At 75.5% G+C, this 113,579-nt stretch carries 105 protein-coding genes (1 of these 105 running past the window's edge); 55 read left to right on the top strand and 50 right to left on the bottom strand.

Annotated features, from left to right (window positions below; all coding sequences use genetic code 11):
- The 4 genes from FBY24_RS11320 to mshD form a co-directional block, all read right to left on the bottom strand.
- Positions 1-2,023: the 5' portion of a toll/interleukin-1 receptor domain-containing protein gene (locus FBY24_RS11320; RefSeq protein WP_142160661.1), read on the bottom strand. It extends 404 nt beyond the left edge of the window; only the first 2,023 of its 2,427 coding nucleotides appear in the window; its start codon is at positions 2,021-2,023; its stop codon lies beyond the left edge, outside the window.
- Positions 2,024-2,114: 91 nt separating this feature from the next.
- Positions 2,115-3,089: an NUDIX hydrolase gene (locus FBY24_RS11325; RefSeq protein WP_255432359.1), complete on the bottom strand. Its 975-nt coding sequence runs from the start codon at positions 3,087-3,089 to the stop codon at positions 2,115-2,117.
- The gene (locus FBY24_RS11330) at positions 3,086-5,317 is read right to left on the bottom strand and encodes an RNA degradosome polyphosphate kinase (RefSeq protein WP_142160663.1); all 2,232 of its coding nucleotides are present in this window, start codon (positions 5,315-5,317) and stop codon (positions 3,086-3,088) included. Before FBY24_RS11330 ends, FBY24_RS11325 begins: the two co-directional genes overlap by 4 nt.
- The gene (gene mshD / locus FBY24_RS11335; protein ID WP_142160665.1) at positions 5,314-6,402 is read right to left on the bottom strand and encodes a mycothiol synthase; all 1,089 of its coding nucleotides are present in this window, start codon (positions 6,400-6,402) and stop codon (positions 5,314-5,316) included. Before mshD ends, FBY24_RS11330 begins: the two co-directional genes overlap by 4 nt.
- 118 nt (positions 6,403-6,520) lie before the next feature.
- Here mshD and FBY24_RS19790 point away from each other — a divergent pair, with 118 nt between their 5' ends.
- Positions 6,521-8,701, top strand: a complete 2,181-nt coding sequence (locus tag FBY24_RS19790; protein ID WP_370510984.1) for an NAD(P)-binding domain-containing protein — start codon at positions 6,521-6,523, stop codon at positions 8,699-8,701.
- A gap of 59 nt (positions 8,702-8,760) precedes the next feature.
- Here FBY24_RS19790 and FBY24_RS11345 read toward each other — a convergent pair whose 3' ends face one another.
- The 5 genes from FBY24_RS11345 to FBY24_RS11365 all read right to left on the bottom strand — a co-directional run bounded on the left by FBY24_RS11345 (position 8,761) and on the right by FBY24_RS11365 (position 15,945).
- Positions 8,761-10,182, bottom strand: coding sequence for a cellulase family glycosylhydrolase (locus tag FBY24_RS11345; RefSeq protein WP_142160667.1), 1,422 nt, complete (start codon positions 10,180-10,182; stop codon positions 8,761-8,763).
- Positions 10,183-10,358: 176 nt separating this feature from the next.
- Positions 10,359-12,428 carry an acetate--CoA ligase gene (gene acs / locus FBY24_RS11350; RefSeq protein ID WP_174243487.1) on the bottom strand — a complete coding sequence of 690 codons (2,070 nt, stop codon included), beginning with the start codon at positions 12,426-12,428 and terminating at the stop codon, positions 10,359-10,361.
- Between the two features lie 114 nt (positions 12,429-12,542).
- Entirely contained in the window at positions 12,543-13,475 is a 933-nt protein-coding gene (locus FBY24_RS11355; RefSeq protein WP_142160671.1) for a hypothetical protein, read from the bottom strand.
- Positions 13,476-13,529: 54 nt separating this feature from the next.
- Positions 13,530-14,435 (bottom strand): formate/nitrite transporter family protein, encoded by a 906-nt coding sequence (locus tag FBY24_RS11360; RefSeq protein WP_142160673.1) that lies wholly within the window; start codon positions 14,433-14,435, stop codon positions 13,530-13,532.
- Between the two features lie 64 nt (positions 14,436-14,499).
- Complete coding sequence (locus FBY24_RS11365; protein ID WP_142160675.1) at positions 14,500-15,945, bottom strand: NAD-dependent malic enzyme; 1,446 nt, start codon at positions 15,943-15,945, stop codon at positions 14,500-14,502.
- 110 nt (positions 15,946-16,055) lie between these two features.
- Here FBY24_RS11365 and FBY24_RS11370 point away from each other — a divergent pair, with 110 nt between their 5' ends.
- Both FBY24_RS11370 and FBY24_RS11375 read left to right on the top strand, forming a co-directional pair.
- Positions 16,056-16,535 (top strand): NUDIX domain-containing protein, encoded by a 480-nt coding sequence (locus FBY24_RS11370; protein WP_142160677.1) that lies wholly within the window; start codon positions 16,056-16,058, stop codon positions 16,533-16,535.
- Positions 16,532-17,395 (top strand): Fic family protein, encoded by an 864-nt coding sequence (locus FBY24_RS11375; protein WP_142160679.1) that lies wholly within the window; start codon positions 16,532-16,534, stop codon positions 17,393-17,395. The genes FBY24_RS11370 and FBY24_RS11375 overlap by 4 nt, the downstream gene beginning before the upstream one ends.
- A 280-nt stretch (positions 17,396-17,675) precedes the next feature.
- Here the strand turns inward: FBY24_RS11375 and FBY24_RS11380 are convergent, their stop codons facing one another.
- From FBY24_RS11380 to FBY24_RS11410, 7 genes are all read right to left on the bottom strand, one after another.
- Positions 17,676-18,488: an HAD family phosphatase gene (locus FBY24_RS11380; protein WP_142160681.1), complete on the bottom strand. Its 813-nt coding sequence runs from the start codon at positions 18,486-18,488 to the stop codon at positions 17,676-17,678.
- A gap of 79 nt (positions 18,489-18,567) precedes the next feature.
- Positions 18,568-19,128 (bottom strand): NTP transferase domain-containing protein, encoded by a 561-nt coding sequence (locus FBY24_RS11385; protein ID WP_142160683.1) that lies wholly within the window; start codon positions 19,126-19,128, stop codon positions 18,568-18,570.
- Positions 19,121-19,981, bottom strand: a complete 861-nt coding sequence (locus FBY24_RS11390; RefSeq protein ID WP_255432360.1) for an ABC transporter permease — start codon at positions 19,979-19,981, stop codon at positions 19,121-19,123. The genes FBY24_RS11385 and FBY24_RS11390 overlap by 8 nt, the downstream gene beginning before the upstream one ends.
- Entirely contained in the window at positions 19,978-20,847 is an 870-nt protein-coding gene (locus FBY24_RS11395) for an ABC transporter permease (RefSeq protein ID WP_255432361.1), read from the bottom strand. Before FBY24_RS11395 ends, FBY24_RS11390 begins: the two co-directional genes overlap by 4 nt.
- Positions 20,844-21,662 carry an ABC transporter ATP-binding protein gene (locus FBY24_RS11400; protein WP_142160685.1) on the bottom strand — a complete coding sequence of 273 codons (819 nt, stop codon included), beginning with the start codon at positions 21,660-21,662 and terminating at the stop codon, positions 20,844-20,846. The genes FBY24_RS11395 and FBY24_RS11400 overlap by 4 nt, the downstream gene beginning before the upstream one ends.
- 10 nt (positions 21,663-21,672) lie before the next feature.
- Positions 21,673-22,740, bottom strand: coding sequence for an ABC transporter substrate-binding protein (locus FBY24_RS11405; RefSeq protein ID WP_142160687.1), 1,068 nt, complete (start codon positions 22,738-22,740; stop codon positions 21,673-21,675).
- A 222-nt stretch (positions 22,741-22,962) separates the two neighbouring features.
- Positions 22,963-23,535, bottom strand: coding sequence for a nucleoside deaminase (locus FBY24_RS11410; protein ID WP_142160689.1), 573 nt, complete (start codon positions 23,533-23,535; stop codon positions 22,963-22,965).
- 108 nt (positions 23,536-23,643) lie between these two features.
- On the opposite strand from FBY24_RS11410, the gene FBY24_RS11415 reads away from it, so the two are divergent.
- Complete coding sequence (locus FBY24_RS11415) at positions 23,644-24,582, top strand: XdhC family protein (RefSeq protein WP_142160691.1); 939 nt, start codon at positions 23,644-23,646, stop codon at positions 24,580-24,582.
- Positions 24,583-24,595: 13 nt separating this feature from the next.
- On the opposite strand, the gene FBY24_RS11420 is transcribed toward FBY24_RS11415, so the two are convergent.
- Complete coding sequence (locus FBY24_RS11420; protein WP_140457437.1) at positions 24,596-25,192, bottom strand: TetR/AcrR family transcriptional regulator; 597 nt, start codon at positions 25,190-25,192, stop codon at positions 24,596-24,598.
- A gap of 130 nt (positions 25,193-25,322) precedes the next feature.
- Between FBY24_RS11420 and FBY24_RS11425 the strand changes: the two genes are divergently transcribed.
- The 3 genes from FBY24_RS11425 (at position 25,323) to FBY24_RS11435 (ending at position 29,201) form a co-directional block, all read left to right on the top strand.
- Positions 25,323-26,231, top strand: a complete 909-nt coding sequence (locus tag FBY24_RS11425) for an ABC transporter ATP-binding protein (protein WP_142160693.1) — start codon at positions 25,323-25,325, stop codon at positions 26,229-26,231.
- Positions 26,228-27,820 (top strand): ABC transporter permease, encoded by a 1,593-nt coding sequence (locus tag FBY24_RS11430; protein WP_142160695.1) that lies wholly within the window; start codon positions 26,228-26,230, stop codon positions 27,818-27,820. The genes FBY24_RS11425 and FBY24_RS11430 overlap by 4 nt, the downstream gene beginning before the upstream one ends.
- A gap of 94 nt (positions 27,821-27,914) precedes the next feature.
- Complete coding sequence (locus tag FBY24_RS11435) at positions 27,915-29,201, top strand: ATP-binding protein (RefSeq protein ID WP_142160697.1); 1,287 nt, start codon at positions 27,915-27,917, stop codon at positions 29,199-29,201.
- 46 nt (positions 29,202-29,247) lie between these two features.
- On the opposite strand, the gene FBY24_RS11440 is transcribed toward FBY24_RS11435, so the two are convergent.
- A complete protein-coding gene (locus FBY24_RS11440) occupies positions 29,248-29,670 on the bottom strand; it encodes a hypothetical protein (RefSeq protein WP_142160699.1) in 423 nt (140 codons plus the stop codon).
- Positions 29,671-29,821: 151 nt separating this feature from the next.
- Between FBY24_RS11440 and FBY24_RS11445 the strand changes: the two genes are divergently transcribed.
- The 4 genes from FBY24_RS11445 (at position 29,822) to FBY24_RS11460 (ending at position 31,877) form a co-directional block, all read left to right on the top strand.
- Positions 29,822-30,442 (top strand): hypothetical protein, encoded by a 621-nt coding sequence (locus tag FBY24_RS11445; RefSeq protein WP_142160701.1) that lies wholly within the window; start codon positions 29,822-29,824, stop codon positions 30,440-30,442.
- A gap of 96 nt (positions 30,443-30,538) precedes the next feature.
- Positions 30,539-31,114, top strand: coding sequence for a hypothetical protein (locus tag FBY24_RS11450; RefSeq protein ID WP_142160703.1), 576 nt, complete (start codon positions 30,539-30,541; stop codon positions 31,112-31,114).
- Complete coding sequence (locus tag FBY24_RS11455) at positions 31,111-31,467, top strand: transcriptional regulator (RefSeq protein ID WP_142160705.1); 357 nt, start codon at positions 31,111-31,113, stop codon at positions 31,465-31,467. Before FBY24_RS11450 ends, FBY24_RS11455 begins: the two co-directional genes overlap by 4 nt.
- Positions 31,464-31,877, top strand: a complete 414-nt coding sequence (locus FBY24_RS11460) for a hypothetical protein (protein ID WP_142160707.1) — start codon at positions 31,464-31,466, stop codon at positions 31,875-31,877. Before FBY24_RS11455 ends, FBY24_RS11460 begins: the two co-directional genes overlap by 4 nt.
- Before the next feature lie 368 nt (positions 31,878-32,245).
- Here FBY24_RS11460 and FBY24_RS11465 read toward each other — a convergent pair whose 3' ends face one another.
- Both FBY24_RS11465 and FBY24_RS11470 read right to left on the bottom strand, forming a co-directional pair.
- Positions 32,246-33,490, bottom strand: a complete 1,245-nt coding sequence (locus tag FBY24_RS11465) for a HipA domain-containing protein (protein ID WP_142160709.1) — start codon at positions 33,488-33,490, stop codon at positions 32,246-32,248.
- On the bottom strand, positions 33,487-33,759 hold the full coding sequence (locus FBY24_RS11470) for a helix-turn-helix domain-containing protein (protein WP_222117240.1): 273 nt from the start codon (positions 33,757-33,759) through the stop codon (positions 33,487-33,489). The genes FBY24_RS11465 and FBY24_RS11470 overlap by 4 nt, the downstream gene beginning before the upstream one ends.
- Before the next feature lie 304 nt (positions 33,760-34,063).
- On the opposite strand from FBY24_RS11470, the gene FBY24_RS11475 reads away from it, so the two are divergent.
- Genes FBY24_RS11475 through FBY24_RS11490 form a run of 4 tightly spaced genes read left to right on the top strand, consistent with a single transcriptional unit; the run spans position 34,064 to position 38,348 of the window.
- On the top strand, positions 34,064-34,825 hold the full coding sequence (locus FBY24_RS11475; protein ID WP_174243488.1) for an ABC transporter ATP-binding protein: 762 nt from the start codon (positions 34,064-34,066) through the stop codon (positions 34,823-34,825).
- Entirely contained in the window at positions 34,822-37,137 is a 2,316-nt protein-coding gene (locus FBY24_RS11480; RefSeq protein WP_142160711.1) for an ABC transporter permease, read from the top strand. Before FBY24_RS11475 ends, FBY24_RS11480 begins: the two co-directional genes overlap by 4 nt.
- 19 nt (positions 37,138-37,156) lie before the next feature.
- Positions 37,157-37,960, top strand: coding sequence for a hypothetical protein (locus FBY24_RS11485; protein WP_142160713.1), 804 nt, complete (start codon positions 37,157-37,159; stop codon positions 37,958-37,960).
- A 4-nt stretch (positions 37,961-37,964) separates the two neighbouring features.
- Positions 37,965-38,348: a GntR family transcriptional regulator gene (locus FBY24_RS11490; protein ID WP_142160715.1), complete on the top strand. Its 384-nt coding sequence runs from the start codon at positions 37,965-37,967 to the stop codon at positions 38,346-38,348.
- A 42-nt stretch (positions 38,349-38,390) separates the two neighbouring features.
- Here the strand turns inward: FBY24_RS11490 and FBY24_RS11495 are convergent, their stop codons facing one another.
- The 12 genes from FBY24_RS11495 to FBY24_RS11550 all read right to left on the bottom strand — a co-directional run bounded on the left by FBY24_RS11495 (position 38,391) and on the right by FBY24_RS11550 (position 51,719).
- The gene (locus FBY24_RS11495) at positions 38,391-38,747 is read right to left on the bottom strand and encodes a hypothetical protein (RefSeq protein ID WP_222117242.1); all 357 of its coding nucleotides are present in this window, start codon (positions 38,745-38,747) and stop codon (positions 38,391-38,393) included.
- A gap of 97 nt (positions 38,748-38,844) precedes the next feature.
- Positions 38,845-41,568, bottom strand: coding sequence for a molybdopterin-dependent oxidoreductase (locus FBY24_RS11500; RefSeq protein ID WP_142160717.1), 2,724 nt, complete (start codon positions 41,566-41,568; stop codon positions 38,845-38,847).
- Complete coding sequence (locus FBY24_RS11505; RefSeq protein WP_142160719.1) at positions 41,565-42,374, bottom strand: FAD binding domain-containing protein; 810 nt, start codon at positions 42,372-42,374, stop codon at positions 41,565-41,567. The genes FBY24_RS11500 and FBY24_RS11505 overlap by 4 nt, the downstream gene beginning before the upstream one ends.
- The gene (locus tag FBY24_RS11510; RefSeq protein ID WP_142160721.1) at positions 42,374-43,291 is read right to left on the bottom strand and encodes a MurR/RpiR family transcriptional regulator; all 918 of its coding nucleotides are present in this window, start codon (positions 43,289-43,291) and stop codon (positions 42,374-42,376) included. The genes FBY24_RS11505 and FBY24_RS11510 overlap by 1 nt, the downstream gene beginning before the upstream one ends.
- The gene (locus tag FBY24_RS11515; protein WP_142160723.1) at positions 43,288-44,544 is read right to left on the bottom strand and encodes an allantoate amidohydrolase; all 1,257 of its coding nucleotides are present in this window, start codon (positions 44,542-44,544) and stop codon (positions 43,288-43,290) included. Before FBY24_RS11515 ends, FBY24_RS11510 begins: the two co-directional genes overlap by 4 nt.
- Positions 44,541-45,749 (bottom strand): alanine--glyoxylate aminotransferase family protein, encoded by a 1,209-nt coding sequence (locus FBY24_RS11520; protein WP_255432362.1) that lies wholly within the window; start codon positions 45,747-45,749, stop codon positions 44,541-44,543. The genes FBY24_RS11515 and FBY24_RS11520 overlap by 4 nt, the downstream gene beginning before the upstream one ends.
- Positions 45,750-45,825: 76 nt before the next feature.
- Positions 45,826-47,208, bottom strand: coding sequence for an allantoinase AllB (gene allB / locus FBY24_RS11525; RefSeq protein WP_142160725.1), 1,383 nt, complete (start codon positions 47,206-47,208; stop codon positions 45,826-45,828).
- Positions 47,209-47,226: 18 nt separating this feature from the next.
- Entirely contained in the window at positions 47,227-48,129 is a 903-nt protein-coding gene (pucL, locus tag FBY24_RS11530) for a factor-independent urate hydroxylase (RefSeq protein ID WP_142160727.1), read from the bottom strand.
- A gap of 3 nt (positions 48,130-48,132) precedes the next feature.
- Positions 48,133-48,453 (bottom strand): hydroxyisourate hydrolase, encoded by a 321-nt coding sequence (gene uraH / locus FBY24_RS11535; RefSeq protein WP_142160729.1) that lies wholly within the window; start codon positions 48,451-48,453, stop codon positions 48,133-48,135.
- Positions 48,454-48,463: 10 nt separating this feature from the next.
- Positions 48,464-48,958: a 2-oxo-4-hydroxy-4-carboxy-5-ureidoimidazoline decarboxylase gene (gene uraD / locus FBY24_RS11540; protein ID WP_142160731.1), complete on the bottom strand. Its 495-nt coding sequence runs from the start codon at positions 48,956-48,958 to the stop codon at positions 48,464-48,466.
- A 134-nt stretch (positions 48,959-49,092) separates the two neighbouring features.
- Positions 49,093-50,646: an AtzH-like domain-containing protein gene (locus FBY24_RS11545; RefSeq protein WP_142160733.1), complete on the bottom strand. Its 1,554-nt coding sequence runs from the start codon at positions 50,644-50,646 to the stop codon at positions 49,093-49,095.
- Positions 50,643-51,719: an acetamidase/formamidase family protein gene (locus FBY24_RS11550; protein WP_142160735.1), complete on the bottom strand. Its 1,077-nt coding sequence runs from the start codon at positions 51,717-51,719 to the stop codon at positions 50,643-50,645. The genes FBY24_RS11545 and FBY24_RS11550 overlap by 4 nt, the downstream gene beginning before the upstream one ends.
- Positions 51,720-51,926: 207 nt before the next feature.
- Between FBY24_RS11550 and FBY24_RS11555 the strand changes: the two genes are divergently transcribed.
- From FBY24_RS11555 to FBY24_RS11590, 8 genes are all read left to right on the top strand, one after another.
- Positions 51,927-52,712, top strand: coding sequence for a pilus assembly protein FlpE (locus FBY24_RS11555; RefSeq protein WP_255432363.1), 786 nt, complete (start codon positions 51,927-51,929; stop codon positions 52,710-52,712).
- A 44-nt stretch (positions 52,713-52,756) separates the two neighbouring features.
- Positions 52,757-53,965 (top strand): TadA family conjugal transfer-associated ATPase, encoded by a 1,209-nt coding sequence (locus FBY24_RS11560; protein ID WP_142163468.1) that lies wholly within the window; start codon positions 52,757-52,759, stop codon positions 53,963-53,965.
- Positions 53,962-54,696, top strand: coding sequence for a type II secretion protein F (locus tag FBY24_RS19265; protein ID WP_222117243.1), 735 nt, complete (start codon positions 53,962-53,964; stop codon positions 54,694-54,696). The genes FBY24_RS11560 and FBY24_RS19265 overlap by 4 nt, the downstream gene beginning before the upstream one ends.
- Positions 54,693-55,280: a type II secretion system F family protein gene (locus FBY24_RS11570; RefSeq protein ID WP_142160737.1), complete on the top strand. Its 588-nt coding sequence runs from the start codon at positions 54,693-54,695 to the stop codon at positions 55,278-55,280. The genes FBY24_RS19265 and FBY24_RS11570 overlap by 4 nt, the downstream gene beginning before the upstream one ends.
- A 156-nt stretch (positions 55,281-55,436) precedes the next feature.
- Positions 55,437-55,649, top strand: coding sequence for a DUF4244 domain-containing protein (locus FBY24_RS11575; RefSeq protein ID WP_142160739.1), 213 nt, complete (start codon positions 55,437-55,439; stop codon positions 55,647-55,649).
- 65 nt (positions 55,650-55,714) lie between these two features.
- A complete protein-coding gene (locus FBY24_RS11580) occupies positions 55,715-56,026 on the top strand; it encodes a TadE family type IV pilus minor pilin (protein WP_255432364.1) in 312 nt (103 codons plus the stop codon).
- Positions 56,023-56,442, top strand: coding sequence for an Rv3654c family TadE-like protein (locus FBY24_RS11585; protein ID WP_255432365.1), 420 nt, complete (start codon positions 56,023-56,025; stop codon positions 56,440-56,442). Before FBY24_RS11580 ends, FBY24_RS11585 begins: the two co-directional genes overlap by 4 nt.
- 274 nt (positions 56,443-56,716) lie before the next feature.
- On the top strand, positions 56,717-57,577 hold the full coding sequence (locus FBY24_RS11590; protein WP_142160743.1) for a PilZ domain-containing protein: 861 nt from the start codon (positions 56,717-56,719) through the stop codon (positions 57,575-57,577).
- A 97-nt stretch (positions 57,578-57,674) separates the two neighbouring features.
- Here FBY24_RS11590 and FBY24_RS11595 read toward each other — a convergent pair whose 3' ends face one another.
- Complete coding sequence (locus tag FBY24_RS11595; RefSeq protein ID WP_142160745.1) at positions 57,675-60,248, bottom strand: DEAD/DEAH box helicase; 2,574 nt, start codon at positions 60,246-60,248, stop codon at positions 57,675-57,677.
- A 122-nt stretch (positions 60,249-60,370) separates the two neighbouring features.
- Between FBY24_RS11595 and FBY24_RS11600 the strand changes: the two genes are divergently transcribed.
- Positions 60,371-60,793, top strand: coding sequence for a hypothetical protein (locus FBY24_RS11600; RefSeq protein ID WP_142160746.1), 423 nt, complete (start codon positions 60,371-60,373; stop codon positions 60,791-60,793).
- 30 nt (positions 60,794-60,823) lie between these two features.
- Here the strand turns inward: FBY24_RS11600 and FBY24_RS19010 are convergent, their stop codons facing one another.
- Both FBY24_RS19010 and FBY24_RS11610 read right to left on the bottom strand, forming a co-directional pair.
- The gene (locus FBY24_RS19010; RefSeq protein WP_160158498.1) at positions 60,824-61,051 is read right to left on the bottom strand and encodes a hypothetical protein; all 228 of its coding nucleotides are present in this window, start codon (positions 61,049-61,051) and stop codon (positions 60,824-60,826) included.
- Between the two features lie 97 nt (positions 61,052-61,148).
- On the bottom strand, positions 61,149-61,688 hold the full coding sequence (locus tag FBY24_RS11610; protein ID WP_160158499.1) for a GAF domain-containing protein: 540 nt from the start codon (positions 61,686-61,688) through the stop codon (positions 61,149-61,151).
- 191 nt (positions 61,689-61,879) lie between these two features.
- On the opposite strand from FBY24_RS11610, the gene FBY24_RS11615 reads away from it, so the two are divergent.
- Entirely contained in the window at positions 61,880-62,683 is an 804-nt protein-coding gene (locus FBY24_RS11615; RefSeq protein ID WP_142163472.1) for a LamB/YcsF family protein, read from the top strand.
- Positions 62,684-62,712: 29 nt separating this feature from the next.
- Positions 62,713-64,416, top strand: coding sequence for an urea amidolyase family protein (locus FBY24_RS11620; protein WP_255432366.1), 1,704 nt, complete (start codon positions 62,713-62,715; stop codon positions 64,414-64,416).
- A gap of 16 nt (positions 64,417-64,432) precedes the next feature.
- On the opposite strand, the gene FBY24_RS11625 is transcribed toward FBY24_RS11620, so the two are convergent.
- Entirely contained in the window at positions 64,433-65,455 is a 1,023-nt protein-coding gene (locus FBY24_RS11625; protein WP_142160754.1) for a hypothetical protein, read from the bottom strand.
- Entirely contained in the window at positions 65,452-66,054 is a 603-nt protein-coding gene (locus tag FBY24_RS11630; RefSeq protein WP_142160756.1) for a SigE family RNA polymerase sigma factor, read from the bottom strand. The genes FBY24_RS11625 and FBY24_RS11630 overlap by 4 nt, the downstream gene beginning before the upstream one ends.
- A 131-nt stretch (positions 66,055-66,185) precedes the next feature.
- Between FBY24_RS11630 and FBY24_RS11635 the strand changes: the two genes are divergently transcribed.
- Positions 66,186-66,527 carry an STAS domain-containing protein gene (locus tag FBY24_RS11635; RefSeq protein WP_142160758.1) on the top strand — a complete coding sequence of 114 codons (342 nt, stop codon included), beginning with the start codon at positions 66,186-66,188 and terminating at the stop codon, positions 66,525-66,527.
- A gap of 236 nt (positions 66,528-66,763) precedes the next feature.
- On the top strand, positions 66,764-69,058 hold the full coding sequence (locus FBY24_RS11640) for a sodium-translocating pyrophosphatase (RefSeq protein WP_142160760.1): 2,295 nt from the start codon (positions 66,764-66,766) through the stop codon (positions 69,056-69,058).
- A gap of 46 nt (positions 69,059-69,104) precedes the next feature.
- Here the strand turns inward: FBY24_RS11640 and FBY24_RS11645 are convergent, their stop codons facing one another.
- Positions 69,105-69,755, bottom strand: coding sequence for a hypothetical protein (locus FBY24_RS11645; RefSeq protein WP_142160762.1), 651 nt, complete (start codon positions 69,753-69,755; stop codon positions 69,105-69,107).
- Between the two features lie 179 nt (positions 69,756-69,934).
- Here FBY24_RS11645 and FBY24_RS11650 point away from each other — a divergent pair, with 179 nt between their 5' ends.
- The 7 genes from FBY24_RS11650 to FBY24_RS19685 all read left to right on the top strand — a co-directional run bounded on the left by FBY24_RS11650 (position 69,935) and on the right by FBY24_RS19685 (position 79,250).
- Complete coding sequence (locus FBY24_RS11650) at positions 69,935-70,642, top strand: endonuclease/exonuclease/phosphatase family protein (RefSeq protein WP_142160764.1); 708 nt, start codon at positions 69,935-69,937, stop codon at positions 70,640-70,642.
- 45 nt (positions 70,643-70,687) lie between these two features.
- Positions 70,688-72,241, top strand: a complete 1,554-nt coding sequence (locus FBY24_RS11655; RefSeq protein ID WP_142160766.1) for a methyltransferase — start codon at positions 70,688-70,690, stop codon at positions 72,239-72,241.
- A gap of 529 nt (positions 72,242-72,770) precedes the next feature.
- Positions 72,771-74,015: an efflux RND transporter periplasmic adaptor subunit gene (locus FBY24_RS11660; RefSeq protein WP_142160768.1), complete on the top strand. Its 1,245-nt coding sequence runs from the start codon at positions 72,771-72,773 to the stop codon at positions 74,013-74,015.
- A complete protein-coding gene (locus tag FBY24_RS11665) occupies positions 74,008-74,757 on the top strand; it encodes an ABC transporter ATP-binding protein (protein WP_142160770.1) in 750 nt (249 codons plus the stop codon). The genes FBY24_RS11660 and FBY24_RS11665 overlap by 8 nt, the downstream gene beginning before the upstream one ends.
- Positions 74,754-75,986 carry an ABC transporter permease gene (locus FBY24_RS11670; protein ID WP_142160772.1) on the top strand — a complete coding sequence of 411 codons (1,233 nt, stop codon included), beginning with the start codon at positions 74,754-74,756 and terminating at the stop codon, positions 75,984-75,986. Before FBY24_RS11665 ends, FBY24_RS11670 begins: the two co-directional genes overlap by 4 nt.
- 125 nt (positions 75,987-76,111) lie before the next feature.
- Positions 76,112-77,014, top strand: coding sequence for a hypothetical protein (locus FBY24_RS11675; protein WP_142160774.1), 903 nt, complete (start codon positions 76,112-76,114; stop codon positions 77,012-77,014).
- On the top strand, positions 77,007-79,250 hold the full coding sequence (locus FBY24_RS19685) for a biotin/lipoyl-binding protein (protein ID WP_142160776.1): 2,244 nt from the start codon (positions 77,007-77,009) through the stop codon (positions 79,248-79,250). The genes FBY24_RS11675 and FBY24_RS19685 overlap by 8 nt, the downstream gene beginning before the upstream one ends.
- A gap of 58 nt (positions 79,251-79,308) precedes the next feature.
- Here the strand turns inward: FBY24_RS19685 and FBY24_RS19015 are convergent, their stop codons facing one another.
- Positions 79,309-81,378, bottom strand: a complete 2,070-nt coding sequence (locus FBY24_RS19015) for a hypothetical protein (protein WP_160158500.1) — start codon at positions 81,376-81,378, stop codon at positions 79,309-79,311.
- A gap of 236 nt (positions 81,379-81,614) precedes the next feature.
- Between FBY24_RS19015 and proC the strand changes: the two genes are divergently transcribed.
- The 5 genes from proC (at position 81,615) to araA (ending at position 87,736) form a co-directional block, all read left to right on the top strand.
- Positions 81,615-82,466 (top strand): pyrroline-5-carboxylate reductase, encoded by an 852-nt coding sequence (gene proC, locus FBY24_RS11690; protein WP_142160778.1) that lies wholly within the window; start codon positions 81,615-81,617, stop codon positions 82,464-82,466.
- Positions 82,463-83,569 carry a LacI family DNA-binding transcriptional regulator gene (locus FBY24_RS11695; RefSeq protein ID WP_255432367.1) on the top strand — a complete coding sequence of 369 codons (1,107 nt, stop codon included), beginning with the start codon at positions 82,463-82,465 and terminating at the stop codon, positions 83,567-83,569. The genes proC and FBY24_RS11695 overlap by 4 nt, the downstream gene beginning before the upstream one ends.
- Before the next feature lie 232 nt (positions 83,570-83,801).
- A complete protein-coding gene (locus FBY24_RS11700; RefSeq protein WP_255432368.1) occupies positions 83,802-85,412 on the top strand; it encodes a xylulokinase in 1,611 nt (536 codons plus the stop codon).
- Between the two features lie 78 nt (positions 85,413-85,490).
- Positions 85,491-86,207, top strand: coding sequence for an L-ribulose-5-phosphate 4-epimerase (locus FBY24_RS11705; RefSeq protein ID WP_142160783.1), 717 nt, complete (start codon positions 85,491-85,493; stop codon positions 86,205-86,207).
- Between the two features lie 20 nt (positions 86,208-86,227).
- Positions 86,228-87,736, top strand: coding sequence for an L-arabinose isomerase (araA, locus tag FBY24_RS11710; protein WP_142160785.1), 1,509 nt, complete (start codon positions 86,228-86,230; stop codon positions 87,734-87,736).
- 298 nt (positions 87,737-88,034) lie between these two features.
- On the opposite strand, the gene FBY24_RS11715 is transcribed toward araA, so the two are convergent.
- The 3 genes from FBY24_RS11715 to FBY24_RS11725 all read right to left on the bottom strand — a co-directional run bounded on the left by FBY24_RS11715 (position 88,035) and on the right by FBY24_RS11725 (position 91,071).
- Positions 88,035-88,898 carry a PPK2 family polyphosphate kinase gene (locus tag FBY24_RS11715; RefSeq protein ID WP_142160787.1) on the bottom strand — a complete coding sequence of 288 codons (864 nt, stop codon included), beginning with the start codon at positions 88,896-88,898 and terminating at the stop codon, positions 88,035-88,037.
- A 15-nt stretch (positions 88,899-88,913) separates the two neighbouring features.
- Positions 88,914-89,540, bottom strand: a complete 627-nt coding sequence (locus FBY24_RS11720) for a TrkA family potassium uptake protein (RefSeq protein WP_142163476.1) — start codon at positions 89,538-89,540, stop codon at positions 88,914-88,916.
- Positions 89,541-89,697: 157 nt separating this feature from the next.
- Positions 89,698-91,071 carry a TrkH family potassium uptake protein gene (locus FBY24_RS11725; RefSeq protein ID WP_142160789.1) on the bottom strand — a complete coding sequence of 458 codons (1,374 nt, stop codon included), beginning with the start codon at positions 91,069-91,071 and terminating at the stop codon, positions 89,698-89,700.
- A 172-nt stretch (positions 91,072-91,243) separates the two neighbouring features.
- On the opposite strand from FBY24_RS11725, the gene FBY24_RS11730 reads away from it, so the two are divergent.
- The 5 genes from FBY24_RS11730 to FBY24_RS11750 all read left to right on the top strand — a co-directional run bounded on the left by FBY24_RS11730 (position 91,244) and on the right by FBY24_RS11750 (position 96,409).
- Complete coding sequence (locus FBY24_RS11730) at positions 91,244-92,452, top strand: acetoin utilization protein AcuC (RefSeq protein ID WP_142160791.1); 1,209 nt, start codon at positions 91,244-91,246, stop codon at positions 92,450-92,452.
- A gap of 136 nt (positions 92,453-92,588) precedes the next feature.
- Entirely contained in the window at positions 92,589-92,807 is a 219-nt protein-coding gene (locus FBY24_RS11735) for a helix-turn-helix domain-containing protein (protein WP_142160793.1), read from the top strand.
- Between the two features lie 212 nt (positions 92,808-93,019).
- Positions 93,020-93,118 (top strand): 30S ribosomal protein bS22, encoded by a 99-nt coding sequence (locus FBY24_RS11740; RefSeq protein WP_003792170.1) that lies wholly within the window; start codon positions 93,020-93,022, stop codon positions 93,116-93,118.
- Between the two features lie 133 nt (positions 93,119-93,251).
- Positions 93,252-95,282, top strand: coding sequence for a glycoside hydrolase family 127 protein (locus tag FBY24_RS11745; protein ID WP_142160795.1), 2,031 nt, complete (start codon positions 93,252-93,254; stop codon positions 95,280-95,282).
- 98 nt (positions 95,283-95,380) lie between these two features.
- Positions 95,381-96,409 (top strand): LacI family DNA-binding transcriptional regulator, encoded by a 1,029-nt coding sequence (locus FBY24_RS11750; protein ID WP_142163478.1) that lies wholly within the window; start codon positions 95,381-95,383, stop codon positions 96,407-96,409.
- Between the two features lie 21 nt (positions 96,410-96,430).
- On the opposite strand, the gene FBY24_RS11755 is transcribed toward FBY24_RS11750, so the two are convergent.
- The 5 genes from FBY24_RS11755 to FBY24_RS11775 form a co-directional block, all read right to left on the bottom strand.
- Positions 96,431-97,054 (bottom strand): YesL family protein, encoded by a 624-nt coding sequence (locus FBY24_RS11755; RefSeq protein ID WP_142160797.1) that lies wholly within the window; start codon positions 97,052-97,054, stop codon positions 96,431-96,433.
- Positions 97,055-97,179: 125 nt separating this feature from the next.
- A complete protein-coding gene (locus FBY24_RS11760) occupies positions 97,180-98,532 on the bottom strand; it encodes an arabinan endo-1,5-alpha-L-arabinosidase (RefSeq protein WP_142160799.1) in 1,353 nt (450 codons plus the stop codon).
- Positions 98,533-98,536: 4 nt separating this feature from the next.
- Positions 98,537-99,439 (bottom strand): carbohydrate ABC transporter permease, encoded by a 903-nt coding sequence (locus FBY24_RS11765; RefSeq protein ID WP_140457382.1) that lies wholly within the window; start codon positions 99,437-99,439, stop codon positions 98,537-98,539.
- Between the two features lie 11 nt (positions 99,440-99,450).
- Positions 99,451-100,416: a carbohydrate ABC transporter permease gene (locus FBY24_RS11770; protein WP_142160801.1), complete on the bottom strand. Its 966-nt coding sequence runs from the start codon at positions 100,414-100,416 to the stop codon at positions 99,451-99,453.
- Between the two features lie 109 nt (positions 100,417-100,525).
- On the bottom strand, positions 100,526-101,869 hold the full coding sequence (locus FBY24_RS11775) for a sugar ABC transporter substrate-binding protein (RefSeq protein ID WP_142160803.1): 1,344 nt from the start codon (positions 101,867-101,869) through the stop codon (positions 100,526-100,528).
- A 380-nt stretch (positions 101,870-102,249) separates the two neighbouring features.
- Between FBY24_RS11775 and FBY24_RS11780 the strand changes: the two genes are divergently transcribed.
- A complete protein-coding gene (locus tag FBY24_RS11780; protein ID WP_222117244.1) occupies positions 102,250-103,566 on the top strand; it encodes an alpha-galactosidase in 1,317 nt (438 codons plus the stop codon).
- Positions 103,563-104,687, top strand: coding sequence for an arabinan endo-1,5-alpha-L-arabinosidase (locus FBY24_RS11785; protein ID WP_142160805.1), 1,125 nt, complete (start codon positions 103,563-103,565; stop codon positions 104,685-104,687). The genes FBY24_RS11780 and FBY24_RS11785 overlap by 4 nt, the downstream gene beginning before the upstream one ends.
- Before the next feature lie 73 nt (positions 104,688-104,760).
- Here FBY24_RS11785 and FBY24_RS11790 read toward each other — a convergent pair whose 3' ends face one another.
- Positions 104,761-105,525, bottom strand: coding sequence for an HAD family phosphatase (locus FBY24_RS11790; RefSeq protein WP_142160807.1), 765 nt, complete (start codon positions 105,523-105,525; stop codon positions 104,761-104,763).
- 267 nt (positions 105,526-105,792) lie between these two features.
- Between FBY24_RS11790 and FBY24_RS11795 the strand changes: the two genes are divergently transcribed.
- Both FBY24_RS11795 and FBY24_RS11800 read left to right on the top strand, forming a co-directional pair.
- Positions 105,793-106,074 (top strand): glutaredoxin family protein, encoded by a 282-nt coding sequence (locus tag FBY24_RS11795; RefSeq protein ID WP_142160809.1) that lies wholly within the window; start codon positions 105,793-105,795, stop codon positions 106,072-106,074.
- Between the two features lie 47 nt (positions 106,075-106,121).
- Positions 106,122-106,784 (top strand): redox-sensing transcriptional repressor Rex, encoded by a 663-nt coding sequence (locus FBY24_RS11800; RefSeq protein ID WP_142160811.1) that lies wholly within the window; start codon positions 106,122-106,124, stop codon positions 106,782-106,784.
- A 76-nt stretch (positions 106,785-106,860) separates the two neighbouring features.
- Here the strand turns inward: FBY24_RS11800 and FBY24_RS11805 are convergent, their stop codons facing one another.
- A complete protein-coding gene (locus FBY24_RS11805; RefSeq protein ID WP_140457377.1) occupies positions 106,861-107,415 on the bottom strand; it encodes a YceI family protein in 555 nt (184 codons plus the stop codon).
- 104 nt (positions 107,416-107,519) lie between these two features.
- On the opposite strand from FBY24_RS11805, the gene FBY24_RS11810 reads away from it, so the two are divergent.
- The 6 genes from FBY24_RS11810 to ccsB are packed head-to-tail and all read left to right on the top strand — an operon-like array spanning position 107,520 to position 113,192.
- A complete protein-coding gene (locus FBY24_RS11810) occupies positions 107,520-108,107 on the top strand; it encodes a MarR family winged helix-turn-helix transcriptional regulator (RefSeq protein ID WP_174243489.1) in 588 nt (195 codons plus the stop codon).
- Positions 108,108-108,163: 56 nt separating this feature from the next.
- Complete coding sequence (locus tag FBY24_RS11815; RefSeq protein WP_142160815.1) at positions 108,164-108,820, top strand: histidine phosphatase family protein; 657 nt, start codon at positions 108,164-108,166, stop codon at positions 108,818-108,820.
- Positions 108,817-109,455 carry a TlpA family protein disulfide reductase gene (locus tag FBY24_RS11820; protein ID WP_370511028.1) on the top strand — a complete coding sequence of 213 codons (639 nt, stop codon included), beginning with the start codon at positions 108,817-108,819 and terminating at the stop codon, positions 109,453-109,455. Before FBY24_RS11815 ends, FBY24_RS11820 begins: the two co-directional genes overlap by 4 nt.
- A complete protein-coding gene (locus FBY24_RS11825; protein ID WP_142160817.1) occupies positions 109,452-110,390 on the top strand; it encodes a cytochrome c biogenesis CcdA family protein in 939 nt (312 codons plus the stop codon). The genes FBY24_RS11820 and FBY24_RS11825 overlap by 4 nt, the downstream gene beginning before the upstream one ends.
- Positions 110,391-110,397: 7 nt before the next feature.
- Entirely contained in the window at positions 110,398-112,170 is a 1,773-nt protein-coding gene (locus tag FBY24_RS11830; protein ID WP_142160819.1) for a cytochrome c biogenesis protein ResB, read from the top strand.
- A gap of 8 nt (positions 112,171-112,178) precedes the next feature.
- Positions 112,179-113,192 carry a c-type cytochrome biogenesis protein CcsB gene (gene ccsB / locus FBY24_RS11835; RefSeq protein WP_142163484.1) on the top strand — a complete coding sequence of 338 codons (1,014 nt, stop codon included), beginning with the start codon at positions 112,179-112,181 and terminating at the stop codon, positions 113,190-113,192.
- 51 nt (positions 113,193-113,243) lie between these two features.
- Here ccsB and FBY24_RS11840 read toward each other — a convergent pair whose 3' ends face one another.
- Positions 113,244-113,552: a PLDc N-terminal domain-containing protein gene (locus FBY24_RS11840; protein ID WP_142160821.1), complete on the bottom strand. Its 309-nt coding sequence runs from the start codon at positions 113,550-113,552 to the stop codon at positions 113,244-113,246.
- Positions 113,553-113,579: the final 27 nt, after the last annotated feature.

A 113,579-nucleotide genomic window follows, 5' to 3' on the forward strand; every position in this document is an offset into this window, starting at 1 on the left:
CGAGTAGCTCCCGGGCTCGAGAAAAATCATTTAGGTCGTCCAGAATTTTCGCAAGCGTTGAAATGTCAGTGGCGGTGTTGATGTCGTGAGAGCCGACCGATTTGCGCATCAGCGCCACGGCTTCTTCAGCCAGTGGCAGAGCTTCGCGTGGGCGCTGTGATGCTTTCAGTGAAAGTGCCAGATCATTGAGGCGGTGCGCTCGCGTCTCTCCGTTTTCGCCCCTCTCTTGCTCGAGTTCAAGGGCCGAAGAAAGGAGTTCTCTCGCCATGTCATGCGCCCCGGAGAACTGGGCAAAGGCGCCAGCGTCGCTTAGGAGCTGACCTGCCAGCAGCGCGGAATGGCTGTCCGACTTATCTGTAGACTGCATGTTCCACACCGCCGACATGACGTGAGGAAATAGTTCGCGCCAGGGGCCGGTGGTTTCGCTTTTCCCGATCACAAACGATGGAAGGGCTGTGCGCAGGAGGTAGAGCGCGGGTGTTGCGCACGCCAACTCCTCAATGCTCTGACTCCGAGCATGTGTCGCCCTGATCGCGGCCTGCGTCAGTTTATGAAGGCGAAAACTCCCCGAACTGTACCTAGCGAGGCCCATTTCGTGCAGAAGCGCCACCGCTTCATGGATCTCAAACCCATCACCAGCGACTTCGGCGAGCGGCGACGGCAAAGCCGAGTGTTGATCCCTGAATAGATCCACGGGAATGCGCGCGTCGGAGAAGTAGGCGCACAGGTTAATCAGCTGTGAGGCGGCGAGGCTCCGTGCCTTGAGGTCTGCGAGAGAGATGTCCCATAGGGTGATCATGGGATCGGAGTTCGCCGCCGGAGCTCCTTTCCTGAGCATCTCAGCGGTGTGCTCTGTGAATAGTTGGGCGTACTCGGCCGGGTCGATTCCTGTCGCAAGCATGTAGCTCGCAGCCTGGTCTAGGGCTAGTGGAAGGCCACCGAGTAGTCCCGCCAGTCCGATCGCGCCAGATATCGACGATGATCCACCGCGGGTGCCAATGTATGCGAGCGCCTCCAGGTCATTCCAGACATGGACTGGGATCATCTTGCCGAACCCGCCGACCGTGCTGTTTCTGGATGTAACTATCACGTGCGAGCGTACCGTGGATTCGATAGCACTAAACGTGCTAAGCGTGTTGCGGATTACGTCCGGATCGTCTGCACCGTCGAATAGGACAATCCAGTCGCCAACCTCCGAGAGCACAGACGGAGCCTCAAGTATGGCGTCGGAGCCTTCGTCCTCTTGCGGGTGCCTTCCGAGTTCACTTAGCAGTGAGACAAGTCCCTGAGTGACGGTTGTCTGACTTCTCCCATCCACCCACCAGCAGACGGCATATCCTTCTCGATTCGCATGGACCCATTCCGCTGCGGCCTCGCTTTTCCCCGCCCCCCCAATGCCGATTAGGGTTGCAATGGCGGTGCCGGGCTCTGCCTCGAATAGCGCTGATAAGCCGCCAGATATCGAGATCCTATCTAGGTGATGAGCGTTGCGTGGCGGAATATTCCAGGCTTGACGTCTGGCGAAAGGGAAATCCGGCCGAGTGCTGTGACTATCGCGACGGGAAGGGAACGTCGGGGCTTGGCTTGGCTTCATTCGACTAGATCGGTCGGCGCGGACGGATCGTAACAGCGTGCGTTTCGCCTCCTCTTCGCCAACTCCAAAAAGGTCAAAGCTGACAATGCTGCCCAGAAGCCCTGGTCGCGTGCATTCTTCTATTCGGGCAACGAGAAGCTTCTGGCTTGCCCCAAGTGGGTCTTCGCGATAGGCCGCCTGCCACTCTACGGCCGCAAAGTCTGAGGCGATATAGTTCCGGGAAAGGAGTGCGATTGTCCGTCGAGCGGAGGCGCTTGCCTGATGCATTTCATTAATGAATGAACTGCCGGGAACAAAGTCCCAAGCTTGGAGGATGGTCGTTAAACCGGCCTCTTCAAGTGTCCATGCTATCCATTCGGCCCAGCGGCGTCCGTCGTCCTTGGCGTAAGAGATGAAGAAGTCTGCCTCATCGCCCGCTTCGGTGGTCATCAAGCAGTCCTATCAGACGTCCCGCGTCTCGTCACGCGTCGCCGCTCGCTAGGCGATAGTCGAGGCCAGGCGTGTGTCACTACGATCTCGACTAGATCGCCTGCGGGGAGCGGTGGGTCTCGACGGCCACGACGCGGGGACCGCGGGGCGTGCGGGCCGTGTGCGCGACCAGCACCTCGCCGGGGGCGAGGAACGGGTTCGTCCGCGGCAGGGCGTCGGCCACGACGCGGCGCGAGTGCTCGGCGAGCACGTCGAGGACCGTCGGCAGCACGGGCCGGTGCGTGCACAGCACCGCGTCGGCGGGGTCGTGCAGCAGGTCCGCGACGACGGCGGCCACGCGCGCCGGGGACGAGACGTGCTCGGCCTCGGTGAGCACGTCGGCGACCTCCGCGGTCAGGCCCGCCGCGGTCGCGTACGGGGTGACCGTCGCGGCGCACCGCTCCCACCGGCTGGTCACCACGCGCGCCGTGCCGTACGCGGCGAGCAGGGGCACCAGCGCGCGCGACTGGCGCTGCCCGAGCCCCGTCAGCGGGCGGTCCTCCTCCGTGCCGCCCCACAGCGAGCGCTTGCGGGCCTGGCCGTGCCGGGCGACCACGAGCGCCCGCGTGCCGAGGCGGTCCTTGGCGTAGGCCTCGACGAGCGCGTCGAGCGGTGCGACGTCCTCGCGGCGGGTCAGCATGCCCGCGGCGGCGCGCACGTCGAACCAGTCCCAGTGGTCGATCTCGTCGCGGTCCGTGTGCGGCACGGGCGGGCGGGCGGACATCGGGGCGGTGTCGGAGCGGCCCGCCACCTGCGCCGCCCAGTAGTGCACGCGCTTGAGCGTGCCGCCGTTGACGGTGTACTCCAGCCCGGGCAGGGCGCGACCCAGCACGACGGGCAGGCCCGTCTCCTCCTCGACCTCGCGCACCGCCGCCACCGGTGCGGACTCGCCGGGGTCGAGCTTGCCCTTGGGCCACGACCAGTCCTTGTAGCGGGGGCGGTGCACGAGCGCGACCTGCATCTCGCGCGCCCGCACCCGCCACACCAGCGCGCCGGCCGCCTCGACGACCGTCCGCGGTGCGCTCACCGGGCGGTGCCCGGACGGCGCCTCTGCCGGTGGATCAGCACGGCCTGCAGGTCCGTGAGCGGCCCGTCCGGGCCCTGGTGGTGCCGCGTCCACGACCCGTCCTGCGCCAGGTGCCACGACGACGTCGTGTCGGCCACGGACTCGTCGACGAGCTCGACGAGCTCGGCCACGTGGTCCGGGTCCGCCACGCGCACCAGGGCCTCGACGCGACGGTCGAGGTTGCGGTGCATGAGGTCGGCCGAGCCGATGTAGACCTCGGGGCCCTCGAACCCGTCGTCCGGCGACGGCGTCGCGTGCGCGAACGCGAAGATCCGCGAGTGCTCGAGGAACCTGCCCAGGATCGACCGGACGCGGATCGTCTCCGACAGGCCCGGGACGCCCGGGCGCACCGCGCAGATGCCACGGACGTTGATGTCGACGGGCACGCCCGCCTGCGACGCCCGGTACAGCGCGTCGATCGTGGCCTCGTCGACCATCGAGTTGACCTTGATCTTGATCCACGCGGGCTCGCCGCGCCGGGCGGCCTCGGCCTCGCGCTCGATCCGGTCGACGAGCCCGGAACGCACCTGGCGCGGCGCCACGAGCAGCCGGTGGAAGCGGGACTTCGGGGCGTAGCCCGACAGCTGGTTGAACAGGCGCGTGAGGTCCTGCCCGACCTCCTGGTCCGCGGTCAGCAGCCCCAGGTCGGTGTACAGGCGCGCGGTCTTGGGGTGGTAGTTGCCCGTGCCGACGTGGCTGTACCGGCGCAGCCCGTCGGACTCCTGGCGCACCACCAGGCTCAGCTTGCAGTGCGTCTTGAGGCCGACGATCCCGTAGACCACGTGCACGCCGGCCTGCTCGAGCTTGCGTGCCCACGAGATGTTGTTCTGCTCGTCGAACCGCGCCTTGATCTCGACCAGCGCCAGGACCTGCTTGCCGGCCTCGGCGGCGTCGATGAGGGCGTCGACGATGGGGGAGTCGCCCGACGTGCGGTACAGGGTCTGCTTGATCGCCAGCACGTGCGGGTCGGCGGCCGCCTGCTCGAGGAACGTCTGCACCGAGGTCGAGAACGAGTCGTACGGGTGGTGCAGGAGCACGTCGCGCGCACGGATCGCCGCGAAGACGTCCGTCGGGGTCGCGGACTCCACCTCGGCGAGGTGCCGGTGGGTCGAGGGCACGAACCGGGGGTGCTGCAGCTCGGGCCGGTCGAGGTCCGCGACGACGTTCAGGCCCGTGTGGTCCAGCGGGGCGGGCAGCTCGTAGACGTCCTCCGGGGCGATCCCGAGCTCGCGCACGAGGATCTTGCGGACCCGGGGGCTGATGCCCTCGGCGATCTCCAGGCGCACGGGCGGGCCGAAGCGGCGCCGCAGCAGCTCCTTCTCCATCGCCTTGAGGAGGTTCTCGGCATCGTCCTCCTCGACCTCCACGTCCTCGTTGCGCGTGATGCGGAACGTGTGGAACTCCCGCACCTCCATGCCGGGGAACAGCTGGTCGAGGTGCTGGGCGATGACGTCCTCGACCGGCACGAACGACGTCGGCGACTTGTCGGCGCCCGTGTGGTTGTCCGGGGCGCTGGGCCGGCCCGACGCGTCGACGGCGATGTACCGGGGCAGCAGCGGCGGCACCTTCACGCGCGCGAAGTGCTCCTTGCCGCTCGCGGGGTTGACCACGCTCACCGCGAGGTTCAGCGACAGCCCCGAGATGTACGGGAACGGGTGCGCGGGGTCCACGGCCAGCGGGGTCAGCACGGGGAAGATCTGCCGGCGGAAGAACTTGTGCAGGCGGTCCTGCTCGGCGTCGCCCAGGTCGTCCCACCGCACGATCCGGATGCCCTCGTCGGCGAGGGCCGGGTGCACCTGCTCGGCGAACACCGCCGCGTGCCGGGCCATGAGCACGTGCGCCCGCTCGCTGATCGCCTCGAGGACCTGCCGCGGCGAGCGGCCCGACGCGGCCGTCACCGCGATGCCCGTGGCGATCCGCCGCTTGAGGCCCGCGACCCGCACCATGAAGAACTCGTCGAGGTTGGACGCGAAGATCGCGAGGAACCGCACCCGCTCGAGCAGCGGCACGTCCGGGTCCTCGGCCAGCTCCAGCACCCGCTGGTTGAAGGCCAGCCAGGACAGCTCACGGTCGAGGAACCGGTCGTCCGGCAGCGGCGTGTCGTGCGGGTGCGGAGGCTGCTCGACGACCTCGACGTGCTCGGCGATGCGGGCGGCCAGCTCCGGGTCCATCGTGGGGGCGTCGGTCATGCACCCATCGTGGCATCGCTCGGTGAACTCGTCGTGTCCTGCGGGTGCGGCGTGCCGGACGTGCGTCCCGACGTGCCACCGACCGGCCCGTCCGGGGTGCCGTCACCGGCCCCGGCAGCCACCTCGGTGGCGTCGTGCATGACGTCGGCGGAGACGGTGGTGAAGCCGGCCCGCCCGTACGTGTGCACCGCGACGGTGTTGTCCGCCTCCGTGTAGAGCAGCGCGCGGCGCAGGCCCGCGTCACGCAGGTGGGTCAGCCCGAGAGCGGTCAGCGCCCGGCCCAGGCCGAGGCCCTGCGCGTCCGGGTCCACGCCGACCACGTAGATCTCGCCGACGCGCTCGTCGGGTGCCGCGCCCGGGGCCTCGCCCGCCGGGTGCACCTTCGTCCACACCGAGCCGAGCAGTACCCCGTCGCGCTCGGCCAGCAGGAACCCCGCCGCGTCGAACCACGCCTCGGCCTCGCGCGACCGCAGGTCGTCGGACGTCATGCGGCCCTGCTCCGGGTGGTGCGCGAACGCCCGGGCGTTGACCCGGCGCCACGCGTCCTCGTCCTGCCCGGGGACGAACGCCCGCACCCGCACCCCGGGCGGCAGTGTCGGCGCGGCCGGCGGGTGCGCGTCCAGGTCGACGCCCATGAGCAGCAGCTCGCGCACCACCGGCATGCCCTGCGCGGCGGCGAGCGCCCGGGCCGCGGGGAGGTCGCCGTGGGCCCACACGTGCAGACGGCGGCCGGGGACCTCCGCCGCCCGGGCACGTGCGGCCGCCAGGAGCGCCGACCCGACGCCGCGCCGGCGGTGGTCGGGGTGGACGACCAGCTCGGCACGGGCCGTCGTGGTGGACCCGACGTCCACCTGGGCGTACCCGACGAGCCCGGCCGTGGCAGCGGGGACCCCCGCCACGCCGTGCCCCACCAGGTGCACGACCGGTGCCTCGCCGTCACGCAGACGCAGCAACGGCTGCTCCGACAGCGGCGGCACGCCGTCCTGCGCGGCGGCGTCCCGCTGCAGCGCCCGCACCAGCGCGGACGTGCGCTCGTCGAGCGGTGCGGGCAGCGCGAGGACCGTGGTGGCGACGTCGTCCGACATCCCCCCATCCCACCACGGCCCACCCGTCCGGCGGTCGCCGGGGCGGGTGATCCGCAGGGGCCGGGCAGCCCTCGGGGACGCCTGCGCGGGGTGGGGAACCGGTACCGTGGTGCCCTCTATGGACGGACCGCACACGCGCACCGCGCAGCAGCCCGACGCCGCCGGCACGAGCGGCTCCGGCCCCGTCCCCGCAGCCGTCCCGGGCCCCCGCGACCCGCTCGTCGGGCGGTCCGTGAACCCCGTCGACGCCGAGCCGCTGGACGACCTCCCCGTCCTGCCGGCGCGGCTCGAGACGCCCGTGCTGCCGCCCGTCGCCGGGCCCCTCGCCCCTGCACCGGCGCTGGACCCCGCGCACGCCCCGGACCGGGCACGGGTGCTCGTCCCCGGCGCGGTGCCCGTGCCCTTCCTGTCCGTCTCCCCGCCGACAGCCCCGCCGCCGGCGGCCCCGGCCCCCGGTGCGACGGCACCGAGCCCGGAGGTGCCCAGCACGCCTGCACCCGGCACACCTGCTGCGGGCGCGTCCGTGGGGCGTGCGCCCGCCCCGGGAGCGCCAGCCCCTGCTGGCGGTGCCGTCCCGCTCTCGCGCCGGGCGCTGCGTGCGCTGCGGCAGCAGGCGGAGCAGGAGGCCCAGCGGGCCGCCGACCAGGAGCGTGCCGTCACCGCTCTCGCGCCGACGATCGACGCCGGCCTGACCTCGTGGTCCGAGCGCGCCCCGCTGGATGCACCGGCGCCGGAGCCTGCGCCGTCGCCGGCACCCGACCGTGCTGCCGAGGTGGCGCTTGCGGTGGAGGTCGAGCCGGAGCGCGTCGACGACCAGGAGCCCGAGTCCGAGCCCGCGCCGGTGGTCGAGCCAGAGCCTGAGCCGGTGGTCGAGCCGGAACCGGAGCCGGAGCCGGTGGTCGAGCCGGAGCCGGAGCCGGTGGTCGAGCCGGAGCCGGAGCCGGTCGTCGAGCCGGAGCCGCTGGTCGAGGCGGAGCCTGAGCCGGTGGTCGAGCCCGAGCCCGAGCCGGAGGCCGAGCCGGTGACGGAGACCGCACCCGAGGGCCACGGGACACCCGCGGCGGCGTCGGACGCGCCCCCGCAGGACCTGCCCGCGCAGGCGCCGGTCGCCGCGCCGAGCCGGCGGGCCCGCCGTCGTGCGCAGGAGCCGCGGCCGGTCGAGGTGGACGTGCTCGTCGTCGGCGCCGGGCAGGCCGGCCTGTCCGCGGGGCACCACCTGCGGCGCACCGGTCTCGTCCCCGTCGGTAGCGCCGGGTGGGAGAAGGCCAGCGGCACGTTCGTGGTCCTGGACGACAACGCGGCGCCCGGCGGCGCGTGGCAGCACCGGTGGGACGGCCTGACGATGGCCGACGCGCACCACGTGCACGAGCTCCCGGGCCTGCCGCTCGTCGTCCCCGACCCGGCGGAGCCGGCCAACCGGGCGGTGCCGTACTACTTCGCGCAGTACGAGGAGGCGTTCGGTCTCAACGTCCAGCGTCCCGTGCGCGTGGTGCGGGTCGAGGCGGGCCCGGACGACCGGCTGCTGGTCACCACACGGCACGTGGAGCACCCCGCGGAGTCGGTGGTGTGGGCGGCGCGAGGGATCGTCAACGCGTCGGGCACGTGGCAGCGCCCGTTCTGGCCGGCGTACCCGGGCCGCGCCACGTTCACCGGGCGGCAGCTGCACGCCCGCGACTACGCCGGCGCCGACCACCTCGCGGACGGGCACGTCGTGGTCGTCGGCGGCGGGACGTCCGCGGTGCAGGTTCTCCTCGACCTGGCGCTGGTGACCACGACCACGTGGGTGACGCGCCGCCCGCCGCTGTGGGTCGCGGGTGGTGACGAGCGCCGGCTGGCGCCCGAGGCCGGGATCGCCGCGGTCGCGCGGGTCGACGGCCGCACCCGGGCCGGGCTGCCGCCGGGTTCGGTGGTCGGTGCGACGGGTCTGCCGCTGTCCCCGGCCAACCGTGCTGGCATCGAGGCCGGGGTGCTGCGCGCCCGTCCCGTCTTCTCGCGCATCACCCCGACGGGCGTCGCGTGGGACACGACCGACGAGCCCCTGCCCGACGGGTGGGTCGACGGGCCCGACGTGGTCGAGGCACGCACGATCCTGTGGGCCACGGGCTACCGCGCCGCGCTCGACCACCTCGCGCCGCTGGCCCTGCGCGGCCCCGGCGGCGGCATCGTCATGGACGGCACCCGGGTGGTGGCCGACCCGCGCGTGCAGCTGGTCGGCTACGGGCCCAGCGCCTCGACGGTGGGCGCGAACCGCGCGGGCCGGGAGGCGGTCGTCAACCTGCGGCGCACGCTCGGCTGGTGACGCGCGACCGGCCCTCCCCCCCGCGAGGGGGAGAGGGCCGGTCGGCGGTGCTGGTCGGGTCAGCTGCAGGTGACGGGGACGGTGCCCGTCGGTGCGGTGCCCGAGCCGATGAAGCCGTAGGCCGTGCTGGAGCCGGCGGCGAGCGTGCCGTTCCACGCGGCGTTCGTCACGGTGACGGCGCTGCCGCTGCCGCCGAACGTGCCGCTCCAGCCCTGCGTGACGCTCGCGCCGCCGGGCAGCGTGAACGTGGTGCGCCACGCCTGCGTGGCCGTGGCGCCCGCGGTGACGGTCACCTCGCCCTGGAACCCGCCGGGCCAGGAGCCGACGACCCGCAGCCTTGCCGTGCAGCCGCCGGGGTTCGGCGTGGGCGTCGGCGTGACGGTGGGCGTGGGCGTGGGGGTCGGGGTGGGCGTGACCGTCGGCGTGGGCGTCGGGGTCACGGTCGGCGTCGGCGTGGGCGTCGGGGTGCTGCCGCTGAAGTACGTGGCCGTCTGCGCGGTCGCCTTGATCCCGTTCGGGCCGTCGAAGATCCGCACGCCCCACGGCGTCTTCTGCGCCGGGTTGAAGGACGTCACCATGTCGAGGTACTCGACACCGCCGCCGTTGCCCGACCACGACCAGCCGTAGTAGCCGATGCCGCGCTCCTGCGCCTCGGCCATGATCGTGTCCTCGTCGGGGTTGCCGTCGGAGTGGTCGAACCCGAACTCCCCGATGACCAGCGGCAGGCCGTTGGCCTCGAACGCGTCGAGGTAGGACGTGATCGTCGACGCCTGCGCGTACACGCCGTACATGTGGATGGAGAACAGCGTGTTGTCGTCGGGGTCGGCCGCGGCGACCGTCGGGGCCTGGGTGCGCATGATGCCGCCCCAGTCCTGGCCCCACATGGGCGCGTCGACCACGATGTTGTGGTCCAGGCCCGCGGCGCGGATCGTCTGGATCGCCGCCGAGGTGTCTGCCGCCCACTGCGACGACACCGCCTGGTTGTTGCCGTAGGGCTCGTTGCCGATGTTGATCTGCACGAAGTCCTCGGTGCCCTCGAGGACCGGCTTCAGCGAGACCCAGTACTGCGCGGCCTGCGCGAGGGTCGCGGCGCCGGACTGCTCGCCGTACCCGGTGGTGTCGTGCACCTCGAGCATGCAGACCAGCTCGTTGGCCTCGCACAGGTCGATCACGCCGGCGACGTCGGACGCGCTGTTCTGCGTCCAGCGCGTGCCGTTCGACAGCACGACGCGCACCGCGTTCGCCCCGGCGGCACGGATCGCGGGCAGCGCCGTCGGCGTCTGCGACACGTACCAGGTGTGCGCGTGGCTGACGCCGCGTGCGACGAACGGCGTGCCGTCCTGCTCGACGAGCCGGGTGCCGGAGATGTGCAGGCCGACGGGGTCGGCGGCCGACGCCGACGTGGCGAGCGCGGTGACACCGGTCAGCGTGACCAGGACCGCGGCACCGGCCGCGACGGCGCGCGTGGGCAGACTCTTCATGGACGTCCTCGTTCCGCGAGAGAGGTGGGGGAGCACCCGCCCGCCGGGTCCGCCGGCCGGTCGGCGGGCGGGTGCCTGGCCAGACAACCAGCGCCCGCCCGCCCGCGGCACGGGCCTAAACGCTTCGCACGCTCAGCCCGCGCCGCGGCCGCCCGGCCGACGCCCTGGTCGGGCCCTCAGTCCGCCGACGGGGCGGGGCGCTGCAGGCCCTGCGCGATGAGGTCCATCACCGACGCGTCGGCCAGCGTCGTCGCGTCGCCGACGGTGCGGTGCTCGGCGACGTCGCGCAGCAGGCGGCGCATGATCTTGCCCGAGCGGGTCTTCGGCAGCTCCGGCACCACCAGCACCTGCCGGGGCTTGGCGATCGGCCCGATCTCCTTGGCGACGTGGTCGCGCAGCGTCTGCTGCACGGCGTCCGGGTCGGTGCCGACCACGTCGAACGCGTCCTGCCGCAGGATGACGAACGCGACGACGGCCTGGCCCGTCGTGTCGTCGGACGCGCCGACGACCGCGGCCTCGGCGACCCAGGTGTGCGACACCAGCGCGGACTCGATCTCCGTGGTCGACAGCCGGTGGCCGGAGACGTTCATGACGTCGTCGACCCGGCCGAGCAGCCACACGTCGCCGTCCGCGTCCTTCTTGGCGCCGTCGCCGGCGAAGTACAGCCCGCGGAACCGGGACCAGTACGTGTCCGTGTAGCGCTGGGGGTCGCCCCAGATGCCCCGCAGCATCGACGGCCACGGCTCGGTGACCACGAGGTACCCGCCGGAGCCGTTCGGCACGGGCTGCGCGGTGTCGTCGACGACCTCGGCGGCGATCCCCGGCAGCGGCACCTGCGCCGACCCGGGCTTGGCGGTCGTGACGCCCGGCAGGGGGCTGATCATGATGGCGCCGGTCTCGGTCTGCCACCACGTGTCCACGACCGGGGTGCGGTCGCCGCCGACGACCCGCCGGTACCAGGTCCACGCCTCGGGGTTGATGGGCTCGCCCACCGACCCCAGGACCCGCAGGCTCGACAGGTCGTGCTCGGCGGGGATCGCGTCGCCCCACTTCATGCACGTGCGGATCGCGGTGGGGGCCGTGTACAGGATCGTCACGCCGTACTTGGCGACGATCTCCCACCAGCGGCCCTTGTGCGGGGTGTCGGGCGTGCCCTCGTACACCACCTGGGTGGCGCCGTTGACGAGGGGGCCGTAGACGACGTAGGTGTGCCCCGTGATCCAGCCGACGTCGGCGGTGCACCAGTACACGTCCGTCTCGGGCTTGAGGTCGAACACGTTGAGGTGCGTCCACGCCGCCTGGGTGAGGTACCCGCCGGTGGTGTGGAAGATCCCCTTGGGCTTCCCGGTGGTGCCGGACGTGTAGAGGATGAACAGCGGGTGCTCGGCGTCGACCTCGACCGGCTCGTGCTGCGCCGACGCGGCCTCGACGGCGTCGTGCCACCAGACGTCGCGTCCCTGCGTCCACTCCACGGGCTGCCCGGTGCGCCGCACCACGAGCACGTGCGCGACGCTCGGGGCGCCCTTGGCGAGGGCCTCGTCGACGGCCGGCTTGAGCGCGCTCGCCGTGCCGCGGCGGAACCCACCGTCGGCCGTCACGACGACCTTGGCCTCGGCGTCGAGGATCCGCGAGCTGAGCGCCTCGGCCGAGAACCCGCCGAACACGACCGAGTGCGCGGCGCCCAGGCGGGCGCACGCGAGCATCGTGACGATCGCCTCGGGGATCATCGGCAGGTAGACCGCGACCCGGTCGCCCGTGCGCACGCCCAGCGCGGCCAGCGCGTTCGCGGCCTTCGACGTCTCGCGCTGCAGGTCCGCGTACGTGAGCGTCCGGGTGTCGCCGCCCTCGCCCTCGAAGTGGATCGCGACCCGGTCGCCGTGGCCCGCCTCGACGTGCCGGTCGACCGCGTTGTACGCGGCGTTGAGCCGACCGTCGGCGAACCACCGGAAGAACGGGGCGTCGGACGTGTCGAGGGTCTGCGTGAAGGGGGTCGACCAGCTCAGCAGGTCGCGCGCCTGGTCCGCCCAGAAGCCCGGTCGGTCGGCAGCGGCCCACGCGTACAGGTCCGCGTGCGCGTTGGCCTGCGCGGCGAAGTCGGGGTCGGGCGGGAACCGGCGGTCCTCGGTGCTGAGGTTCTCCAGCCCGCCGCGGTCGGCGGGGGCGCCGGCCGGCCGGGTCTCGGCGGGCGGGACGGGGGCGGGCGTCGGGGACGGCTCGGTCACGGTGCTTCTCCTCCGCAGCGGCATCGGTGCAAGGACGGGGCCCGGCGAGGGGCCCGCCACCAGGACATTAGTCCCGCCGGTGCGCCGGCGCGCCCCCCACCCGGATCCGGTGCGGGCCCGTCCGGCCCGCCGGTGGCGTCAGGCGGGCGACGTGGCGCCCGGCTCCGGGTGCGGGGCGGCGGGCGCGGGCGGGTGCGGCACGGGGTGCGCGCCCGCGTGCCGGTTGCGCTCGCGGAAGACCCCCAGGTGCACGCCCCGGCGGCGGGCGAGCGCCGTCACGAGGCCGGCGCCGAGCAGCAGGGCGCCGGCCACGAGCAGCGTGCCCGACGTGCCGGCCACGACCACGTGCGTCACCGTCACGGTCCAGGCGTCCGACGTCACGATCTCCAGCGCCTGCGCCCGTGCCACGCCGGGGGCGTACAGCGCGAACGCCCCGGTGACGGTGAGCACCGTCCCCGCCGTGAGGGGGACGGCCGCAGTCCACAGCCCGAGCGCCAGGACCGTGCACAGCAGCACGAGGCCGATCGAGACCAGCACGATGCCGAGCACGTCGAGCGACGCGTCCCAGGCGCCGGCCTGCACGACGAGGATGCGGGACTGGCCCAGCAGCGTCAGCCCGATCGCGAACGGGGTGATCAGCAGCGCGACGAGGACGCCGCCCACGTGCGCGCCCCAGGTGGGGGTGCGCGGGGCGTTCGGGTCCGGGAAGAGCTCGTCCGCGGGGTCCTCGACCGGTGACGCGACCGTCCGCGGTACGGCGGGGGTCGTCCCCGTCGCCGGCCGGGGCGCGGCGGCGGGCCCGGCGGGTGGCGGCACGGGCGGCGACGCGGCCGACGGGGGAGCGGGTGCCGGCGCGGCGACGACGGGCACCGGCCCGGTGCCGGGCACCAGCGCGGGGCCGGTGTGCGCGTCGGCGGGGACGTCCTCCGGCGGTGCGGGCGCCGGCCGGGCCACCGCGTGGCGCCCGGTGTCGACGGGCGGCTCGGCGGGAGGTTCGGCGGGCTGCGGGACGGAGGGTGCGCCGCCGTCGGGCGTCGTCGTGCGAGGGCTCTGTGGGTCGGAGGTGCTCACGGCGTGCTCCTGCGGTCGCGCGGCGGCGTCCGCCGGACGCCTCGTCCGACCACGCTAGTGCGGCAGGCCTGCTCCCGCCGGTCGGCGCCCCGGCGCGGCGGCCGGCGTCTCCGGGGCCGTCTCCGCGGGCACGGACGGCGCCCCAGCCTGCGCGGGCACCGCCGCGTCCTCCGCAGAGGTGTCCGCGGGCGCCGGTCGCGCGCCGTAGGCGTACGCCGCCCCGACGAGCACGGCGCCGCCGAGCGTGTTGCCCACCCCGACCGCCAGCAGGTTGCGGGCGAACTCCCCGACCGTCGCCCCCGGCACGCCCGTGAGCAGCCCGAACCAGAACGTCGTCATGTTCGCCACGACGTGCTCGAACCCGGAGGTGATGAACACCAGGACGCACGCGAAAACCACGAGGATCCGGGCCACCTCGCTGCGCAGCCGCGCCCAGCACCACACGGCCAGGCACACCATGAGGTTGCACAGCACGCCCCGGACCACGAGCTGCAGCGTCGTCGCCTCGGCCTTGTGCGTGATCATCCGGGCGATGTTCTGCCCGGCCGCGGTCTCGGGCGCCAGCACCCCCGACCCGGCCAGCAGCGCGGCGAAGACCAGGGCGCCGAGCAGGTTGCCGCCCAGGACGGCCAGCAGCACCGCGCCCGCGCGGCCCCAGCCGATGCGCCCGGCCATCGCGCCCTGCGTGAGGATCATCATGGCGCTGGTGGCGAGCTCGCCGCCCGCGACCAGCACGATCGTCAGCGCGATGCCGAACACCGCGCCCTGCACGAGCGGCGCCCCCGGGCTGCCCGCCACGACCAGCGGACCGCCGGCGGTCACCATGATGAGCACGCCGATGCCGATGTACGCGCCGGCGAGCATGGTGCGCACCAGGAACAGGCCCGGCGTGCGGACCAGCTCGACCTTGTGGACGGCACCGTCGACGTGGGTCGCGACGGCCTCGGGGATGCTCAGCACCCGACCAGGGTCCCGCGAGCCGCGCCCCCGGACATGGGACGAAAGGGCAGGACGTGGGGTGAGGTCAGCGGCGACGCACGGCCGCGATCTCGCCGGTCGGGGGGCGACGCTCGCGGGCGGCGTCCTCGGCCTCCGCGGCGTGCCGCACCGCGGCGGCCACGACCGTCGTGACCTCCGGGTTGAACACGCTGGGCACGATGTACGTGGGGTTCAGCTCCTCGGGGCGCACGACGGAGGCCAGGGCCTCGGCCGCGGCCAGGAGCATGGGCTCGGTGACGGTGTGCGACTGGGCGTCGAGCAGCCCGCGAAACACCCCGGGGAAGGCGAGGACGTTGTTGATCTGGTTCGCGAAGTCCGAGCGGCCGGTGCCGACGACCGCGGCGTAGCGGGCGGCCTCGTCGGGGTCGACCTCCGGCCGGGGGTTGGCCAGGGCGAACACGATCGCGTCGGACGCCATGCGCGACACGTCGTGCGCGGTGATGACGTCGGGCGCGGACAGCCCGACGAACACGTCGGCGCCGACGACCGCGTCGTGGATGGTGCCCGTGGTCCCGCGGGGGTTGGTGTGCTCGGCGGTCCACCGCAGCGACGGGGTCAGGCCGGGCCGGTCGACGTGCACGACGCCGTCGATGTCGGCGACGACGACGTCGCGCACCCCGGCGGCCAGCAGCAGCTTGAGCACGGCGGTGCCGGCGGCGCCCGCGCCGGACATGACGACGCGCACGTCGCCGATCTGCTTGCCCACCACGGTCAGCGCGTTGCGCAGGGCGGCGACCACGACGATCGCGGTGCCGTGCTGGTCGTCGTGGAAGACGGGGATGTCGAGGCGCTCGCGCAGGCGGCGCTCGACCTCGAAGCAGCGTGGGGCGGAGATGTCCTCGAGGTTGATGCCGGCGAAGGCCGGCGCGATGGCGCACACGGTCTCGACGATCTGGTCGACGTCGGTGGTGTCGAGGCAGATCGGGAACGCGTCGATGTCGGCGAACCGCTTGAACAGCACGGCCTTGCCCTCCATCACGGGCAGCGCGGCCAGGGGGCCGATGTCGCCGAGGCCCAGCACGGCCGTGCCGTCGGTGACCACGGCGATCGTGTTGCGCTTGATGGTGAGGCGGCGGGCGTCCTCGGGGTGCTCGGCGATGGCCTGGCACACGCGGGCGACGCCCGGGGTGTACGCCATCGACAGGTCGTCGCGGGTGCGCAGCGGCACCTTGGACTCCACGGACAGCTTGCCGCCCAGGTGCAGCAGGAACGTGCGGTCCGAGACGCGCTTGACGACGACCCCGTCGAGGTTCTCCAGGGCGGCGACGACGTCCTGGGCGTGGTCGACGTCGCGCGTCGCGCACGTGACGTCCACGGTCATCGCCTCGTGGAACGACGCGGTGACGTCGAGCGCCGTGACGATGCCGCCGGCCTTCTCGATGGCCGTGGTCAGGTCGGACACGGCGGTGGGCCGGGCCTTGACCTCCAGCCGGGCGGTGATGGACGACGACACGGAGGGCGCGGAGACCATGACGACATCATGGACCTTCGGCCCTGGCGCCGCGCCGTGTCCGGGCGGCGGGCTGCGGCGGGCGGGGCAGCTGCGGTCCGCGACCGGCGGTCCGCGCGTACGATCGCGCCGTGCCGACCCCTGACCACGTCCTGGCCCTGCGCGCGCACGTCGGGCACGCGCTGCTCTGGCTGCCCGGGGTGACGGCGGTGGTGCTCCGGGAGGTCGACGGCCGCACGCAGGTGCTGCTGGTGCGTCGCGCCGACAACGGCGCGTGGACGCCCGTGACGGGCATCGTCGACCCGGGGGAGGACCCGGCGCGGGCCGGTGCGCGCGAGGTGCTCGAGGAGGCGGACGTCGTGGCGGTGCCCGAGCGGCTGGCCCGCGTGCACGCCCTGCCGCCCATGCGGTACGACAACGGCGACGAGGCCCAGTACCTCGACCACACGTACCGGTTCGCGTGGGTGAGCGGCGAGCCGCGCCCGGCCGACGGGGAGAACACCGCCGCGGCGTGGTTCGACCTCGACGCCCTCCCGCCGATGAGCGAGGAGATGCTGGCCCGTGTGCGGGTGGCGCTGCCCGCCCGCGGCGAGGCCGTGTTCGACGCGTGAGCGGCGACCCGCTGCGGGACCTGGTCGGGCTGCCGGGCGTCGCCGACGCGGTCGACGCCGCCCGGGCCGCCTGCGAGGAGCTGCGCTGGCACGAGGCGTTCCGGCGCCGGTGGCGCGAGGTGCGGGCCGAGTCCGGCCTGCACGCGGCGCGCGCGTCGGCACAGCTCGACGGTGCGCGCGTCCCGGTGGACGTGCTGCGCTCGTGGGCGACCGGCGCCGGGGCCGGTCCTGCGGCCGCGGGCCGGGGCGCCGACCCCGCCGACGCGCTCGCGCACGGCGCGCTGCGGGCGCAGGCCGTGGTGGAGCGGGCGATGCCGGACCTCGGCGGGCGGGCGCCCGGGGCGTCGGTCGCGCTGCCGCAGCTGCTGGCGCGCCTGCACGCGGCCGCCGCGGCGGACCTCCTGCCGGCCGCGGCGGTGGGGCGGCCCCGCGACGGCGACGCCCACGACCTGCGCGGCCTGGGAGCGGCGCCGTCGCCCGAGCACGCAGCGGCGCGCACGGGCGCGCTCGTCGAGGTGGTCGCCGCGTCGACCGCCCCGGCCCTGGTGGTCGCCGCCGTGGTGCACGCCGAGCTGCTGGTGGTCCGGCCGTTCGCCGCAGGCAACGGCGTGGTGGCCCGGGCCGCGGCGCGCTGGCTGCTCACGGCGCGCGGCCTGGACCCGACGGGCACGGTGCTCGCCGAGCCGGTGTGGGCGGACGTCCCGGCGGCGTACCTGGCCGGCGCGGCCCGGTTCGCGACCGGCACGCCCGACGGGGTGGCCGCGTGGCTCGTCGGGTACGCGGAGGCGGTGCGCTCCGGGGCCGCGCGCGCCCGCGTCGTCGCGGACGCCGTCCTGGCGGGCCGGCTGCCGGCTGCCTGACGTCCGCGCCGGGCCCGCACGGCCCGGGCACGACGACGGCGCCCCGTCGTCGGGACGCCGTAGCCGACCACCGGCCGGAGAGTGATCATGCGTGCACTGTTCGCGGTCGCGACGGGACGAGCCCGGTCGACCTGCCCAGAGGTGGGCAATCCTGCGCGTGGGTGCTCTCGCGGTCGTGCAGTTGTGGGTCGTTGATACACCCGGCCGGGCGGGGCGGCAACGGTCCGTCGCGGGGTCGCAGGTCAGCGCGTGCCGCGGTCCGCCAGCTGAGCCGGCGGTGTCAGGATCCGGACCGGCGGCGTCGCCACCACCGGGCGGCGAGCACGACGGCCACGGCGGCGACGGCGAGCGCGGCCCCGGTGGCCACCGAGCGCCGCGACGGTGCCGCGGGGCGCAGCGCCGTCGGGCGGCGGAACGTCAGCACGCCCCACCCCTCGGCCTGCGCGAGGCGGCGCAGCGCACGGTCGGGGTTGACCGCGAACCCGTGACCGACCTCGGCGAGCATCGGCGCGTCGGTGACGGAGTCGGAGTAGGCGTAGCAGCGCGCCAGGTCGTACCCGCGCTCGGCGGCCAGCTCGCGCACGGCCACCGCCTTGTTCTCGCCGTACGCGTAGAAGGCGATCTCGCCGGTGTAGCGGCCGTCCTCGACGACCATGCGGGTGGCCACCACGTGGTCGGCGCCGAGCATCTGCGCGATGGGCTCGACGACCTCCGCCCCCGACGCGGAGACCACGACGACGTCGCGCCCGTACGCGTGGTGCAGCGCGATGAGCTCGAGGGCCTCCGCGTAGACCACCGGCTCGATCGACTCGCGCAGCGTGTCCCGCACGATCGACGAGACCAGGTCGACGTCCCACCCGGCCGCGGTGCGCGACAGCGCGGCGCGCAGCCGCTCGGTCGCCGCCGGTCCCGCACCGCCGAGGAGGTACCCGATCTGGGCGTAGGCCGCGGCGACCACGGAGCGCCGCGTCAGCAGCCCGCCGGCGAGCAGGCCCTTGGAGAACGCGGTCGCGGACGACGTCGCGATGATCGTCTTGTCGAGGTCGAAGAACGCGGCCGTGCGCGCGGGACGCGCACCGGTCTGGTCGGCCATGACGCTCCGCTGCTGGCGCTGGGACGGGGACCTGCGTGAGCGTAGCGGCGGCCGCGGCGGGTGCGCGGGTCCCGGCGCGTCAGCGGGGCGTGTCGTGGTCGACCCCGCCCGGCAGGTCGCTGCAGTCGACCGGCACGGGCGGGTGGTCGCGCAGGTAGCCGCGGGCACCGGCGTCGCCGTGCAGGTGCGGCAGGAGCGGCGCCCAGTGGTCGCGGCCGACCAGCACGGGGTGGCCGGGCCGGGCGTCGAAGACGGCGCGGCGCAGGTGCCCGGGGCCGACGGGTGCGGCGGTCACGCGGGCGACCGCGCGGGCGTCGAGCTCGGGCAGGTCGACGAGCGTGACGACGGCCGCGACGGCCTCGTCGGGGGCCGCGGTCAGACCCGCGGCCAGGGACGCCCCCATGCCGCGGGCCCAGTCGTGCGCGACGACGACCTCCGCGCCCGCGGGCACGAGCGCGCGGGCGTCGTCGACGCCCGCGCCGAGCACGACGTGCACGGGGCCGCACCCGCCGCCGACGAGCGCGTCGACGGCCAGGTGCAGCCACGGCACCCCCGCCGGGGTGCGGCACAGCGCCTTCGGCCCGCCCATGCGGCGCCCGGCACCGGCGGCCAGGACGATCCCGAGCAGCGGCTCAGGCACGCCCCGCCGCCGGGCCGAACCGGGCCAGGACCCACTGCTCCAGCAGCTGCGCGAGCGTGTACAGCACCAGGGAGGCGAGCGTGACGACCACGACCAGCGCCCACACCTTGGTGTTCTGCGCCCGGCCGACCGCCGAGACGACGCCGTACCCGATGCCGCCGCCGGTGGCGAGCCACTCGGCGATCAGCGCACCCGTGATGGCGCCGGGCACGGAGATCCGCACCGCGGCGAACACCGCGGGCAGCGCGGCGGGCAGCTGCACCAGGCGCAGCACCGTGCGCGGCCCGCCGCCGAAGACGGTCACGACGTCGCGCATCTGGGGCGACGCCGAGCGCAGCCCCAGCACGATCGTGACCAGGGCGGGGAACAGCACGACGATCCCGCTCATCACCGCGACCGAGGCCACGCCGCGGCCCACGAGCAGGATGATGATGGGCGCCAGCGCGATGAGCGGCACGGACCGGAACAGCATCGCGACGGGCATGATCGCGCCCTCCGCGCTGCGGGACAGCACGATCGCGGCGGCCAGGACGAGCGCGGCGAGCATGCCCGCGACGAACCCGATGGACGCGTCGGTGAGCGTCTCGCCGAGCAGCCGGACCACCTCGGTGCGGTTCTCGCCCGCGTCGGCGTCGGTGACGAGGAACTCCCAGACCTGCGCGGGGCCCTTGCCGACGTACGGGGAGACGTCGAACGCGGCCAGCAGGCCCGTCCACACGACGAGCACGACCACGGTGGTGGTGAGGGCGTCGAGCAGCACCCGGCCGACGCGGCGCCACGCGAGGTGGCCGCGGGGCGCGAGCACCTCGCCCGCCGGGGCCGTGGCGGGCGGCGTCGTGGTGGCGGCGCTCATGCCGGGCCCCCGACCGTGCCGCCGGCCTGCCCGCCGGCCCAGGGCGTGACGACCCGGGCCACCAGCGCGAACAGCGCGTAGCCGGCGCCCGCGAGCAGCGCGCAGACCAGCGCGATGCCCCACGCCCGCTCGGAGTTCAGGCTCTGCCCGGCGTTGACCAGGGCCGGGCCGGCGCCCCGGTCGACGCCGCCGATGTACTCGCCGAGGATCGCGCCGAGCAGGGCGGCCGGTGCGGCGATCTGCAGGGCGCCGATGATGCCCGGCAGCGCGGCCACGAGCCGCACCTTGACCATCTGCTGCCACCGCCCGCCGCCGAAGACGGTGACGACGTCGAGGCTGGCGGGGTCGGCGGACCGGAACCCGAGCACCGCGCCGACGACGGTGGTGAAGAACACTGACAGCGCGGCCAGCACCACGGCGGTGCCGGACGGCTCACCGGACGGCGGCGGGCCGATGACGATGTACAGGATCGGTGTGATCGCCACGAGCGGCAGGCAGTAGCTGATGACCGCGACCTGCATGATCAGCCGCTCGAGCGCGGGCACCAGCAGCACCAGCGACGCGAGCAGCAGGGCCAGGCCGTTGCCGACGAGGAACCCGCGGACGGCCTCCTCGACGGTGATCGACATGTTGGCCACGTAGAACTCGAGGCCGTCGTCGACGAACGCCTGCGCCACGCCCAGCGGCGTCGGCATGGTGGTGCCCGCCAGCACCGTGACGGCGGCGACCCACCACACCGCGACGATCCCCAGGACGCCGAGCGTCCCCGGCAGCGCACCGCGCAGCGCGGCCACGACCCGGCGGCCAGCACCCGCGGGGGTGCCGGCCGCCGGGGCGTCGGGGCGCACGTCGGCCGGCGCGCTCACGCGTCGCCCCCGCCGAACAGCAGCTCCGACGCGTGGTCGTGCAGCGCGTGGAACTCCGGGGTCCGCATCATCTCGGGCGTCCGCGGGCGCGGCAGGTCGACGTCGATGACCTCCTTGACCCGCCCGGGCCGCGGGCTCATCACTGCGACCTTGTCGGACAGGAAGATCGCCTCGGAGATGCCGTGCGTGACCATCAGCGTCGTCGCGGGCTTCTCCGTCCAGATGCGCAGCAGCTCGAGGTTGAGGCGCTGGCGCGTCATGTCGTCGAGCGCCCCGAACGGCTCGTCGAGCAGCAGCACCGACGGCTGCACGACCAGCGCCCGGGCGATCGAGACGCGCTGGCGCATGCCGCCGGACAGCTGCGCGGGCTTGGCCTTCTCGAACCCCTCCAGCCCGACGAGCCGCACGAGGTCGGCGACGAGCGCGTCGTCCGGCTTCGTGCCCGCGACCTCGAACGGCAGGCGGATGTTGGCCACGACGCTGCGCCACGGCAGCAGCGCGGAGTCCTGGAACGCGATGCCCAGCGCGTGCTCGGCGCGCAGCTCGACGGGCGTGCGGCCCTCGACGAGCGCCGTGCCGCTGGTGGGCTGCTCCAGGCCGGCGAGGATGCGCAGGATCGTCGACTTGCCGCACCCCGAGGGGCCCAGCAGCGACAGGAAGCTGCCGCGGTCGGTGAACAGCGTCGTGTCCTGCAGGGCCGTGACGTGCCGGCGGCCGGTGGTGAACGTCTTGCTCAGGTGGTCCAGGCGCACGCCGGTGCCCAGCGACCCCGTGAGGGGCTGCTGGGCACCGGCGTCGTGCTGCACGTGCGTCACGGGTGGGACCTCACTCGGCCAGCTCGGGCTGCTCCTCGAGCAGCTCGGTCAGCAGGCTCATGTCGAACAGGTCCTCGGCCTCGACCTCGATGCCCGCGGCGGCCAGCGTCGCGATGTTCTGCTCGATGAGCTCGTCGGAGATCGTGAACAGGCCGTTGGCCTCGGTCTCCTCGGTGACGACGAGCGTCTCGGCCTGGATCGTGGCCTGCTGGATCTCCTTCTCCAGGTCCAGCTCGAGGTCCGCGCCGTACTCCTCGACGGCCAGGCGCGCGCCCTCCTCGGGGTCGGCGACCGCGTCCTTCCAGCCGAGGATCTCGGCCTGCAGGAACGCCTTCACCTTCTCCGGCTCGTTCGCGATCATCTCGTCCGTCGTCACGACGGACTCGGCGACGAACGGCAGGCCGTTGTCCGCGAACAGCAGGTTCGTCACCTCGTGGCCCTCGGACTCGACGATGATCGACTCGTTCGTCACGTACGCGAGGAACCCGTCGACCTCGCCGTTGACCAGCGGCGACGGGTCGTACTCGACCGGGACCTTCTCGACGTCGGCCGGGTCGATGCCGTTGACCTCGAGCAGCGCGTCGAAGAGCGCCTCGTTGCCGCCGGCCTGCACGCCGATCTTCTTGCCGACCAGGTCCTCGGGGGTGGCGATGTCGCCGCCGTCCTTCAGCGACAGGATCGTGAAGGGGTTCTTCTGGTACGTCGTGCCGACGATCTTCAGCGGGGCGTCCTCCTCCGCGACGACCTGCCCGACGGCGACCGCGTTGGACAGCCCGAAGTCGGCGCCGCCGGACAGCACGATCGACTCCGTCGCGCCCGGGCCCGCGTTGAGGGTGACCGAGCTGAACCCGGCGTCGGCGTAGTAGCCCTTGCTGTCGGCGAAGAACTCGCCCGCGAACTCGGCGTTCTTGATCCACGACAGCTGGACGGTCAGCTCGCCGAGGTCGGCGGCCTCGCCACCCGCGGCCGGCTCGGCCTCGGACCCGGACGAGCAGGCGGCGAGCGTGAGCGCCAGGGCGGCGCCGGCGGCCGTCAGGCCCGCGAGGCGGGTGCGGCGGGGGTGCTGGGGGAGGGACATCGGCACTCCATCTCGGACGTGCGGCGCGACGTGCTCGCGCGGCGTGGGACGGGGGTGGGTCATCTGCGGTGAAACAGGTGTTCCGGGCGGCGACGGTACGGAGCCGGCGTGTCGGGTCTGGTCGTCGGCTGTGTCGCCGGTGTTAACCGGGCCCGTGGACGGTCACGGTTCGGTCTCGGTCGACCGTCCAGGGCGCCGTCGGAGGGGTCCGGGCGGCCCGCGTCAGTAGTCGGTGCGGGCCGCGTGCGTGAGCCAGGCGTCGAACGGGCGCGTGGACTCCGGCAGGCGCAGCTCGTGCACGCGGGTGCGGTCCCACGTGCCGCGGTCGCGGGCGAACAGCTCGTAGAACGCGGAGTCGTCGAACCCGCCGCGGCTCGCGTCGTGCCGGTCGGCGCTGAACACCACGCGGTCCAGGCGGGCCCACAGGCACGCGGCCAGGCACAGGGGGCACGGCTCGCACGACGTGTACAGCGTCATGCCGTCGAGGGCGAAGGTGCCCGCCGCGCGGCACGCGGCGCGGATCGCCTGCACCTCGGCGTGGGCGGTGGGGTCCAGGTCCCGGGTCACGCGGTTCTGCCCGACGGCGATCTCGACGCCGCCGGCCACGACGACGGCGCCGAACGGCCCCCCGCCCTCGGCGACGTTGGCGGTCGCGAGCCCCACGGCGCGGCGCAGCCAGCGGGCGTCCTCGGGGGTGCCCTGCGCGACGGTCGGCGCGGCCGGAACGGTCGTTGCGTGCGCCGCGGCGGAGGCGGTGCGTGCGGCGGTGCTGACGGGGTCCACGTCGATCGACATGCTCGGCCCTCTCGTTGGTCCTGGGCGTCGATCGTGCGGGAGGGCTGTTTCTGCGGCGTTACCCCCGCGCGCCAGTTCTCGAAACAATCATTTCGTAGCGTGCCGGGCATGCTCGACCAGGCCGCAGAGCTCTGCCGCCGCCTCGACGCCGGTCAGCGCGTCGCGGCGGCCACGCTCGTGCGCGTGGAGGGGTCCGCGCCCCGGGCGGTCGGCGCCTCGTTCGTCGTCGGCGACGACGGCACCGTCTCGGGCAGCGTCTCGGGCGGGTGCGTCGAGTCCGACCTCGTCGAGCGCTGCACCGCCGTGCTCGACGGCGCCCCGGCCGAGGTCGTCTCGTACGGCATCGGCGACGACCTGGGCGAGCCGGGGCTGATGTGCGGCGGCACCATCACGGTGCTGGTGCACGAGGTCACCGCGCTCGACGCGTCCGCCCTGCACCAGGTGCGCCGCGCCGCGCAGGGCCTGGACGCGTGCGTCCTGCTCGACGCCGAGGGTCGCAGCTGCACCGACGCGCCGCTCGTCACGCTGCGCACCCCGGCCGCGCACCCCCTGCTCGTGGTCGGCGCCGGCGAGCACGCCGTGGCCCTGACCCGGCTGGCCGCGGCCTGCGGGTTCGCCGTCACCGTGCTCGACCAGCGCCCGCTGTTCGCCACCAAGGAGCGCTTCCCCGACGCGTACGCGGTGATCCGGGACTGGCCGGACCGCTGGCTGGCCGCGCACCCGTTGACGGCCGGGCACGCCGTGGTGGTGCTGACGCACGACCAGCGCGTCGACGTCCCGACCCTCACGGCCGCGCTCGCGTCCCCGGCCCGCTACGTGGGCGCCATGGGCTCGCGCCGCACGCACGAGCGGCGCGTCGCCGCACTGGTCGGTGCGGGCGTCCCGGCCGACGCGCTCGCCCGGCTGCGCTCGCCGATCGGCCTCGACCTCGGCGGGTCGACGCCCGAGGAGGTCGCGCTGTCGGTCCTCGCGGAGGTCGTCGCCGCCCGGCACGGCGGCTCCGGCCGGCCGCTGTCGACGACCGCGGGTCCCCTCCACCGCCGCTGACCCGAGGGTCGCCTCAGCGGTGGGTGCCGTCGAGGTAGCGCTGGATCGTCGGTGCCATCTCGTCGACGAGGACGTCGAGGGGGAGCGCGGCCAGCGGCGGCACGGCGACGACGTGGCGGGCGACGGCGACCCCGAGCAGGTGCGAGCCGGCCAGCACCACCCGCTCGACGTGCTCGTCGCCGGGCCCGAGCAGGCTCGGCAGGAGCCGGCCGAGGAACTCCCGCAGCATGCCCGCCGCACGGGGGGACGTCGTCGCCGAGCGGACCAGCGCGAGCAGCACGGGCCGGGTGGCGGGGTCCTCCCACAGGCCCAGGTAGGTCTCGGTGAACGCGCGGCCGGCCGTCGAGCGGTCGGCGACGGTGGCGGTGGCCAGGTGCGCGGGGTACTCCGTGCGGTCGGTGACGACGGTCGCGAAGAGCGACTCCTTGTCGCCGAAGAAGTGGCGGATCAGGGCCGCGTCGACACCGGCCTCCGCGGCGATCGCCCGCAGCGACGTGGCCTCGAACCCCTGCGCGGCGAACAGGCGCAGCGCGGCGTCGAGGATCGCGTCGCGGGTGCCGCTGTCGCCGGCGCGGCGCCCCGTCGGCCGCCGGCGTGCCGTGCTCGTCATGCCGCGAGGCTACTCCGCACGCAGAGAATTCATCTGCTGAAGAGTTCCACCCTTGCGGAATTCATCACCTGAGGAGTTCACTGGGCGTGGGCCCGGGAGCCGGGCGCCCCGCCGACGGGAGAAGACGCCCATGAGCACCTCCGACGCCGCCGTCGAGATCGACGGGCTGACCAAGTCCTTCGGCGCGTTCCCCGCGCTGCAGGGGCTCGACCTGCGGGTCGAGCGCGGCCAGGTGCACGGGTTCCTGGGGCCCAACGGCGCCGGGAAGTCCACGACCATCCGGGTCCTGCTCGGCCTGCTGCGGGCCGACGGCGGCCGGGTCCGCGTCCTCGGCGCCGACCCCTGGGCCGACGTCGTCGACCTCCACCGTCGCCTCGCGTACGTGCCGGGCGACGTCGCGCTGTGGCCCGGCATGACCGGCGGCGAGGCCGTCGACCTGCTCGGCGCGCTGCGCGGCGGGCTCGACGAGCGGCGCCGTGCCGAGCTCGTCGAGCGGTTCGAGCTCGACCCCACCAAGCGCGGCCGCCAGTACTCCAAGGGCAACCGGCAGAAGGTCGCCCTCGTCGCCGCGCTCGCCTCGGACGTCGAGCTGCTCGTGCTCGACGAGCCGACGTCCGGGCTCGACCCCCTCATGGAGAACGTGTTCCAGGAGGTCGTCCGCGAGGCGCGCGAGCGCGGCACCACCGTGCTGCTGTCGAGCCACATCCTGGCCGAGGTCGAGACCCTCGCCGACCGGCTGAGCATCATCCGCGAGGGCCGCGTCGTGCGGTCGGGGACCCTCGCGGACCTGCGCGGGCAGGCCCGCAGCGCGGTCCGCGCCACCGTCGAGCGGGCCCCCGACGCCGACGCGCTCACGGCGTTCGACGACGTACACCTCGACGGCCTGACCCTCACGGCCGGCGTGGACCCGCAGCGGGTCGGGGACGCGATGGCCGCCCTCACGCCCTGGGGGTTGACGTCCCTGACGGTGTCGCCGCCGTCGCTGGAGAGCCTGTTCCTGCGCCTGTACGACGACCGGGACGCCGAGGACGCGCGGTGAGCCGCCCGCTCGCCGGGACGCGGACCCTGCTGCGTGCGTCGTTGCGGCACGACGGTCGGCTGCTCGCCCCGTGGGTCGCGATCGCCACGGGCCTGGCGGCGAGCTCGGTGCTCGTCTACCCGTGGGTGTTCCCCACGCCGGCGGACCGCGAAGGTCTTGCTGTCACGATCGGCGCCAACCCGGCGCTCGGGCTGATCTTCGGGCCCGCGCACGACCTGAGCACCGTCGACGGGTTCGCCGCCTGGCGCAGCCTCGCCCTCGGCGGGTTCCTGGTGGCGCTCGGCTCGGTCTTCGCGGTCGTCCGCGCGACCCGTGCCCAGGAGGACTCCGGGCAGGCCGAGCTGCTGGCCTCGGGGGTCATGGGACGGTCGGCCCGCCTCATGGTCGGCGTCACGGTCGCGCTCGTCGGGGCCGTCGCCGCGGGCGTGGTGGCGGGCCTGGTGACCGTCCTGTGCGGCGGGGGATGGGCCAGCTCGCTGCTGCTCGGCGCGACGTTCACCGCCACCGGGGCGATGTTCGCGGCCGTCGCGGCCGTCACCGCGCAGATCGGCTCGGACGCCCGCACCGCGAGCTCGCTCGCCGTCGGCACGCTCGGCGTCCTGTTCGTCCTGCGTGGGTTCCTCGCCTCGACCGACGCGCCGGCGTGGACGTCGTGGGCGAACCCGCTCGGCTGGATGCTCGAGACCCGACCGGCGAGCGGCGACCGCTGGGCACCGCTGCTCCTCGCCCTGGCGTTCACCGTGGCCGTGGTCGCTCTGGCGTTCGTCCTGCAGGGGCGCCGCGACTACGGCCAGGGCGTGCTCGCCCCGCGGCCGGGCCCCGCCCGCGGCACCATCCGCAGCACCGCGGGGCTCGCGCTCCGCCTCAACCGCGGCCCGGTCGTCACGTGGGCGGTCGCGTTCGTCGGCCTCGGCCTCGTCTTCGGCTCCTTCGTCAGCTCCGTCGACGACCTCCTCGCCGGGGCGTCCGGCGTGCAGCAGATCCTCGCGGCGGGTGCGGTGACGCCCGACGAGCTGGTCGGCGCCTTCGTCCGGACCGTCCTCAGCCTCATCGGCATCATCGCCTCGGTCGCCGGCGTGCAGGTGGTGCTCAAGGTCCGCGCCGAGGAGCTCGCCGACCGCGTCGAGCCCGTCCTGGCCGGTGCCGTGCCGCGCACCCGCTACTACGCGAGCCACGTCCTGCTCGCGCTGGCCTCGACCGCCGTCCACGTCACCGTGGCGGGCACCCTCGTCGCGCTGCTCGCGTCGCGGGCCGGCATCGGCGTCACGTTCGCCGACGTGCTCGTCCAGGCCCTCGCGACCGTCCCGGCCGTGTGGACCGTCGTCGCGCTCGCCGTCGCCGTGGTCGGCGCCCGCCCCGCGCACGCCGTCGCCGCGTGGGCCGGGGTCCTCGTCTCGTTCGTCCTGACCCTGCTGGGCCCGACGTTCGGCCTCGACGACTGGGTCCTCGGCATCAGCCCGTTCTGGCACGTGCCCGCGGTCCTCGCGGCGACGCCCGACTGGACCGGCCTGGCGTGGCTCGCGCTCGTGATCGCGGCCCTGCTCGCGGTGGGCTTCCTCGGCTTCCGTCGCCGCGACATCGCCCGCTGAGCCCGACAAACTGTAGCCCAGGAGCCCGGCAAACTGTAGCCTAGAGCCTCGGCAAACTGTAGCCTAGGGGCCCGGCAAACTGTATCGTTGAGCCATGTCACCTGCGCAGACGTCCTACCGGTCGCGGGTCGTCGACGCCCAGCTCGACGAGTACCTCGCCGAGCTGCCTGCCGTCGCCATCGACGGCCCGAAGGGCGTCGGCAAGACCGCGACGGCGTCCCGCCGGGCCCGGACCGTGCTGCGACTGGACGACGAGGCCGACAGGGGTGTCGTCGAGGCCGACCCGGCCCGGCTGAGCCGGGCCGAGCCGCCCGTGCTCGTCGACGAGTGGCAGCGGCTGCCGGTCACGTGGGACGTCGTCCGTCGCGCCGTCGACGACGGCGCCGACGCCGGGGCGTTTCTCCTCACAGGGAGTGCGTCGCCGGAGACGCCGCAGACGCACTCCGGGGCGGGGCGCATCGTGACCCTGCGGATGCGTCCCCTCACGCTCCCCGAGCGTGGGTGGGAGACTCCGTCGGTCTCGCTCGCGGGCCTGCTGGCGGGACGGGCCCGGATCGAGGGCGCGACCTCCCGCGTGCTGGAGCACTATGTCGACGCCCTCATCGGGGGAGGCTTCCCCGGCATGCAGCACGTGAGCCCCCGGCCGCGGCGCGCGCTGCTCGAGGGCTACGTCGACAGGATCGTCGACCGCGACTTCCCCGAGGCGGGCCGCGAGGTCCGCAACCCGGCCGGCCTGCGTCGGTGGATGCGTGCGCTCGCCGCCGCGTCGGGGACGTCGGCCTCGTACGAGACCATCCGTGACGCCGCGTCCGCCGGTCACACCGACCCGCCGTCGCGCGCGACGACGCAGCCCTACCGCGACACCCTGGAGCGCATCTGGGTGTACGACCCGGTCCCGGCCTGGGACGCGCCCTCCGGGGCCGGCCTCTCCCGCCTCGTCTCCAGCCCCAAGCACTTCCTCGCCGACCCGGCCCTGGCCGCCGTGCTGCTCGACATGGACGCCGAGGCGCTGATCCGCGGGGACGACGGGCAGGTGGCCGTCCAGCGTGACGGCACGCTGCTCGGCGGGCTGTTCGAGTCGCTCGTCGCGCTCAGCCTGCGCGTCTTCGCCCAGGCCGCCGACGCGCGCGTGTCGCACCTGCGCACCCGCGGCGGCGAGCACGAGGTCGACTTCCTCGTCGAGGGGCGCGGTCGCCGCCTCGTCGCCGTCGAGGTCAAGCTCGCCAGCGCACCCACGGCCCGCGACGTCCGCCACCTGCTCTGGCTCAAGGACCAGCTCGGCGACGCGCTCACCGACATGCTCCTCGTCACGACCGGCCGCGAGGCGTACCGCCGCCCGGACGGCATCGCGGTGGTCCCGCTCGCGCTGCTCGGCCCGTGACCGCCCTCGACGACGTCGCCCGGCGAGCGCCGGCGTGCCGCCGCGGTCAGGGCGTCCAGCCCTCGGGGCCGGGCTGTGCGCTCGCCGTCACCGTCCGGGGCACGGCGACGGCCTGGACGTCGTCCTCGTAGACGACCTCGCCGGGGTCTGCCGTGCGCAGCTCCACCCACGCGACGCCGTACCGGTCGAGCAGTGCCAGGTACTCGCGCGTCATGGCGATGAGCGCGTGGGCGTCGTCCTTGAACCACGCGCGCGCACCGGGGTGGAGGTCGGGGTCGTAGCAGAGCGGGTCCACGGTGGACGGATCGACGTAGGCGGCGGTCATCCGGTCGTTGGCGGTGCGCCACCACGCCGCGTCGTCAACCGACAGGGCGGCCTCGCGCGCCAGCCCGTTGGCGAGGCCGAACACCCCAGGGAAACGTCCGGAGGGGCTGCGGAGCGCGCTCTGGAACCTGACGAACCCGGCCATGCGGCCATCGTCGCAGGGCTGGGCTCAACTACACGCGGTGCCGCGACATGCGGCTCGACCCTGCGAGTGACGATCGAGCCGCGCGAAGCATCTGCTGACGCCAGTGCTCGCCAGCCTTGACGCTGGGCGGGCGCCCCGCCAGGGTGAGGGCGTGGACACCCTGCCTGATGTCGGTCCTGACCTGCGCCGACGTGAGATCGCGGTGCGTCGCGCGGAGGGCGTGCTGCTCCGTTCCCACGCCGTGGGTGTCGCCGTGCTGGCCGCCTGGGCGGCCGTCATGGCGTCGAACGCGGGGGCGGAACCCCAGCGGGCGATCGGCCTGGCGGTCCTCGGGTTCGCGCTCGCGGGCGTGATGCCGGCGTTCGTCTACGGCGCGGCGTGGTGGGCCGTCCGGGCGGGGGAGAGGTCCAGGCGGACGAGCGGAGGCGGTGCGGGCCTCGGCGTGGCGGCCGTCGTGGGCCTCGTGCTGGTGCCGCTGCAGCCTGCGCTGGCGCTCCCGCTCGGAGCGTTCGGCATGTCCGGGCTGCTGGGCCTCGGAATCGTCGCGCTCGGGCTCCACCGGCGCAGCCGCCTGCTCTGGGGCGCGGGCGCGGGGGTCGTCGCCCTGCACCTGCTCGTCTGGCTGGTCCTCCTCGTCGTGGGGTGGAGCGCGTTCGAGGTGTGGGTCCCCGTCGTCCTGTCGGCGGCCACCAGCGTCGGGCTCGGTGCGTGCGCGTCGTGGGCCTCGACCCAGGCCCGCCGGTCCGAGCGCGCTGCGCGGTTCGCGGCCTGACCGTCGCACTCGGGCGCCGGTGCGCCCGGCTCGCGCGCCCGGGGGTCGCCCGGAGCGGCCTTGACCGCACTTGCTCTGCGGTGCAGAGTGACTCGCGTGAGCAGCCTCCCCGACTTCGTCGACGACGTGCGCCGCCGCGAGCGCGCCGCGCGGCACACCGACTCGCTCGTGCTGACCGTGCACGCCGCCGCGCTCGCCGCCCTCACGGTCGACCGCGCGCTGGGCGACCCGGGCTTCCGGTGGTGGAGCATCGCGCTCCCCGCGATCGTCTACGGGCTGCTCTGGATCGTCGTGCGCGGGCGGGAGCGCGCCACGGGCATGGGCGGCGGACGCGACGGGTTCGGTGCCGCGGCGGTAATCGCACTCGCCCTCGCCCTGTTCTTCCCGCTCTCCTTCATCGGGGTCACCATGGCGGGGGTCGGGACGTTCCTCGGGATCGGCCTCGTCGCGATCGGGCTGCGCCGCAGGAGCCCGCTGCTGTGGGCCCCTGGCGCAGCGCTCGTCGTGCTGTGCCCCCTCGTGGCGCTCTACACGATCGACAACCATGTGGCGTTCCTCGGGCCTGCTCCCGGGACGGTCGTCCTCGGCCTGCTCACCGCGGTTCTCGCCGCCTGCGCCGTCCGCGCCTACGTCGTCGAACGTCGGGTGCTGGTCGGCGCCCCGGCGGCGTGAGCGACGCCGACCGCCACCCCCTCGCCGACCTCGACGAGACCGTCCACCAGCGCGCCCGCCTGGGGATACTGGCCGTCCTCGTCGAGCACGAGGAGGCCGACTTCACGCGGCTCAAGCGGGCCCTCGGGCTCACCGACGGCAACCTCGGCCGGCACCTCGAGGTGCTCGTCGACGCCGGGCACGTCGAGCTGCGCAAGGGGTCCGACGGCCGGCGGGCGCGGACCTGGGCGCGGATCACCCCGCAGGGGGAGCGCGCCCTGGCCGCGGAGGTCGACCTGCTCCGCCGCCTCCTGCGGCTCAGCGACCCGCCGCGCCCCGCCGAGCCGTCGCACACCCGAGGAGAACACCGATGAAGCGCCGCCCCCGCCCCCTGACCGTCGTCGCCGGCGTGCTGCTCGCGCTCGCGGTGCTCTACCTCACCGTCCCGGCGATCCTCATGCGCCCCCAGCAGACCGAGGCGCTCTTCACCGCCGAGGACGTCGGCACCGCACCGGAGCCCCAGCGGCGGGCGCTGGCCGACGGCGTCGTGACGCTCGGGGAGATGGAGGCCGCCTGGGAGGCCGAGCGCGCCTGCCTGCAGGGCGCCGGGTACGAGCCGGGCCCCGCCGGGGTCGACGGACCCGGCACGGGCTTCACCATCGAGGTGGACTACACGGGCGAGACCGACTCCGCGGCCGCCGACCGGGAGTTCGACCGGACGTACCGCCGGTGCCACGCCACCCACGCCGAGCTCGTGGCGCACGCGTACTTCTGGGACCGCTGAACAGGTGAGGCGTGGCCGCGGCGGCTCGCGGCTGCGTCAGGACGTGGGGCGCGCCGCATCCTCTACGGTCGTGGCTGTGCGCGGATGTCCACGCTGCGGCGAGCGAGGCGTGCCGGTGCTGTTCGGACTGCCGGTCGAGGCCGCGCGTGCTGCCGGCGCCGCCGGCGACCTGGTGCTCCTGGGCTGCTTCGAGCCGGAAGAGCCGCAGCACTAGCGGTGCGGCCGGGGTCATGGCTGGAGCGTCGCGGACGAGGACGCGTGGCAGGCTGACGTTCTCGCGGCGCTCACGAAGCACGGGTACCGCGAGGACGGCGACGACTCGTAGCGCGTGGGGTCGAGGTCGCCGACCGGAGCCGTCGACGACGGCTTCAGATCGTCGTGGCGGTGGTCGCGTCGTGCAGCACCCGGGCTGCACGGTCGTCAATCTGTGCTGCGACCGCCGAGGTGTCGATGCCGTCGCCCGCGCAGTCCGGCAGGGCCTCGCGGATCGCGGTGGCGACGTGCTCGACGACCTGCCGCACGTCAGTCGGTCGAGCCCCCCAGCGCTGCGCCTCGCGGACGAGGTGCGAACCGGTCAGGTGGCGTAGCCGGGTCTGGCCGTCGAGCGCGAGCCCGAAGTGCTGGTAGGTCGGGTTGAGGAGGAAGATCGGTGCGACGTCGTACAGCGGGGCCATGTCGCACGCCGGCCGCTCGCCGAGGGTGAGCGAGTAGTTCTTGGCATGCGCGTCGCCGTTGCCGACGACGAGGTTGAACGTCAGCTGGGCGAGCAGGTCCGCGACGAACCTGTCGGGGTCCAGCGCCTGCGGGCGCGCGACGGCGACGAGCTGCTCCAGCCGCGACGGCCGTCCGGTCGAGGGCTCGTACTTGTCGCGTGCGGCGACACCCAGGGCCTGGGCCATGTCCTCCTGGTGCAGGCGTCGGCCGTCCTGGCGGTCGAAGCGCTCGACGACGACGGCGGTGCGGCCGTCGAAGTCGACCAGCTCCGCCGTCGCCGCGGGCAGGCCGGCCGTCCGGGCGAGCCGCAGGGTCCACTCCTCCCAGCGGACGAGGTCGGGGACGGCCACGTCCGCCACGGGCTCGGGCTTCACGATGTGCGTCGACATCGCTCCGTCGGCCGGCCACGCCCAGCCGTCGTCGGTCCGGGTGAGCAGCACCTTGGCCTGCACGCCGCCGAGCGAGGCGCTGACGACCTCGCCGTCGGGCGGGTCGAGGGTGGGAAGACGGGACACCAGCGTGGCGACCTCGTCGTCCGACATCGGGACCAGCCGACCGGTGCCGACCGGGGTGTCGTCGGGTGTCAGCTGGACGGCCCCGGCGCACTCGCGGCCGAGGATCCTCAGGAGGGCGAACGCGTCGCCCGGGCTCACGCCGTTCTCGCGCTCCAGCGCCGACCGCACGCTGCTCTCGGGCAGCAGGTTGTCGAGGAACCGGTCCAGGGCCGGCCCTTGGATCCGGCGGTCGGTGACGGGGAGGGAGAGGGACAGGGGGCACGTGCCGAAGCCGTAGCGGTGGACGGCGTCGGGGTCGAACCGCAGGCGCAGGCGCCCGTTGCGCAGGCGGTGGACCTCGGCGAGACGCGAGCCGTGGAGCCACACCACCAGACGGTCGGTCATGACACGGTGACCTGGGAGCCGCGCGGGACGACGACCATCTCGTAGCCGCAGCGGGCCAGTGCCTCGAGCACGGTCTCGGCCGAGACGGAGGCGCCGCGCTCGAGACGGGACAGGGTGGGTCGCGAGGACGAGATCAGGTCCGCGAGCTCGTCCTGCGTCAGGCCGCGGGTCTCCCGGGCGTCACGGACCGCGACGCCGAGGGACCGCATGGACCTGGCGCGGTACCACTTCGGGCGAATCACATCTGATTCATTCGGCGCCTGCTGCATGGGTGCATCATATCTGATGCATTCGCCATAAGGTTGCGATTGAATCAGATATGGCTCAGGGCGTCCCCGTCAGCGAGTGGGGCGCTAGACGCAGTCGCGGGTCAGGGGGCCTCGGAGGGGTGAGCGCCGAGGGCGTCGCGGACCGCGTTGGCCAGGGTGGGGGGCCACCGGTTGCAGGGGGCCTCCCTCATGGACTTGGCGTGACGCGGGGGTGGGTTGCGGCCCCGCGTGCTGACCTTGCGGTGCGGCATAGGCCCGTGCCAATGTAGCGCTGTCTTAATACACTGGCACAGCAGGGGGCGCGATGTCGCACGCGAGGCGCGAAGTGACGACCAGGGAACTGGGAGACGTGGTGCACGCCGCCCCCGTCCTCGTGGCACGAGGTCTTCGGAAGTCCTACGGGAGCGCGGTCGCGCTCGCTGCGGGGGAGCTCGAGATCCGGCGCGGTGAGGTCGTCGCAGTCACAGGCCCGAGCGGCTCCGGCAAGTCGACGCTGCTTCAGTGCGCCGCAGGCATCACGTTGCCTGACTCGGGAGCGGTGTGGCTCGATGGCCAGTCGGTGACTGACCTGCCGGATGCGGCGCGCGCACGCCTGAGGCGTACGGCATTCGGCTTCGTCTTCCAGTTCGGCCAGCTCGTCCCCGAGCTCACCGTTCGCGAGAACGTGGCGCTGCCGCTCCTGCTGAACGGTGTCCGGCGGCGGAAGGCGATGGCCGCCGCAGCAGAGTGGCTCACGGTCTTCGGCGTCGATGAGCTCAGCCGGCGCCGGCCCGGGGAGGTCTCCGGGGGGCAGGCCCAGCGCGTGGCTGTCGCGCGTGCGATGGTGATCGAGCCGATGGTGGTCTTCGCCGACGAGCCGACCGGTTCGCTCGACTCGACCTCGGGGTCTCGCGTGCTCGAAGCGCTCGTCGACGCTGCGCACGAGCGCTCGGTCGCAGTCATGATCGTCACGCATGATGCTGCGGTCGCCGCTCGTGCCGATCGCGAGGTCGTTGTCCGGGACGGCGTGACGATGCCCTCGGACGATGTGATCTCGCGCGACTCCCGAGCGGGAGTCGCGCCGTGATCCGGCTCGGTCTTCGGATGGGCGTCATCGGAGGCTTGCGCACATCGCTGCCTACGGCCGTCACCACCGTCGCCACCGCCATCGGTGCGCTGCTGCTGCTCCTGATCCTGAGCATCGGTCCCGCGATGCAGGCGCGGGCCGACCGCGTCGCCTGGATCAGCAGTCCGTATCTCACGAACCCCGCATCAGTGGGGCATGCGGCGGACGGATCCGTGACCTACATCGCGACAAGCACCGACCACATCGGCGCGGAGGCCGTCCTTGTCGTCGACGTGGCTGGTACGGGCCCCAGTGCCCCCGTGCCACCAGGGATCGCTGCGCTCCCGGGCGTGGGCGAGGTCGTGATGTCGCCAGCACTTCGTGAACTCGTCGCGAGCAACCCTCCGGCACGCGATCGATACGGGGCGGACGTCGGCGACATTGCCGACGTCGCCCTCGAGGGTCCGGACGCCCTCGTCGCGGTCCGGGGGGTCGCGGCTGCGGACGCTGCGCTCGCTGGCCTTCCGGTGACACGGTTCGCCGAGGCGGGAACTGTCCCGGAGCTCAGCGGCGTACTGGGTGTGCTCCTCCTCGTCGCGGCGGTCGGGGCGATCGCACCCGTCATGCTCCTCGTGACGATCGGCACCCGGCTGACGGTGAGGAGCCGCGAGAAGCGCCTCGCCGCGCTCAGGCTGGTCGGTGCCACACGGGCGCAGGTGGCGCAGCTCGCCGCCGTCGAGTCCGTGGTCCCGTCGACGGTCGGAGCCCTGCTCGGCTGTGCCCTGATGCTCGCGCTGCGCCCGGCGGCCGCGCACGTCAGCTACGACGCAGGGCGGTGGTTCCCGTCGGACCTCACGCCGGCGCCGTGGGGGTTCGTCGCGGTCGTCGTGGGCGTGCCGATCGCGACTGTCGTCGCGACGCTCCTGACGCTCTCACGCGTCCAGGACGAGCCGATGTCGACCGCGCGTGGTGCGCGGGCGAGCCGCGTGCGGTCGTGGCGCGCAGCCGCGTTGCTCGTCGCTCTCCCGGCCGCCTACCTGCTCGTCGCGGGCGCGTCAGCCGGAGACGTGCTGGGAGGAGGGGCCGACCGCGCGACCGCGGTCGCCTTCGCCCTGCTCATGATCGGGCTCCTGCTGGCGGGTCCGTGGATCACCCAGGTGGTGGGCGACGTCATGTCGCGTTCGGGGCGCGTCGCCGCGCTCCTCGCGGGACGCCGCCTCGCAGACTCCCCTCGCGTCGCCCACCGCGCCGTCGCGAGCGTGGTCCTGGCCGTGCTCGTCTCGTCGTTGTTCGTCATCACGACTCCAGCGGCGGCAGAGACGTTGACCAGCACTGACGGAAGCGGTCAACGCTCCGCGACGGCACGTGCGTCGGTCTTCTACGCCGCGCCCGCCGCGACGGCACGCGTGGTCGATCGGCTGAGCAGCACGCCCGGCCTCCGGGCTCCGACCGCCGTGTACGAGGGAGCCCTCCAGACGAGCGCGGGGGCCGTCCGCGTGTGGATGGCCGACTGCGCCGGGCTGCGCGAGGCTGCCCGGCTCGACGGTCTGCCCTGCGCAGAGGGCCCGCTGCTCGCGACAGGCGATGTGGCCGACCTGACTGACGGGCTGGGTGCCCAGGGGGAGGGCATCACGCTCGACAGCGTCTGGGACGCCGAGGTGTCCTCACTGCTTGCGCCAGCTGCTGACGCGGTCAACACGCTGCATCTCCCCGTCTCGCGGGTGGCGGTCATGCCTGACCTTGGCGGGCCCGACATGCCGGACCTCGTCGTCGACTCGTCGTTGATCAGTGAGGAGCTCCACGAGCTCCGGCCGACGCTCGTCGTCTTCCGGTACGACGACCCGGTCGCGCTGGAACAGGCGCGGACCGTCGTCGTCGGTGAGGTCCCCGGAGCGAGCGTCGCAACGAGACAGACGGTGTTCGACGGGTACAGCCAGGATGTGCGACGGCTGTACCGGATCGTCGTCCTCGCCGTGGTCGGCATCGTCGTGATCGCCTCGTTCAGTCTCGTCGTCGCCGCCATGATCGGACTCGTCGAGCGCCGCCGCCCGTTCGCGATGCTCCGTGCCGCGGGTGCCTCTGTCGCAGTGCTTCGCAAGGTGGTCCTGCTCGAGGTCTTGACTCCGCTGATCGTGCTGGTGGCGCTCGCGTCGGTGCTCGGTGGCCTCATAGGCTCGTGGGCTGCCGCCGCTGCAGGAAGCAACCCCACGTCTCATTGGTCGAGTGTGTTGCTCCCCGCTGCGCTCGGCGTCGGCATCTGCCTGGTCATGACCTCTGGCGCCTTGCCGTTCGTCGGCCGTGTCACCGATGGCGAGGCCGCGCGTGCGGAGTGACGAGAGCGTGACGAGGGGCGTGGGCGACGTGTCGCCGTCCGAACGTCGTGTGCGAGCCTGGCTCGCCGTCACGGCCGTCGTTGCGTGGGTCGCCGGTGCGGCGGCCGCCGCGGCGACCTTTCGAGGCTGGTTGGTACCCGACTGGCTCGTGGACCTGCCTGGTCTCGACGAGGTCCTGGCGCCCGCAGCGTTCGGTGTCGCCCACACGGCGGTCATCATGGCGGGGGAGCTGGGTCTACGCCGCAGGCTCGGCCGCGTCCGAAGTGCGTCGTTGGTCCGACGTCGAGGGCTCGCGCTCGCCGACGGGTGGGTCTTGCGGCTCGGGGTGGTCGGCCTTCTTCTGCTCGTGGTGGTGGTAGCGGTCGGTGCGGCACTCTCGGGATCCGATGGTGAGACCCTCGCGCACGGTGACCCGGGCGCGTACCCGGTTCTCGTGAGCGACGTCACCGTGGGCGTCTTCCCTGGCCCCCGCTACGGCGTGACGCTGGTCTTCGGGGCTGGGCTGCTGGTTGCGATGTTGTGGGCTGTCCTGCGGCTCGTCGAGAAGCGGCCGTCGATCGGCGACGCAGAGACAGACCTGCGGCTTCGCCGGCTCACCGCACGTCGCGCGGTCCGCGCGCTCTCAGCGTCGGTTCTTGTCACGGCAGCGGTGCCCGGCTTCCTGGGAGCCGTCGCCGTCGCGGAGTCGTACCCAGACGGTCTTCTGAGACTCGCCGGCCTCTGGCTCTCGGCGGGGTTCGTCCTGCTCGCCGGTGCGGCGGTGCTGATGAGCGTGCTGCCGGTGTCCTTGCCACGTGGTCGGCCCGGTCAGAAGGGCGAGTGACGTGGTGCCCAGCATCACCGTCGACGTCGACAGCCCTGTGCCCGTGTACGAGCAGATCCGAGGCCAGGTCGCGGGCCTGGTGCAGATCGGGGTGCTTCGGGGAGGGGAGCGACTCCCGAGCGTTCGCGCTCTCGCGTCCGACCTTGGCGTCGCGGTCAACACGGTTGCTCGTGCGTACCAGGAGCTCCAGGCAGGGGGCTACGTGGTGACGTCACGTCGGGGTGGTACGCAGGTCGTGGGCTCACCTCCGACGCATGACCTTGGCCCCGTGCGCGAGGCTGCCGCGGTGCTGGCCCGACGGGCGCGGGACCTTGGTGTCGACGCGGACTCGGTGCATGCGTTCGTGGCCGAGGCGATACGTCTCGAGGAAGCTGCCGATGGATCGTGAGGGCAGTGGGCCGCGGGAGACGGACCCCGCGGCCCACCTGCCTCAGGTCACCGTCAGATAGCCGTTGGCGATCGTTCCCGGGGCCGTCCAGCTGAAGCTGACGCGGGTGCCCTTCGGACAAGCGCCAGCGGTCTGGTAGGTGATGTTGTTGTTGAAGACGCCCTTGACGCGTGCGCACTTACCGTCTGCGTCGGTGTCCTCGACCCATCCGGACATGGTGACCTTGCCACCCGAGCAGGTGAGGGTCCAGCTGGCCTTTCCGCCGCTGACCGACGGGTTGAACGATTGTCCACACGTCCCAGCGGCCGCCGGGTTTGCTCCGGCGATGATCGTCCCGCTTGCAATGACCAGTGCGATCAGTGTCACGCGTGCGCGCGCACCGATACCAGACTTCTTCATCTAGTCCCCCTGTCACTAATTTGTGCCGAGATATGACTCAGCAAGATGACACCCTAGCGGTGGTCCTGGCGGCGTGGGGGAGATTCCGAGGGCTTCTTCAGCGGGGCAGGCGCCACACCCGGTCGCGGGTCAGGGGGATCTCGTAGGGGCGGACGCCGAGGGCGTCGCGGACCGCGTTGGCCAGGGCGGGGGCCACCGGGTTGTAGGGGGCCTCGCTCATGGACTTGGCGCCGTGCGGGCCCAGGCCGTCGCGGGTGCGGGCCAGCAGCACGCGGGTCGGGGGGACGTCGGCCATCTGCGGCACGCGGTAGGTGCGCAGGGCGCGGGTGGTGACGACGCCGTCGACGATCAGCGTCTCCTCCTGCAGGGCCGAGCCGATGCCCTGCGCGACCCCGCCCTCGATCTGCCCGCGCAGCTGCTCGGGGTTGAGGACGACGCCCGCGTCGGCGGCCTGCACGGACTGCAGGATCCGCACCGTGCCGGTCGCGGTGTCGACGGCCACGCGGAAGGCGTGCACGTTGAACGCGACCGATCGGGGGCTGCCGTGGTGCGAGCCCTCCGCGCTGCGGGGGCCGATCTCGGCGAACGTGACCAGGCGGTCGCCGACCCGGACGCCCTCGGGGCCGACGACCGGCACGACGCCCGGGGCCGGGTCGACCAGGGCGAGGGCGGCGGCGACCAGGTCGTCGTGCAGGAGGGACGCGGCCTGGGCCACGGCGCGGCCCGCGACGACGGAGCCCGTCGAGCCGTACGCGCCGGTGTCGTAGCCGGAGCGGTCGGTGTCGGACTGGCGCAGGCGCACCCGGTCGGGGGACGTGCCCAGCGCGGTCGCGACGAGCTGGACGTGCACGGTGGACGTGCCGTTGCCGAACTCCGCGGTGCCGACGGCGACCTCGTAGCGGCCGGCGGCGTCCACGTGCACCGTCGCGGTCGAGTGGTGCCCGCGCGGCGGGATCGTCGCGATCATCGCCACCGCCAGACCCTCGCCGGTGCGCCAGCGGTCACCGGTCGGCACGAGCGTGGTGTCGCCCGCACGCGTCGTGGCCAGGGCGTCCTCGACGAGGTCGAGGCACTCGACCAGCCCGTACGACGGGGTGTCGTCGTCGCCGACGCCGTAGCCGAGGTCCGTCGTGGTGTCCTCGTGGTTGACGAGGAACGCGTCGCCCGGGCGCACCACGTTGCGGCGGCGCATCTCGAACGGGTCCAGGCCCAGCTCGCGCGCGAGCTCGTCGACCGCCGACTCCAGCGCGAACAGCACCTGCCCCAGCCCGTACCCGCGGAACGCGCCCGACGGGAGCTGGTGGGTGTAGACGGCCTCGGCGTCCACGCGCTTGGCGGGGCACCGGTACTGCGCCACCGACTCGTGGATGCCGTGGAACATCACGCCCGGGCCGTGGTTGCCGTACGCGCCGGTGTCCGAGAGCACGTCCAGGTGCATCGCCGTCAGCCGCCCGTCCGCGTCGGCGCCGAGCGCGACCTCCACCCGCATGGGGTGCCGGCACGGGGCCAGCGCGAGCTCGTCCTCGCGCGTCATCTCGTACTGCACGGGCCGGCCCAGGCGCAGCACCGCCAGCGTCACCAGGTCCTCCGTCAGCAGCTCCTGCTTGCCGCCGAACCCGCCGCCCACGCGCGCCGCCAGCACCCGCACCCGGTCGCGGTCCAGGCCGAAGACGTGGCACAGCTCCTCGCGGACGAGGAACGGCACCTGCGTGCTGGTGCGCACCACCAGCCGGCCGTCGTCGTCGAGCCAGCCGACGGCCGCGTGCGTCTCCAGTGCCGCGTGCGAGACCCGCGCCGTGCGCCACGTGCCGCGCACCGTGCGGTGCGCCGCCGCGAGCGCCGCGTCGACGTCACCGACCTCGCCGTGGCTGGCCGCGACGACGTTGCGCGCCGGGTCGGCGATGCGGGACGTCGCCGCGTCCTTGTCGCCGTGCACCAGCGGCGCGCCCGGGCGACGGGCCTCCTCGGGGTCCAGGACCGCGGGCAGCACCTCGTACTCGACCTCGACCAGCGCGCACGCGGCCTGCGCGACCGCCACCGAGTCCGCGACCACCGCGGCGACGCGCTGCCCGTGGAACTGCACGACGTCGTCCAGCACCCGTGTGTCGTCCGGGTCGTCCGTACGGTGCTGGTGCCGGCCCGTGGAGAACAGCACGTCGGGGGAGTCGTGGTGCGTGAGCACCAGGTGCACCCCCGGCAGCGCCCGGGCGGCCGTCGCGTCGATGCGGGTGATCCGCGCGTGGCTGTGCGGGGAGCCCAGCACCGCCAGGTGCAGCAGGCCCGTCGGCGGCTCGTCGAGCGTGAACGGCTCGCGCCCGCACACGATGCGCCGCCCCGCGGGCACCGCCACCGCGTCCCCGACGCCGCCCTCGCGGACCACGTTCGTCTTGCCGGCCAGCGCGTCCCGCACCGACCGGTACCCGGTGCACCGGCACAGGTTGCCCTTGAACCGGCGGACCAGCCCGTCCTCGTCGAGGTGCACGTGCCCGTCGTCGTCCGCGAGCGCCGTGGCCGTGACCACCATGCCGGCCGTGCAGAACCCGCACTGGAACCCCTGGGCGTCGACGAACGCCTCCTGCACCGGGCTCAGCGCGTCCGGGGTGCCCAGGCCCGCGGCCGTCGTGACCTCGGCGTCCGCGACCCGCACCGCGGGGACCAGGCACGAGTGCCGGGCCTGCCCGTCCACCAGCACCGTGCACGCCCCGCAGTCGCCGGAGTCGCAGCCCTTCTTCACCGCGACGTGACCCTCCTGCCGCAGGAACGTGCGCAGGCACTGCCCCGGTGCGGGCGTCGCCGCGACCTCCTGGCCGTCGACCCTCACACGCCCACCTCCGCCAGCTCCGCGACGACCTCGTGCGCCAGCACCGTCGTCACCGCACGCCGCCAGTCCGGAGCGCCGTGCACGTCGTCGAACCACTCCAGCCCCGCCAGGACCGCGTCCACCTGCGCGGACGTCGGCACCCCGGCGAACCGGTGCTGCACCGGCCGCGGCACCGCGGCCGTCACCGTCAGCGTCACCGTGCCGTCCTCGTCCTGCCGGGCCACCACCAGCGACGCCGACCGGCCCACCGCCGTCAGCGACACCTGCCGCACCGCCGTGCGCGCCCGCAGCGCGTGCTCCGGCAGCTCCACCGCGCGCAGCACCTCACCGGGGGCCAGGCTCGTGCGGCCCGCGCCGCGCACCAGGTCCGTGACGCGCTCGCGCCGCTCGCCGCCGTCCGGGGTCCACACCACCGCCACCCCGTCGAGCGCCGACGTCAACGACGTCATCGCCCCCGCCGGCAGCGCCAGCGCCAGGTTGCCGCCGACGGTGGCCTGGCCCTGCACCTTGAACGACATCAGCAGCGCGTCCGCGCACGCCCCGACCAGCGGCCACGCCGCCCACGCCGGGTCCGGCACGTGCGCCGCGAGCTGCTCGACCGTGCACGTGGCCGCCACCCGCAGCCCGGCGCCCGTGCGCTCGACCGGCTCCCAGCCCAGCGCCATGAGGTCCACCAGACCGTGCACGCCCGGCTGCGGCTCGGAGAACAACCACGTTCCGCCGGCCAGCAGCGTCTCGCCCGGCGCCAGCCGCAGGTCGGCGCGCTCGCGGGCCGCGCGCAGCGACGTCACCGTGCCGAGGTCCATCAGCGGGCCTCGACCTCACCGAGCGTGCGGTACGCCGAGTCGATCGACGCCACCCGCTGCTCCCCGGTGCGTCCGCGCCGGGCCAGGACCGCGTCGGCCAGCACCGCGACCACGCTGGACGCGGCCGCGTACGAGTCGAACGCCCCGCGGGCCTGCACCGGGCACTCCACCCACCAGGTGGCGTGCGCCGCCAGGGCCCGGGCCGTCGGGTCGGCCAGCAGCACCACCGGTGTTCCTGCGGCCTGCAGCCGCTCGGCCAGCGCCCGCACCCCCGGCGGGCGGCGGCGGAACGCGACGAGCACCACCGCGTCCTGGGGGCCCAGGTCGACGACGTCCTCCGACCACGACTGCCCCGGCTGCGGCAGCAGCGTCACGTGCGGGCGCACCTGCGTGAGCTGCTGGCGCAGGTGCAGCGCCACCGGGTAGCTGTTGCGCAGGCCCACGACGACGACGCGCGGGGCGTGCGCGAGCAGGTCCGCGACCGCGTCGAGGTGCACGCCGAGGGCCGCGACGGCCCGCTGCACCGCGGCGCCCTCGGCCTCGACGTGCGCGTCGAGGTCGGCCGTGGCGCCCAGCGTCACGGGCAGCCCGTGCTGGCGCAGGCGGCGCAGGTGCTCGCGCACCTGCGTGAAGTCCTCGAAACCGAGGTTGCGGAACAGCCGGCTCATCGTGGCCTTCGACACCCCGGCCAGGCTCGCGAGCTCGGCCGCGGAGTACGTGGCGAGGTCGCCGAAGTGCTCCAGCAGCACGTCCGCGCCCTTGCGCTCCTGGGGCGGCAGCTCGGCGTAGCGCAGGGCGACGCGCTCGTCGATGCGCAGGCCGTCGAGGTCGGCCGGGTGCTCCGGGGCCGAGGCCGTGGGCTCCGCGGGGGCGTCGGTGCGGTCCGCCGCGGCGGCCAGGGCCGTGGGGGCGGTCATGCCCGGGCCGCCACGTCGTCGGCGACGGCCAGCACGGCCGCCGTGAACGCGTCGAGGGCGGCGGCGACGTCGACCTCGCGCACCGCCTCGTCCGGGTGGTGGCTGATGCCGTCGTGGCAGCGGACGAACAGCATGGCCACGTCCGTGACGGCCGCGACCGCCATGCCGTCGTGCCCGGCGCGGCTCCACAGCTCGATCGGCGCGGCGTCGCCGGTCGCGACGACGCCCGCGCGGACCGCGTCGCGCAGCCACGGTGCGCAGGGCGTCGCGGGTGCCGCGTGCGTCGTGGTCACGTGCACCGTCAGGCCGCGCGCCGCGCACAGCTCCTCGATGCCGGCGAGCAGGGTCGCGCGCATGGCGTCGCGCTCGGCGTCCGTCGCCGCGCGCAGGTCCAGCGTCATCACGGCCCGGCCAGGGACGACGTTGACGGCGCCCGGCTCGACGTCGATCCGCCCGACCGTCGCGATGGCGCCCGACGCCCGCGCGGTCCGCTCGACGAACGTGATGACCTCCGCGGCGCCGACCAGCGCGTCCCGTCGCCGCGCGTACGGCGTGCCGCCCGCGTGCCGGGCCTCGCCGACCACCTCGACGACGAACCGCTCCGCCCCCGCGATGGTCGTCACCACGCCCAGCGACCGGTCGGCCTCCTCCAGGTGCGGGCCCTGCTCGATGTGCGCCTCGAGGTACCCGACCAGGTCCTCGCGGCGCCGGGCCGCCGTGCCGACCAGATCCGGGTCCAGCCCGAACGCGCGCGCGGCGTCGGCCAGCGTCACCCCGTCGGCGTCGCGCCGGTCCCACCACGCGTCGTCCCACGTGCCCGCCAGCGCGCGGCTGCCCATCAGCGCCGACCCGAACCGGGAGCCCTCCTCGTCGGTGAACCCCACGACCTCCAGCGCGAACGGCAGGTCCGCCCACCGGTCCCGCAGCCGCTCGACCACCGCGACCGCGAGCAGCACGCCGAGCATGCCGTCGTACCGGCCCGCGTCCGGGACGGTGTCCAGGTGCGAGCCCAGCAGCAGCGCCGGCAGACCGGGCTCGCGCCCCTCGACCCGCCCGCACAGGTTGCCGGCCTGGTCGCGCCACGTGCGCAGCCCCGCCTCGGCCATCCACGGCTCGACCAGGCGGTGGGCCGCGGCCAGCGCAGGCGTCAGGTGCGCCCGGTCCAGGTGCTCGGGGTGCTCCGAGCACACCGCGAGCGCGTCGCAGCGGGCCAGCACCGTGGCGGCCGAGGTCCGGTCGACGAGGGAGGTCATGCCGCGTACACCTCGAGCGCGGCCGCGACGCCGCCGCCGGTCGGCACCGTCGCGCCGTGGGCGCGCAGCACGTGCTCCAGCGCGGCGAGCGTGGTCAGCACGGCGTCCTTGCGGGCGTTGTACCCCATCGTGCCGATCCGCCACACGCGCCCGTGCAGCGGCCCGAACGACGTGCCGACCTCGATGGCGAAGTCGTCGAGCATCGCCGCGCGCACGGCGTCGGCGACGACGGCGTCGGGCACCTCGACGGCGACGACGTTGTGCATCTTGTGCGCGACGTCCCCGAACACGGTCAGCCCCAGGCCCTGGACGCCCGCGAGCATCGCCGCGCCGGCGACCCGGTGCCGCTCGATCGTCGCGTCGAGGCCGTCCTCGAGCACGATGCGCGCGCACTCGTACGCCGCGTAGAGCATCGACGTCGCCTCGGTGTGGTGGTTGAGGCGGCGCGGCCCCCAGTAGTCGAGGATCTGGGCGAGGTCGAGGTAGTTGGACCCGATGACGGTGCCGGTGGGCTCGTCGTCGTCGGTGCGCAGGCCCTGCTCGACGTGCTTGCGGGCGTCGATCACGGCGCGGGCCCGGTCGGAGACGGTCGTCGGGGCGCTGCCCGACGGGCCGCCGAGGCACTTCTGCAGGCCGACGGTGACGACGTCGAGGCCCCAGTCGTCGGTGCGCAGGTCGTTGCCGACGACGGACGCGGTCGCGTCGACGTAGAGCAGCACGTCGTGCCGGGCGCAGATCTCGCCGATCTCGGCCAGGGGCTGGCACATGGTCGTGGACGTGTCCCCCTGGACCACCGCGACGAGCTTCGGACGGTGCGCGAGCACGGCCTCCTCGACGCGGGCGGGGTCGACGACCTGCCCCCAGGGCGCCTCGACGGTGACGACGTCGGCGCCGGCACGGCGGGCGATCTCGACGAGCAGGTGCCCGAACCGCCCGAACACCGGCACCAGCACGCGGTCGCCCGGCTCGACGAGGGAGACGACCGCCGCCTCGATCGCGGCGCGGGCGGTGCCGTCGACGAGGACGGTGGCCTCGTTCGCGGTGCGGAAGACCTGGCGGTAGAGCGCCTGCGTGGCGTTCATGTACCCCGTCATCACCGGGTCGAACTGCCCGACCAGCGCGGCGGACATCGCGCGCAGCACGCGCGGGTCGGCGCTGATCGGGCCCGGTCCCATGAGCAGCCGGTGCGGGGGCGTGAGCGTCATGGCGGCACGCTACGAAACGGCCGTTTCACCGGTGTTTCCGTCAGGGGCGTCCCGCGTCACGGGCGTGCGGGTGGCGTCAGGGGCGGGGGACCAGCCGGCCGGTGCCGGCGGTGACCGCCCCCTCGCGGGCGACCACCCGTCCGCGCAGGACGGTCGCGGTGACGGTCGCCGACAGCTCGACGCCGTCGTACGCGCTGATCGGGTTGCGGTGCGCGAGCCGGTGGGCGTCGACGCGCTGCGGGACGTGCGGGTCGAGGACCAGCACGTCCGCGTCCGCGCCGACCGCCAGGCGGCCCTTGCGGGTCAGCCCGACGAGGTCGGCGGTCGACGTCGACATCCACCGGCTGACCTCGCCGATGCCGATGCCGCGGGCGGCGGCCTCGTGCGCGACCACCTGGAACCCGACCTGGAGCCCGGCGACCCCGCCCCACGCCTGCTGCAGGTCGCCGTCGCCGCGCAGCTTCTCCTGCGCGGTCGCGGGGGAGTGGTCGGTCACGACGGTGTCGATGACGCCGGAGCGCAGCCCGTCCCACAGGGCCTCGCGGTTGCCCGCGTCCCGGATCGGCGGGCAGCACTTGTGCGCCGCAGAGGCGTCGGGGATCGCCCCGGCGTCGAACGTCAGGTAGTGCGGGCACGTCTCGACCGTGACCGGCAGCCCCTCGGCGCGGGCGTCGGCGAGCAGGTCCAGGGCGCGCGCGCTCGACAGGTGCAGCACGTGCACCCGGCAGCCCGTCTCCCGGGCACCCGCGACGACGCGGGCGATCGCCGCGGTCTCGGCCTCGTGCGGGCGCGACGCGACGAAGTCGGTGTAGACCCCGCCGGCGCGCACGGGGGCCGCGGCGAGCACCGCCGGGTCCTCGGCGTGCACGATCACGAGCCCGTCGAACGCCGCGACCGTGCGCAGCGCGGCCGTGAACCCCGCCGGGCCGAGCGGCGCGAACTCGTCCACGCCCGACGGCGACAGGAAGCACTTGAAGCCGAAGACGCCGGCGTCCCACAGCGGCGCCAGGTCGTCGAGGTTGCCCGGCACGGCCCCGCCCCACAGGCCGACGTCGACGGACAGCTGGCCGGCCGACGCCCGTCGCTTGGCCGCCAGCCCGTCCAGCGTGGTGGTCGGCGGGATGCTGTTCAGCGGCATGTCGACGACCGTCGTCACCCCGCCGAGCGCCGCCGCGCGCGTCGCGGACGCGAACCCCTCCCACGCGGTGCGGCCGGGCTCGTTGACGTGCACGTGCGTGTCGACGACGCCCGGCAGCACCCACGCGTGGTCCGGGGCGTCGAGCACGGGTCCGTCGACGTCGACGTCGTAGGCCTCGACCGCGGCCACGCGGCCGTCGGCCACGAGCAGCGTCGCCGCGCGCAGGGTCCCGTCGACGAGCACCTGCCGCCCGCGCACCGCCGTCACGAGGTCGCCCGGCGGGGGCGCGGCCACCGGGTGGTCCGGCATCGTCGTCGTCATCGGCTCGTCCTCGTCGGCTCAGACGAACCCGGGCACGGACGCCCACACGTGCGGCACCTGTGCGGCGCCCTCGCGCTGCACGGTCGCCTCGATGAGGCCGTAGGGGCGGTCCGCGGCGTAGAACACCTCGTTCGGGTTCTCCAGCCCGAAGGGCTCGAGGTCCACGAGGAAGTGGTGCTTGTTCGGGCAGGACAGCCGCACCTCGGCCACGTCGGCGCACGCCTCCAGGACGGCCTTGCCCATCTCGAAGATCGTGTGCTGCAGCGCCAGGGAGTGCACCTGCGCGAACGTCTGCAGCAGCAGGTCGCGCACCACCGGGTAGCGGGCCTCGAAGTCGACGTCCGGGCTCGTCCAGCGCCACCACGCCGTCACCGACGTCGCGAGGATGCGGTCCGTCGTCTCGCCGAGGGTGGTGTACCGGTCGCGCGGGAAGCCCCAGAACTCCGAGCCGGTGGACTTCAGCACGGTCGCGTCGGTGAAGCCCGACACGACCCACGCGTCGTCGCCGTCGACCTCGACGACCGTGCGGCGGGTCTCGCGGCCCGTGCGCACGAACGCGTGGTCGTGCGGCTCGCCGTCCACCGCGATGCGGTCCCACGCGTGCTGGTCGGCGGCGAACCGCCCGCCCGTCACCTGGGGGAAGTCGTCGACGAAGTGCCGGGCCAGCCGCAGCAGGAACGTCTCGGGCGAGCCGACGCCGTGCTCCTTGGCGTACGCGTACACGGTGTTCTTCTGCGTGTCCGTCGCCACCACGAGCGTGTTGTCGCCCGTGGTGTGGCAGTCCGTGAAGTCCCCGCGCAGCTGCGTGGTGACGGTGAGGTCCTCGATCTCGTGCACGGGGGTGTCGCGCGTGACGCGGACCAGCCGCACCTCGGCCTTCCCGTACTGGTTCGGGCCCAGGACGATGTCTCCGACGGCCATGCGTCAGCTCCCTCGGTACGTGGTGTAGGCGAACGGGCTCAGCAGCAGCGCCAGGTGGTGGTGCGGCTGGGCGTCGTCCAGGTGCACCTCCAGGTGCACCGCGGCGTGGAGGGTGGGCACGCCGGCGCGGGCGAACCACGCCCCGGTGGCGAAGCGCAGGCCGTAGGTGCCGGTGGGCAGCGTCGTCGCCCAGCGCAGTCGGCCGTCGTCGTCGGTGCGGCCCTCCTCCAGGACGGTGCCGTCGGCGGCCAGCAGCGTGACCTCGACGCCGACGGCGGGGCGCCCCGCGGCCGCGTCGAGCACGTGCGTCGAGCAGGTGCTCACGAGTGCCCCCTCACGTGACGAGCCCGGCCAGGCGCAGCTCGGCGATCTCGCGCAGCTGCTGGGCGGTGACCTCGACCTCGGTGCGCGGGTCGTGCGTGAGGCGCTGCTCGAGCAGGGCGAGGATCTCGTCGCTGGTGCGCCCCGCGGCCCGGACGAGGAACACCCGCCCGAACTTGTCCTCGTAGGCGCGGTTGCCCGCGGCGAGGCGGGTCGCGACGTCGGCGTCGGCCGGGTCGACGCCCGCCTGCTCGCGCGTCGACAGCGCCGCCGACGCGCCCGCCCCCGGGTGCCGCTCACCGATGCGCGGGTGGTCCGCCAGCGCCTGGGCGACGTCCGTGCCGCCCCACGCCGCGGCCTGCTCGCGGGCGTGCGCCTGCAGGTCCTCGACGGACCCGTACGGGCGTGCGGACACCACCTCCTGCGCCCACCACGGCACGTCCGCGCACGTGCGCACGAGCGCCTGCGCCGCCTCCTCGGGCAGCGCGTTGAACTCCTCCAGCCGCATCCCACGTCCTCTCCGCCGCGCCGACCGTAGGCGGGCGATGTGTCGGCGAGGGAAACGGTTGTTTCAGCGGCGTGAAACCTGCCCGTGCGCGGGTGCGGGCGGGTCCGGCGTGCGGCGGCCGGGGCCGGCCCGGGTCAGGCGGTCGTGCGCGCCAGGTCGCGGGCCAGCGCCAGCAGCTCGCGGTCACGCCCCGGGGCGGCGACGAGGCAGACGCCCACGGGGAGGTCGGCCCGCGCGCCGGTGCGCCCGTCCGGGCCGGGCGGCGGGGTGGGTCCGGGCGTCGGCAGCACGACCGCGGGCAGCCCGCCCAGCCCGGCGACGCACGTGAGCCGCAGGGTCGCCGCGCGCACGGCGTCGAGCCCGGCCGGGTCCGGGCGGGGCGCGACGGACGGGGCCGCCGGCAGCACCAGGACGTCGTCGCCGACGAGGTCGAGCACCTGGGCGCGCACCCGCTCGCGCTGCTCGCCCGCGCGGGCGCCCGTCGCGTCGTCGACGAGTGCCGCCGCCGCGAACCGGCCCGCGACGTCGGCGCCGAGCGCCCCGGGGTGCGCGCCCACCCAGTCCCCGTGGGCGCGCCACGCCTCCCACGCCTGGCGGAGCCGGAACACCTCGGCCCACGCGGCCAGGTCGACGCCGTCCCAGGCGGTGGTCGGCGCGGCGCCGGCGTCGGCCGCGAACCGGCGCACCCGGGTGGCGACGTCGTCCTGCGCGAGGGCCAGGAGCGCGGGCGAGACGACCAGCCGCGACGTGCGTGCCGCGCCGGTGCCCGGGGGCAGGAGCGCGTCGCCCACCGCGGCGAGCAGGTCCGCGTCCCGGGTCAGCCAGCCGACGGTGTCGAACGACGGGGCGAGCGGCACCAGCCCCGTCGTCGGGACCGCGCCGTGCGTGGTGCGGACGCCGTAGAGGCCCTGGTAGGAGGCGGGGACACGGATCGACCCGCCCGTGTCGGTGCCCAGGCCCACGTCGGCCTGGCCGAGCGCCACCGCGGCGGCCGACCCGGACGACGACCCGCCCGGCACCCGCCCCGGGGCCCGGGGGTTCGGCGGGGCGCCGGTGTGGGCGTTGGTGCCCGCCAGGGAGTACGCGAGCTCGTCCGTGCGGGCGATGCCGCGCACGTGCGCCCCCGCCCCCAGCAGGGCGGCGACCGCGTGCGCGTGCTCCGCCTCGACCGGCGCCCCCGCGAGCCATGCGGGGTTCCCGACGCCGACGCGCTGCCCGGCGACCGCGAACAGGTCCTTGACCGCCACCGCCCGCCCGGCGAGCGGGCCGTCCGGCGCACCGGGCACCAGCGGGTCGCCGAGGACGCGCCACACGCGCGGGTCGAACGCGGGCGCCGGCGCGTGCACGTGCGCGGCCGCGACGGCCCACCCGCCGTCCGTGCGCTCCCACAGCTGGGTCTGCTGCCCGCGCCCGCCGCGGACGAGCTCGGTCACCGCGACGACCAGCGCGTGGTCGTCGTCGACCGTCCGCACGTGCACCTCGACGACGCGTCGCGCCGGGGCGCCGCCGCGGGTGCCCCGGAACGCCGCGATCTGCTCGTGCCCCACGAGCAGCCCGGCGCCGTCGCCGCGCAGCGTGCCGGGCCCGGGTGCGAACAGCCGGTCGAGGGCCGTCAGGTCGTCGGTGCCGAGCGCGTGCTCGTACGCCCAGAACGCGTCCATCAGGCCCGCGGGCGGGTCCGTCCTCATGCCACGCCCCCGTCCTCGAGGTCCGCCAGCCGGATCCGGGCGTGCACGCCCGTCACCTGGTCGACCACCTGGGAGACGTCGAAGTCCGTCGCCGCCGACAGGTACGCCAGCGCGTGCGCCCGGTCCATGCCGTACCGGGCCTGCAGCAGCGCCAGCGCGGCCCGCACGCAGCGGCGCAGGGCCTCGTCGAGGTCCTCGTGCAGACCCGTCGGCACCAGGTGCTCGGCGGTGCGGCCCAGCGGGCCGGCCAGCTCGCCGAACGCCTCGACCGCCTGCGCCCGCGGCAGCACGTCCAGGCGCACCGTCACCCGCAGCGACGCCTCCAGCGCCGTCAGCGCGACCTCCCCGTCGCCCTGCGCGAAGTGCGGGTCGCCCAGGTACGCGAGCGCGTCGTCGACCTGCACCGGCAGGTACAGCGTGGACCCGGCCTGCAGCAGGTTGATGTCGACGTTGCCGCCGTGCGCGCCCGGCGGCACCGAGTGCGGGCGCACGTCGCCGGCCACCGCGACGCCCATGATCCCCAGGAAGGGTGCGATCGGGAACTGCACCGTCCGGTCGCTGCCCGCGGCGCGCGGCATGACCGCCCGCGTGCCCGAGGCGTCCAGGCGTGCCAGCACGCTCACCACGTCGGCGCCGCCCTCGGGCATCTCGCCGGGCAGCGCACCGCGGCCGTGCCGGTTGGAGATCACGCCGTACGGCACGCGCGGCAGGGTCTCGAGCACGGTGATCGCGAGCACGTCCCCCGGGCGGGCCCCGCGCACCGCGATCGGCCCCGTGACCACGTGCGGGCCGTCCGCTCCCGGGGTCCGCGGGTGGTCCGACGCCGCCAGCGCGACCGCGTCGGCCAGCACGTCCGTCAGGCCGTGCGCGCCGAAGAACGCCCGCGGGTCGCGGCCCTGGTCCTCCAGCAGACCCTCGTGGCTGAGCGTGTCGACCGTGACCTCCGTGCCCGGGTCGACCGTCAGCACCGGGGTGTCCGCCGCGCACGGCAGCCGGCCCCAGAGCACGTGGTCGGGGGTCGAGGGCAGGTAGGTCGCGGCGCGCACGGGGCCCGTGCCGGGGTCGAGCAGCATGCGCCCGACCGTAGCGGCCGGTCGTGACGGCGGTGTTGCGGGTCCCCGGGCCGCGGGGTGAGCCGCCCACAGCCCCGCGCAGGGCCCACTGAGCCTCACCGCGCCAGGCCACCAGGGGGCGCGCGCGTCGCCGGACGGCAGGGTCGGACGTCGCCGGTCGGCCGGCGCGGTCGACCGGCCGCGCCCCGCCCGCCGGGATCGGGAGGCGTGGTGCAGCCAGGTGTCGAGCAGTGGGCCGCGGAGCCGCGGGGGAGCGGGGCGTGGGGCACCGCGCAGCCGGGCCCGGGGGCCGGGCGCGCGCTCGTCGTCGGCGTCGTCGGGGCCGGCGGAGGGGTCGGGGCGTCGACGTTCGCCGCGCTGCTCGCCCGCACCCTCGCGCGCAGCACCGCGACCGTGCTCGTCGACCTCGACCGCGGCGGCGCGGGCGTCGACGTGCTCCTCGGCCTGGAGGACGCCGACGGCGCCCGCTGGCCCGACCTGCGCGGCGCGGGCGGCGACGTCCCCGGCGCCGACGTCCTCGCGCTGCTGCCGCGCTGGGACGCGTGCGCCGTGCTCTCCGCCGACCGCACCCGGCCCGAACCCGTCGACCCCGCGGTGCGCGTCGACGTGCTGCACGCCCTCGCCGGCGTCGTCGGTGCCCTCGTGCTCGACCTGGACCGCACCGACGTCGTCGACGGGCAGGCCCCGCTGCCCGCGTGCGACGCCGTCGTCGTGGTGGCGCGCCGCGATCTGCGCTGCGTCGCCGGCACCCTCGCCCTGCGCCCCCAGCTCGACGCGTCCGGCGCCCAGGTCGGCCTCGTCCTGCGCGGCCCCGCACCCGGCGGGCTCGGGGTCGCCGACGTCGCCACCACCACGGGCGTGGACGTCTGGACGTCCGGCCCCGCCGACCGTGCGGTGGCCGCCCGGGCCGAGCGCACCGGGCCCGCCGGCCGCGGCCCCGCCCACCGGGCGGCCCTCGTCGTGGCCCGGCGCCTCGGGGTCGGCCGGTGGTGACGACGCCGGGCGCCCTCGTCCCGGCCGCGGCGCGCCCCGGCCCCGTGCGGCACACCTGCGCGGCACCGCCACGCCGCCGCGTCGACCCCGGGGTCCTGCGCGCCGTGCGCGACGCGCTGCGCACCGGCGGCACGCCCGGCCCGGGCGGTCTCACCGCGCACGTCGAGGCCGCCCTGCGCGCCGCCGGAGCCCTGCTCGGCCCCGACGCGCTCGCGGCCGCCACCCGCACCGCGCACGACGAGCTGCTCGGCGCGGGCCCCCTGCAGCGCTGGCTCGACGACCCCCGCGTCACCGACGTGCTCGTCAACGGCCCGCACGACGTGTGGGCCGAGGTCGACGGCGTCCTCGGCCGCGTCGACACCGACCTGGGGACGGCCGAGGCCGTGCGGGCCCTGGCCGTGCGGCTGGCCGCCGCCGCGGGTCGCCGCCTCGACGACGCCAGCCCCACCGTCGACGCCCGGCTGCCCGACGGCACCCGCCTGCACGCCGTGCTGCCGCCGCTCGCCGAGACCAGCGCCGTCCTCAGCCTGCGGGTCGTGCGCCCCCGCGCGTTCACGCTGGCCGAGCTCGCCGCCGCCGGGTCCGTCGCCCCCGCGCTCGCCCCCGTCGTCGCGGGCCTCGTCACCACGCGGGCCAACGTGCTCGTCTCCGGCTCCACCGGGGCGGGCAAGACGACGCTGCTCGCGGCGATGCTCTCCCTCGTGCCCGCGGACGAGCGCATCGTGCTCGTCGAGGAGTCCGGCGAGATGGTGCCCACGCACCCGCACGTCGTGCGCCTGACCGCACGGCGCGCCAACGTCGACGGCGCCGGCGCCGTCGGGCTGGCCGACCTCGTGCGCGAGGCCCTGCGGATGCGCCCCGACCGGCTGGTGCTCGGCGAGTGCCGCGGCGCCGAGGTCCGCGAGGTCCTCGCCGCGCTCAACACCGGCCACGAGGGCGGCTGCGCCACCCTGCACGCCAACACCGCCGCCGACGTGCCCGCGCGCCTCGAGGCCATGGCGGCGCTCGCGGGCATGGGCCGCGAGGCCGTGGCCGCGCAGGCCGCCAGCGCCGTCGACGCCGTGCTGCACCTGCGCCGTGAGCGCGGCCCGGGCGGGCGCCGGTACCTCGCCGAGGTCGGCGTCGTCGGCCGGGACGACGCCGACCGGCTGGTCGTGCGCACCGCGGTGCACGCCGACGGCGCGGGCGCGCTGCGGCGGGGCCCGGGGTGGCCGGCGCTGGCCCGCCGCCTGGGCCTGCCGGAGGACGCGTGAGCGTGCTCGTCGCGGTCGGTGCGCTCGTCGCCGCGCTGCTCGCGACCGGCCCCCCGGCCCGCCGCCTGCGCCCGGCGGACGTGCGCCGCCGGCGTGCGGGGCCGTCCCGGCGCCGCGCCGGTGCGCCGGACGACCTGCCCGGGCTGCTGATGGCCGTGGCCGCCCGCCTGCGCGCCGGCGCCCCCGCCGGCGCCGCGTGGTCGGACGTGCTCGGCGTCGACGTCCACGGCGCCCTGCCCCGCGACGCCGACGTGCTCGGCCGCGTCGCCACCGGCCGGCGGCGCCCCGACCCGCGGCTCGTGGGCCGGGTGCAGGCCGTCGTCGCCGGTGCGCGCGTCGCCGTCGAGCTGGGCGCGCCGCTCGCCGACGTCCTCGAGGACCTCGCGACCGCCGCCAGCGCCGACGCCGAGCACACCGCCGACGTCGAGGCCGCGCTCGCCGGCCCACGGGCCACCGCCCGGGTGCTGCTGTGGCTCCCGCTCGCCGGGGTCGGGCTCGGCGCACTCCTCGGCGCGCAGCCGTGGCGGGTGCTCCTCGACGGCGGCGTCGGCACCGGCGCCCTGGTGCTGGGCCTGGGGCTGGTCCTGGCCGGGCGGGCCTGGGTCGCCGCCCTGCTCACCCGGGCACGCGACGCCGGCGCCCCGCGCGCGACGCCCGAACCCCGCGGCCCGCGCGGCGCCGCCCGCCGAACCGGGACCACCGCGGCCCGCGGGCCGGTGCGTGCCGCATGAGCCCCTCCGCCGTCACCGTCGTCGTCCTCGTCCTGCTGCTCGCCGCCCGGCGCCCCTGGGCCGTGCGTCGTGCCGGTCGCCTGTCGGCCCCCGTCACGTGCGCGGGCCGTGCCGCAGCACCCGGGCGGGCGCGGCGTCGCGGCGAGGACCCCGGGCCCGTGCTCGACCCCGCCCTGGTGCTCGAGCTGTGCGCGGCCGCCGTGCGGTCCGGCGCCCCCGTGCCGCGTGCCCTCGTCGTGGTCGGCGACGCGCTCGGCGGCACGGAGGGCGACGGGCTGGCCCGGGCAGGTGCAGCCCTCGACCTCGGTGCCGACTGGGGCGCCGCCTGGGCGGGCGCACCTCCCGCGGCGGCCGCGGTCGGTGCCGCGCTGCAGGTCGGCTGGACCGCCGGCGCCGCCCCGGGGCCACAGCTGCGGGCCGCGGCCGACGTGGTCCGCCGCGAGCGGCGCTCCGCCGTGCGTGCCGCGTGCGGCGCCCTCGGCGCGCGGCTGACCCTGCCCCTCGGGGCGTGCTTCCTGCCCGCGTTCGTGCTGCTCGGTCTCGTCCCGGTCGTGGTCGCCCTCGCCGGGGACGTGCTCGGGTGAGCCGCCCACAGCCGTGCCCGTGCCGGGCGGCCCCGCCGAGGACGCCCGGGGTCTGACCGGGGCGTGCGGCGGCCCCGCAGGCTCGCACCGGACCCGCCGCCACCAGGGCGGCGGGACGGACGCCCGGCCGGTCGGCGCGGGCACGGGAGGTACGACATGGCACGACGGAAGCAGCGCGTGCGGCGCCTGGTGGCGACGGTCGCGGCGCGGGTGCGCACGGGGACCCGCGACGCGGGCATGGCGACCGCGGAGTACGCGATCGCCACGCTCGCCGCGGTGGGCTTCGCGGGACTGCTCGTGGTGATCCTCAAGGGCAACGAGGTCAAGGGCCTGCTCCTGGGGATCGTCCGTCAGGCGCTCGGCGGGTGAGCGGGCGGCACCGCGGTCGCCCCGGCGTCCGCACCGGAGGTGCGCGCGCGGGGGACCGCGGTGCCGTGACCGCCGAGCTCGCGATCGGCATGGTCGCCGTCGCGGTGGTCCTGGTCGCGGTGCTCACGCTCGGGGCTGCGTCGGTGACGCGGCTGCGGGCCGAGGACGCCGCGCGCACCGCCGCCCGCGTCGCCGCCCTGCACGAGCCGGACGCGGCGGTCGTCGAGGCGGCCCGCACCGTCCTCGGCGGGCGCGCCGCGCAGGTCGGGGTGCGACGGGACGGGGACTGGGTGACCGTGACGGTGACGTCCGCGCTGACGGGGTGGGCCGCGGGTGTCGAGATCCGGGCCGACGCGACCGCACGGGTCGAACCGTGACCGGGCCGCTCCCGGCCTGGCGCCGGGGCGGGGCCGCTGCCCGTGGCGCGGTGGTGCGCCGCGGTGCGGCGGGCGACCGTGGTGCGGGTTCCGTCCTCGTCCTCGGTGTGGTCGCCGCGGCGGGTGCGCTGCTCCTCGCCGTCGGGCTCGTCGCCGGTGCGTACGACGCGCGCGGACGCGCCCGGACGGCCGCGGACCTCGCCGCGCTCGCCGCCGCCGCGGCGGCGACGTCGCCCGGTGCGTCCGTCGACCCGTGCGCGCGGGCCGCGGAGGTCGCCGCCCGCAACGGCGCCGACCTCGGGTCCTGCACGGTCACGGGCCCGGGCGTCGTGGACGTCGCCGTCCGGGTGGCGTCGGCGGTCGGCGACGCACGGGCCGCCGCGCGCGCGGGGCCGGTGACGGCTCGTGACGCGTGACCCGGGCTCGGCGGTCGACCGCCGGGGTGCGGGAGCGGTGCGGCTCGGCCCGTCGCGCGGACGGTCGAACGGCCCGTGACGTCACCCGCCTGCCACCTCGCGGCGCCCTCCGGGACGCGGGACAGTGCTCGGGTGCTGCCGATCGGGTGGCGGCGCTGGGTGCTGGCACCCACCGAACTGGACGATCGCCCGGCTTCGCCCGGTGGACCGTTCAACGACTGCTCCGGGAGGTCCGATGGCATGGCTGAGCAGACGAGGTCGGGGGTACCGGAAGATGAGCATCACGGAGATGGAGCGCGAGGTCGTCGAGGCCGCGGCGGGCATCCCGCACGTCAACCAGCGGGTGCGCGTCGTCCTGGACCCGGACGCCGCGGAGCCGGGGTCGGGCGTGCCCACCCGGGTCGAGGACGTCGAGGTCGTCGTCGACGGGACCGAGCTGCGGCACCACGTGCTGGTGTCGCCGCCCTGGTACGGCGGTGACGTCGAGCCGCCTGCCGAGGACTCCCGCATGACGCTCGTCTGGCCGACCGAGCGTGGCGTGCTCGAGCTGCCCGTGCGGTTCGTCCGCATCGACCGCATGGCCGAGGGCGTGCGCGGGTGGCGCCTCGTGGTCGTCGGGTCGGCGACCCGGCTGCAGCGGCGCCAGTTCGTGCGCGTGCCCGTCGGCCTGCCGGTGAGCGTCGAGACGCGCCCGGAGGACAGCGGCACGCCCCGGCACCCCGTCGCGGACGGCATGACCATCGACCTGTCCGAGGGCGGGCTGCGCTGCGTGCTGCACGACCGGCTCCCCGACGAGCACCCTGTGACGGTGACGTTCGCCTTCGGCGAGGCGCAGTTCCGGCTCGCCGCGCGCGTGGTGCGCGCCGCGCCGTGGGTGGACCGGCGCAAGGCCCGCGTGCCCGGCGCCCGCGTCGTCGACGACGGCTCCGACCGGCAGGACCACGACCACGACGGCCCCGACGACGACGCCGCGACCGGTGCCCCCGGCACCGTGCCGCACGTGCGCACCCGGGAGAGCGCGGCGTCGCGGTGGAGCACGGCGATCCGCTTCGTCGACCCCGACGAGGCCGGCCCCGCCCTGCGCCGCGCGATCTTCGCCGAGCAGGTCCGCATGCGTCGCACCCGCGACCACTGAGACTCCCGGGCCGACGAACCCCCAGCACGTCGGCCCGGGCACGACCGCCGCGCGGCACCTCGCAACCCCCCTGTGCGAGGTGCCGCGCGGTGCTGCGTCAGCCGGCAGGAGCGTGCGCGAGGACGGCCGTGAGCAGCCGCAGCGCCGCGTGCTTGTCGAGCGGGTCGTTGCCGTTGCCGCACTTGGGCGACTGCACGCACGCGGGGCAGCCCGCGGCGCACGGGCACGCGGCGATCGCGTCCCGGGTCGCCGCCAGCCACGTCGGGCCGAGGTCGAACCCGCGCGCGGCGAACCCCGCACCCCCGGGGTGCCCGTCGTGCACGAACACGGTGGCGTGCCCGGTGTCGACGTGCGCGAGCGTCGACAGCCCGCCCAGGTCCCACCGGTCGCACGTCGCCAGCAGCGGCAGCAGGCCGATCGACGCGTGCTCGGCCGCGTGCAGCGCCCCCGGTGCGGCCTCCAGGGTGACGCCCGCCTCCTCGAGCACCGCCGCCGGGGCCGTCCACCACACGGCGGCCGTGCGCAGGGTGCGGGCCGGCAGGTCCAGCTCGTGCGTCCCCAGCACCTGCAGGTCCGGCAGGCGCCGGCGCTGGTAGCCCAGCACCTGCGTGGTCACGTCCACCTGCCCGGTGGCCCAGGTCACCGGCCCCCAGGAGACCTCCTGCTCGACGTCCACCACGGACGTCGACGTCACCCACCGCGCCCAGGTGCCGTGGTCCACGTCCCGCGCCGTCGCGAGCGCCACCGCGTCGTCCAGGTGCAGGTCGTCCACCACGAACGTGCGCCCCTGGTGCACGTACACCGCACCCGGGTGCACGGTCGCGTCCGCCGACGCGGCGTCGACGGTGCCCAGCAGGCGGCCCGTCGCCGTCTCGACCACCCGCACCGGCTGCCCGCCCGCCCCGCGCAGGTCCGTCAGCCGGCTCGCCGGCTCCGCGTGCGTCCAGTACCAGCCCGACGACCGGCGCCGCAGCACCCCCCGCTGCGTCAGCTCGTCGAGCAGCGCCGGGGCCCGCGGGCCGAACAGGTCGAGCTCCTCGGCGCGCAGCGGCGCCTCCGCGGCCGCCGCGCACAGGTGCGGCGCCAGCACGTACGGGTTGCCGGTGTCGAAGACGGTCGCCTCGACGGGCGCGTCGAGCACTGCCTCGGGGTGGTGCACGAGGAACGTGTCGAGCGGGTCCTCGCGGGCCACGAGCACGACCAGCCCGTCCGAGCCCGCGCGTCCTGCCCGCCCGGCCTGCTGCCACAGCGACACCCGCGTGCCCGGCCAGCCCGCCACGAGCACGGCGTCGAGCCCGGAGATGTCCACGCCCAGCTCGAGCGCGCTCGTCGTGGCGAGCCCGCGGACCTCGCCGCTGCGCACCGCCCGCTCCAGGGCCCGGCGCTCCTCGGGCAGGTACCCGCCGCGGTACGCCTGCACCTGGTCCACGAGCGCGGGGTGCACGGCAGCGAGGTGCGCCTGGGTGGTCGTCGCGACCGACTCCGCCCCGCGGCGCGACCGCGTGAACGCGAGCACGCGAGCGCCGGCCGCGACGAGGTCCGCCAGCAGGTCCGCGACCTCGGCGGTCGCCGTGCGCCGCGGGCGGTCGGTGCGCACGGCGACGAGCCGCTCGCCGGTGCCCTGCGGCCCCGAACCCTCGGGGGTCACCGGCTCCGGGAGCCCACCCGCGGCGTCCGGGTCGCGTGGGCCGTGCTCGGCGGGCTCGTCACCGGCGGGGTCGGCCGCACCGACCCCGGTGTCGCCACGAGCCGGGACCAGCAGGACGCTCGCCCACGGGTCGTCGTCGGGGACCAGCGCCGACCACGGGCTGTCCCCGCCGGGCAGCTCGGGCGGCTGCCACAGCACGAACGCCTTGCGCCCGGCCGGGGACGCGTCGGCCGTCACCGCGTGCACCTCGTGCGCCGGGACGCCGACGAGCCGGGCCGCGCTGGTGGCCGGGTCCCCGGTCGTCGCGGACGCCATCACCATGACCGGTGCGGCGCCGTAGCTCGCCGCCACCCGCCGCAGCCGCCGCAGCACGAGCCCGACGTGCGCGCCGAACACCCCGCGGAAGGCGTGGCACTCGTCCACGACCACGTAGGCGAGCGACCCCACGACCCGTGACCACGTGCGGTGCTGCGGCAGCACCGCGTGGTGCAGCAGGTCGGGGTTGGTCAGCACGACGTCCGCGTGCTCGCGCACCCACCGGCGCTCGTCGCGCGACGTGTCGCCGTCGCACGTGGCGACCCGCACGTCGCGCACCCCCGACGCGGCCAGCAGGCGCTCCACCGACGCCAGCTGGTCGGCGGCCAGGGCTTTGGTGGGGCTCAGGTACAGCACGGTCGGGCGACGACGGGCCGACTCGATGCGCCCCGGGTCCAGCACGGCGCCAGCGCGGGCCGCCCGCACCGTCGTCAGCGCGGGCAGCCAGTACGCGAGCGACTTGCCGGAGCCCGTCGAGGTCGCGAGCACCGTGTGCCGGCCGGCGTGCACGGCCTCGGCGGCGTCGACCTGGTGCGCCCACGGCCGGTCGACACCGAGCGCCCGGTACCCGCGGACGAGGTCCGGGTCCGCCCACGCGGGCCAGTCCCCGTGCGTCCCGGCGCGCGGCGGCAGGTGCCGCACGTGCGTGGCCCGCTCCGCGAGGCGCCCGCCCGCCGCCAGCACGTCGAGCAGCTCACCGGGACCCACCGCCGCATCATCGCACCGTGTGTCCTCCCTGAGGACGACGACGCCCGCCGCGCGCCGCGCCAGGATGGGGGTGTCGGCGCCGACCGTGCGCCGCGAGCCGGACCCACGAGGGCGGGGTGGCCGTGCTGAGGACCGTCGTGGCGGTCGCCGCCGCGCTGCTGGTCGCCGTCGGCTGGGGTCTGCGCGGGGCGGCGGAGGCCCGGGCGGACGACCACGACGGCGGGTCCGGGCCGCCCGCGCAGCGACCGTGGGCCCGCGTCGTGGGTGACGGGCCGCTCGTCGGTCTGTGGGTGCTGCTCCTCGCCGTCGCGGCCGCGTGGTCGCTCGGCGCGCACCTCGACGGCAGCGGCGCCGTGCACCCCGCGGCGGTCGCGGCCGGTGCGCTCGTGCTCGGGCTCACCTGCAGGGAAGTCGCGTTCCTGCGGACCTCCCGCACGCGCGGGACGCTCACGCACGCGCTGCTGGCCCGTCGGCTCGTCGCCGCGGCGGTCGTCGTCCCGGCGCTCGCCCTCGCCGCGTGGGCGCTCGACGCCTCGGCCGGGTAGGGCCTGGACGGGACCCGCCGACAGGGCCGGTCAGCGGGTCGCCGGTGCGGCGTCGTCCTCCGGGGAGGTCCTGGACCACAGGCCCACGTCGAGCCACCCCGCCCCGACCTGCACCTGCAGGCCGACCAGCGCCGCCGACGCCGGGGGCGGCACCTCCAGGTGGGCGGGCAGCAGCGCGAACGCGGACCGGTCGTCGGGCGCGTCGAACGGCGCGCCCAGCACCTCCCACCGCTCGGTCACCACCCGGTACGACGCCATGCCGTCCACGGTAGGGGCGCACGGGCCCGGCACGGAAGACGGGCGTCACCGCGCGTTCCGCCGACGTTCAGGGCCCGTCCGCGTGCGCGTCGCGCCGTCAGTCGCCCTGGAACGCCTCGTGCAGCAGACGGCGCAGCTCGAAGTGCGCCTCGACCATGCGACCGAGGATCGTCATGTGCCGCACCTGCCGCTCGGTCCACTCCCGCACCCGGGTGTCGAACACCTCGACCGTGGCGATCGGCTCGTCCTCGACCGAGCTGACGGTCACCCCGATGTACGCCCGGACCCGGTGGTGCCCGGTGACGTACGGGTTGTCGGCGAACCGCGGGTCGGCGGTCATGTCCCCGACCACGGTGGGGTGCAGGCGGTCCCGGACCGTCACCGCGGTGAACGACTGCGCCGCGTCGATGGTCGCCACCTGCGACCCCACGCGCGCCCGGACCACGCCCTCCGCGGGGAGCACCAGCGTGATCGTGGCCAGCTCGGCGCCCGTCACGTCGGTCGCCAGCTCGATGAGGTCCTCGTACTCCGGCCCGTCGAAGGAGTGCAGCAGCCCGTACCGGTCCAGCACGTCCAGCGCGTGCTGCCCGGTCCCGTCTGGCACGTCCGTCGTGGTGCCCTGCTCCGTCGTCGTCATGCCCTGTCCCGTCCCCCTGGGTGCGCCGCCGGTCGGCAGGGCGTCCGTCGGTCCCATCGGCGCCGTGCGGCGCGATCCGCAGGTTTCGGGCCGGACGGGGCGCGGGCGCGCGCCCGTGCACCCGCCCGCCGGGCTCGCGGGTGCGGGTCGACGTGACCACCGCCGTCCCGCCGCGGGAGGATCGGCGCGTGATGCGCATCGACCTCAACGCCGACCTCGGCGAGGGCGACGGCGACTGGCGCCTCGAGCCCCCGGCGGACGACGCCCTGCTCGACCTCGTCTCGTCGGCGAACGTCGCCACCGGCTTCCACGGCGGGGACGCCGCGACGATGGCCGCCACGTGCGCGGCCGCGGCGGCCCGCGGTGTCGCGGTCGGGGCGCACCCGTCGTACGACGACCGGGCCGGGTTCGGGAGGCGGGCGCTCGACGTGCCCCCGGACGTGCTGCGCGCCCAGGTGGCGTACCAGGTCGGCGCGCTCGTCGCCGTCGCCCGCGGCACCGGCGCCCGGGTCACCCACGTCAAGCCGCACGGCGCCCTCTACAACGCCGTCGTGCACGACGACGTCCAGGCCCGGGCGGTCGTCGAGGCCGTCGCCGCCGTGGAGCCCGGCCTCGCGGTGCTGGGGCTGCCGGGGTCGCGCGTGCTGGCCCGTGCGGCCGAGGCGGGCCTCGTGCCCGTCGTCGAGGCCTTCGTCGACCGCGGCTACACCGCCCGGGGCACGCTGGTGCCGCGCACGCAGCCCGGCGCGCTCGTCACCGACCCCGAGCAGGCCGCCGAGCGCGCCGTGCGGATGGCCGTCGAGGGCGTCGTCGTCGCGGTCGACGGCACGGTCCTGCCGCTGCGCGCGGCGTCGTTGTGCGTGCACTCCGACACCCCGGGCGCGGTGGCGCTGGCCACGGCGGTGCGCCGCGCGCTCCTCGACGCAGGTCTCGCCGTGCGCCCGTTCGTCGACCTCGACGCGGGCGCCACGGCCGCACCCGGCCCTCGCGCGTGACGGGCCCCGGCCCTGACGGCGCCCCGGTCGTGCGCCCCTACGGCGCGGACGCCGTCCTCGTAGACCTGCCGGACCTGCGGGCCGTCCGGGCGGTCGACGCCGCGCTGCGCACCGCCGCCCCCGCCGGCGTCCTCGACGTGGTGCCCGCCGCCCGCACCGTCCTCGTCCGCGGCGCCGCCGACCGCCGGGCGGCCTGGGCCGCGCGCGTGGCGACGCTCGCCCGTGACACCGCCGGGCCCGGGACGCGACCCCTGGACGACGCCGCAGACGCCGACGGGGTCCCCGACGCCGTGCCGCCGCGGACCGTCGAGGTGCCGGTGGTCTACGACGGTCCCGACCTCGACGAGGTCGCCGCGCTCACCGGCCTCGCCGTCGAGGAGGTCGTGGCCCGGCACCTCGCCGGCGGGCCGGGCGGGTACCGGGTCGCGTTCGGCGGGTTCATGCCCGGCTTCGCGTACGTCGTCGGTGTCGACCCCGCGCTGCAGGTGCCCCGCCGGTCCTCGCCGCGCACCCGCGTGCCGGCCGGGTCGGTCGCGGTCGCGGGGGAGTTCACCGCCGTGTACCCCGGGCCCACGCCCGGCGGGTGGCGCCTGATCGGCACGTCGCCCGAGCCGGTGTTCGACGTCACCCGCGGGCGCGACGGCGCCGCGCTGCTCGCCCCCGGCGACGCCGTGCGCTTCGTGCGGCGCCGTCCCGCCGCGGTCGTGGCGGCGCCCGCACCGGGTGCGACGACGGGGCACGCACCCGTCCCCGCGGACGCCCCCGCACCGGGTCGGCAGGGCACGGACGGACCGGCCACGGACGGCCCGGCCCCGGCGGGCCCCGGCGGCGACGCACCCGCCCTGCTGCCCCTCGCGCTCACGGTCGTGCGCCCCGGCCCGCTCGTCCTCGTCGAGGACCTCGGCCGCCCCGGGCTCGCCGCGGTCGGCGTCCCACGGTCGGGTGCTGCGGACCCGGCCGCGCTCGCGCACGCCAACCGGCTCGTCGGCAACGCCACCTCCGCCGCCGGCCTGGAGGTGCTGCTCGGCGGGCTCGTCGTCACCTTCGGCGGCTCGACCGCGTTCGCGCTGACCGGCGCGCAGACCGACGCGCACCTCGACGGCGTGCCCGTGCCCCACGGGGTCGCCGTCCGCGCACCCGCCGGCGCGACCCTCGCCCTCGGCGCCCCCGCCCGGGGCCTGCGCACGTGGCTCGCCGTGCGGGGCGGCGTCGACGCCACCCCGGTGCTGGGCTCGCGCGCGCACGACCAGCTCTCCGGGCTGGGGCCCGCCCCCGTCCGCGCCGGCGACCTCCTCGCCTACGGCACCTGCTTCGACGGGCTGCCCGCCGTCGCCGACCCCGGCACGAGCCCCCCGGCGCCGGCGCGGCGAGGGCCGGGGCGGACGGTCCTGCTCGCCGCGACCACGGGCCCCCGGCTCGGACACCTGGCACCCGCCGCCCAGGACGCGCTGTGGCGCCGGACCTGGACGGTGGCACCCGAGAGCAACCGGGTCGCCGTCCGGCTCGACGGCGACCCGCTCACGCTCGCGGGCCACGGCGAGCTGCCGTCGGAGGGGCTGGTGCCCGGGGCCGTCCAGGTGCCCCACGACGGGCGACCCGTCGTCTTCGGTGCCGACCACCCCGTCACCGGCGGCTACCCCGTCGTGGCCGTGCTGACCCCGCGGGCGTGCGCGCGGGCCGCGCAGCTGCGACCGGGCGAGCACGTCCGGATCGTCCCGGCCGTCGGCACGTGAGCGCACCGTGCCCGGGTCACCCGGCGACGTCGAGCGGGACGACGCGGTAGACCAGCGACGGTGCACCGTCGGGCAGGGTCGACTGCCAGACCGTCACGACGTGGCCTCCGAGCGTCCGCGTGAGAGGCCCGGTCACCGGCACGCGCCCCGAGGCCGGGTCGTGGTCGAGCAGTGCTGCGGCGACGGCCAACCGGTCGTCCCCCGGGGCCTCGACCTCGACGACCCAGCCGTCGTCGGTCGTGGCGGTCCCGTCCTGCACCGACGCGATCGTCCCGCCGGCGAGCGGCACCTCCTGCGGGAACCCGGCGGGGGCCGGGATCTGCTCGAGCGGCTCCGCGACCGTGAGGGTCCACGGCCCGTCGGTCCGCGCAGGCATCCCGGACCGCACGTGCAGGACCCACAGGTCGTAGTCGCCCGGGGGCAGCCGCCGGCCGTCGTCGCACCGGCCGAGCGACAGCACCGAGGTGCCCGTCTCCCACTGCTCCGAGCCGTCGACCTGCTCGGAGCCGGCGCCCGGCACGACGTCGCGCAGGTCGGACCTCAGAGTCGACGTCGAGACGACGACGCCGTCGCGGGCCAGCAGCGCGCGGGTGTCGGTCGGCAGCGGGTTCACGTCTCTCCCCTGCACGACGTCGGTGAGCATGATCGGCACCTCGGACCCACCCCAGGTGCCGAGCGGCGGGCTGCTGCTGAAACCGCCCCGACCGTCATCCGACGGGACGCCGACCATCGTCCCGACGGACGCGTCCGCCGCCGGGAGCGTGCCGACGTCCGAACCGCAGCTGCCCGGTTCGGCGCCCGGACGGGCGGCCGGCAGCGACGGTGACGGTCCCAGCAGGCCGGCGCTGAGGCCGACGGCGCCGAGCGCAGCCGCGGCGGCCGCCGCACCGGAGACGGTCTGCAGCGCGCGTCGGCGTCGGACCCGTGCCGTGATGCGCTGGACGACCGCGAGCGCGTCCGTCTCGTCCGGTGCCAGGCGGGACGCGCGGCCGGCGGCCTCGGCGATCTCGTTCAGGGCGACGTCCAGGTCCGTGCTCATCGGGTCCTCCGGAGGGTGACGAGGGTGTCGACGGTCGGGTCGGTCGGTGGTGGTGCGGCGGAGCCGTCCGGTCCCAGGACGCGCCCCAGGGCGCGGGCGCCGTCGGACAGGTACCGCTTGACCGCGCCCTGCGAGAGACCGAGGGCGTCGGCGACCTGCGCGACCGTCATGTCCTCCAGGTGCCGCAGCACCACGCAGGCGCGGACCCGGGGGGCGAGCGTGGCCAGGGCCTCCTGCACGGCCAGGCGCGTGGTGACCACGGGCTCGGGCCCGGCCTGCGGGCCGTCGGGCGGCGTGCGGTCGGGGGCGGCCGTCAGGTGCCGGATCGTCGCCCAGTGCCGACGTCGGCGGAACCCGTCGACGTACGTGGTGAGGATCGCCCGGCGCACGTACGCCTCCGCGGAGGCGACCTCGCGGGTGCCGCGCCCGCGGGTGAAGGTGCGGACCAGCGCGTCCTGCACGAGGTCCTCCGCCTCGCGCAGGTCGCCGGTCAGCAGGTACGCGTACCCGACCAGCGCCCGGCCCCGCTCGCGCACGAGCGTGCCGAGCGCGTCCTCCCACGCCGCGACCCGTCCGGCCCTGCCGTCCTCGGCCCTCACGCGCCCACCCTCGTCCCGTCGTGGCACGGCCTCCCCCTGCGGGGCCGCGCTCACCCTCCCAGACGTGCGGGGGCCCCGGAACGTTGGGGTCGGGCGGCATGGTGCTTGAATCGTCCTGGGGGGAGGCTGTGATGCACCTGCACGTGAGCACGGAGGACGTGGGGGGCCGCACGGTCGTGCGCGCGGTCGGCGAGGTCGACGTGGCCAGCGGCGACCGGCTGCGCGACGCGCTCGCGCGGGCGGTGACCGACGGGCGGACGGACCTCGTCGTCGACCTCACGGGCATCACGTTCATGGACTCGACCGGGCTGGGCATCCTCGTCGGTGCGCTCAAGAGACTGCGCCTGGCCGGCGGCACCCTCGAGCTCGTCATCACCTCGGAGCGGCTGCTCAAGGTCTTCCGGATCACGGGCCTGACCGGCCTGTTCACCATCCACGCGACGCGCGCGGACGCCCTCGGCACGCCGGGCTGACACGCGGCGGGCGGGCGGTCGGCAGCGCCGACCGCCCGGCCGTGCCGTGCACCGTCCACCGTGCCGCGGACCGTGCCGTCCACCGTGCCGACCGCGGGGCGCCGCCGCCCGGTCACCGTCTCGTGCGACGCAGGTCACACCTCCTGCCCTACACTCGCGGGGTCCGGCGGCAACGGGGCCGCGGGGCACGACGCACGCCGCGGGGGGTGGCGTGCGCGCTGTGTCGAGGAGGACGCATGCAGCTCGGTGCCACGAGCATCACGATCGTCTCCGTCATCGCGCTCGTCGCGGTCGCCGCCCTGGTCATGGCCGCCGTGCTGCGCCGCCAGGTGCTCGCGGCGGGCGAGGGCACGGCGTCGATGCAGCAGATCGCGCAGGCCGTCCAGGAGGGGGCGTCGGCGTACCTGCGCCGCCAGTACCGCACGCTGGCCGTGTTCGCGGCCGTCGTGTGCGCCCTGCTCTTCCTGCTCCCCGGGGACGGCGGGGTCCGGCTCGGCCGGTCCCTGTTCTTCCTCGTCGGTGCCGGGTTCTCGGCCGCGATCGGGTTCCTGGGCATGTGGCTGGCCACGCGCGCCAACGTGCGCGTCGCGGCGGCCGCGTCCCTGCCGGGCGGGCGCGCGGAGGGCGCGCGCATCGCCTTCCGGACCGGCGGCGTCGTCGGCATGAGCGTCGTCGGCCTCGGCCTGCTCGGTGCGGCCGCCGTCGTGCTGGTCTACGGCACGCAGGCGCCCGCGGTGCTCGAGGGTTTCGGCTTCGGCGCGGCCCTGCTGGCCATGTTCATGCGCGTCGGCGGCGGCATCTTCACCAAGGCCGCCGACGTCGGCGCCGACCTCGTGGGCAAGGTCGAGCAGGGCATCCCCGAGGACGACCCGCGCAACGCCGCGACCATCGCCGACAACGTGGGCGACAACGTCGGCGACTGCGCCGGCATGGCGGCCGACCTGTTCGAGTCCTACGCGGTGACCCTCGTCGCCGCGCTCATCCTCGGGCGTGCGGCGTTCGGCGAGCAGGGGATGGTCTTCCCGCTGATCGTCACCACCATGGGAGCCCTCGTCGCGGCGCTCGGCGTCGTCATCACCCGCGTGCGGGGCGCCGAGAGCGGGCTCACCGCCATCAACCGCGGCTTCTACGTCTCCGCGCTCGTCGGCGTGCTGCTCGCCGCCGCGGCGGCGTACGCGTACCTGCCCGCCACGTTCGCCCAGCTCACGCCGGGCACCGCGGGCCTCGAGACGCACGCGGGCGACCCGCGGCTCGTCGCGTCGGCCGCCGTGCTCATCGGCGTCGTCCTCGCCGGCGTCATCCTCTGGGTCACCGGGTACTTCACCGGGACGACGAGCAAGCCGACCCTGCACGTGGCGCGCACGACCCTCACCGGGCCCGCGACGGTCGTGCTGTCCGGCATCGGCGTCGGGTTCGAGTCCGCCGTGTACACCGCGGGCATCATCGCCGCCGCCATCTGCGGGGTGTTCCTCGTCGCCGGCGGGTCCGTCCCGCTCGCGCTGTTCCTCGTCGCGCTCGCCGGGTGCGGGCTGCTCACCACCGTCGGCGTCATCGTCGCCATGGACACCTTCGGCCCCGTGAGCGACAACGCCCAGGGCATCGCCGAGATGTCCGGCGACGTCACGCCCGAGGGCGCGCAGATCCTCACCGACCTCGACGCCGTCGGCAACACCACCAAGGCCGTCACCAAGGGCATCGCCATCGCCACCGCGGTGCTCGCCGCGACCGCCCTGTTCGGCTCCTACGCCGACGCCGTCGCCCACACCCTGCGCGACGTCGGCGAGGACGTCGGGGACGGCCTGACCGCCGCGATGATGAGCTACGACATCATCAGCCCCGTCACGCTCGTCGGCGTGATCCTGGGCGGTGCGACGGTGTTCCTGTTCTCCGGCCTCGCGATCGACGCCGTGACCCGTGCGGCCGGCGCCATCGTCTTCGAGGTCCGCCGCCAGTTCCGCGAGCACCCCGGCATCATGACCGGCGAGGTCCGCCCCGAGTACGGCCGCGTCGTCGACATCTGCACCCGCGACTCCCTGCGCGAGCTCGCCACGCCGGGCCTGCTCGCCGCGTTCGCACCCATCGCGGTCGGCTTCGGCCTCGGCGTCGGCCCGCTCGCCGGGTTCCTCGCCGGGGCCATCGGCACCGGGGTGCTCATGGCCGTGTTCCTGGCCAACGCCGGCGGCGCCTGGGACAACGCGAAGAAGATCGTCGAGGACGGCCACCACGGCGGCAAGGGGTCGGCCGCGCACGCCGCCGCCGTCATCGGCGACACCGTCGGCGACCCCTTCAAGGACACCGCCGGGCCGGCGATCAACCCGCTCATCAAGGTGATGAACCTGGTGTCGCTGCTCATCGCGCCCGCGGTCGTGGTCATCTCCGTCGGCGACGACGCGAACCACACCGCGCGCCTGGCGATCGCCCTCGTGGCGACGGCCGTGGCCTTCGGGGCCGTCATCGGGTCCCGGCTGCGCGCCGCCCGCGTCGACCGCGAGGGCCGCCTGGAGCACGAGGCCCCCGAGCTCGTCCGCTGAGGACCGGGGTCGCCGCGCGCAGGACGGGCGGCGACCCCGGCGGGCGTCAGCGGGTGTACCGCTGGACCGCGGGAGCCATCGACGCGTCCGGCATCTCGGTCGTCATGACGAGCTCGTCGTCGGTGCACTCGACGGCTGCCGCCGCGGGGGGCAGCTGACCCACGAGGCTGTCAGCGTTCGCCATCTCGTCCATGCCCGGGATCTCGGTCTCGACCCCGTCGAGCGTCGTGGAGACGTCCATCGTCAGACCCGACGCGTCGACGTCGCCCACCGTGATCGTGTCGTCCTCGACGACCCACGTGCCTGTCGTCGTCCCGCCGCTGACCATGGTCATCACGAGCTCGGTGCCCTCGATCACGGAGGTCATCACGATCGTGCTGTCCGTGGTCGACGTCACGGTCCCGTCCTTCGCGAACGCGGCCGACGCGGTCCCGTCGAACGAGATGTCGAGCCCGTCCGTCTCCGCGGCGAGCGGCGCGAACATGGCCTCGAACTGCTCCGACATCGCGTCCATGTCCTGCTCCCACGTGCCGACCACGCACTCCTCGAGCGTCGGCGGCTCGACCGCCTCGGCCACGGGCGTCGCGGACGCCGGCGGGGCGGACGTCGCGCCCGCGGAGGGCTGCTCGGCCGACGAGCAGGCCGCGGTCAGCAGCAGGGTGGTCGCCGCGAGGGCGAGGGCGGGGGTGCGGCGCACGGGGTCCTCCGGGGTCAGGGCAGGAGGAACCGCACGGCCCCCCTGTGTGGATGCTGTGAACCGTAGCGCCCCGACCTGCGGCTCAAGGCACGTATTCGGCCGCGGACGGGTGACCGCCGGACAGGGAGGGTCCGCTCTGCCTAGGCTGCACCCGGACCCCGGGGGGATCGGGAGGACGCGTGACCGCTGACGAGCACCCCGCCCTGCGGGTGATGACCTACAACGTGCACGGCCTGCGCGACCCCGGCGTCGCGGACGTCGTCCGGGCCTGCCGCCCGGACGTGCTGGCGCTGCAGGAGCCCCCGCGCGGGCCGGGCGGCCGGGCCCGGCTGCTGCGGTTCGCCGGGCGCACCGGCATGCGGCTCGTCGTCGGCGGGGGAGGGGCCCGCACCACGGCGCTGCTCGTCGTCGCGCACCGGCGGGTCACCGACGCCCGGGCCGTGCGGCTGCCGTGGCGTCCCGGGCTCACGCGCCGCGGGGCGTCGACGGCCCTCGTGGACGGTGTGCGGGTCGTGGTCGTGCACCTCGGCCTGCGGGCCGACGAGCGGCTGCGGCACGTCGGGCGCCTGGGTGCGCGGGTGCTGCGCGACGCCACCCGGGCCGACGAGCTCGTCGTCGTCCTCGGCGACCTCAACGAGCGCCCGGGCTCGCCCGCGTGGTCCGCGCTGGCGGAGTCCGCCGCCCTCGTCGACGCCGCGGCCGAGGCGGGGGTCGACGACCCGACGTACCCCGCCGACGAGCCGCGGGTGCGCATCGACGCCGTCCTCGCGGACCCGTTGCTGCCGGTGGTCGGTGCGCTCGTGCCGGCCGACGACCCCGTGGCGCGGGCGAGCGACCACCGTCCCCTCGTCGTCGACCTGCGCCTGCCGGACCCGCCGCAGGGCTGATCGCCTCCGTGCGGCGACCGCCCGCGCACCGGGCACGATGGGGCCATGAGCACCGCGAGCCCGGACGTCCCCGTCGTCGACCCCGCCCTCGTCGCGGACCTGCGCGCCGACCTCGATGCCGCCGCGTACACGGTCGAGCGCGTCGAGGAGCTGCTCGGCCCCGTCGCGTCGGCCGCCCTGCACCGCGGCGAGGCCCTGCCCGCCGAGCGCGCGACCCGCACGGGCGACGACCCCGTCGCGGTGCTCGTGCGGTGCTTCGTGCTGGGCGAGCCCGTCGCCGCGTCGGCGCTCGGACGTGCGCTGCCGCGCACCGGGGTCGACGGCGCGACCCGGCTGGGCCTCGTCGAGGCCGCCGGCTCCGGCGGGGACGACCCCGTGCGCGCCCGCGTCGACCTGCGCCCGTACGCGGCCGTCGACGGCACCGGCGAGGCGACGTGGTGGGTCGCGTCGGACCTCGGCGAGCTCGCCACGGGGCGTGCGCTGCGGACCGACCACGTGCTCGGGGTCGGCGGGGCGTCGGTGACGCTCGCGCAGGCCACCGTGCGCGACCCGCGCGCCCGCGTGCTCGACCTGGGCACCGGCTGCGGCGTCCAGGCCCTGCACGCGTCCCGGCACGCCGCGCACGTCGTCGCCACCGACCTGTCGGCCCGGGCCCTGGCGTTCGCCCGGCTCACCACGGCGCTGGCCGGCCTCGGCGAGGACCGGGTCGAGATGCGGCAGGGGTCCCTGCTCGAGCCCGTCGCCGGGGACCGGTTCGACCTCGTCGTGTCGAACCCCCCGTTCGTCATCACCCCGCGCGTGCCCGGGGTGCCGGCGTACGAGTACCGGGACGGCCGCCGCGCCGGGGACGACCTCGTGCGCGACCTCGTCACGGGTGTCGGGGACGTCCTCGCCCTTGGCGGCGTGGCGCAGATGCTGGCCAACTGGGAGGTGCGGCGCGGGGAGCAGTGGGACGAGCGGGTCGGGTCGTGGGTCGCCGCGTCCGGCCTGGACGCGTGGGTCGTGCAGCGCGACGAGCAGGACCCGGCCGAGTACGCCGAGACGTGGATCCGCGACGGCGGCACCACACCCGCCGACCGTGACGCGTGGCGCACGCTCTACGGGGCGTGGCTCGACGACCTCGCCTCGCGCGACGTCGAGCGCATCGGGTTCGGCATCGTGACGCTGCGACGGCCCGCCGACGGCGTCGCGACCCTGCGTCGCCTGGAGGAGCGCACCGGACCCGTGCAGCAGCCGCTGGGCCCGACGTTCGCCGCCGGCCTCGCCGCCCACGACGTGCTGCGCACCCTGAGCGACGCGGACCTGGCCGCCCTGCGCATGACCGTGGCGGCCGACGTCACCGAGGAGCGGTACCTCGAGCCCGGTGCCGTCGACCCGAACGTGGTGCTGCTGCGCCAGGGCGGCGGGTTCGGCCGCACCGTGCGGGCGGGGACCGCGCTGGCGGCGTTCGTCGGCGCGTGCGACGGCGAGCTCACCGCCGGCCAGGTCGTCGGGGCGCTGGCCGCGCTGCTCGACGTCCCGGTGGCCGACGTAGCCGCCGACGTCCTCCCCTCGGCCCGGGGCCTCCTCGCCGACGGCCTCCTCCACCTCCCCACCTGACCCACCCCCACCCCGGTGCCCGCCCGGTCCTGACCCCCGCTCCCGCCGACCCCGTCATCGCTGTCACCGGGACGTCCGCCCACGCCACGGATGACGGGGTCGGCGGGCTGATGCCGCCCGCCGACCAGAGGCCCCCACCGTCCCCGGCGCCCCGCCGGCTTGTTCCAGTCCCGCCGACCCCGTGATCGGTGGCGCGACAGGGACCCCATGCGGGACGGATGACGGCGTCGGCGGGCCGGGGTGGATCGGCGTCCAGTGCCTCCCGGACGGCAGCGCCGGCTCCCCGAGCCCGTGATCTGTGGCGTCGTCGTGGGCGGAGGCTGCATCGATGACGGGGTCGGCGGGGGTGGGGACGGGGTCGGCGGCCGGGGTGGCGGTGGCGGGCGGCTGGGTGGGGGTGGGGACGGGGGTCACAGGGTGGGCACAGGTGGGGCCTACGGGGGGCCGAGGGTGGCTGCCTAGCGTCCCCGTCGGCCGGGGATCCCCGGCGTGGACGGCGGACCCCGGCGGCGGGGCGGTGAGGGAGAACATGCTCGGCGTCTGGAGGAGGAGCCGCCCGCGCACGCGCGTCGTCGCGGGGCTCGTGGTGCTGGCGGTGGCCGGCACGCTGACCTGGTGGCTGTGGTGGCGCGGCGGCACCGCCGCGGACGCGCAGGAGCAGGCACCGGCCACGCGCACCGTCGCGGCGAGCCTGGAGACCCTCGAGAAGACCGTCACCACGACCGGCACGCTCACCCCGCTCGTGCAGGAGACGGCGGCGTTCGAGGTCAGCGGCACGGTCACGGCCGTGGCGGTCGCCGCCGGCGACACCGTCACCGCCGGTCAGACGCTCGCCACGGTCGACACGCTCCAGCTGGAGGCCGACCTGCTGCAGGCCCGGGCCACGCTGGCCACGGCGCAGGCGCAGCTGGACTCCGCGCAGACGGACGACGACGGCACCGACGCGGCCCAGGCGCAGGTCGACGCCGCCGCGGCGCAGGTCGAGGTCGCGCAGGCCGCGGCGGACGACGCGCAGGCGGCGATGGACGGCGCGACGCTGGTCGCCCCCGTCGACGGGCTCGTCACGGCGGTCGGGTACGAGGTCGGCGACACCGTCGGCGGCTCCTCGTCGGGTGCGTCCTCGGGCGCCGCGGGGTCGGCCGCCGGCACGTCCACGACGACCACGACGACGTCCGCCGGCATCACCCTGGTGGGCACCGACGCCTGGCGCGTCGACGCGACGGTCGCCGAGGCGGACGTGGCGCAGGTCGCCGTCGGCGACCAGGTCGAGATGACGTCCGACGACCTCGCGCAGACCGTGTTCGGCACGGTCGCCGAGATCGGCCTCGTCTCGTCCAGCACGTCCGGCACCGCCGCCTACCCGGTGACGGTGCAGGTCACGGGCAGCTACGACGACCTGCACGACGGGATCGCCGTCGACGTGGAGATCGTGTACGAGCGCCGCACCGAGGTCCTCACGGTCCCGGCCGCCGCGGTCACGACGGCCGACGACGGCACCACGAGCGTCACGCAGACGGACCCGGACGGCGCCGGGACGACCGTCCCCGTCGAGGTCGGCGAGACGTCGGGCGACCTCGTCGAGATCGTCTCCGGGCTGGCCGAGGGCGACGAGGTCGTCATGACGGTGTTCTCGGGACGGTCGACGCAGTCCGGCTCGACGGACGAGCAGCAGCTGCCCGGCGGCGGGCAGCTCCCCGAGGGGTTCGAGCCGCCCACCGACGGCAGCTTCCCCGGCGGCGGCTTCCCCGGTGGCACGGGAGGCGGCAATGGCTGACGTCCTGACCACGCCCCGGCGCCCACGGGCCCGGTCCGGGGCCGCTGCCCCGGTGATCGAGCTCGAGGGGGCCGGCAAGACGTACCGCACCGGCTCGATCGAGTTCGAGGCGTTGCGCGGCATCGACCTGCGGATCGTCGAGGGCGAGTACGTCGCCGTCGTCGGCCCGTCCGGGTCGGGCAAGTCGACGCTCATGAACGTGCTCGGCTGCCTCGACACCCTCACGCGCGGCACCTACCGGCTCGCGGGGGAGGACGTGTCCGAGCTCGACGAGGTCGAGCTCGCGCAGATCCGCAACCGGCACATCGGCTTCGTCTTCCAGCAGTTCCACCTGCTGCCGTCGCTGCCCGCGTGGCGCAACGTCGAGCTGCCGCTCGTGTACGGCGGCGTCGCACCGGCCGAGCGGCGCGAGCGGGCCCACGAGGCGCTGGCCCGCGTCGGGCTCGCGGACCGGGTCGGCAACCGGCCCGGCGAGCTGTCGGGCGGGCAGCAGCAGCGCGTCGCGGTGGCCCGCGCGCTCGTGGGCGACCCGGCGCTGCTGCTCGCGGACGAGCCGACGGGCAACCTCGACTCCGTCTCGACCGCCGACGTCCTGGGGCTGCTCGACGAGCTGCACGGTGCCGGCCGCACGGTCGTGCTGATCACGCACGAGCACGACGTCGCTCAGCGCGCCGAGCGGGTCGTGCGCGTCACCGACGGCCGCGTCCAGCACGACGGGCCGAGCGGGCGGGCGGCCTCGTGAGCTGGCTGGAGACGTTCCGCACGGGCCTGGCCGCGGTGCGGTCGCACGCGATGCGCTCGACGCTGACGGTGCTGGGCATCCTCATCGGGATCGCCGCGGTGATCCTCACCGTGGGCCTCGGCCTGGGCACGCAGAAGGACGTCAGCGAGCAGATCAGCTCGCTGGGCTCCGACCTGCTCATCGTCACGCCGGGGTCGAGCACCGACTCCTCGGGCATGCGCGGGGGGTTCGGGTCGAGCACGACCCTCACCCGCGCGGACGCCGAGGCCCTCGCCTCACCGGTCAACGCCCCGGACGTGGCCGGCGTCGCCGCCGAGAAGTCGTCGCAGCTGTCCGTCGAGGCCGGCGAGACCAACTGGACGACGGCCGTCACGGGCACCACGGCGTCCTGGCTGGAGGTGCGCGGCCGGGAGGTCGCGCAGGGCCGGTTCCTCACCGAGGACGACGACCTGTCGTCCGCCGCGGTCGTGGTGCTGGGGTCCGAGACGGCCGAGCAGCTCTTCGGCACCACGTCGGTGGTCGGGCAGACCGTCACGGTCGGGACCACGGACCTGCAGGTCGTCGGGGTCCTGACCGCGGCCGGTGCGAGCGGGTCGAGCAACCTCGACGACGTCGCACTGGTGCCGCTGTCGACGGCCGCGCAGACGCTGGTCGGCGGGACCAGCCGCAACGCCGTCTCGACGATCTACGTGCAGGCGGCGTCGGGCGAGCAGCTCTCGGCCGCGTCGCAGGAGGTGCAGAACCTCCTGCTGGCGCTGCACGGCGCGACCGACGCCGACAGCGCGGACTTCACCGTCGAGTCCCAGGACTCCCTCGTCTCGACCGCCACGGCCGTGTACCGCACGCTCACGGTCCTGCTCACGGGCATCGCCGGGCTGTCCCTGCTCGTCGGCGGGATCGGCGTCATGAACATCATGCTCGTGTCCGTCACGGAGCGGACCCGGGAGATCGGGCTGCGCAAGGCGCTGGGCGCCCCGCCGTGGGCGATCCGCCGGCAGTTCCTCGTCGAGGCGTCGGTGCTGGGTCTGACCGGCGGCGTGCTGGGTGCCGCGCTGGGCATCGCGGCCGCGCTGGGCCTGCCGTCGCTGCTCGGCACGTCGATCGTCGTGTCCGGGCTCGCCGTCGGCGGCTCCGTCGTCGTCGCCGTCGTCATCGGGCTGGTGTTCGGCGTGTACCCCGCCACCCGCGCGGCTCGCCTCGCCCCCATCGACGCCCTGCGCGCCGAGTGAGCGTCGACCGGGCGCCGGGTCCGCGCCGGTCGGGTGCCACCCGCCCTCGGGCCCCCGCGCGGCCCGGCCCCACGACCACCCCTCGTCCCCGCCCGCCCCGGGCCACGTCCTCCAGGAGACCGCTGATGCACACCGTCCGCCCGACCTCGACCCGCCGCCTGCGCACGATCGCCGCGGGCGCCCCCGTGGCCGCCCTCGCGCTGCTCCTCGCCGCCTGCGGCTCCGACGCCTCCGCGACCACCGACCCGACCGCGTCCGCGACCGTCGCCGCCCCCGGCGGGCTGCCCGAGGGCGCGTTCGGCGGGGGCGGCACGTCCGGCGAGGTCGTGGTCGTCGACGGCTCGACCGCGCAGGTGCAGGGCGCCGACACCCAGACCGCCGTGACCTGGGACGACGCGACGACGTTCACGCAGACCGTCGCCGCCGCGCTCGCCGACGTCACCACCGACGTGTGCGTGACGGTGGTGACCGGCGAGGACGGGGCCGCAGCCACGAGCGTCGCGATCAGCGAACCCGTCGACGACGCCTGCACCGCGGGCTTCGGCGGCGGGGGCATGGGCGGCGGCACACCGGGGGAGATGCCGACGGGCATGCCCGAGGGGGAGGCGCCCGACGGCGCCCCGACCGCGCTGCCGGACGGCGAGATGCCCGAGGGGGCGCCCACGGACATGCCCGAGGGCGGCTTCGGCGGCGGCGGCGGGTTCGGGGGCGGGACCACGGGCCTCGTCACCGCGGTCGACGGGTCGACGCTGACCGTGGCGGTGACGTCCCAGGACGGCTCGTCCTCGACCGCGCAGATCACCGTCGACGACACCACGACGTACACGCGCACGGCCGAGGCCGACGCGACGGCGGTCGTCGTCGGGCAGTGCGCGACCGTGCAGGGGGAGGCCGACGACAGCGGCACCGTCGCGGCGACGTCCGTCGCGGTCACCAGCCCCACCGACGAGGGCTGCACCACCGGGTTCATGGGCCGGGGCGGCGCAGGCGGGCGGCCCGGCGCCGCGGAGGAGGGCTCCGATGCGTGACGGGCGCCGCCGCAGCCGGCGGCGCCGGACGGCCCTCGCGGTCGTCGGCGGCGCCGCGGCCCTCAGCCTCGTCGGCGGCGGCATCGCCGTGGCCGTCGGGGGTGGCGGCTCTGACCGGTACCGCACCGCGACCGCCGCGACGGGGACCGTGGCGCAGAGCGTCAGCGCCGTGGGCACCGTGAGCTCGCGGACCCGGCGGGACGCCGCGTTCGCGGCCGACGGGACCGTGTCCGCGGTCGAGGTCGCCGTGGGCGACACCGTCGCGGCGGGCGAGGTGCTGGCCTCCCTCGACCCGACGGCGCTGCAGGACGCGCTCGACCAGGCCGAGGCCGACCTCGCGGACGCCGAGCAGCAGCTCGAGGACGACCTGGCGTCCCAGACGGCGTCGACCACGTCGAGCACCTCGTCGTCGAGCAGCACCTCGGGCACGTCGACGACGGGCGGGACGGGCGGCACGGCGGCGGGCACCGGCTCGGACGCCACCGCCTCGGGCAGCACCGCGTCCGGGACCACGGTCGGAGGGACGTCGTCGGAGGGCGCCGCCTCAGAGGGGACGGCGTCGGAAGGGACGGCGTCGGAAGGGACCGCGTCGGAAGGGACCGCGTCGCCGGGCGCGCCGTCGGGCGGCACGGGGTCCGACGGCTCGGCCGCCGCGGACGCGGCGTGGGCCGCGGTCGCGGACGCGCAGTCCGCCGTGGCCACCGCGCAGACCGACCTGCTCACCGCCTACGACGCCCTGACCGCCTCCGTCGCCGGCCTCGCCGACGCGTGGTCGGGCGCGACGTGCGCGGCCTTCCTCGCGATCGACCCGACCACGGTCGTCGGCACCGACGACGGGGATGCCGGCGGGGACGGTGGCGACGACCCGTCGGCCGGCGGGGTCGACGACGGCGCGGACGCGTCGGCGGGCGCGACCGACGCGGGCACCACCGACGACGGCGCGACCGACGGCTCCACGGCCGACCCGGTGGCCGGCGACGGACCCGGTGCGACCGCCGAGACCGCCGCCACCACCGCGGTCGCCACGACGAGCGCGGTCACCGCGACCACCCGGACCGACGGGGCGGCGACGACCGTGCCCCTGGCCGACGCGCAGGCCGCGCTCGCGGCCTGCCAGGCCGCGCTGACCGGGGCGCAGGGTTCGCTGGCCGATCCCCTGACGGCCCTGCAGACGACCGGGGACGCCCTCGACGCCGCGCTGGCGACGCTCGACGAGGCCCTCGGCGCGGCCCGTGCGGCGTCCGCGTCGGACGGCTCCACCGCCTCCGGCGGCTCGTCGGGCGGCGGCTCGTCGGGTGGCACGGGCACGGCGGGGTCGTCCACCGGCTCCGGCAGCACGTCGACGACGGCCCCGTCCTCGACCGGCACGTCCTCGGCCGGCACGTCGTCCTCGGGGACCTCGTCGACCGGTTCATCCGCTGCGGGCACCGGCACCGGCACCGCCACCGGCTCCGGCACCGCGGGCGCGACCGACGAGGTCGCCTCGGCGGCCGTGGTCCTCGCCGACCGCGCCGAGGTCGCGCTGCGCGCCCAGGCCGTCACGGTGGCCGAGCACGAGCGGACCCTGGTCGACCTGACCAGCCCGGTCGCCGGCACGGTCGCCGCGGTCTCCGTCGCCGTGGGCGACACGGTCACGGCGGGGTCGACGTCGCAGGTCGTCACCGTGCTCGGCGACGACGGGCACGTGGTGACCACGACCGTCCCGCTCACGTCGGTCGACGCCGTCGAGGTCGGGCAGGTCGCGCAGGTGCGGGTCGGCACGACGGACGCGGACCTGACCGGCGTGGTCAGCAGCGTGGGTGTGCTCGACGTCTCGGAGTCCTCGACGCCCGCGTACACGGTCCTCGTCGCGCTGGACCCGACCGACGAGGTCGTCCTCGACGACGCGTCCGCGCAGGTCGACGTCGAGGTCGCGGCCGCGCAGGACGTGCTCACGGTGCCCACGTCGGCCCTGCGCACGGCCGCGGGCGTCACCACCGTGCAGGTGCTGGGCGCCGCCGACGCCGTCAGCGACGTCGAGGTGCGCACCGGTGCGGTGGGCTCCGAGCTGACGGAGGTGGTCGAGGGCCTGGTCGCGGGCGACGTCGTCGTCCTGGCCGACCTGCAGGCCGCGCTCGACCTCGGCGACGACACCGAGGGCACCACGGGGCTGTCGGGTCTGTCCGCCACGACGGACGAGCGGGAGGTCGGTGGCGGCGTGCCCGCGGGGCCGCCGGTGGGGACCGGGCGGGGCTGACGGCGGACGGGGCGGGAGCCGAGCCGCGCCGGCCCCGCCCCCGCCCCGTCGACCCGGGTCAGTCGGTGTGCAGGGTCCACGTGCACCCGTGGGTCTTCAGCCCCCGGTAGCGCGTGGACGCGACCTCGATCATCAACGGCCCCGTGACCTCCAGGTACCCGAGCACCGAGGCGTCGGTGCCGGAGAAGTCGGAGACGACCATCACCTCGCACGTCGCGCCCGCGGCCGGACCGGACGTCGTGTAGTAGCCGCGACGTAGCTCGCCGGGCGCCGTCCCGAGGACGTGCATCCCGTACGCCGCCGTCGTCGTCCGAGCGGCGCCGACCGTGGTGTAGCGCGTCCAGCTGCCGCAGCCCTGCGTGAAGAAGTACTTGTCGGTCGAACGGATGGTCACGACGTGCTGGCCGCGCCCGCCGTCCCAGCCGAGGACGCCGGACTCGGCCCTCCCCGCGTCCTTGCGTCGCTCCCAGTAGCACGCCGTCGCCGAGGGCGACGACACGTACGTCCCCGCTGCGATCGTGGTCCCGACCTTGACCATGCCGTTCTTCGTCAGCGTCGGTGCGGGCACGGTGATCTTCGCGGTCGGGGCGCTCGTGCGTGCGGTGGTCACGTAGGTGCTGCGCCGTGCGGTCACGGTGACCGTGATGGTCCGGCCGTGGTCGGCGGTCGTCAGCGTGTACGAGGTCGACGTCGCCCCGGGGATCGCCGTGCCGTTGCGGTTCCACTGGTAGGCCAGCGTCGGTGCGGGCGTCCACGTCCCGGCCGTGACCTTGAGCGTCGAGCCGATGCGCGTGCTGCCGGTGATCCGGGGCGTCGGCGCCGAGCTGAACGTGGCCGTCACCGCGGTGGTGGCGCTCGTCACGGACCTCGTCGTGTACCCGGGGGCGGTGCCGGTGACCGTCACCGACAGCTTCTTGCCCCGCAGCGACGCCGGGATCGTGTACGCCGAGGACGTCGCGCCCTTGATCGCCGCGCCGTCCGCGCGCCACTGGTAGGTGTAGGTGGCGGGCGACCAGGTGCCGCGAGCGGCCGTGACCTTGCTGCCGACGCGGACGGTCCCGGAGATCGTCGGCGTGGTCGCCGTGAGCACGCCGGTGCCCACGGTCGCCGCGGCGCTGGACTTCGCGGCCGCGGTGTAGCCGGCCTGGCTCCCGGTGACGACGACGCTGAGGGCCTTGCCCCGGTGGGCGGCGGCGGGCGTGAACGTCGGGGACGTCGCACCCGTGACCGCCTTGCCGTCGACCCGCCACTGGTACGCCAGCGTCGTGCCGGCCGTCCACGTGCCCGGCTTCGCGGTGACCTTCGCGCCGACGCGCACGGTGCCCGAGAGCACCGGGACGGCCGTCGTGAGCGACCCGACGGTCACGGGCGGCGTGGCGGCGCTCGTCCCGGAGACGGGCGCGTGGCCCTCGACCGTGGCCGTCACGCGGACGGCGAGCCCTGCCCCCAGGTCGGCGGCACCGACGCGGTAGGTGCTCTGCGTGCCGACCACCGTCCCGCCGCGCAGCCACTCGTGGGTGAGCGTCGCGTCCAGCGGCCAGCCCGCGGTGACCGCGGTCAGCGTCGATCCCACCCGCGGCGTCCCGGTGACGGACGCCGTCCCGGCGCACAGGGCCACCGGGCCGGCGGCGTCGACCCGGACCGTCGCGGGTGCCGTGCCGGGTGCCTCGCCCGTGATCTCGACCGCGAGGTGCGCGCCGCACGCGGCGGGACCGAGCAGCAGCGAGGGCCCGGTCCCGGCGGGCTCGGTCGCGCCGTCGAGGAACCACGCGTACGCGAACGACGTACCCTCCGGCGACCACGCCGGGGCGACGGGGTCGACCGTGACGGTCTCCCCGACGGCGAGCGTCCCTGCGACGTGCAGGCTCGCGGCCGCCGGCGGCACGACGGCTGCGGGGACCTCGTCCTCGACGGGCGCGGCGGGCGGCTCGTCGGCGGGGCGGACGGGCGCGTCGCCCGCAGGATCCTCGGCGACGACGGGGGCCGGGGCGTCGCCCGGGTCGGCGCTCGCGGGGAGCGCTCCCGCGAGCGAGGTCGCGGCCACGGCGAGCACGGTGGCGGCGGACAGGAGCTGCCGGTGCGCGCGGGCGGTCAGCCCGGCGGGTCGGCGCGTGCGTGCAGGGGACATCGACGTCCTTCGGTGTCGTGCCGGCCCCCCTGGGCCGGGCGGGACGACCCTAGAGGTCACAGGCCTGCGCAGGGACCGATTTGCGCGCCCGCCGTGCAACGGACGGGCAACGACCACCCGTCCGGACGCGGCCCGTCGCGCACCGGCTCCCGGCGGCACGCTCGGTAGGCTCGGCGCCGTCCGGCGCACCGGGCACCGGCCCGCCCGGACGGCGTGGCGCGAGCGACGGAGGAACGATGACGACGCAGGGCACGGGCACGACGGAGCCGGGCGCCACGCCGACGGTCGCGGTGCTGGGCGCCGGCGTCATGGGTGGCACGCTCGTGGCTGGCCTGCGCGCCGGCGGGTGGCCCCCGGCCGCGGTCGTGGTCGCCGACCCCGACGCCGCCAAGGCTGCCGCGACGGCCGACGAGCACGGCGCGACGGCAGCTGCCGACAACCGGGCCGCCGTGACCGCCGCGGACGTCGTCCTGCTCGCCGTGAAGCCCGGTGCCGTCCCCGCCGTCCTGGCGGACCTCGCGCCCGCGATGCGCCCCGGCGCCCTCGTGGTGAGCGTCGCGGCCGGCGTGCCGCTCGCCGTGTACGAGTCCGCGCTGCCGGCGGGGACGCCGGTGGTCCGGGTCATGCCCAACACCCCCGCGCTGGTCGGCAAGGGCGCGTCGGCCACCGCCCCGGGCGCAGCGGCGGGGGACGAGCACCTCGCCCTCGTCGAGCGCATGCTCGCCGCCACGGGCGTCGTCGTGCGCGTCGCGGAGAAGGACATGGACGCCGTCACGGCACTGTCCGGGTCGGGCCCGGCGTACGTGTTCTACGTGATCGACGCGCTCGCCGAGGCCGGCGTCCTGCTGGGGCTGCCGCGGGACCTGGCGACGACCCTCGCGGTCGCGACCGTCGAGGGGGCCGGGGCGATGGTCGCGCAGACCGGCGAGCACCCCGCGGTGCTGCGCGAGCGCGTGTCGTCGCCGGGCGGCACCACGGTGGCGGGCGTCGCGGCCCTGGACGCGCACGCGGTGCGGGCCGGGCTCGTCGCGGGGGTGCGGGCCGCGGCCGAGCGCTCGCGCGAGCTGGGCCGGCCGGCGGGGGCGTGACCGCCGTGGCGGCCGACGGCCCGGCGCCGCGCGCGGCGGACGGGCACGCCCCGGCCCGCCCGCCGGCGATGAGCGACGTCGCGGCGCTCGCGGGCGTGTCCCACCAGACCGTCTCGCGCGTCCTCAACGACCACCCGAGCGTGCGCCCGGCGACCCGGGCCCGGGTGGTGGAGGCGATCGCGACGCTCGGGTACCGGCGCAACCTCGCGGCCCGTGCGCTGGTGACCCGCCGCACGGGCACGATCGGCGTGATCACGCCGGCGACGGCGCTGTACGGCCCGACGAGCACCCTGGTGGCGTGCGAGCAGGCGGCGCGGGACGCGGGCGCGTACGTCTCGGTGGCGACGCTGCGCACGTTCTCGCCCGACGACGTCGTGACGGTGGTGGAGCACTTCCTCGTGCAGGGCGTCGACGGGATCGTCGTGGTGGCGCCGCGCACCGAGACCCTGGAGGCGCTGCGCTCGGTGCACGCCCCGGTGCCGGTGGTCGTCGTCTCGTCGGCCCCGCAGCCGGGCGGCCGGGCGGTGGCGGTCGACCAGCACGCGGGCGGGCGGATGGCCACGGAGCACCTGCTGGCGCTGGGGCACGAGACGGTCGTGCACGTGGCGGGCCCGCCGGAGTGGTTCGACGCCGGCGACCGGCTGCGCGGCTGGCGGGCCGCGCTGGAGGCGGCGGACCGACGGGTGCCGCCGCCGATCGCGACGGGCTGGTCGGCGGCGGACGGGTTCGCGGTCGGCGGTCGGCTGGTGGCGCAGGGGCTGCCGTCGGCGGTGTTCGCGGCGAACGACCAGCTCGCGCTGGGTCTGCTGCGGGCGTTCCGGGTCGCGGGGGTGCGGGTGCCGCAGGACGTGGCCGTGGTGGGCTTCGACGACGAGCCGGGCACGGCGTTCTACGACCCGCCGCTGACGACGGTCCGGCAGGGGTTCGCCGAGCTGGGGCGGCGGGCGGTGCGCGCGGTGCTCGACGCGGGGGCTGCGGGGCCCGCCCCGGCTGCCGCGCCGGACCCGTCGGCCGCGACGGACGGGTCGTTCGTCCCTGGGCTGATCGCGCCGGAGCTGGTGGTCCGCGAGAGCACGGTCGCGGGGTCCGGGCCGGGCGGGTGAGACCTGCCGGGGACGTTTCGCCGCGCGGCATGTGAGCGCTAACATGATGGCGTCGCCGGCAGCCCGCCGACGACGCGCCCCCGGGGTGCCGACGCGTCGACGCGTCCGCGCCGCCCCGCCGGGCGCACGAGACCTCGGGACGGAGCGACATGGCTGTCGACCCCCAGCGCCACCCGTCGGTGGCCGCGGACCACGCACCCAGCACGGCACGGCACGCCGCGGGACGGACCCTGTGAGCGCGCCGACGGCCGAGCGGGTCGCCCAGGTCCGCGCCGCGATCGAGCAGGGCCGCACGAGCCTGGGCATCGAGCTCGGCTCCACGCGCATCAAGGCCTGCCTGATCGGCCCCGACCACGCCCCGGTCGCCAGCGGCGGGCACGCGTGGGAGAACCAGCTCGTCGACCGCACGTGGACCTACCCGCTCGACGCGGTGTGGACGGGCCTGCAGGCCGCGGTCGCCGAGCTGCACGCGGACGTCGAGCGGCAGTACGGCGTGCGGCTGACCTCGGTCGGCGCGCTCGGCGTCTCCGCGATGATGCACGGCTACCTGGCCTTCGACGCGAGCGGCGAGCTGCTCGTGCCGTTCCGCACGTGGCGCAACACCTCCACGGGCCCGGCGGCGGCCGCGCTGACCGAGCTCTTCGGCTACAACGTGCCGCTGCGCTGGTCGGTCGCGCACCTGTACCAGGCGGTGCTGGACGCCGAGCCGCACGTGCCGCAGATCGCCTCGCTGACCACCCTCGCGGGCTACGTGCACCGCCGCCTGACGGGCGAGCACGTGCTCGGCGTCGGCGACGCGTCGGGCATGTTCCCGGTCGACCCGGCCACGCGCGACTACGACGCCACGATGGTCAGGGCCTTCGACGCGCTCGTGGCCGACCGCCACCCCGGCCTGCGCGTGACCGACCTGCTGCCCCGGGTGCTGCTCGCGGGCCAGGAGGCCGGCCGCCTCACGCCCGAGGGCGCCGCGCTGCTCGACCCCACGGGCACCCTCGCCGCCGGTGCGCCCGTCTGCCCGCCGGAGGGCGACGCGGGCACGGGCATGGTCGCCACCAACGCCGTCGCGCCCCGCACGGGCAACGTCAGCGTCGGCACGTCGATCTTCGCGATGGTCGTGCTGGAGCGGGCGCTGGCCCGGGTGCACCACGAGATCGACCTGGTCACGACGCCCGCCGGCGACCTCGTGGCGATGGTGCACTGCAACAACGGCGCCAGCGAGCTGGGCGTGTGGGCCGAGGTCTTCGGCCAGTTCGCCACGGCCCTCGGCCACCCGGCCGGGCAGGACGAGGTCTTCGCGGCCCTGCTGGGCTCCGCGCTCGACGGCGAGGCCGACGGCGGCGGGCTGCTGGCCTACAACTACCTCGCGGGCGAGCCCGTGACCGGCCTGGACGAGGGGCGCCCGCTGGTCGTGCGGACCCCGGACAGCCGGCTCACGCTGGCGAACTTCGTCCGCACGCAGGTGTACGGCGCGTTCGGCACGCTGAGCCTGGGCATGCAGGTGCTCGCGGACGAGGGCGTCGAGCTCGACGCGCTGTTCGCGCACGGCGGGCTGTTCCGCACGGCGGGCGTCGCGCAGCGGCTGCTGGCCGCGGCGGTCGGCGCCCCGGTGGCGGTCGGCACGACCGCGGGCGAGGGTGGCGCGTGGGGCATCGCGGTCCTGGCCGCGTACCTCGGGCACGCCGACGGTCAGGACCTCGGCACGTACCTCGGCACGCAGGTGTTCGCCGGGGCGGACGTCGTCGTGGCCGAGCCCGACCCCGCCGACGTGGCCGGCTACGCGACCTTCCTCGAGCGCTACCGCGCCGGCCTCGCGGTCGAGCGCGCGGCGACCGAGGCGCTCTGAGCGCGTGACGGCCCCGCACGTGACGACGGACCAGCGCGCCCCCGGCCGGGCGCTCACGACGACCCCGCAGGAGATCCGATGACGACGACCCTCGACGCGTACCCGCAGGCCGTGCGCGACGCCGTGGCCCAGGCGCGCACGTCCGTGTCCGCGCTGCACGCCGAGCTGCCCCGCTGGGGCCTGGTGGTGTGGACCGCCGGCAACGTCTCCCAGCGCGTGGTCGTGGACCCCGCGGCGGGCCCCGGCCCGGACGACCTGCTCGTCATCAAGCCCTCGGGCGTGACGTACGACGAGCTGACGCCCGAGGCGATGGTCGTGTGCGACCTCGACGCGAACCTCGTCGACGGCACCCGCGCCCCGTCGTCGGACACCGCGGCGCACGCCTACGTCTACACGAACATGCCGGAGGTCGGCGGCGTGGTGCACACGCACTCGACGTACGCGACCGCCTGGGCGGCGCGCGCCGAGCCGGTGCCGTGCGTGCTGACGATGATGGCCGACGAGTTCGGCGGCCCCATCCCGATCGGTCCGTTCGCGCTCATCGGCGACGACTCCATCGGCCGGGGGATCGTCGAGACCCTGCGCGACTCGCGCAGCCCGGCCGTGCTGATGCGCAACCACGGCCCGTTCACGATCGGCAAGGACGCCAAGGCCGCCGTGAAGGCCGCGGTCATGGTCGAGGAGGTCGCCCGGACCGTCCACATCAGCCGCCAGCTCGGCGAGCCGCTGCCCATCGAGCAGCAGCACGTCGACTCCCTGTACGCCCGTTACCAGAACGTCTACGGCCAGCACTGACGCGGCCGGTGAGGAGAGACATGAGCAAGGCATACGAGGGTCGCGAGATCTGGTTCTTCACCGGCTCGCAGGACCTGTACGGCGAGGAGACGCTCGCGCAGGTCGCGGCGCAGTCGCAGGAGGTCGCGGCCGCGCTCGAGGCGTCGTCCGACGTCCCGGCGACCGTGGTGTGGAAGCCCGTCCTCAAGGACTCCGAGGCGATCCGCCGGGCGATGCTCGACGCGAACAGCGACGACAAGGTGCTCGGCGTCGTCACGTGGATGCACACGTTCAGCCCCGCGAAGATGTGGATCACGGGCCTGGACCTGCTGCGCAAGCCGCTGCTGCACCTGCACACGCAGGCGAACGTCGAGCTGCCGTGGGACACCATCGACTTCGACTTCATGAACCTCAACCAGGCCGCGCACGGCGACCGCGAGTACGCGTACATCGCCACCCGCCTGGGCCTGCCGCGCACCACGGTGTCCGGCCACGTGTCGAACCCGGCCGTGACGTCGCGCATCGGCACCTGGGTGCGGGCGGCCGCGGGCTGGCAGGCCGTGCAGGACCTGCGCCTGGTCCGCTTCGGCGACAACATGCGCAACGTCGCGGTCACCGAGGGCGACAAGACCGAGGCGGAGATCCGCCTGGGCGTCTCGGTGAACACGTGGGGCGTCAACGACCTGGTCGCGGCCGTGGAGGCCGTCGACGAGGCCGCGGTCGACGCGCTGGTGGCCCAGTACGAGGAGCTCTACGACGTCGTCCCCGAGCTGCGGGCCGGCGGCGGGCGCCACGAGTCGCTGCGGTACGCGGCGCGCCAGGAGATCGCGATCGAGGGCTTCCTCGTCGAGCGCGGCGCGATGGCGTTCACGACCAACTTCGAGGACCTCGGCGAGCTGCGCCAGCTGCCCGGCCTGGCCGTGCAGCGGCTGATGGCCAAGGGCTACGGCTTCGGCGCCGAGGGCGACTGGAAGACGGCCGTGCTGGTGCGGGCCGCGAAGGTCATGGGCCAGGGCCTGCCGGGCGGGGCCTCGCTCATGGAGGACTACACCTACGACCTGACGCCGGGCGCGGAGAAGATCCTGGGCGCGCACATGCTCGAGATCTGCCCGACGCTGACCACGTCGAAGCCGCGCGTGGAGGTGCACCCGCTGGGCATCGGCGGCAAGGAGGACCCGGTCCGCATGGTGTTCGACACCGACGCGGGCCCGGGCGTCGTGGTCTCGCTCGCGGACATGCGCGAGCGGTTCCGTCTCACGGCCAACGTGGTCGACGTGGTCCCGCCGACGGCCGACCTGCCGCACCTGCCGGTGGCGCGCGCGGTCTGGGAGCCCCGGCCGGACTTCACGACGTCGTCCGAGTCGTGGCTGGCGGCCGGCGGTGCGCACCACACGGTGCTGACCACGGCCGTGGGTGTCGAGGCGTGGGAGATCTTCGCCGACCTCGCCCGCACGGAGCTGCTCGTCATCGACGAGCACACCACGCGTCGCGGCTTCCGCGACCAGCTGCGCTGGAACCAGGTCTACTTCCGCGTGGCGCAGGGCCTCTGAGCCCACCTGCCGGGTGAGAGGCCCGGCTCCAGGACCGACGCCCGTCCTCGTCCCGCCGCCGGGGGAGGACGGGCGTCGCCGTGCCCGGTCCACGGCAGGCGTCCCGCTCCGGGCGAAATGTCAGGACGGGCGCCACCTCTGTGACGACGGGGTTTGACGTCCCCTGCCGTGGTGACTACGCTCACATGCTGCTGGGGGGTGGACGTGGGAGCGCTGGCAGCGCTCCCACGTCCACGTCCGTCTGCGCGGCCGCGGCGGCCGCGCGCCCCTGCTCCGCGCCCCGTCCGCCGTCGGCGGGTCAGCGCGACGCGTCGAGCCGGGCGAGCTCCGCGGCGACGTCGTACCTCGGCTCCGGCCAGCCCAGGCCCAGCCGGTCCAGCGCCCCGTGCAGCAGCGCCGTCACGGCCAGCCGGGCGTACCACTTCCGGTCGGCCGGCACCACGTACCACGGCGCCGCGTCCGTCGACGTGCGCGCCAGGGTCGCCTCGTACGCCTCCTCGTAGGCGCCGCGCCGCAGCCGGGCGTCCACGTCCGACGGGTCGTACTTCCAGTGCTTCTCGGGCTGCGTCAGCCGTGTGCGCAGCCGGGCGTGCTGCTCGTCGGCCGAGACCCACAGCAGCACCTTGACGACCGTGGTGCCCGCGGCGACGACCTCCTCCTCGAACCGCACGATCTCGTCGTACCGGCGCTCCAGCACGTCGGGCGCCACGAGCCCCTCGACGCGTGGCACGAGCACGTCCTCGTGGTGCGACCGGTCGAACACGCCGATCCGGCCCGCCGGCGGCAGGGCCGCCCGCACGCGCTGCAGGAAGTGCTGCTCGCGCTCCGCGGGCGTCGGCACCCCGAAGGCACGTAGCGCGACCCCCTGCGGGTCGACCATGCCGAGGACCTCGCGCACCACGCCGCCCTTGCCGGCCGTGTCCGGCCCCTGCAGCACCAGCAGCACCGAGCGGGTGCCGCCCGTGCGTCCGTGCGCGTAGAGCCGCTCCTGCAGGTCCGCGAGCCGCACCCCCGTCGCGGCCATGGCGGCGCGCCCGTCGGCCTTGGACCCGGTGAATCCGGGCGTGGCCCGCGCGTCGAGGTCCGCGAGCCGCAGCCCCGGCCCGGCCCGCAGGGCGTCCTCGACGGGCGTTCCCCACAGCTGCCTGACGGCGTCCGTCACGATGCCCTCCCGGGGTCAGGGGCGTGCCGCGAACCGCTCCAGCAGCTCGGCGTGCCCGCCCACGATGATGATGTCGTTCGCCGAGATCCGCGTCTCGGGCGTCGCGTACTGGAACTCCACGCCCGGGCTCTTCACGCCGATGACGGTCACGCCGTACCGCTCGCGCAGCTTGGACTGCGCCAGCGTGAAGCCCTGCGCCTCCTTCGGCGGGCTCATCTTCACCACGGTGAAGCCGTCCTCGACCTCGATGTAGTCGAGCATCTTGCCCGACACGAGGTGCGCGACCCGGGCCCCGGCGTCGGCCTCGGGCAGCACGACGTGGTGCGCGCCGATGCGCTGCAGGATCCGGGCGTGCTCGGCGCTGATGGCCTTGGCCCAGATCTGCGGCACGCCGATGTCGACGAGGTTCGCCGTGATGAGCACGGACGCCTCGAGGTACGAGCCGACGCCCACCACGGCGACGGGGAAGTCCCGGGCGCCGAGCTGCTCGAGCGCCTCGGGGTTGACGGCGTCGGCCTCGACGAGCGGGATGCGTCCGGCCCACTGGGCGACCAGCTCGGGGCTGCGCTCGACGCCGAGCACGTCCTGGCCGAGCCGGTCCAGGGTCGCCGCGATGGACGAGCCGAACCGGCCCAGCCCGATGACGAGGACGCCGGCGTCCTTGGGGGCGTCCTTCGACGCCCCGCGCGCGGCGGCGCCGCGGGGGGACCCGGCGGCGCCCCGGAGCGACCCCGCGGCGGCGCGCGGGGCGGCGGTGGGCAGGGACGGTGTGCGCGGGCCGGGGCCGGTGCGCGGGTGCTCAGCCAATGATGGGCCTCTCTTCGGGGTACCGGATGACCCGGCGGCGGTTGCGCAGCGCGAGCGCGGCGGCCAGCGTCATCGTGCCGGTCCGGCCGACGAACATGAGCGCGACGAGCACGTACTTCGCGGGGTCGGGCAGGGTGGCGGTGATCCCGGTCGACAACCCGCAGGTGGCGAACGCGGAGATCACCTCGAACAGGATGACGTCGAGCGTGAGCCCCGTCATCGCGAGCAGCAGCAGCGACGACACGAGCACGAACGTCGCCGAGACGAACGCGACGGCGATCGCGACCTGCAGCGCCTCGCGCGGGATCCGCCGGCCGAAGGCCTCGACATCCTTGTCGCCGCGGGCCTCCGCGACGATGGCCAGCAGCATCACCGCGAGCGTCGTCACCTTCATGCCGCCGGCGGTCGACGCGGAGCCGCCGCCGACGAACATCAGGGCGTCGAGCATCAGCCAGGTGCCCTCGTGCATCTGGCCGACGTCGACCGTGGAGAAGCCGCCCGAGCGTGGCATCACGCCCGCGAAGAGCGCCGCGAGGGCCGTCCCGCCGGCGTCGAGCGGGGCGAACGTGCCGGGGTTGGTCCACTCGAAGGCGGCCACGACGACCGAGCCGAACACGAGCAGGCCCAGGCTGGTCGTGATCGTCAGCTTGGCGTGCAGCGTCCACCGGCGCGGGGACCGCAGGTGCGCCAGGACGCTGAGGATCACGGGGAAGCCCAGGGAGCCGATGAAGACGCCGACGATGATCGGCAGCAGCATCCACCAGTCGGAGACGAACGGCTCCAGGCCCTCGACGGTGGGAACGAAGCCGGCGTTGTTGAAGGCGGAGACCGCGTAGAACACCGCGTGCCAGGCCGCCGTGCCGGGGTCGCCCCCGTGCAGCAGCAGGCGCGGGAACAGCACGAGCGCGATGACGACCTCGAGGGCCGTCGACGTGAGGATGACGGTGCGCACGAGCGAGCCGACCTCGCCGAGGCGGGTCACCTTGGTCTCCGACGACACGAGCAGCCGCTGCGTCAGGCCGATGCGGCGCGAGACGGCCATGCCCAGCAGCGACGCGAGCGTCATCACGCCGAGCCCGCCGACCTTGATGGCCACGAGGATGACGACCAGGCCCCAGATCGACCAGTACGAGCCGGTGGGGACCACGACCAGCCCGGTGACGGTCGTGGCCGACGTCGCCGTGAACAGCGAGTCGACGAGCGGCGCACGCACGCCCGACGCGGTGGCCCAGGGTGCCTGCAGGAGCGCGGTCACCAGGACGATGACCAGCGCGAACACCCCGAGGGCGAGCCGTGCGGGGGACTGGCGGGCGGAGCGGTCCACGTACTCGCGGGCGCGCCACAGCAGGCCCGGTCCTGCCGCCATCCCACCTCCCGCGCGTCCGTGCCCGCGCGTCCGTGCCGCGGGCGTCCTGCCGTGCCGCCCGTCGGGCGCAAGGGCCAACTCTGGCACGCGGCGCCGCCCGCGCGCGCCGTCCTGCGCGCCCGTCCGGCGCTGCGTGTCGACACCGGCGGCGCCCGGTGCCACGGTGGGGCGCATGACGGCTGCGGGGGCGACGCCCGGTGGGGGCGACGCGCGCGTGCACGTCGTCTGGTCCACGGAGATGCTCGGGTACGACTTCGGCCCGGGGCACCCCATGACGTCGGACCGCATCGACCTGACGATCGCGCTGGCCGCCCAGCTCGGCCTGCTCGACCCGGCCGCCGCGGCGGTCGTCAGCGCCGCGCCGGCGTCCGACGCGCTGCTGACCACGGTGCACGAGCCGGCGTACGTGGCGGCCGTGCACGCGGCGTCCGAGCGCGGCGCGGTCGACCTGGCCCGCGGACTGGGCACCGAGGACGACCCCGTGTTCGCGGGGATGCACGAGGCCGCCGCCCGGGTGGTCGCGGGCACGGTGGCGGGTGCGCTCGCCGTCTGGGAGGGCCGGACGCCGCACGCGGTGAACGTCGGCGGGGGTCTGCACCACGCCATGGCGGGGGCCGCCTCGGGGTTCTGCGTGTACAACGACGCCGCCGTCGCGATCCGCGAGGTGCTCGCGGCCGGTGCCCGGCGGGTCGCGTACGTCGACGTGGACGCCCACCACGGGGACGGCGTGCAGGCGCTGTTCTGGGACGACCCGCGCGTGCTGACGGTGTCGTTGCACGAGACCGGCCACGCCTTGTTCCCGGGCACCGGGTACCCGTCGGAGACCGGCGGGCGGGGGGCGGAGGGCACGGCCGTCAACGTCGCGCTGCCGTCGCGCACCGACGACGCCGGCTGGCTGCGGGCGATCGACGCCGTCGTGCCCCCGGTGCTGCGCGAGTTCGCCCCCGACCTGCTGGTGACCCAGCACGGGTGCGACACGCACCGGTTCGACCCGCTGACGTCGCTGCGGGTCTCGGTCGACGGGCAGCGGGTGGCCGCCGACCTCCTGCACGACCTGGCGCACGAGGTCTGCGCGGGGCGGTGGCTGGCGCTGGGCGGCGGCGGGTACGCGGGGGTCGACGTGGTGCCGCGCACGTGGGCGCACCTCATCGGGATCGCGGTGCACCGGCCGGTCGACCCTGCGGCGCAGGTGCCCGACGAGTGGGTCGACGCGGTGCTGCAGCGGCACGGACGGCTCCCCGTGCGACGGATGACCGACGGCGCCCCGGCGACGTTCCGGCCCTGGTCGGCGGGCTACGACCCGGCCGACGCGGTGGACCGTGCCGTGCGGGCCACGCGGGCGGCGGTGTTCCCGGCGCTGGGCCTCGACCCGGAGTGGTGAGGCGCCCGGGCGGCGTTGCTCCGGACCGGTGGTCACCCGCGTCCCGGCTTCCCCACCCGTCACACGCGCCACTACCCTGGCGGGAGCGTCCTGGACGGGGCGCCCGGCGCGGCGCCGGACGGGCGGAGGTCGGGCGATGAGCGAGGCACAGGGTCGTCCGCGGTTCCTCACCGTCAACGAGGTAGCCGACCTCATGCGGGTCTCGCGCATGACCGTGTACCGCCTCGTCCACTCCGGCGAGCTCCCGGCCGTGCGCGTCGGGCGGTCGTTCCGGGTCCCGCAGGACGCCCTCGACGCGTACCTGCGCAGCTCGGCCACCGGGGAGCCCGCGGGCGGGGAGCGGCGCTCGTCCTGACGCGGTGCCGTCCCGTGCGCGGGGCCGCGCGGGTGGTGCGTTCGCGGCGCGGCGCCCGGATCACGTAAGGTGGGCGACCGGACTTCTGCGTGCGTGGCCCGATCGACGACTGAGTCGAGCACGTGCTCGGTCGAGCACGGTCGAGCACAGCGCGCGTCGATCGACCACCACTCGCGGCCGCACGGTCGCGACCGGACACGAGTGAGGACCGCATGGGCTCCGTCATCAAGAAGCGTCGCAAGCGCATGGCGAAGAAGAAGCACCGCAAGCTGCTGCGCAAGACGCGCCACCAGCGTCGCAACAAGAAGTGAGCCCGGGCGGCCCCGCCGCCTGAGCCGTCCGTCGGGCCCGGTCGTGATGACCGGGCCCGTCGTGCTCCCGGGAGTCTCCCCAGGTCGTCTACAACGATGTACTCTGGCCTGACCTGCACCGAGGAGCGCACCTGTGACACCGTCGTCGCCCGCACCGTCGCACGTCCCGCCGGCCGCCCCGGCCCCCCGGGCGTCGTCCGACCGCCGCACCACGCACCCCGACGGGCCCTGCGTGCCGCGCGCCGACGTCGGCCGGCTGCGCCCGCTGCCCTTCGACGCGGTGACCCTCACGACCGGCGGGCCGCTCGGCACCTGGCAGGCCCGCAACCGCTCGGCGACCCTGCCGCACGTCCTCGAGCGGCTCGAGACCTCCGGGGTCCTCGACAACCTCCGCGTCGCGGCGGGCCTGCAGGGCGGCACGCACCGGGGGTTCAACTTCGCCGACACGGACCTGCACAAGACGCTCGAGGCCCTCGCGTGGGAGGCCGGCCGCGTCCCCGACGACCAGCCGTGGGAGGCCTTCGTCACGGACGCCGTCGCGCTGCTCGCGCAGGCGCAGCGCCCCGACGGGTACCTGGACTCGCACGTGCAGCTCACCGCGCCCGGCGAGGCGTTCGCCGACCTGCGCTGGGGGCACGAGCTGTACGTCCTCGGGCACCTGCTGCAGGCCGCCGTCGCCCGCGCCCGCACCACCGGGCGGACCGACCTGCTGGACGTCGCGGTGCGCTTCGCCGCCCTCGTGGACGACCGGTTCGGGCCCGACGGCGAGGCCGGGTACTGCGGGCACCCCGAGGTCGAGACCGCCCTGGTCGAGCTCTACCGGCTCACGGGCGAGCGCCGCTGGCTCGACCTCGCCCGGCGGCAGGTCGACCTGCGCGGCGCGGGCCTGCTGGGCGAGGGGCCGTTCCCGCCGGTCTACCACCAGGACCACGTGCCGGTCCGGCAGGCCACGGAGGTCGGCGGGCACGCCGTGCGCCAGCTCTACCTGCTCGCGGGCGTCGCCGACGTCGCCGCCGAGACGGGGGAGCAGGAGCTGCGCGACGCGCTCGTACGCCTGTGGGACTCGGCCGAGCGCACCCGCACGTACGTGACCGGCGGGCTGGGTGCGCACCACAAGGACGAGGCGTTCGGGGACGCGTACGAGCTGCCCCCGGACCGGGCGTACGCCGAGACGTGCGCGGCGATCGCGCTGGTGCACTGGGCGTGGCGCATGCTGCTGCTCACCGGCGAGGGGCGGTACGCCGACGCCGTGGAGCGCGCGCTGCACAACGCGGTGCCGGCGGCGACGTCGCACGACGGGAGGCGGTTCACGTACTCCAACCCGCTGCAGCTGCGCACGGGGCACGACGGGTCGAGCGAGTACTCCCCGTCCGAGCGCCTCGACTGGTTCGCGTGCGCGTGCTGCCCGCCGAACCTCGCGCGGCTCGCGGCCTCGCTGCACGCGTACGTGGCGACCGCCTCCGCGGATGGTGTGCAGCTGCACCTGTACGCCGACGCCGACGTGCGCCTGGACGACGGGACCGTGCTGGGCGTGCGCACCGCGTACCCCGCGGACGGGCGCGTGGAGGTCACGGCCGACGCGCTGGTGCGGCCGCTCGCGCTGCGTGTGCCCGGCTGGGCCGACACCGCGCGCGTGCGCCTCGAGGTCGACGGGCGGGCCCGCCCGGTCGAGGTCGTCGACGGGTACGTGCACGTGCCGGCCTCGTCCGCGGCACCGGTCCGGCGCGTGGTGCTGGACCTGCCGGTCGAGCCGGTCGCCCTCGTCGCCCACCCGCGGGTCGACGCGGTGCGGGGCTGCGTGGCGGTGCGGCGGGGACCGGTGGTCCTGTGCCTGGAGCACGCGGACCTGCCCGACGGGGTCGTGCTGGAGGACGTCGCGATCCTGCCCGGGACGCTCGAGGACGCCCCGGGACTGCCCGACCTCGACGTCCCGGTGACGGTGCGTGCGCGCGGCGTCCACGTGCCGTCGGGCGACCTGCCCGCGTGGTCCCCGTACGGCGCCGCGCCGCCCGACCCGGTCGAGATCGAGCTGCGCCTCGTGCCCTACCACGCGTGGGGCAACCGCGGCGTCGGCGCGATGCGGGTGTGGGTGCCCCTCGCGCCCGACCCCGCCGTGCCCGCCGGTCTGCCAGGCTGGGCCCCGGACGGGCGGGCCGCGCGATGACCGCGCAGCCGGCCGCGAGGACGTCGCCCGCCGTGACGGCGGGCGTGACGAGGACGGGGGCGCGCAGGGTGAACGGCCGACGCGGCGGTGCCGTGACGATGCACGACGTGGCGGCGCGGGCCGGCGTGTCGATCAAGACCGTGTCCAACGTGGTCAACGGCTACCCGTACATCCGGGAGTCGACCCGCACCAAGGTCGAGGAGGCGATCGCCGAGCTCGGCTACCACGTCAACGTCTCGGCCCGGAACCTGCGCCGCGGGCGCACGGGCCTCATCGGCCTGGCGGTGCCGGAGCTGTCGCTGCCGTACTTCGCCGAGCTCGCGGACTCCGTGATCCGGGCGGCCGAGGAGCGTGGCGTCACGGTGCTCATCGAGCAGACGGGCGCCGTGCGCGAGCGCGAGCTCGAGGTGCTTACCGGCCAGCGGCGGATGTTCACCGACGGCCTGATCTACTCCCCGCTGGCCCTGGGCCCCGACGACGTCGACGCGCTGGGCGTGGACTACCCGATGGTGCTGCTCGGCGAGCGGATCTTCGGCGGCCCGGCGGACCACGTGACGATGAGCAACGTCGAGGCGGCGCGCGCCGCGACGGCGCACCTGCTGTCCCTCGGGCGGCGGCGCATCGCGGTGGTCGGGGCGCACGCGGGGGAGTCCGTGGGGTCGGCCGCGCTGCGCGTGCAGGGCTACCGGGCCGCGCTGGAGGACGCGGGGGTGCCCTTCGACCCCGCGCTGGTCGGGGAGGCCGGTCTGTGGCACCGGGCGACGGGTGCGGAGACGATGGCCCGGCTGCTCGACGACGGTGTCGAGATCGACGCCGTGTTCGGCCTCAACGACGCCCTCGCGCTCGGCGCCCTGCACACCCTGCACGCCCGGCGCGTGGACGTGCCGGGCGCGATCGCGGTGATCGGCTTCGACGACGTGGAGGAGACCGCGTACTCCTCGCCGACGCTGTCGACCGTGCACCCGGGCCGTGAGCAGATCGCCGCGACCGCCGTCGACCTGCTGCTCGCACGCATCGACGCGCCGGAGGTGGACCGCCCGTACCAGCAGGTCGTGGCGGACTTCTCGATCGTGGCGCGCGAGTCGACGCTCGGCCAGGGCGCCGCCCCGCAGGTCCTGCCCCGCTGACGGGTCCGCGGGGTCGCGGGCTCAGCGGGAGGCGTCGATGCGGTCGAGCCGCACGTCGACCAGCCAGCCGGTGGCCAGCAGGGGCGCCGTCACGCCCACGAGCGGCGCGAGCACCGGGGCGACGACGAGGGTGAGGCCCCAGACGACGAGCACGGCCAGCACGCCGAGCGCGGTGCCCGGGCCCAGCAGCGGGGACAGGAGCAGCAGGCGCCACGTGCGGGGTGCGGTGTCGTCGTAGCGCCGCGCCACCGGCGGCAGCCAGGCGAGGACCACCGCGAGCCACGCCGTGGCGATCACCAGCACGGCCTGCAGGGCGGCGGCGGGGGCGCCGTCCAGCGTCTCCAGCACGGCCGCGTCGGCCACGAGGAGGGCTGCGGCGGGCCACAGCGGCGCCCCGAGCAGGTTGAGGCGGCGCAGACCGGCCCGCCAGGCGTGCCAGAAGTCGCGCCACACGTGCGTGGACGGGGTGCCCGCGGTCAGCGCGGCCAGCAGCCGCCCCGCGGCGTCGAGGGAGGGCAGCAGGCCCAGCACGACGCCGCCGGCGAGGGTCCCGAGCACGAGCAGCAGCTGCACGGCCACGACGTGCGTGACCCAGCGCAGCCACACCATCACGCGGCCGGCCCAGCCGGGGGGTTCGTCCTGCACGGCCCCGATCCTGCCCTGCCCGGGCGTCCTGGCGGGCACCGGCGCAGGGACCGGGCGCGCGGGTGCCCCGCCCGCCGTCCCGTCCGGCGACGGGCGGAGCGGGGCGGCGGGCGGGACGGCTGTGCTCACGCGTCCGGCGTGCGGGTGCCGGCGGTGACGCGTCCGCGCTCGTCGAGCGCGAGGACGACCGTGGTCGCCCGGTCGCGCACGGCGTCCCAGGCGGGGGCGACGACGGCCTCGACGTGCGCGCCGTCGGCGGTGCGCCAGCTGAAGCGGCCGGAGCCGTGCGCGGCGGGGTCGACGAGGTCGAGGGTGCCGGTCCGTGCGTCCTGGACGGTGCGCGGGCAGGCGCCGGGCTCGAGCAGCTCCCACGTGCCGGCGAGGGCCGCGACGTCGTCCGGCCATGCCGTCTCGTCGTCGGTCTCGCGGGCGTCGCCCGCCCACGGCTGCGGGGAGACCAGGGGCCACCCGTCGCGGGTCCAGACGAGGCGCCGGACCTGCACGCGGTGCCGTTCGGGGGCGTCGTCGTCGCGCACGTGGTGCACGAGGAGCTGGCGCCCGGGGTGGCCGTCGCGGGCCGGCTCGGTGAGCACGGACGCGTGGCCGGGCGCCCGCAGCCCGGGGCCGCCGGGCAGGCGGTGACCGGCCAGCACGACGGTGCCCGGGGTCGGGGGCTCGGCGACGGAGGTGCGCAGGTCGAGGCCCGTGCGGTCGGTCCAGGGACCGGTGACGGCCGGGGCGACGGCGGCGCGCAGGTGGTAGCTGGTGAACAGCGAGTCCCACGACGCGAGCATCGCCCACCCGCCGCCGGGTCGCGGCAGCACGTACGGCCCTTCCACGGCGCCCTCGACCGCGGCGGGCCGCCGCACGAGCAGCACGCCCGGACCGGGGCTGGGCTCGCCGGGGCGGCACCCGTCGACCAGGCCGGTCGCCGGGTCGAGCTCGAGGGCGTGCAGCCCGCCGAAGAACGACCCGTACACGAGCCAGTGCCGGTCGCCGTCGACGACGACGTTCGCGTCGATCGCGTTGGGGGAGCCGTCGCCGTGCGGGCTGACGCCCTCGGGCAGCGCGGGGTGCGTGCTGGTGACGACGAGCCCGCGGTCCTCCCACGGTCCCGCGGGGTGCGGGGCGACGGCGAGCCCGATGGCGGAGGTCCGCGAGCCGAACGACGACGCCGACCAGTACATGCGCCACTCGTCGCCGACGCGGACGACCTCGGGGGCCCACAGGCCATGCGCGCCGGTCCACGCGGCCGCGGCGGGCGGCACGCCGGGCAGCGCCCAGCCGTGCAGCTCCCAGGTCACGAGGTCTGGCGAGCGGCGCACCTGGACGCCGCCGCGGACGGGGCCGTCGCTGCACGCGTCGGTCGAGAACAGCCAGTACGTGCCGTCGTCGTCGCGCACCGCGGTCGGGTCGTGGGTGTGCTCGGCCCCCCAGCCCGTGGTGTCCAGGACCGGGGCCGGGTCGGTGGTGGTCACCGCGTCAGGCCTTGCTGCCGGTCAGGGCGACGGACTCGATGATCTGCCGCTGGAAGACGAGGAACACGACGAGGATGGGCAGCAGGGCCACGAAGGACGCGGCCATGATCAGCGGGTAGTCGCGCTGGGTGGCGAACTCCACGTTGAGGTTGGCGATCACGACCTGGAGGGTCTGCTTGCTGGGCGTGTTCAGGTAGAGGATCGGCCCGAGGTAGTCGTTCCAGATCGTCATGAACCAGAGGATGAACTGCGCCGCGATCGCGGGGCGGATCATCGGCAGGATCATCCGCCAGAAGATCGTCCAGTACGACGCGCCGTCGATCTTCGCGGCCTCGACCAGGGAGTCCGGGACGGTCTCCAGGTACTGCCGCAGGAAGAAGATCATGATGATGTTGCCGAACAGCAGCGGCACGATCAGCGGCAGCAGGGTGTCGACCCAGTGCAGCCGCGAGAACATCACGAACTGCGGGATCATGATGGTCGGGTACGGCACCATCAGGCCCGAGAGCAGGCCGAGGAAGATCGCGTTCTTGGCGGGCAGGCGCATCTTGGCCAGCGCGAACGCGGCGATCGAGGACGTGATCGAGCCGACGACGGTGACCGACGCGGCGACCACGAAGCTGTTGCGGAACCCGGTGAGGATCGGCGCCTCGGACCACATGCGCACGAAGGTGTCCCACTGCGGGACGCTCGGCCACAGCACGGGCGGCAGCGCGAAGACCTCGCCCTTGGTCTTCAGCGCGGTCGTGAACATCCAGGCCAGCGGCGCGATCATGGCGACCGCGAACACCGCCAGGACGACGAAGATGATCCAGTTGGTGGTGCGGGACTCGCCCTGGGCGCCGCCGTGGCGGCGACGGACGACGGCGCCGTCGGGGGTGCGGCGCAGGGTGGGGAGGGTGGTCATGGCTGCGGTCCTCACTCGATGCTGAAGCTGTTGCGCCGGTTGAGGCGGAACTGGATCAGGGTGATGACGAACACGAGGATCCCCAGCACGATCGACATCGCCGTGGCGTAGCCCATCTGCTGGTAGCGGAACGCCTTGCGGACGATGTACCAGACGATCGACGCGGAGCTCATCTCGGGCCCGCCGGTCGGCGTCATGATGTTGATCTCGGTGAAGATCTGCGCGCCGGCGATGATGTTGGTGACGACGAGGAAGAACGTCACGGGGCGCACCATGGGCAGCGTGATCGACCGCAGCTTCTGGAACGCGTTGGCGCCGTCGAGCGACGCGGCCTCGTAGAGCGAGGCGGGCACCGACTGGATCGCGGCCAGGTACAGCAGCATCGAGTACCCCAGGCCCTTCCAGACGGCCATGAGGATGATCGCGGGCTTGACCGTGGCGGTGTTCTGCAGCCAGTCCGGGCCCTGGATGCCGAACCAGGACAGCACCTGGTTCACCAGGCCGAAGTCGCCGTTGTACGCGAACTGCCACACGATCGCGATGGCCGCGAGCGAGGAGATCACGGGGATGTAGTAGATGGTGCGGAACGCCGTGCGCCCGGGGATCTTGCGGTTGAGCGCGATCGCGAGCAGCAGCGCCAGCACGAGGCCGATCGGGATGCCGATCATGTAGAAGAACGTGTTGAACATGCTCAGGCGGAAGTACTCGTCGCCGAGCAGCGTCACGTAGTTCTCGAGGCCGACGAACCGCATGGGGCCCAGGCCGTTCCAGCTGGTCAGCGAGGCGTACACCGCGAAGCCGACGGGGTAGAGCGTGAAGAGCAGGAAGCCCAGGACCGGCGGCGCGACGAAGGCCAGGGCCCACCGGTGCTCGACGCGGTGCAGGCGGTTGCGCGCGCGTCGGTCGCGCAGCGTCGGTCGGGCGGCGCTCGCGCGGGGCGCCGTCGGCGGGGCCGTGTCGGCCGCGACTTCGGTCATCGGAGGGGTCCTCTCGGCTGGGGCAGGTCCGGGGGCCGGGGCCGCACCCGCGCGGGTGCGGCCCCGGTGCCCGTGCGCCCCGAGGGGAGGGGCGCACGGGCGGTGCGGATCAGCCGCCTGCGGCCATCTCGGCGTTGGCGAGCGACTCGTCGAGCAGCGCCTGCATCTTCGGCTGCGTCTCGGCGAGGTAGTCCTCGGCGGTCTGCTCACCGTCGAGGACCGGCTGGATGTTGGTCCAGAGCTCGTCGTACCACTCGGCGCCGTAGGTGAACGCGGCGGGCATGGCCCGGCCGTAGTCCTGCGCGATGTCGAGGAACTCCTGGCGGTTCGCCGGCTCGGCGTCCTCCGCGGCGGCCCACTCCTCGGCGACGTCGATCAGGTTGGGGATCTGGATGTTCGCGTCGACCAGCGTCTGCTGCGCCTCCGCGTCGGCCGACAGGTACGTCACCAGGTTCACGGCCTCCTGCGGGTGCTCGGTCATGGCGGAGACGCCGATGCCCAGCGAGCCGAGCCACGTGGCCGAGCCGGCGTCGCCGACGGTGGGCCAGGGGATGAGGTCGTACTCGAAGTCGAGGTCGTTGTAGACGCTGACGTCCCAGGGGCCGACCGGGAAGAACCCGATCTCGCCCGCCATCCAGCGCTGGTACGTGTCGAGCGTGGCCGCGTCGGAGGCCGACGGCGTGACCTGGTCGACGTTGGTGAGGTCGGCGAACTTCTGCAGCGCCTCGGCGAACTCCGGGGTGTCGACGGTGACCTGGGTGTGGTCGGCGTTGGTCCAGTCGCCGCCGTTGCTCCAGACCATCGACTGCAGGTTCCACTGCACGTTGAGGCCGGTGCCCCACTGGTCGACCGCGCCGTCGCCGTCGGTGTCCGTCGTGAGGGTCTTGCAGATCTCGACGAACTCCTCCCACGTCAGCGGCTCGTCGGGGTCGGGCAGCGCGATCCCTGCCTCCTCGAGCATCGTCTTGTTGTACCCGAAGGAGAACGGACCGACGTCCTTGGGCAGGCCGTACAGGGCGCCGTCGGGCGTGCCCTGGACCGTGCCGTCGAAGCGGTACGAGTCGACGCCGTACTGCCAGATGTTGTCGAGGTCCACACCCGACTCGGCCACCTCGTCGGTGATGTCCATGAGGATGCCGGACGACACGTACGACTGGAGCGTGGCCTGCTCGATGTAGAACACGTCGGGCACGTTGTTGCCGGCCACGGCGGCCTGCAGCTTCGTGGCGTACTGGTCGGCGTCGGTGACGATCATCTCCACCTCGACGCCCGTCGCCTCGGTGTACCGGTCGATGGCCGCCTCGTAGGCGGCCTTCTCGTCCGGTCCGCCGCGGAACATGAACGTGAGCGTCTTCGTGCCGTCGTCACCGCTGTCGCCGCTGCACGCGGTCAGGGTGAGTGCACCGGCCATCGCCACGCACAGCGCGCCGGCGGCGAGCCTGGTCCTCTTCATCTGCCTGCCTCCCGAGTCCTGGGTCGGTCAGGTCGCATACGTGCCGTGGTGCGGGCTCCGGTGCCCGGTGCGCGACGCCCCTGCGCGCCGCACCCGCTCCTGGCGGTCGTCATTGACCTGTCGTCAACGTCTACAACGTTGAACTACAACGTTGCACAAGATGGCACGCCCGCCCGTCCCCGGTCAAGCGCGGTCCGGTCACGACCTGGTCACGGAGAGTGCTCGCACCCGTCCGCGCCTCGGCGTGCGCCGCTCCCCATGGTGCCCCGCGGCCGGGGCCGGGTGCCGGGACCGTCCGGCCCGTGCGGTTTGACGGCAGGCCCGGGAAGGCGGCACGCTGGCCGTCTTACAACGATGTACAGACGCGCGAAGGGGCCCGCATGCTCGCCGCCACACCGCCCATGGGGTGGAACAGCTGGGACTGCTACGGCACGACCGTCACCGAGGCCGAGGTGCTCGCCAACGCCCGGTTCATGGCCGAGCACCTCCTGCCGCACGGCTGGGACACCGTGGTCGTCGACATCGACTGGTCCGACCCCGCGCCGCGCACCCACGGCTACAACGACGACGCGCCCCTGGTGCTCGACGCCTCCGGTCGGCCGCAGCCCGCGCCCGACCGCTTCCCGTCCGCCGCCGACGGGCACGGGTTCACCGCGCTCGCGGCGCAGGTGCACGCCCTCGGCCTGCGGTTCGGCGTGCACGTGCTGCGGGGGATCCCGCGCCGGGCGGTCGCCGCCGACCTGCCCGTCGAGGGCACCGCCTGGACCGCCCGCGACGCCGCCGACCCGACGTCGCCGTGCGCGTGGAACCCCCACAACGTCGGCCTCGACCACGACCACCCGGCCGGTCAGGCGTACCTCGACGGTCTCGTCGCGATGCTCGCGGGCTGGGGCGTCGACTACGTCAAGGTCGACGACATCCTCGCGCCGCTGCACGTCGACGCCCTCGTCGGCTGGTCCACGGCGATCGCCCGCTCGGGCCGGCCCATGGTGCTGTCCCTGTCGCCGGGCACGCACGTCTCGACGCACGAGGTCGGCCTGCTGCGCGAGCACGCCACGATGTGGCGGGTCTGCGACGACCTGTGGGACCGCTGGGAGGACGTGCACGCGAGCTTCGCCCGGCTGGCCCGGTGGGCGCCCCTGCAGCGTCCGGGCGGCTGGGCCGACGCCGACATGCTCCCGCTCGGACGGATCGGCATCCGCGCCGAGCGCGGCGAGGACCGGCACAGCCGGCTCACGCCCGACGAGCAGCGCACGCTGCTCACGCTGTGGGTGATGGCCCGCTCGCCGCTCATGATGGGCGGCGACCTGCCCACCAGCAACCCGGCGACGATCGCGCTGCTCACCACCCCCGCGGTCGGGCACGTGCTGCGCACCGGCACCGACGGGCGCGAGGTCCTGCGCGAGCCCGCCCCCGACGCGGACGGCGAGCTCGTGGTCTGGTCCGCGCGCAGCGACGTCGACGCCACCCGCTACCTCGCCGTGTTCTGGACCGGCGAGGAGCCCCGGTCCGCGCAGGTGGCGCTCGCGCTGCCGCTCGGCTCGGTGGACGCCGCCGCCGGCACCTGGCGCGCGCGCGACCTGTGGACCGGGCAGCCGCTCGACCCGCCGCGCACCCCGCCCGGGCGCCCGACGCCGGTGCTCGACCTCGACGTCCCCGCGCACGGCGTGCGCTGGGTCGCGCTGACGCCCGCATGAGCGCCGCCGACGTCACGTCGGACGACGCGTCCGCCGACGCGGCCCGGGTGCCGGCCCGCGCGCGGCGCGCCCCCCGCCGCCTCGTCCCCGCGGTCGTCGCGGCCCTCGTCGCCGTCGCGCTCGCCGTGACCGGCGTGGTCCTCCTGCGTCCCGACCCCGCGCCGGCGGCGACGGCGCTCGAGCTCGAGGGCGACCTGCGCACGCACGACCCTGCGCTCGTCGTGGGCGACCCCGGCGAGCCCTGGTACGTCTTCTCCACCGGGGACGTGCGGGTGGGGCTCGGCGCCCCGCAGGTGCGCCGGTCGACGGACGAGGGCCGCACCTGGGAGGAGTTCGGCACCGTGTGGGACGCCGCGTCCCGCCCCGCGTGGGTCTACGAGCAGGTGCCCGGCGTCGAGAACTTCTGGGCGCCCGAGGTCGTCGAGCACGACGGCACCTGGTACCTGTACTACGCGGCGTCCACGTTCGGGTCGAACCGCTCGCTCATCGGCCTGATGACCAGCCCCACGCTCGACCCCGACGACCCCGCGTACGGCTGGCAGGACCAGGGGCAGGTCGTCGCGTCCGTCCCGGGCGAGGACGCGTTCAACGCGATCGACGCCGGCGTGGTCGAGGACGCCGACGGGACGCCCTGGATGGCGTTCGGGTCGTTCTGGGGCGGGATCCAGCTCGTCGAGCTCACCTGGCCGTCGGGCCTGCTCGCCGACCCCGACGCCGAGCCCGTGCAGATCGCCAGCCGGATCGGGGCGCCCAACGCGATCGAGGCGCCGTACCTCGTGCACCGCGACGGGTGGTACTACCTGTTCTTCTCCCGCGACTCCTGCTGCCAGGGGACGGAGTCGACGTACAGCATGGCCGTCGGGCGCTCGCGGGAGGTCACCGGGCCGTACGTCGACCACGAGGGGGCCGAGCTCACCGCCGACGGCGGCCTGTCCCTTCTGGCCACGACGGGCGACATGGTCGGGCCCGGCGGGCAGTCGTACTCGCGCGGTTACCTCGCGTTCCACTACTACGACGCGGCCGAGGGGGGCGACTTCCGCCTCGCGATCCGTGAGCTCGCGTGGGACGAGGACGGCTGGCCCGTCGCCACGACGCGCGAGGAGCAGGAGGCCGCGCGCTGACCCGGCCGTGACGGCGGGGCGTGCGGTCCGGCCCCGCCGTCACGGCCGGGTCAGTCGCCGCGCAGGCGCCGCCTCAGTCGCCGCGCAGGCGCCGCCGCACCGACCGCGCCACGACCGCCGCGACCCACGCCAGGCCCGCGAGGCTCGCGGCGTTCACCCCCTGGCGTGCGTGCCGGCGCCGCGAGCGGAACTCCCGCACCGGCCACCCGACCTCCGCCGCGTGCCGGCGCAGCCGCCGGTCCGGGTTGATCGCGCACGGGTGGCCCACGGTCGACAGGATCGCGACGTCGTTCGTCGAGTCCCCGTACGCGTGGCACCGCGCCAGGTCGTACCCCTCGCGCTGCGCCAGGGCCCGCACCGCGGCCGCCTTCGCCTCGCCGTGCAGGAGGTCGCCGACGAGGCGGCCGGTGTAGAAGCCCTCGTCGTGCTCGGCCAGCGTCCCCAGCGCGCCGGTGGTGCCCAGGCGGCGGGCGATCAGCGTGCCGATCTCCATCGGCGTCGCGGTGACCAGCCAGACCGCGTGCCCCGCGGCGAGGTGGGCGTCCAGCAGCTCGCGCGTGCCCGGGAAGATCCGCAGGCTCAGCACCTCGTCGTACACGTCCTCCGCGATCGCCGTGACCTCGGCGACGGAGTGCCCCCGCATGATCTCCAGCGCCCGGGAGCGGACCTCGTCGATCTGCTGCCGGTTCTCCCCGAACGCGAGGTACCGGGCCTGCTGCCACGCGAACACGACCAGGTCGCGCTTGCGGAAGAAGCCCCGCCGGTACAGCCCGACCGCGAGGTGGAACGAGGACGCGCCGCGGATGATCGTGTTGTCGACGTCGAAGAAGGCGGCCACGGTGCCCTCCGCAGAGGCGGCACCGGGATCGACGGGTGGGCCCGCGACCGGCGGGGCGGCGACCCCCGGCGTGCCGCCGGGCCCGCCATGACCTGGCGTCCCGTCGGGGCCTGCGGCGTCGTCCGTCCGGCCGGAGGGTGAGGTCGTCCCGTCCGCCGCGTGCACCGGGCCACTCTAACGAGCACGGGACCCGCCGGGGCACCCGTGCCGCGGGTGGACCCTGGCCCGACCTGCCCCGACGTGAGCGCCCGGCGCTAGCGTGGGCACGTGATCGAGGACGGGACCGCACCCCGGGTCGTGCTGTACGGCCGCGCCGGCTGCCACCTGTGCGACGAGGCGCGTGCCGTGGTGGTCCGCGCCTGCGCCCGGGCGGGGGCGAGGTGGGCCGAGGTCGACGTCGACGCCCCGGACCCCGCCGGGCGGGACCTGCGGGCGCTGATGGGCGAGCTCGTCCCCGTGGTCGAGGTCGACGGCGTGCGGCAGGGGTACTGGCAGATCGACGAGGAACGGGTCGTCCGGGCCCTCGTGCGGGGCGTGCGCACGTCCTAGCGTGGGACCCTCCCGTCAGGGCCGACGGGAGGACGTGGGGGTGCGACGTGGAACGGGAGCCGACGGTGCCGCAGCGACGGGCGGTGCCGCCCGCGACGGTGGCGCGGCTGCCCGGGTACCTGCGGGCCCTCGAGGCGCTCGCCGCCGGCGGGTCCACCCTGACGTCCTCGGACGGCCTGGCCGCGCAGGCCGGCGTCTCGCCCGCCCAGCTGCGCAAGGACCTGTCGTTCCTCGGCTCGTACGGTCGGCGCGGCGTCGGCTACGACGTGGCGCACCTGCGCGAGCAGGTCGCCGTCGCGCTGGGGCTGAGCAGCGAGCGCCGCGTCGTGCTCGTCGGGGTCGGCAACCTCGGGCACGCGCTCGCGGGGTATGCGGGCTTCGCCGCGCGCGGGTTCGCGCTGGTGGCCCTGGTCGACGCGGACCCGGGCGTCGTCGGGACGGTCGTCGCGGGGCTGCCGGTGCACCCGGTGGCCGACCTCGCGCGCGTGGTGGCCTCGTCGGGGGCGACGATCGCGGTGCTCGCGACACCGGCCGCCGTCGCGCAGGAGGTGTGCGACACGCTCGTCGACGCCGGCGTCGTCGGGGTGCTGAACTTCGCGCCGTGCGCGCTGCGGGTGCCGCCGCACGTCGACGTGCGTGCGGTGGACCTGGCGTCGGAGCTGCAGATCCTGGCGTTCCACGACCGGCGGCGCTCCGCGGACGGCGCATGAGCGCAGCCGGGCCCGGGTGCGCCGCAGGGGCGCGACCGGTGCGGTCGCGCCCCTGCGGGTCGGGCCTGGCGGAGGCTCAGGCCTGCTTGATCGCCGAGACGTCGAGGTCGATGCGGACCTTGTCGGCCACGAGGACGCCGCCGGCCTCGAGGGCCGCGTTCCAGGTGAGGCCGAACTCCTTGCGGGAGATGGTCAGCGTGGCCTCGAAGCCGGCACGCGTGTTGCCGAACGGGTCGACGGCGGTGCCGTTGAACACCGTCTCGAGCTCGACGGACTTCGTGACGCCGTGGATCGTCAGGTCGCCGACGATGACGTACGCGTCGCCGTCGGGGCGCACCGCGGTCGAGGTGAACGACCAGGCGCCGAACTGCTCGACGTCGAAGAAGTCGGCCGACTTGAGGTGGCCGTCGCGGTTGGCGTCGCCGGTGGAGATGCTGGCCGGGTCGAGCGTGGCCGTCACCGAGGTGGTCGACAGGTCCTCGCCGACCGTCAGCGTGCCGTCGGTGATGGTGACGGTGCCGCGGACCTTCGAGATGCCGGCGTGCCGGACCGTGAACGACGCCTCGGAGTGCGACGCGTCGATGGCCCACGTACCGGGGACGAGGCCGGCGGGCAGGGTCGTGGTGCTCATGGTTCCTCCGCATGTCTGGGTCGGGCCGTGTGTGAATCTTCAACGACCCGTTGGTTGACTTTTCTACTACACTGGTCGGGCAGGTGCAACCCCGGGAGAGTGATGTGACGACGAGCACGCCGGCGACCGAGCCGGCAGCAGCAGCACCGCGCGACGCGGCGCCCCACGACGAGCAGCCCGTGCGCTGGCTGACCGAGGACCAGCAGCGCGACTGGCGCGCCTTCCGCGACGGCACCGCGCTCCTCCTCGACGCCCTCGGGCGGGAGCTCGACGAGCAGTCCGGCCTCTCGCTGGGGGAGTACGAGCTCCTCGTCCGTCTCTCCGAGGCGCCCGACCGCACCCTGCGGATGTCCGACCTCGCGGGCGACCTCGCCCACTCCCGCAGCCGCCTCACCCACACCGTCGCCCGCATGGAGCGCGCCGGGCTGGTCCGCCGCGAGCGCGCCACCTGCGACGCGCGCGGCGTCAACTGCGTGATGACCGAGCAGGGCTGGGCCACCCTCGTCGCGGCAGCACCGGGCCACGTCCGCTCGGTGCGCGCCCACCTGGTCGACGCCCTCGACGCCGACCAGCTCGCCGCCCTGGGCGCCGCCATGCAGACCGTGGTCGCCCACCTGCGCTCGCCCGCGTGCGACGCGGCCCGCGCCGCGGACGACGACGCCGCCGAGGCCGCGGGCGGCAGCGCGGCCTGAGGCGGCCCGGGACGGCAGCGGTCGGGGCACCGGTCCGGGTTTGCGAGACTAGGGGCATGGTCGCCACCACGGTCCACCTGCTGCGTCACGGCGAGGTCCACAACCCCGAGGGTCTGCTCTACGGCCGACTCCCCGGGTACCGGCTGTCCGAACGGGGGCAGGCCATGGCCGAGCTCGTCGCCCGCACCCTCGCGGGCGAGGAGGGCGCGCCCCGCCGGGACGTCGTCGCCGTGGTCGCCTCGCCGCTGCAGCGCGCGCAGGAGACCGCTGCGCCGATCGCCCGGGCCTTCGGCGTGGAGATCACCACCGACGAGCGCATCATCGAGGCCGAGAACCACTTCCAGGGCATGACGTTCGGCGTCGGCGACGGCTCGCTGCGCCACCCCGAGCACTGGCCGCACCTGCGCAACCCGTTCCGGCCCTCCTGGGGCGAGGCGTACACGGCGCAGGTCGAGCGCGTGCTCGCCGCCGTCGACGCCGCCCGGGCCGCCGCCCTCGGCCACGAGGTCGTCCTGGTCTCCCACCAGCTGCCGATCTGGGTGACCCGGCTCGCGCTCGAGGGCCGCCGCCTGTGGCACGACCCCCGCCGCCGGCAGTGCTCGCTCGCGTCGCTGACCTCGTTGCGCTACGACGGCGACCGGCTCGTCGGCGTCGGCTACTCCGAGCCCGCCGCGGCCCTGCTGCCCGGCGCGTCGCCGGTGCCGGGGGCCTGACCGTGGCCCGACGTCCCGCCCGCGCCGCCGCCCTCGCCCTGGCGGCCGTGCTCGTGCTGGGCGCGTGCTCGACCGACGACGGGGGGGCCGACGACGTCGTCGACCAGGGCTACGAGTCCGGCGACGGCTCGACCACCACGTGGTCCGTCGACGAGCGCACGGACCCCGTCGCCCTGGCCGGGACCGACTACGAGGGGCTCGACCACGACCTCGCGGACGCCCGCGGCGACGTCGTGCTGCTCAACACCTGGTACGCGGCCTGCCCCCCGTGCCGCGCCGAGGCGCCCGACCTCGTCGAGATCGCCGAGGACTACGCCGACGACGGGCTCCAGGTGCTCGGCATCAACAGCCGCGACGCCGCCGGCGCCGCGCAGGCGTTCCAGCGCGAGTTCGCCGTGCCCTACCCGAGCCTCGACGACTCCGACGGCAGCGCCGTCGCCGCGCTCCAGGGCGTCGTGCCCGTCAGCGCCGTGCCGACCACGATCCTGCTCGACCGCGAGGGCCGCGTGGCCGCCCGCGTGCTGGGGCTCGCCGACGCCTCGACGCTGCGCGCGCTCGTCGACGACCTGCTCGCCGAGGGCGCGCCGGCCGACGACGCCCCGGCAGGCGTCGCGCCGACCGGGGACGACGCGTGATCCTCGCCGCCGACCTCGCACCGACGGTCGTCGGCGGCTCCCTCCTGCTCGCCGTCCCCGTCGCGGTGCTCGCCGGCCTGGTCTCGTTCGCGTCCCCCTGCGTGCTGCCCCTCGTGCCGGGGTACCTCGGGCTGCTCGGCGGGACGCTGGGCGGCGCGTCCGGCCCGCGCACCGTCCTCGGGCTGCCCGACGCCACCGGCGTCGTGCGCCTGGACCCCCGCCGGGCGGGAGCCGCCACGGTCGGCGGGACCGCGGCGGCGACGGGAGCCCCCCCGGCCCCCGGCCCCGACGCGGTCGCGGGCGACGCCGTCCCGCTGCCGCACGCGGCCCCGGCGCCCCGGGCCGCCGGTCGTGGCCGCACGCTCGCCGGGGTCGGGCTGTTCGTCGCCGGGTTCACCGTCGTGTTCGTCGCCTACGGCGCGCTCGCCGGCTCGCTCGGCGCGGCGCTGTGGCAGTGGCAGGACACGGTCGGGCGGGTGCTCGGCGTGCTCGTCGTGCTGCTCGGCCTGACGTTCGTCGGCGCGTTCCGGTTCCTGCAGGTCGACGTGCGCCCGCACGTCGCGCCCCGGGCCGGCCTGTGGGGCGCGCCCGTCCTCGGGGTCGCGTTCGGCATCGGCTGGACGCCCTGCATCGGCCCCACGCTCGCCGCGATCCTCACCCTCTCGTTGACCGGCGGGTCGGCCGGCCGGGGAGCCCTGCTGGCCGTGGCGTTCTGCGTCGGGCTCGGGCTGCCGTTCCTGCTCGTCGCGCTCGGCCTGACCGGGTCGCGCCGGGCGCTGGCGGTGCTCAGCCGGCACCGCGTCGCCGTCATGCGGGTCGGCGGGGCGATGCTCGTCGTGCTCGGCCTCGCGCTCGTCACCGGCGTCTGGACCACGTGGGCCGCCTGGCTGCAGGGGCTGCTCACGGGGTCCGAGCCCTTCGTCCCCGTCCTGTGAGGCCCCCGTGGTGACCTACCGGCCCGAGGGCCTCGACGACGCGTTCAGCGACGACCGTGCGCAGCAGCCCGACCAGCGCCCCGACCCAGGCCCCGGGCGCGGCGCCGCGCCGGACGCCGGCCCCCCGGCGCTGCCCGCGCTCGGGGCCGTCGGCTGGCTGCGCTGGGTGTGGCGGCAGCTGACGAGCATGCGCGTCGCCCTGCTGCTGCTCATGCTGCTGGCCGTCGCGGCCGTGCCCGGCACCGTGTTCCCGCAGCGCCCGCAGGACCCGGCGGCCGTCGCCGACTACCTCGAGGAGCACGCGACCACCGGGCCGTGGCTCGACCGCCTCGGCTTCTTCGACGTCTACGCGTCGGTGTGGTTCTCCGCGATCTACCTGCTGCTGTTCGTCTCCCTCGTCGGCTGCATCCTGCCGCGCACCCGTGTGCACCTGGGCGCCCTGCGCGCCCGTCCGCCGCGCCCGCCCCGTCGGTTCGGCCGGTTCCCCGCCCAGGGCGGCGGCACCTCCCCGGACGCGCCGCGCGAGGTCGCCGAGCGTGCCGCGGCGCTGCTGCGCCGCCGGTGGCGCGTGCTGCCGCTGGCGCCCGCGTACCGCGTCGACGTGCACGACGAGGGTGACGGCACGTGGGCCGTGGCCGCCGAGCGCGGGTACCTGCGCGAGACCGGCAACCTGCTGTTCCACCTCGCCCTCGTCGGCCTGCTCGTGGCGGTCGCGACCGGGCAGATGCTGCACTACCGCGGGCAGGCGATCGTCGTGCAGGGCCGCGGGTTCGCCAACGCGCAGGTCGACTACGACACGTTCGAGCGCGGCACCGCCTTCGACCCCGCCGACCTCGTGCCGTTCACGCTGCGGCTCGACGAGTTCGACGCCGAGTTCGACCCCGAGACCCTCCAGTCGCGCGACTTCACCGCGTTCGTCACCCTCACCGAGCCCGGGCAGGAGCCGACCGCCGAGACGATCCGCGTCAACCACCCGCTCACGGCCGGCGGCGCCAAGGTCTACCTGCAGGGCAACGGGTACGCGCCCCAGGTGACGGTGCGCGACGCGGCGGGCGAGGTCGCGTTCGCCGGCGCGGTGCCGTTCCTGCCGCAGGACGACGTGTACACCTCCCGCGGCGTCATCAAGGTCCCCGACGTGTCCGGCGGTCAGGACCAGATCGGGCTCGTGGGCTTCCTGCTGCCGACCGCGCAGGAGTGGATGCCCGGGTTCTGGCAGTCGGTCGACCCGCAGCCGGCCGACCCGCTGCTCGTCCTGTCCGTCTGGTCGGGCAACCTCGGCCTCGACACCGGCGTGCCGCAGAACGTCTACCAGCTCGACGAGTCCCGCATGGAGCAGGCCCTGGAGGCCGACGGCACGCCCGTGACCCTCGAGGTCCGCCCCGGCGAGACCGTCGACCTGCCCGACGGCCAGGGCACCCTGACGTTCGAGGAGCTGCCCCGGTTCGTCGCGCTCGACCTGCGGCACGACCCCGCGCTGACGTGGGTGCTCGTCTTCTCCCTCCTCGCGTTCGCCGGCCTCGGTGCGTCGCTGTTCGCGCCGCGGCGACGCCTGTGGCTGCGGGCCGGCCCGGCACCGCTCGCACCGGGCCGGGACCAAGGTCCTGCCGCGGGTACAGTGATCACCGCCGCAGGGCTCGCGCGCGGCGACGACGTCGGCCTCGTGACCGAGCTGGACCGCGTCCTCGCCGCCGTGCTGGGGGACGGGTCCGACGGCGCGCACGAACGGGCCGCCGGCACGAGCGCGGGGCCCGTCGCGGACGGACGACCCGGAGGCCCGTGATGGACCAGATCTCCCTCGCCGAGGTGAGCGACCTGCTCGTGTGGGGCGCCACCACGGCCTTCACCGTCGCGCTCGTCGCCTGGACCCTGGAGCTCGGCCGCGTCGCCGAGGCCGCGCAGCAGGTCCGCGACCGCAGCCGCGAGCTCGTCGGCGCGGGCGCACCGGTCGAGGACCGTCCGGTCGCCGCGCCGGCGGCTGCCGATGGTCCGTCCCGGGCCCGGGGCATCGCGCTGAGCACCACGCCCCTGGGGATCCTCCTCCTGCTCGCGGGCGTCGTGACGCGCGGGCTGGCCGCGGGGCGGTGGCCCACCGCGAACATGTACGAGTTCGCGATCGTCGGCGTGCTCGTCGCGGTCACCACGCTCACCGTGCTGCAGCGCCGGCGGGTGATCGCGTTCGTCTCCGTGGTCGTCATGGGCATCGCCGTGCTGGGGCTGGCCCTGGCGCTCGTCGTGTTCCACGTCCAGGCCGACGCCGTGCAGCCCGCGCTGCAGAGCTACTGGCTGATCCTGCACGTGGGTGTCGCGATCACCGCGACCGGCGTCTTCACGGTCGGGTTCGCCACGTCGGTGCTCCAGGTGCTCTCCTCCTCGCGCGCCGAGGGACGCTCGCACGTCGCGCGGCCCTGGCGCCGCATGGACGGCCTGCGCCGGCCGCTGGCGCGCTGGCGCGTCACGGGACCGGCGTTCGCGTGGCTCGAGCAGGTGCCCGACGCCCGCCGCCTCGAGGCCCTGTCCTTCCGCCTGCACGCGATCGGCTTCGTCCTGTGGACGTTCACCCTCATCGGCGGGGCCATCTGGGCCGAGCACGCGTGGGGCCGCTACTGGGGCTGGGACCCCAAGGAGGTCGGCTCCTTCGTCGCGTGGGTCGTGTACGCCGCGTACCTGCACGCCCGCACCACGCGCGGCTGGAACGGGCGCCGCGCCGCCTACCTGGTCTACGCCGGGTACGCGGTGGTGCTGGCCAACTTCACCGTCATCAACCTGTTCGTCGACGGGAAGCACTCGTACTCGGGCCTGTGACCCGCCCGGGCCGGTGACCCGCCTCCGCCGCCGTCCGCGGCGCGGGGCGCGTCACGTCGTGGGGTTGTCGTCCGTCGCGTCGCGCTGCTGACGGCGCCGCTCCTGCTCCAGGCGCCACAGGAAGTCCGGGTCGTCGTCGGGGGCCACGGGCCGCGGCGGTGCGCCCCGCCCGCCCCGCCCGGCGCGCCTGTTCCGCGACACGACCAGCCAGACGACCCCGCCGACCACCGGGACGAGCAGCACCAGGGCGATCCACGCGAGGTGCGGGGCGCCGAGCCGTTCGTCCTCGTCGCTGCGGGTGACGTCGACGACGCAGTAGACGACGAACGCCAGCAGGAGCAGGAACAGCAGATTCCTCATCGTCCCCAGGGTAGTCGGCGGTCGGCG

The organism is Cellulomonas sp. SLBN-39, from assembly GCF_006715865.1.
In the GTDB taxonomy this organism is placed as follows: Bacteria; Actinomycetota; Actinomycetes; order Actinomycetales; family Cellulomonadaceae; genus Cellulomonas.

What these genes read in the sequence shown, in the direction of transcription:
- FBY24_RS11410 (WP_142160689.1), bottom strand. Translation starts at nt 23,535, where the DNA reads ATGTCGATCGACGTGGACCCCGTCAGCACCGCCGCACGCACCGCCTCC.
- FBY24_RS19790 (WP_370510984.1), top strand. Translation starts at nt 6,521, where the DNA reads ATGGACGGACCGCACACGCGCACCGCGCAGCAGCCCGACGCCGCCGGC.
- FBY24_RS11785 (WP_142160805.1), top strand. Translation starts at nt 103,563, where the DNA reads ATGAGCGCCGCCGACGTCACGTCGGACGACGCGTCCGCCGACGCGGCC.
- FBY24_RS11505 (WP_142160719.1), bottom strand. Translation starts at nt 42,374, where the DNA reads ATGGACCTCGGCACGGTGACGTCGCTGCGCGCGGCCCGCGAGCGCGCC.
- FBY24_RS19685 (WP_142160776.1), top strand. Translation starts at nt 77,007, where the DNA reads ATGCGTGACGGGCGCCGCCGCAGCCGGCGGCGCCGGACGGCCCTCGCG.
- FBY24_RS11405 (WP_142160687.1), bottom strand. Translation starts at nt 22,740, where the DNA reads ATGTCCCTCCCCCAGCACCCCCGCCGCACCCGCCTCGCGGGCCTGACG.
- FBY24_RS11665 (WP_142160770.1), top strand. Translation starts at nt 74,008, where the DNA reads ATGGCTGACGTCCTGACCACGCCCCGGCGCCCACGGGCCCGGTCCGGG.
- araA (WP_142160785.1), top strand. Translation starts at nt 86,228, where the DNA reads ATGAGCAAGGCATACGAGGGTCGCGAGATCTGGTTCTTCACCGGCTCG.
- FBY24_RS11515 (WP_142160723.1), bottom strand. Translation starts at nt 44,544, where the DNA reads ATGACCTCCCTCGTCGACCGGACCTCGGCCGCCACGGTGCTGGCCCGC.
- FBY24_RS11765 (WP_140457382.1), bottom strand. Translation starts at nt 99,439, where the DNA reads ATGACCACCCTCCCCACCCTGCGCCGCACCCCCGACGGCGCCGTCGTC.
- FBY24_RS19015 (WP_160158500.1), bottom strand. Translation starts at nt 81,378, where the DNA reads ATGTCCCCTGCACGCACGCGCCGACCCGCCGGGCTGACCGCCCGCGCG.
- FBY24_RS11840 (WP_142160821.1), bottom strand. Translation starts at nt 113,552, where the DNA reads ATGAGGAATCTGCTGTTCCTGCTCCTGCTGGCGTTCGTCGTCTACTGC.
- FBY24_RS11420 (WP_140457437.1), bottom strand. Translation starts at nt 25,192, where the DNA reads ATGACGAGCACGGCACGCCGGCGGCCGACGGGGCGCCGCGCCGGCGAC.
- FBY24_RS11495 (WP_222117242.1), bottom strand. Translation starts at nt 38,747, where the DNA reads ATGAAGAAGTCTGGTATCGGTGCGCGCGCACGCGTGACACTGATCGCA.
- FBY24_RS11815 (WP_142160815.1), top strand. Translation starts at nt 108,164, where the DNA reads ATGGTCGCCACCACGGTCCACCTGCTGCGTCACGGCGAGGTCCACAAC.
- FBY24_RS11655 (WP_142160766.1), top strand. Translation starts at nt 70,688, where the DNA reads ATGAGCACCGCGAGCCCGGACGTCCCCGTCGTCGACCCCGCCCTCGTC.
- FBY24_RS11390 (WP_255432360.1), bottom strand. Translation starts at nt 19,981, where the DNA reads ATGAGCGCCGCCACCACGACGCCGCCCGCCACGGCCCCGGCGGGCGAG.
- FBY24_RS11740 (WP_003792170.1), top strand. Translation starts at nt 93,020, where the DNA reads ATGGGCTCCGTCATCAAGAAGCGTCGCAAGCGCATGGCGAAGAAGAAG.
- FBY24_RS11415 (WP_142160691.1), top strand. Translation starts at nt 23,644, where the DNA reads ATGCTCGACCAGGCCGCAGAGCTCTGCCGCCGCCTCGACGCCGGTCAG.
- FBY24_RS11805 (WP_140457377.1), bottom strand. Translation starts at nt 107,415, where the DNA reads ATGAGCACCACGACCCTGCCCGCCGGCCTCGTCCCCGGTACGTGGGCC.
- FBY24_RS11345 (WP_142160667.1), bottom strand. Translation starts at nt 10,182, where the DNA reads ATGAAGAGTCTGCCCACGCGCGCCGTCGCGGCCGGTGCCGCGGTCCTG.
- FBY24_RS11440 (WP_142160699.1), bottom strand. Translation starts at nt 29,670, where the DNA reads ATGGCCGGGTTCGTCAGGTTCCAGAGCGCGCTCCGCAGCCCCTCCGGA.
- allB (WP_142160725.1), bottom strand. Translation starts at nt 47,208, where the DNA reads ATGACGACGACGATGCCGGACCACCCGGTGGCCGCGCCCCCGCCGGGC.
- uraD (WP_142160731.1), bottom strand. Translation starts at nt 48,958, where the DNA reads ATGCGGCTGGAGGAGTTCAACGCGCTGCCCGAGGAGGCGGCGCAGGCG.
- FBY24_RS11590 (WP_142160743.1), top strand. Translation starts at nt 56,717, where the DNA reads ATGAGCATCACGGAGATGGAGCGCGAGGTCGTCGAGGCCGCGGCGGGC.
- proC (WP_142160778.1), top strand. Translation starts at nt 81,615, where the DNA reads ATGACGACGCAGGGCACGGGCACGACGGAGCCGGGCGCCACGCCGACG.
- FBY24_RS11475 (WP_174243488.1), top strand. Translation starts at nt 34,064, where the DNA reads ATGTCGCACGCGAGGCGCGAAGTGACGACCAGGGAACTGGGAGACGTG.
- FBY24_RS19010 (WP_160158498.1), bottom strand. Translation starts at nt 61,051, where the DNA reads ATGGCGTCGTACCGGGTGGTGACCGAGCGGTGGGAGGTGCTGGGCGCG.
- FBY24_RS11435 (WP_142160697.1), top strand. Translation starts at nt 27,915, where the DNA reads ATGTCACCTGCGCAGACGTCCTACCGGTCGCGGGTCGTCGACGCCCAG.
- FBY24_RS11460 (WP_142160707.1), top strand. Translation starts at nt 31,464, where the DNA reads ATGAAGCGCCGCCCCCGCCCCCTGACCGTCGTCGCCGGCGTGCTGCTC.
- mshD (WP_142160665.1), bottom strand. Translation starts at nt 6,402, where the DNA reads ATGTCGGACGACGTCGCCACCACGGTCCTCGCGCTGCCCGCACCGCTC.
- FBY24_RS11675 (WP_142160774.1), top strand. Translation starts at nt 76,112, where the DNA reads ATGCACACCGTCCGCCCGACCTCGACCCGCCGCCTGCGCACGATCGCC.
- FBY24_RS11470 (WP_222117240.1), bottom strand. Translation starts at nt 33,759, where the DNA reads ATGCAGCAGGCGCCGAATGAATCAGATGTGATTCGCCCGAAGTGGTAC.
- FBY24_RS11465 (WP_142160709.1), bottom strand. Translation starts at nt 33,490, where the DNA reads ATGACCGACCGTCTGGTGGTGTGGCTCCACGGCTCGCGTCTCGCCGAG.
- FBY24_RS11725 (WP_142160789.1), bottom strand. Translation starts at nt 91,071, where the DNA reads ATGGCGGCAGGACCGGGCCTGCTGTGGCGCGCCCGCGAGTACGTGGAC.
- FBY24_RS11735 (WP_142160793.1), top strand. Translation starts at nt 92,589, where the DNA reads ATGAGCGAGGCACAGGGTCGTCCGCGGTTCCTCACCGTCAACGAGGTA.
- FBY24_RS11570 (WP_142160737.1), top strand. Translation starts at nt 54,693, where the DNA reads ATGAGCCCCTCCGCCGTCACCGTCGTCGTCCTCGTCCTGCTGCTCGCC.
- FBY24_RS11705 (WP_142160783.1), top strand. Translation starts at nt 85,491, where the DNA reads ATGACGACGACCCTCGACGCGTACCCGCAGGCCGTGCGCGACGCCGTG.
- FBY24_RS11780 (WP_222117244.1), top strand. Translation starts at nt 102,250, where the DNA reads ATGCTCGCCGCCACACCGCCCATGGGGTGGAACAGCTGGGACTGCTAC.
- FBY24_RS11615 (WP_142163472.1), top strand. Translation starts at nt 61,880, where the DNA reads ATGCGCATCGACCTCAACGCCGACCTCGGCGAGGGCGACGGCGACTGG.
- pucL (WP_142160727.1), bottom strand. Translation starts at nt 48,129, where the DNA reads ATGGCCGTCGGAGACATCGTCCTGGGCCCGAACCAGTACGGGAAGGCC.
- FBY24_RS11545 (WP_142160733.1), bottom strand. Translation starts at nt 50,646, where the DNA reads ATGAGGACGGACCCGCCCGCGGGCCTGATGGACGCGTTCTGGGCGTAC.
- FBY24_RS11330 (WP_142160663.1), bottom strand. Translation starts at nt 5,317, where the DNA reads ATGACCGACGCCCCCACGATGGACCCGGAGCTGGCCGCCCGCATCGCC.
- FBY24_RS11625 (WP_142160754.1), bottom strand. Translation starts at nt 65,455, where the DNA reads ATGAGCACGGACCTGGACGTCGCCCTGAACGAGATCGCCGAGGCCGCC.
- FBY24_RS11635 (WP_142160758.1), top strand. Translation starts at nt 66,186, where the DNA reads ATGCACCTGCACGTGAGCACGGAGGACGTGGGGGGCCGCACGGTCGTG.
- FBY24_RS11640 (WP_142160760.1), top strand. Translation starts at nt 66,764, where the DNA reads ATGCAGCTCGGTGCCACGAGCATCACGATCGTCTCCGTCATCGCGCTC.
- FBY24_RS11510 (WP_142160721.1), bottom strand. Translation starts at nt 43,291, where the DNA reads ATGACCGCCCCCACGGCCCTGGCCGCCGCGGCGGACCGCACCGACGCC.
- acs (WP_174243487.1), bottom strand. Translation starts at nt 12,428, where the DNA reads ATGCCGCTGCGGAGGAGAAGCACCGTGACCGAGCCGTCCCCGACGCCC.
- FBY24_RS11380 (WP_142160681.1), bottom strand. Translation starts at nt 18,488, where the DNA reads ATGGCCGACCAGACCGGTGCGCGTCCCGCGCGCACGGCCGCGTTCTTC.
- FBY24_RS11365 (WP_142160675.1), bottom strand. Translation starts at nt 15,945, where the DNA reads ATGGTCTCCGCGCCCTCCGTGTCGTCGTCCATCACCGCCCGGCTGGAG.
- FBY24_RS11550 (WP_142160735.1), bottom strand. Translation starts at nt 51,719, where the DNA reads ATGCTGCTCGACCCCGGCACGGGCCCCGTGCGCGCCGCGACCTACCTG.
- FBY24_RS11575 (WP_142160739.1), top strand. Translation starts at nt 55,437, where the DNA reads ATGGCACGACGGAAGCAGCGCGTGCGGCGCCTGGTGGCGACGGTCGCG.
- FBY24_RS11775 (WP_142160803.1), bottom strand. Translation starts at nt 101,869, where the DNA reads ATGAAGAGGACCAGGCTCGCCGCCGGCGCGCTGTGCGTGGCGATGGCC.
- FBY24_RS11750 (WP_142163478.1), top strand. Translation starts at nt 95,381, where the DNA reads ATGCACGACGTGGCGGCGCGGGCCGGCGTGTCGATCAAGACCGTGTCC.
- FBY24_RS11770 (WP_142160801.1), bottom strand. Translation starts at nt 100,416, where the DNA reads ATGACCGAAGTCGCGGCCGACACGGCCCCGCCGACGGCGCCCCGCGCG.
- FBY24_RS11610 (WP_160158499.1), bottom strand. Translation starts at nt 61,688, where the DNA reads ATGACGACGACGGAGCAGGGCACCACGACGGACGTGCCAGACGGGACC.
- FBY24_RS11425 (WP_142160693.1), top strand. Translation starts at nt 25,323, where the DNA reads ATGAGCACCTCCGACGCCGCCGTCGAGATCGACGGGCTGACCAAGTCC.
- FBY24_RS11660 (WP_142160768.1), top strand. Translation starts at nt 72,771, where the DNA reads ATGCTCGGCGTCTGGAGGAGGAGCCGCCCGCGCACGCGCGTCGTCGCG.
- FBY24_RS11520 (WP_255432362.1), bottom strand. Translation starts at nt 45,749, where the DNA reads ATGACGCTCACGCCCCCGCACCGGCTGCTCATGGGACCGGGCCCGATC.
- FBY24_RS11730 (WP_142160791.1), top strand. Translation starts at nt 91,244, where the DNA reads ATGACGGCTGCGGGGGCGACGCCCGGTGGGGGCGACGCGCGCGTGCAC.